The following is a 115,343-nucleotide window of genomic DNA, read 5'->3' on the forward strand; positions in this document are numbered from 1 at the left end:
CTTGGACCGCTTGAGGACCTTCATCTGCGAGATGGTGCAGTTGTCCAGCACGCTCAGGTGCGGGAACAGGTTGAAGTGCTGGAACACCATGCCGACGCTCTGACGCATGCGGTTGAGGTCGACGTCGGGGTCGGTGGCCTCGAACTTGCCTACGTTGATGGTGCCCGCATTTGGGTGTTCAAGCAGGTTCACGCAGCGCAGGAGGGTGGACTTTCCGGAACCCGAGGGCCCGATCAGGCACACGACCTGGCCCGGTTCAACGGTCAGCGAGATGCCTTTGAGAACCTCATTGTTGCCGTAGGACTTGCGGAGGTCCTTGATGTCCACGCCTGCGGCGCGAACGGCTGCGGTGCTCCCGGTGGAGTTATTCATGACTGTCCTGCCTATCGCTTCGTCCGCGCGGAGCGGCTTTCGAACTTCCGTGCCAGGAGGCTCAAGGGGATGGTGATGACCAGGTAGAAGGCACCCGCCACAAGCAACGGCGTGAGGCCGGCACCGAGGCTGGAGATGCCGTCGCGGCCGAACTTGGTCAGCTCATACTGGGACGCGGTGAGGCCCAGGACGTATATCAGCGAGGAGTCCTTGGTGAGCAGGATGATCTCGTTGGTCAACGGCGGCAGGACGATTTTAAACGCCTGCGGAATGACGATGGAGACCATCGCGCGCCAGTGCGGCATGCCAAGGGAGCGGGCGGCTTCCATCTGTCCCTTGGGCACGGCCTGGAGGCCGGCGCGCAGGGTTTCGGCGATGTAGGCGGAGGCCACCATGCCCAGGGAAACCATGACCACTATGTTGACGTCCCACTGGACACCGAAGGCCAGGGGCACACCGTAGCCAAAGGCGATGAAGACCAGCAAGGCGGGGACGCCGCGGAAGAATTCGATGTATCCGGTGGCGAGCCAGCGGTAGAGGGGGAAGGATGAGAGCTTCATCAGGGCGAGCAGCAGACCACCGGAGAGGCCCACAACGAAGGCAAGCGCCGTGTAGATGAGGGTGTTCTTGAGGCCGATCAGGAAGATGTCGGGGAACATCGGGCCGATTTTGGCGAAGTTGAAGACGCTGTTTCCAACGGTCTTCCAATCCACGGCGAGGATTACTGCGGCCAGGGCCACAACGAAGATCCCGGCCTGGACGTACAGACTGACTTTGGCTCGTTGACGTGCAGTCATTGCCATGGTGTTCTCACATTCGTATTGCGCAGGTGGGGCCCCGAACGGACTGCTTTAACAGATCGTTGCGGGGCCCGCCTGCGTGATTCTGGGGAGCCGGGGCTCGGACTACTTCTTGGTTGCTTCGCCGAACCAGGTTGTCTCGAACTTCTTCAGGGTGCCGTCATCGGTGAGGCGCTTCAGGGTCGCATTGACGGCGTCAGCCATGGCGGTGTTGCCCTTCTTGATGGAGATTCCCAGCTTCTCGCCCGTTGCGTAGTCTTCAACGCGCTTGAGCTTGGAATCGTCCATGATGGCGTAACCCAGAACCGACTGGTTGCCGACGGCGGCGTCGATGGTGCCTGCCTTGAGGGCCTGGACCAGGAGGCCGGAGTCCTCGAACTGCTGGGCGTCGATTCCCTTGTCCTTGGCGTACTGGGCGCCGGTGGTGGCCTGCTGGACGCCCACCTTCTTGCCCTTGGCACCGTCAAGGTTGCTGATGCCCGAGGACGAGGTAGCCACGAGGGTCAGGTCGTCGTCCATGTACGGGTTGGAGAAGTCCATGACGTTCTTGCGGACGTCGGTGATGGAGATTGAGGAGATGGAGACGTCGCAACCAGTCAGTGCCGTGCCGGTCTCGATTGCTTCGAAGGAGCTGTCCACCACGTTGAGTTCGGCCTTGAGGTCCTTGGCCACTTCGTTGGCGATGTCCATATCGAAGCCGACGATCTTGCCGTCCTTCTGGAACTCGAAGGGCTCGTAGGGGACATCCGAGCACACAGTGAGCTTGCCGGCGTTGATGAGCTTGGGGCCTGAGCCACTCGAGGCAGCCGGGGTGGAGGCGCCACCGCAGGCGGTCAGGGCCAGGGCGCCTGCTGCGAGCACGGCGGCCATCTTGGTGCCGGACAGAACCGAACGGGAGATCTGCATGTTTTTTACCTTTTGTTGCAGTGGATGCTGAGCTGAGTCGGTTTTAGTGTAGCGCCCAACGTGAGATGTGCATCACAGGAAACTTAGTTTCACTATCAGATAACTAGTTTAGCGAATATGCAAGTGCCACCTGGGAGTCCCAGTCTGAGATCCCAGATTCAGCGCTGGATCCCCAGGGCCTCCAGCATTGGCCGGAATTTGGCCCATGTCTCGGCAAGCTCAGCCTCAGGCTGGGAACCTTCCACGATCCCGCAACCCGCGTAAAGACGTACCGTGTTGGCGTCCTCGATGACCGCGCCGCGCAAAGCAATGCCCCATTCGCCATTGCCGGCAGCATCAAGCCAGCCCACCGGCCCGGCGTAGGGGCCGCGGTCAAGGTGCTCCAGTTTCCGGATCAGCGCACCGGCCACCAAAGTAGGTGTTCCGCACACTGCCGCGGTTGGATGCAGCGCATTGATCAGGGCCAAGCACGTGGGCACATGACCTTCAATATCAGCAAGCTCGGCTTTGACGTCCGAGGCCAGGTGCCACACGTTGGGCAGTTCCAGAATGAAGGGCTCGCTGTGGGAGTTCATCGCCTCGGAAAACGGCGCCAGCTGGCGGGTCAGCGAATCAATCGCAATCTCATGCTCGTGGCGCTGCTTTTCAGATCCGGCCAGAACCCGCTCGGCGTAGGCCATGGGGGATCCGTCCACACCTTCGGCGTCGCGGCGATCCAACGTGCCGGCCAGCACACGGGCCTGAGCCGTGCGACCCTCCACCTGAATCAGCATTTCCGGTGTCGCACCCACCAGGCCGTCAACGCCATACGTCCAGCATTCCCGGTACCGTGCCGCCAGCTGGCGAAGCACCTCCGCAGCGTTCACGCCGGCAGGAAGGTTGGCTACGACGTCGCGCGCCAGGACAAGTTTCTCCAGCTTGCCTGTGCGGATTTCCGCCACGCCGTTGGAGACGGCCTGCATCCAATCCGTTTCGCTCAACGACCCCCGGCTGAGGTAACCAGCCGCACCGTTGGGCGAAAAAGCGTCAGGTGAGAGCCCGACGTCGGACCCTCCTGCCGTGGTGGCCTCACCATCGGCTTCATAGGGGTCGGTGCTCGTCAGCCAGCGGTCCAGGGCGGCGAGGACGCCCGCCTCGGTGAGCTCGGCGTCGTCGAAAGTCAGTTGGGTGGCCCAAGCGCGGCCATCGCGGATGCCGACCACCATCTCCGGGACGATCAGCCGGGAAACGTGCGGGGACATCTTGGAAAAAGCGAACGAGCCGAACGCAACCGGGCCAGTGCCCGGGATCTCCACGTGATCGATGATTTCGGCCTCAAGAATGAGGTGCCGCCACCAGATATCAGCCTCAAGGAAGCGCTCAGGCCCCGAGGCGTTGAACCGTGTCAGCTCGCCGTACCCCACCAGACCCGCTTCGCGGCGTGACCAGCAGAGGACGTCGTCCCGGACCAGAAACGACGGCAGCCCCCCGGAGGATGATTCGACATCGAGGGGGACTGTCAAGGTACGGAGCGTGCTCGTCATGATGGAACAACAGTACTCCCGCGTGCCGCCAGAACCTGAGCCGAGTTCTACAGCGCAGCAAAGTCGGCTGAATGTCTGAGACAATTGCAGGGTGAACCGAGCATCCTTGGAAAAGCGTCCGGACGAAGTTGCGACGATGTTTGACGATGTCGCCCCCAAATACGACGTCGTGAATGACGTCCTCTCCATGGGACAGACGCGTCGGTGGCGCCGCATCGTGGTCGATGCCATGGATGTAAAGGTGGGCCAGAAGGTCCTGGACCTCGCCGCTGGAACGGGCACCTCAAGCGAACCGTACGCCGATGCCGGCGTGGATGTCGTGGCCTGCGACTTCTCTCTGGGCATGCTCAAAGTGGGCAAACGCCGCCGCCCGGACATCGACTTCATCGCCGGGGATGCCACCAACCTGCCGTTCGCGGACAACAGCTTTGACGCTGCCACCATTTCCTTCGGCCTGCGGAATGTTGTTGAACCGCGCAAAGCCCTCGAGGAAATGCTGCGCGTCACCAAGCCCGGCGGCCGGCTGGTCATCGCGGAATTTTCGCACCCCGTGGTGCCGCTGTGGCGCAACCTCTACACCGAATACCTGATGCGCGCCCTCCCGGCCATCGCCACCAAGGTCTCCTCCAACCCGGATGCCTACGTCTACCTGGCAGAGTCGATCCGCGCCTGGCCGGACCAGGACCACCTTGCCCAGTGGCTCAGCGACGCTGGCTGGACGGACATCACCTACCGCAACCTCAGCGGCGGCATCGTTGCCGTACATCGCGCGCAGAAGCCGGCCGAGCACCGCGAAAGCGTGCCCGTGGCCAAGCTTCGCCGCCAGATCAAACCGCGCCGGTCCGGCAGCCAGCCCACCTGACGTGCCACTTATTTAGGACGACGTGAAAGTACTGATTGTTGGCGCGGGACCCGCCGGGTCCACCGCCGCGTATTACCTCGCCCAGGCCGGCATTGATGTCACAGTCCTGGAGAAGACCTCCTTTCCCCGCGAAAAAGTCTGCGGCGACGGTCTCACCCCGCGCGCGGTCCGTGAAATCCAGAAGCTCGGATTGCCGCATGCCGAGTCCGAGGGCTGGCGCCGAAACAAGGGTCTTCGACTCATTGCAGGCGGCCGTACGATCGAGCTGCCTTGGCCCGAGGTTTCAGACTTTCCAACCTACGGACTGATTCGGACCCGGCTGGGCTTCGACGAAGAGTTGGCCCGTCACGCACAGGCCGCGGGCGCCGTCGTGCTTGAACGCCACAGCGTCACGTCCGCCCTGCAGTCCGACGACGGCCGCGTCATCGGCGCGCGGGCGTCCATCCTCGACGAGTCCGGACGCAAGACGGGCGAAACGCGCGACTTCCATGCCGACGTCGTACTCGCTGCGGACGGCAACTCCACGCGAACCGCTGTGTCGCTGGGTATGCACAAGCGTGATGACCGTCCGTTGGGCGTCGCCGTTCGCACGTACTTCACATCTCCCAGGCACGAAGACGACTGGATGGAAGGCTGGCTGGAGCTCCCCGGCAAGTCCGGCAAGCCGCTGCCCGGCTACGGCTGGGTGTTTGGGGTCGGCGACGGCACGTCCAATGTTGGCCTGGGAATTCTGAACTCGTCCAAGGAATTCGGAAAGCTGGATTACAAGCAGGTCCTTCGCGAATGGACCGCCGGGATGCCCGCCGACTGGGGCTTCACGCCTGAGAACCAAGTGGGGGAGATCCGCGGCGCCGCGCTGCCCATGGGCTTCAACCGCACCCCGCACTACTCACCCGGACTGCTCCTGCTGGGCGACGCCGGTGGCATGGTGTCCCCCTTCAACGGCGAGGGTATCTCCTACGCCATGGAGTCGGCCCGGTTCGCGGCTGAGTTCCTGATTGACTCTGCTTCACGTTCCGCTTCCGCCGGATGGACCGCCGACGACGCCGACGCCCACCTTTCGCGGTACGCGGACTATGTGCGGGACCAGTGGGGATCGCACTTCACTTTGGGTCGAATGTTTGCTTCCTTGATCGGGAAGCCTGCCGTCATGAAACTCGCACTGCGCACAGGCATGCCCATTCCGATGCTGATGCGCTTCGTGGTGCGTATGCTCGCAAACCTCACGGACCCGTCCGCGAAGGGCTTCGAAGACCGCGTAATCCGCGTCCTTGAGATGCTAGTCCCGGCCACGTCCAACACTTCCTCTGTCCGTCCTTTTAAGGCGGCAGACTCCGACACCGCGGTTTCCGCAACAACTAGTTAGGGTTAAGCCGTGACGAACTCTGCCGAACACAGCTGGACGCATGCCGGGCACGGTCTGCCGGACACTGTTGAGCCTGCCCCCAACACCACCGCCATCGCCACAGGGCTCCAGCTGCCCGCCGGTTTTGCCGCCATCGCCGGCGACGCCGAACTCGGCCCAGCCATCACCACCAACCTGGCCCGCGTGGAAAAGAAGCTGCGCGAAGCGATCTCCAACTCGGACCCCCTGGCTGACGCAACGTCGCGGCACCTGGTGGAAGCCGGCGGCAAGCGCATCCGTCCGCTGCTCACATTGCTGTGCGCACACCTGGGAGACGCATCCCGTCCCGAGGTGGTCCAGGCGGCAGTTGTGGTTGAACTGACGCACCTTGCAACCCTGTACCACGACGACGTCATGGACTCCGCACCCTTCCGCCGCGGCGCCCCGACGGCCCATGAAGTGTGGGGCAACTCGGTGGCAATCCTCACCGGCGACCTCATCTTTGCCCGCGCCTCCATCCTCGTCTCCGAGCTCGGCTCCCGCGCCCTCGGCATCCAGGCCCGCACCTTCGAACGCCTTTGCCTCGGCCAGCTCCACGAAACCGTGGGCCCGCGCGAGGACGAAGACGCTGTGGAGCACTACCTCTCCGTCATCGCCGACAAGACCGGCTCCCTGGTTGCTGCCTCCGGCCAACTTGGCGCGATCTTCGCCGGAGCCGATCCCACATACGAGGACGTGTTGGTTGAATACGGCGAGAAGGTGGGCGTGGCCTTCCAGCTTGCCGACGACGTCATCGATGTCACTGGTGTGAAGGTCAAGTCCGGCAAGTCCCCGGGCACCGACCTCCGCGAAGGCGTGCCCACCTTGCCCGTGCTCCTGCTGCGCCGTGATGCTGCAGCGGGGGATTCCTCCGCGGCTGCCCTGCTGGAGTTGGTGGACGGCGACTTGACGTCCGATGCCGCCCTTGCCGATGCTGTGGCTGGTTTGCGCGAACACCCTGTGACCACCGAATCCTGGAAGATCGCCCGCCAGTGGTCTTCGGAGGCCATTTCGGCTCTGGCGCCGCTGCCTGAGGGCGTTGTTAAGACCTCGCTGACCAACTTCGCGCACGCAGTGGTGGACCGGAGCAGCTAACTTCCTCGTTCCGATTAACGCAACGCGGGGTCACTTACGGCCCATCCCAGGGGGATTTATGGGCCGTAAGTGACCCCGCGTTGCTTAATGTGCGGTGTTTTGCAGCTATGTGGATAACTACACGAGTCCGTAAATAAGATCATGGTTGTTGGAAAATCATTGACGCAAAAAGTTGCGTATGTGACAGAGTTGTCATAAGCTATTCACGGATCCACTAAATGCCTCCGGTGGGTCTGATGCGAACGGAGATTGTGGTCCCGGTTCGGTGCAGCGTATGACTCGTAACGTTGCAGCGGACCGGGGCCATTCCGTTTAAACAGCAAGACCCCAAGGAGGGCCATCGCCAGCCCAGATAAAAACAGCCCCCGCGCCACCCATCAAGGGGAGCGCAGGGGCTGCCAGTCAGAACTTAGTCTTCGTCGTTGAACGCCCACTCGAACATGTCGAAGACGAATTCGGAGAACGTGCCTTCCTCGCTCTTCCACTGGCCGCGGGCGTTGTTGCGGCGCCAGACGATGGGGTCCGGGATGCTGACATCGGCGATGCGGAAGCCCCAGGTGAATTGTTCCTCTTCGTCTTCGAGGAACATGAGGAAGCCTTCGTCGTCCACCTCGAGTTCCTCGGGATCCCAGAAGTAGTGATACGCCTCCATGAGGTCCTCGCAACCACCGAGGGCAAGGTAAAACTCGCGCAGAGCCAGCGGGATGGTAAAGGAGTGATCGGCGAGGGCCTCGTCCAGTTCCTCTGGTGTGAGGCCGTCTTCTTCCTGCCATTCATCCTCGAGATACTTTGGGACCAGCGCGCGGAACTTCTCGAGGAACATGTCAGTCATGCTCTTATCCTAGCTAATCGCGGGCACCCGAAATTGCGCCCGTCCCGGTGCCTGCACGCTGCCATCCGCGCACGGCCAGTGGCACGTACCAACTGCGCCTCCAGGCTGTGACGCGGAAGGCAAAAACAATGCCGGCCACCAGGCATGCGGTGAGCCCGCTGAACAGGCCAAGGTGCCAGAGCAGGGTGGTCAATCCGGCCCCCACAAACGCGGGTAGCGCGTAGATGTCGCGGGCATCAAAAAGGGTTGGAACCTCGTTGGCGGTGATGTCGCGGAGCAGGCCGCCGCCCACTGCCGTGGTGACACCCAAAAGGATTGCAGCCACCGGATTCATGCCGGACGTGAGTGCCTTCAGCGTCCCGGTGATGCAGAAAAGGGCCAGCCCGCCGGCGTCGAACAGTGTTAACAGGGAGGTGAAGCGCTGCACAGAGGAGAAAAGGAAGTACACCAGCAGCGCAGCGAGCAGGGGCGGAATCAGGTAGATCGGGTTTGTGAAAGCAACAGGTGGTCCGGCGTTGATGACGACGTCGCGGATCGCACCGCCACCCAGCGAGACGATGGAGGCGAGGAGCACTGAACCCACGATGTCGAATTGTTTGCGGGCCGCCAGCAGCGAACCCGAGACCGCGAAGAAGAACACGCCGACCAGGTCGAGCCACAGAAGGACAATGTCGATGGAAATCAAGTGGACGGGTTCTTTCTGCCTGCGACTCTCAGTAGGTGCTGGCTCAACGTTACGCTAGCTCCCATGAACAGCCCCGTTTTGATCGCTTGTGCCCACGGAACCCGCAACGCCGAAGGCCAGGCCGCCATCCGTCGCGTCATGGCCGAAATCGAAGCCCTGCGCCCCGGCCTGCAGGTCCTTGAGGCGTACGTGGACGTGCAGGAACCCGAGTTGTCCGGGGTGGTGGAGGGTCTGCCCGAGGGGACTGCCGCCGTCGTCGTACCGCTTTTGTTGAGTACCGGCTTCCACATCAAGGTGGACGTGCCCAAGGCGATCAAGAGCCGGCCGGAAGTAGTGGCCGCGAGGCCGCTGGGTCCGGACCCGCGCTTGGCGGAGCTGCTTGCCACCCACTTGCGCGCCGCCGGACTGAAGGAGAACGACGGCGTGCTGCTGGCCGCCGCAGGATCATCCCTTCCGGACGGCTCGGTGGACTCGGAGGAGCAGGCGCGCCAACTCGCTGAGCTGCTGCCGAACAAGGTTCGCGTCGCCTACGGTGCCAGTGCGCAGCCAACAGTGCCCGACGGCGTCGCCTCCTTGCGCGCCGAACTCGCCGAAGACGGGGCAAACGGCAGGGTTTTCGTCGCCTCTTACCTGTTGGCAACGGGCTACTTCCACGACCAGCTGGCCAAGGCTGGGGCGGATATTGTTACGGCTCCCTTGCTGCCGTCGCCGGTTCTGGCGGAGATAGCACTGGAGCGTTACGACGCCGTGTTGGCAAGGGCGTCCTAACCTTTATTGGCGCGGAGGGAGCCCAAAAAGGACCTGCATATACGGGCCCTTGGGACAAGGCCGCTGACGTGTTCGTGACGAAATGTTTCCCTAGGTGACTTAGCGTTTCCGGACCTTTGCTGACGAAAACTGGCCAGACCTAAAGTCGACGTATGACAGATACAGCTGTAGCCGGTGCGCCCGCGGACTCCGCAGTCCCCTCGCGCCCAGCACGCACCCGCCCTGCCGCCAAACCCCACGGCCAGTGGAAGGTTGATGGCACTGCGCCGCTCAACGCCAACGAAACCTGGAAGCAGGAAGACAACGGGCTGAACGTCCGTGAGCGGATTGAGTCTGTCTATTCCAAAGAGGGCTTCGACTCGATCGACGGCACCGACCTTCACGGCCGTTTCCGCTGGTGGGGCCTCTACACCCAGCGCAAGCCCGGGATCGACGGCGGCAAGACCGCAACCCTTGAGCCGCACGAGCTCGAAGACAAGTACTTCATGCTGCGCGTGCGCATCGACGGCGGTGCGCTGACCACCGAGCAGCTGCGCGTTATCGGCCAGATCTCCGTGGACTTCGCCCGCGGCTCGGCCGACCTCACGGACCGCCAGAACATCCAGCTCCACTGGATCCGCGTGGAGGACGTGCCCGAAATCTGGCGCCGCCTCGAATCCATCGGCCTGTCCACCACCGAAGCCTGCGGCGACGTTCCCCGCGTCATCCTCGGCTCCCCGGTTGCCGGCATCGCCAAGGACGAGATCATCGACCCCACGCCGCTCATCCACGAGCTCGCCGAGCGTTTCATCGGCGACCCGGAGCTGGCCAACCTGCCTCGTAAGTACAAGACCGCCATCACGGGCCACCCGTCCCAGGACGTAGTGCACGAGATCAACGACTTCGCCCTGGTGGGTGTCGTCCACCCCGAGCTCGGCGCAGGTTACGACCTCTGGGTTGGCGGCGGTTTGTCCACCAACCCGCGCCTTGCCGAACGCCTCGGTGTGTTCGTCTCGGCCGACGTCGCCGCTGAAGTATGGCTGGGCGTCACCAGCATCTTCCGCGACTACGGCTACCGTCGCATGCGCACCAAGGCCCGCCTGAAGTTCCTGATGAACGACTGGGGTCCGGCCAAGTTCCGCCAGATCCTGGAAGACGAATACCTTGGCTTCAAGCTTCCGGACGGCCCCGCCGCTCCCAAGCCCACGGCTCCCGGCGACCACATCGGTGTCCACGAGCAGAAGGACGGCAAGTTCTTCATCGGCGTGACCCCCACGGTTGGCCGCACGTCCGGCGAGGCGCTGGTCAAGCTCGCCGACACTCTGGAGCAGCACGGCAGCTACCGCCTGCGCACTACTCCTCACCAGAAGCTCGTCATCCTCGACGTTGCCAAGGAGCAGGTGGAGCCGCTCATCGCTGAACTGGACACCCTGGGCCTTTCCGCCCGTCCGTCCGTGTTCCGCCGCGGCACCATCGCCTGCACCGGCATTGAGTTCTGCAAGCTGGCCATCGTGGAAACCAAGGTCACTGCGGCTACGGCCATCGCCGAACTGGAACGCCGCCTGGCTGACCTCGTGGAGACCAAGCAGCTGCCCCAGGCACTGTCCCTCCACATCAACGGCTGCCCCAACTCCTGCGCCCGCATCCAGACCGCGGACATCGGCCTCAAGGGCATGATGCTGCCAACGCCCGACGGCGACCCCACCCCGGGTTTCCAGGTCCACCTCGGTGGCGGGCTGGCCAACAACGAGCGTGAGGAAGCCGGTTTGGGACGTACCGTCCGCGGCCTCAAGGTCACGGTCGAAAACCTGCCTGACTACGTGGAGCGTGTGGTCCGCAAGTTCGTCGCCACTGGCGCCGAGGGCCAGACCTTCGCGGAGTGGGCACTCTCCGCAGATGAAGGAGACCTCCAGTGACAGTTGCAACGAAGCGTTCCAATGAAGAACTCAAGGCTCTGGCCGAGGCCGGAGCTGCAGAGCTCGGCTGGAATGCCCCCGCCCGCGATGTCATCGCCTGGGTGGCCCGGAACTTCGAGCTGCCCGCGGTAACCGTGGCTTGCTCCATGGCCGATGCCGTACTGCCGGCCTTGGTCGCGGACCAGCTTCCCGGCGTCGACGTCTTGTTCCTGGAGACCGGCTACCACTTCAAGGAAACGTACGAAACCCGCGACGAAGTCGCCGCCAACCTGCGCGTCAACGTGGTGGACGTCCTCCCGGAGAACACGGTGGAACAGCAGGACCGTTTGCTCGGCAAGGACCTGTTCGCCCGCGACCCCGCCCAGTGCTGCGCGCTGCGCAAGGTAGAGCCGCTCCGCCGCTCGCTTGGCGGCTACGAGGTGTGGTTCACCGGTGTGCGACGCGACGAAGGACCCACCCGCACCAACACGCCGGTGATCACGTGGGACGAGGGCTTTGGCCTGGTCAAGGTGAACCCGATGGTCGACTGGACCTTCGACCAGCTGGTCGAGTACTCCGAGGACAACATCCTTCCCGTCAACCCCCTCCTGAGCCAGGGCTACCCGTCCATCGGCTGCCAGCCCTGCACCCGCAAGGTGGCCCCGGGTGAAGATCCCCGCGCCGGCCGCTGGGCAGGATCCGACAAGACAGAATGCGGACTACACACATGAGCACTCAAACAACCAGCGAGGACCTCGAGTTGAACCAGTTGCAGAGCGAAGCTGAAGGGGCCGCCGCGGCGTGGCGGGCATCGCGAAGCGGGCACGGCGGCCCTTCAGGTGAGCGGTTGAGCTCACTGGACACCCTTGAGTCCGAGGCCATTCACATCATCCGTGAAGTCGTTGCTGAGTTCGAGAAGCCTGCGCTGCTGTTCTCCGGCGGCAAGGATTCCGTGGTCATGCTGCACCTGGCCACCAAGGCTTTCTGGCCGGGCAAGGTTCCTTTCCCGGTCCTGCACGTGGACACCGGCCACAACTTCCCGGAGGTCATCGACTTCCGCGACCGCACCGTTGAGCGTCTTGGTTTGAAGCTGGTTGTTGGTTCGGTTCAGGAGTTCATTGACCGCGGCGAACTGGCCGAGCGTGCCGACGGCACCCGCAACCCGTTGCAGACCGTTCCGCTGCTGGATGCCATCCAGCGCAACAAGTTCGACGCCGTGTTCGGCGGCGGCCGTCGCGATGAGGACAAGGCCCGCGCCAAGGAGCGCATCCTGAGCCTCCGCGACGAGTTCGGCCAGTGGGACCCGCGCAACCAGCGCCCCGAGCTGTGGAACCTGTACAACGGCCGCCACACCGTGGGCCAGCACGTCCGCGCGTTTCCCATCAGCAACTGGACCGAGCTGGACATCTGGCGCTACATCGAGCGCGAGAACATCGAGCTCCCCAGCCTGTACTACGCCCACGAGCGCGAGGTCTTCGCCCGCGACGGCATGTGGCGTGCGGTAGGCGAGGTTTCCGAGCCGTTGCCGCACGAGGAAGTCATCACCAAGCTGGTTCGCTACCGCACGGTGGGCGACATGTCCTGCACCGGTGCCGTGGAATCCGACGCACGCACCGTGGCCGACGTCGTAGTTGAAGTCGCTGCCTCCACCCTGACCGAACGTGGCGCCACCCGAGCAGATGACCGCATCTCCGAGGCAGCCATGGAAGACCGCAAGAAGGACGGCTACTTCTAAATGAGCACCGATACCGTATTCCTGGATGGCGGGCTTGAGTCCGCGCCGCTCCCGTCTACTCTCTTCCGCTTCGCAACGGCTGGATCGGTGGACGACGGCAAGTCCACTTTGGTGGGCCGCCTCCTTCACGATTCGAAGGCGATTCTTGCTGACACGCTCGACGCCGTTGCCCGCACCTCTGCGGACCGCGGCTTCGGTGGGGACAAGGGCGGGATCGACCTCGCCCTACTGACCGACGGCCTCCGTGCCGAGCGCGAGCAGGGCATCACGATCGACGTCGCATACCGTTACTTCGCCACCGACCGCCGCAGCTTCATCCTGGCGGACTGCCCCGGCCACGTTCAGTACACCAAGAACACGGTGACCGGCGCGTCCACTGCGGATGCCGTCGTCGTGCTGATCGACGCACGCAAGGGTGTCCTTGAGCAGACCCGCCGGCACCTGTCCGTGCTGCAGTTGCTCCGCGTTGCCCACGTCATTGTGGCAGTGAACAAGATCGACCTCGTTGACTTCAGCGAGCAGGTGTTCCGCGACATCGAAACTGACGTGCAGAAGGTTGCCCGCGAGCTGGGACTTGGTTCCGACGGCGTGGCTGACCTGCTGGTGGTGCCGGTTTCGGCGCTCGACGGCGACAACGTCGTGGACCGCTCGGACCGCACCCCTTGGTACACCGGTCCGGCACTGCTTGAGGTCTTGGAAACCCTGCCGGCCGCTGACGAGCTGGAAGCCGAACTGGAGAGCTTCCGCTTCCCGGTGCAGCTGGTCATCCGTCCGCAGGGTGCCCTGGCACCGGACGCCGTGGCGGCTGGGCTCGATGTGGAGGCATACCGCGATTACCGTGCCTACGCAGGCCAGATCACTGAGGGCTCCGTCAAGGTTGGCGACGAAGTCACCGTTCTGAGCCCGGGCCACGAGCCGCGTATCACCCGGATTACCGGCATCGACTTCGCCGGCAAGGAACTTCAGGAAGCGGCTGCTCCGCAGTCCGTTGCCGTTCGTTTGGCTGACGAGATCGACATCGCCCGTGGCGACACCATCGCTGCCGCAGGCACGGTTCGCGAAAGCACGGCTGACCTGTACGCCTCGCTGTGCTGGCTCTCGCCCAAGCCCCTGCGTGAAGGCCAGAAGGTCCTGGTGAAGCACGGTACGCGCACGGTCCAGGCCCTGGTTCGCAACGTCACCGGCAAGCTGGACCTGGCCACGTTCAACGTGGAGCCTGCCTCAAGCCTTGAGCTCAACGACATCGGACACGCCCAGCTTCGCCTGGCCGCTTCGTTGCCGCTGGAGAACTACCTGCACCACCGCCGTACGGGCGCGTTCCTGGTGATCGACCCCATCGACGGCAACACCCTTGCCGCCGGCCTGGTCAAGGACCACCCTGGCGATCACGAAGACGAGCGCTACGTCATCTAAGGTCGAAGAGTCAGATAGACCGCAGCTTGTTCGAAAATCCCGGCCTTGTACGGCGGGGGATTTCGAACAAGCTGCGGTTTTTTCATTGAGCGATTAAGCAGGAAGATCACTACATGCCACAGAACACAGCACTCAGCACCCTGTTGGACGCCGGCCAGGACCTCGTCCTGGATGGGGCCCTTGCCACCGAATTGGAGGCCCACGGCTGTGATCTTGAGGATGCCCTATGGTCGGCCAAGGTCCTGCTGGAACAGCCACACCTGATCAAGCAGGTCCACCGGGACTATTTCGACGCCGGTGCCTCCGTGGCGATCACAGCGAGCTACCAGGCAACTCCCCAGGGGTTTGCGCGTCGGGGGCTTTCCGTGGAGGAATCGCTGGAGTTGGTGGCCCGGAGCGTCCGGCTGGCCGACGAGGCACGCCGCGAGCACGCTGCGGCAAACCCTTCCAGCGGCCCTCTTCTGGTGGCCGGATCCGTAGGTCCCTACGGCGCCTACCTGGCTGACGGTTCGGAATACCGGGGCGACTACACGCTGAGCGGTGCGGAGTTCATGGATTTCCACCGCCCACGCATCGCCGCCCTTGTGGATGCCGGGGCAGACTTCCTGGCGTGCGAGACCCTGCCGTCGTTCGCCGAAGCGGAGGCGCTGTTGGCGCTCGTGGCGGAGTTCGACGTCGAATCCTGGTTTACGTTCACGCTGCGGGATGCGGAACACATCAGTGATGGAACGCCGCTGGCGGACGTGGCTGCGCTGCTCCGCACGGAACCGCGGGTAGCCGCCGTCGGGGTTAACTGTGTGCCGCTGGAACTGGTGACCTCGGCGCTGGGGACGCTGAACGAAGTATCGGACAAACCGTTGGTCGCATACCCGAACTCGGGGGAGACGTACGACGCCGTCACCAAGACGTGGGGCCCTTCCGCAGGTGGCCACGGCACGACTACCCTCGCCGGAAACGCCGCTGACTGGCGCGAGCGGGGAGCCCGGCTGATCGGTGGCTGCTGCCGCACGACACCGCAGGACATCTCAGAGCTGGCAGCAAACATGACGTCAAGTGACCTTGGGTGAACCCAAGTGCCGCACAACCCCACGCAACATTGAAGGCCTGGCGGCGAATATGACGTCACGTGACCCTGCGTGAACGTTGGTTTCCATGGGATTGAAGCGGAAATATGACAGTCCCTACTGTGAACTTATGACCTTTCCGGAATGGTCCTTCCTTGCCCCGAACGGGCGATGTCAAGGGGCCTGATCTTCGCCCCTTTTCGCATCCCACATCTCCTTAGGACCTCCCCATGGCAAACACCCCCGAGTCACAGAAGCCCGATTCCGGCACCACCCGCATCGTCGCTGGTGAGACCAACAAGCCCAAGCGCCGCCGCGGCCTTGAGATCGGCCTGGCCGTCGGCTTGGCCCTGCTGATCGGTGCAGGCGCCGCAGTGGCCTCCGTCGTCTCCCAGAACAACCAGGCCGCCCCGGCTCCTACGACGTCCCCGGCTGCCGAGCTCAAGCTCGGCTACTTCAGCAACGTCACCCACGGCCCGGCCCTGGTTGGCATCAGCAAAGGCATCATCGCCAAGGACCTCGGCGATACCAAGCTCAGCACCCAGATCTTCAACGCCGGTCCTGCCGCGATCGAAGCCTTGAACGCCGGCGCCATCGACGCCACCTACATCGGCCCCAACCCGGCCATCAACTCGTTCGTCAAGAGCAACGGCGAGTCCGTCAGCATCATCGCCGGCGCAGCAGCAGGCGGAGCCCAACTGGTGGTCAAGCCCGAAATCAACTCCGCGGCTGACCTCAAGGGCAAAGTCCTCGCCTCTCCGCAGCTTGGCGGGACGCAGGACGTAGCCCTCCGCGCTTGGTTGGGCCACCAGGGTTACAAGACCAACCCGGACGGCAGCGGCGACGTCAACATCAACCCGACCGAAAACGCCCAGACGCTGAAGCTCTTCCAGGACGGAAAGCTCGACGGCGCGTGGTTGCCTGAGCCGTGGGCCTCCCGTTTGGTCCTGGAAGCAGGCGCGAAAGTCCTCGTAGACGAGAAGGACCTGTGGGACAAGGGCGAATTCACCACCACCATCCTGATCGTGAACAAGAAATTCGCCGCGGAGCACCCGGAAACCGTGAAGGCACTGCTCAAGGGCCATGTTGAATCCGTCAACTGGCTGAACTCCGCAACGCCAGAAGAGAAGGCCAGCACCATCAACGCTGTCCTCAAGGACACGGCCGGCAAGCCGCTCCCGGCAAACGTGATCGACCGCGCACTGAAGAACATCACCTTCACCACTGACCCGCTCGCGGGAACGTACAAGAAGCTCCTCCAGGACGGTGTGGACGCCGGCACTACCAAAGCCGCCGACATCAACGGCATCTTCGACCTCCGGGCATTGAACGAAGTACAGGGCAAGAAAACGTCCGCTGCAGGGCTCGGCCAGGACTAAGCACCAACCGGCTGGTCCGCTTCCCCTCCGGAATACGGGTGGGGGAGCGGGCCGGCCTTCAGCCATATCAGCTCCACCAATCAACACGAAGGACGGGACCATGCCAGTCGTACTCGAGAACCTGGGCAAGCGCTTCGGCGACGGCGCCCCGGTGCTGGACGACGTCAACGCCACGATCGCGCAGGGCGAGTTCGTTGCCCTCCTCGGTGCGTCCGGCTGCGGCAAGTCCACGCTACTGAACATCATGGCGGGACTTGAGCATCCGACGTCGGGCGCCCTTGAAGTGCCCAGCGACGGCGCGGCGTTCATGTTCCAGGACTCGGCACTGTTCCCGTGGTTGACGGCGCGAGGCAACATCGAGCTGGCACTTCAGCTGGCTGACAAGTCCAGCACCAAGGCCAGCCGCCGGGAACGGGCAACCGAACTGCTGGAGCTTGTCCACCTTGGTGGCGCCGGCGACAAGCGTCCACATGAACTGTCCGGTGGCATGCGGCAACGCGTCGCCCTTGCACGTTCCTTGGCGCAGGACCGGCAACTGTTGTTGATGGACGAGCCCTTCGCGGCCCTTGATGCCATTACCCGCGACCTCCTTCACGACGAACTCGAGCGGATCTGGAAGGAAACCGGCCGCACTATCGTGTTCGTGACGCACAACGTTCGTGAGGCTGTCCGCTTGGGCCAGCGCGTGCTGCTTTTGTCCTCGCGTCCTGGCCGTGTTGTGGCCGAATGGGATGTGACGGAGGAACACCGAACCGATGCTGGTCGTGCTGGGGAGCTGACCGGAGTCATTACCCGCCGGCTACGCGAGGAGATCCGCCGCCATGCCAAGTAATCCCACCACTACCCAAGAGCGGACCCTGCCCGTGAGCGAATCCAGCGAGCACATTACGTCGCCGTCCTTGAAGGGCAACCCCTCCGAACTGCGCGACCTCGAAGCGGGCTTGGACAACCTCCAGTCCGATACCGGACGTAAGGCCGGCATCGAATGGAAGCGCGTACTGCTGCCGATCGCAGCCCTGGTAGTCCTCGTCCTCGCCTGGCAGTTCTACGTCTCCCTCGGCCTTAAGCGACGTGACCAGGTTCCCGGCCCCCTTGATGTGCTCAACCAGCTGGTGACGCTCTGGGGTGAAGGCAGGGTTCAGGAATCGGTGTGGACTTCGTTGCAGCGCGGCTTGATCGGCTTCCTGATTTCGGTGGTGGTTGCTACGCCTGTGGGCCTGTTGCTGGCTCAGGTCGCTCCGCTTCGCCGCGCGTTTGGGCCTCTGATTTCCGGGCTTCAGGTCCTGCCGTCAGTGGCCTGGGTGCCGGCCGCGATCATCTGGTTCGGCCTCACCGATGCCACCGTCTACTTCGTGGTCCTCATGGGTGCGATCCCGTCGATCATCAACGGCCTCATCTCCGGTGTGGACCAGATCCCGCCGCAGTACCGGAGCGTGGGTACTGTGCTCGGTGCGAACCGGCTGCAGATGGCCCTGCAGATCGTCCTTCCCGCAGCACTGCCCGGGTACATCGGCGGATTGAAGCAGGGCTGGGCTTTCTCCTGGCGCTCGTTGATGGCCGCGGAAATCATCGCTGTCGGTGGCACTATCGGCTTCGGTTTGGGCTCGCTGCTTGACCAAGGACGTGCACTGTCCGACATGGCCGTGGTCATGTCCGCCATCCTGTTGATCCTGGCTGTGGGCATCCTGATCGAGCTCCTCGTCTTCGGCCCGATCGAGAAGCGCCTCCTCCAGCGTCGTGGTTTGCTGGCGGGCAGCAGCCGCTAGGGTCCCGTTCTTAAAGCAACGCGGGGTCAGATACAGCCCATGTTGAAGCTAAACATGGGCCGTAACTGACCCCGCGTTGCTTTGGCTGGCTAGAATCGGCGAATGGGCCTTCTAACGTTCAGCATCAACGTCACTTTGGATGGTTGCGTCGACCACCGTGAGGGCATCGCCGACGACGAGACGCATGCCCATTACACCCGGATGCTGGAGGAGAGCGGAGCGATGCTCTGGGGCCGCACCACGTACGAAATGATGGAGGCCTACTGGCCGCTGGTGGCCCGTGGCGACGTCGATGCGCCGCCTGCCCTGCGCGATTGGGCCCTCACACTGGAGACCAAGCCCAAATACGTGGTCTCGGCGACCCGTAGCGACTTCCCGTGGACCAACAGCCACCACCTCGTCGGCGAGCTGCGAACGGCGGTGCAGGAACTCAAGGACCGGACTCCCCGCGGCGTGCTTGTGGGCAGCGGCAAACTTGCCACCGAGCTGGACCGGCTGGACCTGATCGATGAGTACAAATTCCTCATCCACCCCATGATCACCGGGCACGGCCCAACCCTGTACCAAGGCGGACTGCCCAGCACCCGACGCCTCGAACTGATCTCTGCCGAGCCGCTGAGCAACGGCGCGGTCGCCATGCACTACCGACGAGCCGGATAAGTTCCTTCGCCAGGAATTCCTGGGCCGCCTCACGAGTTGTCCCGGACATGCACAACAAACGCATCGGCTTCCTTTCCTTCGGCCATTGGGCACGCGTCCCCGGTTCACTGGTGCCATCGGCCGGCGAAGCAATCAAGCAGGGCATCGAACTGGCGGTGGCCGCAGAGGAACTGGGAATCGACGGAGCGTTCTTCCGTGTGCACCACTTTGCCCGGCAGCAAGCGTCCCCATTCCCGCTGCTCGCCGCGATCGCAGCACGGACCAGCACCATCGAGATGGGCACCGGCGTGATCGACATGCGCTATGAAAACCCGCTGTACATGGCGGAGGAGGCTGCGGCCACGGACCTGATCAGCGATGGCCGGCTTCAGCTCGGAGTAAGCCGGGGTTCACCCGAGCCTGCCCTGAACGGAGCCGCCAACTTTGGCTATGTTCCGAACGAGGGCGAGGACGCGGGCGACATGGCGCGGCGCCACACCGCGCTGTTCCGCAAGGCCGTAGCCGGGCACGGGGTAGCCCAGGCTGATCCCCACTACGCAGGCGGAGCCACTGGACTTCTGCCCATCCAGCCACTCTCTCCAGGACTTCCACAGCGGATCTGGTGGGGTGCCGGAACCCGCAAGACGGCAGTCTGGGCCGCCGAGCAAGGCATGAACCTCATGAGTTCCACGCTCCTGACCGAAGATACCGGCGTCCCGTTCAACCAATTGCAAGCCGAGCAGATCCACCTGTTCCGCGAAGCCTGGGCAGCTGCCGGGCACGACTTCGAGCCCCGCGTTTCCGTCAGCCGCAGTATCCTCCCGATCGTCGATGAGGTGGACAACCGCTACTTCGGCCTTCGCGCCCAAGCGGACCGGCAGGACCAGGTTGGAATTCTCGACGGCGCGTTGTCCCGTTTCGGGAAGAGCTACATCGGCGAGCCCGACGAGTTGGCAGAAGAACTCGCAGCCGATGCAGCCGTCCAGGCTGCCGATACCGTCCTGCTGACGGTGCCCAACCAACTTGGGGTGGAGTACAACGCGAAGCTCCTGGGGAACGTCGCGAAGTACATCGCACCTGCTTTTGGCTGGGCCCGATAAACGCCTGAGTCCCGACAAAACGCCTGAGTCCCGACAAAACGCCTGAGTCCCGGCAAAACGCCTGAGTTCCGCCTACGAAGCGGCGGGCAGCCGCCCGATGCCCGCCGCTTCCACAGCAGTGTCCGAAACACCAGCATCCGAAACCCCGGACCCCGAAACTGCAGGCCCGTCCACGAAAACCCGGTAACCGCGTTCGTGATCGAAGCCGTGGATCTCCCGGGTGTCCAAAGCAGCCATGAACTCCAACGTCTGCCGGGTAATGACTTGGCCCGGGACAAGGATGGGGAAGCCGGGCGGGTACGGCGTGACGAAGCCGGCGGAAATGACTTCCTGCCCGGCACGCACTGCCAGGGCAAGCTCATCGGCGGACAAGTATGTCGTGGATTCGGGCTTGTAGCTTTCGAAGTAGGCTGCGCGGATATCCCCGTCTTCGCAGGCATCGTCCACACGGAACCGTGCGGCAAACGTGCTGAAGTCCGGGAGCGGCGGCGTCTGTCCAACCACCCCGGACCCTCCGGCCTGCGGAGACACAGGCACAGGCACTGTTCGGGGTCGCGCTGAGGGATGCGGGCTTTCGAAACCCTCGGCGAGTTTGACCAGCACCTCGATCAAGTACGCCACGGAACTCCGCGAAGTGCCGATGTTGGTCATGAACAGCACAGTGTTCCGGGACGTCTTGTTCACCTGAATTCCGTGATCGTCCATGAGGTAGCTGTGGCGGAACGTGTCGCCGTCGATGCCTGTCCTGCTGATGTCCAGCGTCAGGCGGCTGGGATCAATGACGAACTCATCGCGCTGCCAGGCGTCCTCAAGTTCCGCCAATCCCTCCCGCAGCGGCATGGCGGCGCTGGTTTCCCGGTATTGAGGCTCGATAAGGTCCCGCGAGGTCAACACCCGGAAGTATTTCTTCAGCAGGGGATGCCGTGCAACGGCTTGCGCGACGGAAACGGCGAGGTCGGATTGCTTCTGGACCAAACCAAAACCTTCCAGCTCCACCTGCCGACGGCCAATGTCCAGGGACGCCAGGATTTGGTAGTTGGGCGAGGTGGAGGTGTGGGTCATGTACGCCTCGCGGAAGGACTCCTGGTTGGAGGCCATGAAGTCCTGGTCGTACACGTGGATCATCGAACCCTGGCGCAAGGACGTCAGGGTCTTATGCGTGGACTGGGTGGCGTAGACCCTGATGCGTGCCTTCGCAGGGTTGGGAATCAGCCGCGTGTTCAGCCAGGCCTCATCATCAACGGGTTCACCAGTGACAGGGTCATGCAGGGCCGCTGCCTGGCCGGCGTACCGGGCCGCGTAGGCAGGGTTGCTGAAGGAGGCTTCCAGCGCGGCTGCTGAAGCCATTGCCGTTCGACGCCGGTAGATGGGGTGGGAGCGCGCGAAAGCAAACCATGCCTCGTCCCAGAGGAAAACCAGGTCGGGTTTGATGGCCAGGCATTCCTCCATGACACGCTCGACGTCGTAAACGATTCCGTCAAACGTGCAGTTGGTGAGCGTGACCATTTTGACTTCGTGCAACCGTCCGGCCCGCCGGTACTCAAGCAGCCTCCGCTTCAAACTGGCCAAGGGCACAGCACCATAGAAGGCGTACTTGTCCAAGGGGTAGGCATCCAGATATGAAACCCGGGCACCGGCGAGCACGAAGGCGTAGTGGTGGGACTTGTGGCAGTTTCGGTCAACCAGCACAACGTCACCAGGAGCCAGCAGGGACTGATGAACGATCTTGTTGGCCGTGGACGTGCCGTTGGTAACGAAGTAGGTTCTCTGCGCTCCGAAGGCCCGGGCTGCGAGGTCCTGCGCCTGCTTGATGGATCCATGCGGGTCCAGGAGCGAATCGAGGCCGCCGGACGTTGCCGAAGTCTCTGCCAAAAGGAGGTTTGTCCCGTAGAAATCGGCCATGTCCCGGATCCAAGGGGAGTTCCCTACGGATCCTCCACGCGAAATGGGCAGCGCGTGGAAGACGCTTGCAGGGCGTCGGCTGTAATCCTGGAGAGCTGTGAAGAAGGGAGCCTCGTATCGTTCCGCAACCCCCGACAACAGGGACAAGTGCAGGTCCAAGTGATCCTGCCTGCGGAAAATCCTTCGGAACTTCCTGGTCAGCGATCCGGCCAGGGACTCGATGGAAACGCCTGCAACGAGGTAGACGTCCAGCTCAGGCCTGAGACCGGATATTTCCTCGGCCAGGCCAAGGATCCGCTTGACGGGTCGCAAGGCCTGCAGGCCTTCGGGAGTGTGTCCGGCCAGGAACCGGCGGAGGTCGCTGCCAAGCTGCCGGGAGCTGCGAACGGAGAAGCCCGGCCGCAGGATCACTGCCTGGATGTCGGGGTTAAGCAGGACGGCGACCAACGCGTCTTCGTAGCTGGGAACCACATTGATTTCGTACGTGAAGGCATCGGAAGGGCGTCGCTGGGCTGCCATGCTGCCCTTCAGTGCCTCCGCTTCCTGGGGCGTGATGTTGTCCACCAGCAGGACCTCAAAGCGGGGTCGTTCAGCCTGTTCGGCTGGCGCAATCTCGTCCTCCAGCGACTCCTGGACAAGCCCGGACGATGAACCTTGCTCCGCTCCGGAAGCCAGCGGAAGGTGCGCCAAACCGCCCAGAAGCTCGAGCGCGGCGTGGGGGTCGCCGTCGTTCACCAGTTGGCGTAACTGGGCCACAGCGGCAACGCCCGGTTCTGCCCAGTAGGGCTCCACGGCATCCAGGAGAGCGAAAGTCCGGCTGATCTGGGAGTGCAAACCTGAGTCGGAGGATCCTGCGTAAGGGTCCAAGGCAAGCTGCTTGATGGCATATCCCAGGAACTCCCAAGCATCGGCGCGCGACCGCCAGGCGCGGCTGGGCGTGCCAATTTTTGGAAGGGGGGAGAGGGTGCTCATGTGAAGTGTGTTCTCTTTCAAACTGAGGGCGGGTTCAAAGCGGACTGTTCATTACGGATTCGGCCCCTGTGGGCGTACCAGCCACCCACCAGCAGCGGCGCCAGCACCAGCAGGGAACCGAGCACCCACCGGCCTGTTTCCGAGAAGCCCATGGTGATCAGGACAAAGGCCAGGAATCCGAGGGTGAGATAGGAGGTAAAGGGGGCGCCGAACAGCCGGAACGCAGGCCTGGTCACTTTGCCGCTCCGCACCCAGGCCTGCAGCTTGATGTGGCAGAGCATGATGGTGGCCCAACCGCCGATGATGCCCAGCGCAGAGACCTCGAGCACGATTTCAAAGACCTGCGACGGAACGATCGCATTCAGGCCCACGCCCATCAAGGTGATGACAGCAGTCAGCAGGATGCCGCCGTAAGGGACGCCGGAAGCGCTGATGCGGGCGGTGAAGCGCGGCGCTGAGCCCCTGATTGCCATGGAACGCAGGATCCGGCCGGTGGAGTACAGGCCAGCGTTGAGGCTAGAGAGAGCGGCGGTCAGAACCACGAAGTTCATCACGGAGGCCGAGACCGCGCCGGCCTGGGGATCGCCAAGGTGCGAGAAGAAGGTCACGAACGGCGACTCACCGGACTTGTAGGAGGTGAAAGGCAGCAGAAGGGAGAGCAACAGGACGGAGCCGACGTAGAAAATGCCGATACGGAGAACCACTGTGTTGACGGCTTTGGGCATGACCTTGTGCGGGTTGGCGGTTTCGCCGGCGGCCGTTCCCACCAACTCAACAGCTGCGTACGCGAAGACGACGCCGCTGATTGCCAGGAGTGGCGCCACCGCGCCCATGGGAAAGAGGCCCCCGTTGTCCGCAATGACGTTCAGGCCGGGAACGCCCACGTCCGTCCTGCCACCAAGGACAATGAAGCAGACTCCGACGACGAGGAAGGCTACCAGCGCACCGACCTTGATGAGGGCGAACCAGAACTCCATCTCACCGAAGATCTTTACCGACACGAGGTTCAAGGCCAGCACTACAACCAGTGCGATCAGGGCGATGAGCCACTGCGGGACGTCATTGATCGGCTGCCAGAACTGGCCCCAAAACTTCACGTACAGGGCCACCGCGGTCACATCCACAATGGAGGTCATGGCCCAGTTCAGGAAGTACAACCAACCAGCCGTGTAGGCCATTTTCTCGCCATAAAACTCACGGGCATAGGACACGAACGAGCCTGAGGCCGGGCGGTAGAGAACAAGCTCACCCAAGGCGCGCAGGATGAGGAAAGCAAAAAATCCACACACTGCATACACCAGGATCAAGGCCGGGCCTGAACCATTGAGGCGGCCTCCGGCTCCCATGAAAAGCCCCGTGCCGATCGCGCCGCCTATGGCAATCATTTGGATCTGGCGGGGTTTGAGGGTCTTCCGGTAGCCCGATTCTTCCGTTGAGAAGTCCTGGCCTGGCTCCTGGGCAACAAGCAGGGTGCCGGCCTCGTCGGACCGGTCGGGCGCAGCAGAATGCGCTGAAACTGACGTGGGTATCACTGGGGGTCTCCTTTGACTCCGGCGCCGCCGTCGGCAGCTCAACAGTTCCGAACGGCACAAACCTGCTGAGTGCACAGGCAGAACACACAGTGTTTGTGGCGTTGGGGACAGTAAATAACTCTAGATCTCAGGGGAATCGCGCAAATTGGCTGGCGAACCAAATTCGGGCCCCGGCTCTTGTGCCAGCTGGACAACACTGGTGTCCTGAAGGCCCGGTAATGTTTCTGGCTGTGCGCGATTGCGCAGGAGCATGGGCAGGACTTCTTCAATGGCGAAGGATGTCCGGTTGACCCGAATTGAATACGAGAGGAAGCGATAGCTTCGTTGAAGGCCCTGGACATTGACGACGACGGAGTCGTCACCTTGCTGAGCGATGTACTTGAAGACCTGGGCGTGGACAACGCACGGTTATTGCTTGCCCCGGACGCGGACAACCTGACAGTTCGTGAAACGGTCATTGTGGATGCAGAAGACGAGGATGCCACCCGTCCCGGGTCCTTGGTGATGCTCATCGGTGCCCGTGGACGTGTGGCGCTGCCGGCAATCCGTAGGATCATCAGCGGCAGGCCCACGGCCGTCGCCGTTAAGGGAAACGAACGTGAACTCGAAGCCGTGGCGGAACTGCTGCAATCCACCGGCATTGGATTGGTAGCCGTAGCTCCCGGCCTCCGCTGGGACAAGTTTGAAAGCGTCGCTGTGGACCGTATCCGGGAACGCGGTGTGTCCGGGGATAACCCCACCACCGTGCACAGGGACTTGTTCGCCATCGCCCAAACGACCGCAACCCTGACCAACGGCCATGTAGTCATCGAGGATCCGGGAAACAGGGTCCTTGCCTACTCGCCGGCATCCAACGATGTTGACGAACTCCGGCGCCTGTCCATCCTTGCGCGGCGCGGACCGGAGCGGTACCAGAAACTCCTCAAGGAATCAGGCGTCTACAAGCATCTTCAGGCCACAGAAGAACCCGTCCATGTGGAGGCCAACCCTGATGCCGGCCTTCGGGAACGCGTGGCCATTGGCATCCATGCGGGAAGCCGGGTGATGGGCTACATCTGGCTGCAGGAAGGTGCCGAGCCGTTGGCGCCGAACACTGACAGGCTGATGATCGGTGCTGCCCGGCATGCCGCGATTGAACTGGTGCGCCACCGGAACCAGCAATCCCAGTCGATGCGCGAAGACAGGGTGTCCAGCCTGCTCAGCGGAACGGCGCAGGTTCACTCGCAGGCCCAGTCCGCAGGAATAGACCCCTCCAAACCGGCCGCCTTGGTGCTGATTTCGGCGGGCGGGCTGGACCAGAGCGCCCCGGGGCAACAGCTCAGAAGGGGTGAACTCTCCAACCTCGCATCCATCCATGCGGCGGCGTACCGTCCGGGAGCAGTGGTGGGGGCCTTGGGCACGGAAACGGCGATCATCCTGCCGGATCTGGACCCGGTAAAGTCACTGCCCGCCATCAACCGGCTGGTCAACACGATTGTGCGCGACGCCACCACCCACCTTCATTTCCAGGTCCAGGCCGCCGTGGGCCCGATTGTTCCGCGGCTGGACGCCCTGTACGCCACGCTTGACCACGTCCGCAGTGTCCTCAAGGTGTTGCAGAGCACCCCGTCCATCCGTGTTGCTTCCTACCGGGATGTGGAAACCACGGTCCTCACCAACGAATTGCTGGATCTGCTGGAAACCCGGAAAGGGCTGCGGCACCAAGGCATAGCGAAGCTCTGCGACCGATACCCGGAGTTCGCTTTGACACTGCTCACATACCTCGAATTCTTTGGCGATGTGAACCGCTGCGCGGAGGAACTGGCCATCCACCGCAACACCGTCCACTACCGGCTCCGACGCGCTTGCGAAGAGGCCGGCCTGGACCTGCAGTCCGCGGACGAACGATTGCTTGCCCATCTCCAGATACGACTTTGGACCTACGCAGAGGCCAGGAGCTAGAACCTTGGACATCCAGAATCTCCTCGACGACATCGTCGGGGCAGTACAGCCGCACGTCGGGCAAGGCAACGTTGCCGACTACATTCCGCAGCTGGGAGCAGTAGACCCCCACCAGTTCGGCATCTCCATCGCAACCCGGGACGGTGACGTCTACTCTTCAGGGGACGCGCATGTGCCCTTCTCCATCCAAAGCATTTCCAAGGTGTTCGCCCTCGCCTTGGTGTTAGCCTTCGACGGCGATGGCATCTGGAAGCGCGTCTTCCGTGAACCTTCGGGCAACCCGTTCAACTCGTTGATCCAGTTGGAGAGCGAGGAAGGGATTCCCCGGAACCCCTTCATCAACGCCGGCGCGATCGTCGTCAGTGACCGGCTCCTCAGCGTCACGGGAAGCGCTGCCCTGGCTGTCCGCGACCTGATGCGCCGCGAAACCGGCAACTCCACCGTGGACGCGGACCACTACGTAGCGGCCTCGGAACTCCGCAACAGCCACCGCAACGCCTCACTGGCCCACTTCCTTGCCAGCTGCGGCAACCTGGAGAACCCCGTGGAAGCCGTCCTCGAGTCCTACGTGGAGCAGTGTGCCCTGGCCATGACCTGCGAAGACCTGGCGCTCGCAACCCGGTTCCTGGCCGCCAATGGTGTTGGAGCAGACGGCACACGATTGCTGTCCCCAGCGCAGACCAAGCGGATCAATGCAGTCATGCTCACCTGCGGGACCTACGACGCCGCCGGCGAATTCGCTTACCGCGTTGGCCTTCCGGGGAAGAGCGGCGTTGGGGGCGGAATCGTGGCAGTGGTGCCCAACAAGTGCGCCGTCAGCGTGTGGAGCCCGGGCTTGGGGCGGTCCGGCAACTCGGTGGCAGGGGTTGCAGCCTTGGACGAATTCACGACGCGCACGGGCTGGTCTGTTTTTTAGCGGCACGGTTTCCGGACGTTTGCCAAGGAAACAAGGGATGAAGCGTATGTGACGCTGGATTACCCAGCGTTACCGGTTGTTTCCGAGCCTTTGAAGCATATTACGGGCCCGCCCTACAGTTTTTTTATGGCAATACAGGACATTTACCCCACGGCACTGCGGCTGCTCGGCCGCCCGGTGCTGGTTGTGGGCGGCGGGCCCGTCGCGGAGCGCCGTGCCAAGGGACTGCTCGACGCCGGTGCGAAAGTTACCGTTGTCGCTCCCGTTGCCTCCGAAAACCTCCGCGGCCTCGCCAACGCCGGACTCCTCATCTGGGAGCCGCGCGAGTACCGCACGTCGGACCTCGACGGCGTTTGGTTCGTTCAGACCGCCACGGGCACTGCTGCTGTGGACACCCAGGTAGCAGCCGACGCCGAAGCGCAGCGCATCTGGTGCGTCAACGCCTCGGACCACGAATCATCAGCTGCCTGGACGCCCGCCGTGGCCGTGGTGGATGACGTCAAGATCGCCATCAATGCCGGGGGAGACCCGCGCCGCGCCATGGCGCTCCGCGATGCTGTTGCCACTGCCTTGGAAACCGGAGACCTGCCGCTGCGTCGTCACCGCAAGCCGGACGCCGCTGGCAAAGCGCCTGCTGGTCCTGTAGCACTCGTTGGCGGCGGTCCTGGCGACTCGGGACTCATCACAGTCCGCGGTCGACGCTTGCTCGGCCAGGCCGACGTCGTGGTTACAGACCGTCTTGGCCCGCGTGAGCTGCTCAAGGAACTGGCTCCGGACGTCCGCGTGATCGAGGTCGGCAAGACGCCGGGCCATCACCCGGTGCCGCAGCTTGAGATCAACCGCATCCTGGTTGACGAAGCCCTCAAGGGCAACCGCGTGGTCCGCCTCAAAGGTGGCGACCCCTATGTCCTGGGTCGCGGTGGCGAGGAAGCAGAGTTCTGCCGGCAGAACGGCGTCGAGGTTGAAGTGGTGTCCGGCGTGACGTCGGCGATTTCGGTTCCCGCCGCCGCTGGTATTCCCGTCACGCATCGCGGCCTGGCCAAGGGTTTCAGCGTCGTGACCGGCCACGAAGAACTTTCCGAAGTCCCTGCACGGCCGGACCACACTGTGGTTTTGCTCATGGGAGTGGCCCAATTGCGCGAGTCCGCGGCTGCCCTGGCTGGTTCGGGTCTGCCTTCGGACACTCCAGTAGGTATCGTTGAGAACGGGTATTTGCCGGATCAGCGCGTCACCATCGGCACGTTGGGATCCATCGCGGACCAGGCTGAGGCCGTCGGCGTGGCCAATCCCGCGGTGATCGTGATCGGCGATGTTGTCCGTGTCAGCCCCTTCGCCCCACAGCATTTCAAGACCGCTGATTACAGCACGATTACTCCCAACCGACCCCGCGTCCGCACCAACTGAGAAGAAGAAGGAACACAGCCGTGTCAATTAGCACCCCCGTAGGTTCTGCGGACCGTCCGCTTCGCGTCGCCGTGATCGGCTCCGGCCCTGCCGGCGTGTACGCAGCAGACATCCTGACCAAGAGCGAGGCCGTCAAGAGTGGCGAACTCAACGTCAGCATCGACCTCTTTGACCGCTACCCGGCACCGTATGGCCTGATCCGCTACGGCGTCGCTCCGGACCACCCCCGCATCAAGGGCATCGTCAACGCCCTGCACAAGGTCCTGGACCGCGGCGACATCCGCTTCTTCGGCAACGTTGACTACGGCACGGACATCTCCATCGAGGACCTGCGCAAGCACTACGACGCCGTCATCTTCGCCACGGGCGCCATCAAGGACGCGGACCTGAACATACCGGGCATCGAGCTTGAGGGTTCCTTCGGCGGCGCCGACTTCGTCTCGTGGTACGACGGACACCCGGACGTTCCCCGCGAATGGCCGCTGGATGCCAAGGAAATCGCCGTCCTCGGCAACGGCAACGTAGCCCTTGACGTGGCCCGCGTCCTCTCCAAGCACGCCGATGACCTGCTGGTCACCGAAATCCCGGACAACGTCTATGCCGGCCTGAAGAATTCCCCGGTCACAGACGTCCACGTCTTCGGCCGCCGTGGCCCGGCGCAGGTGAAGTTCACCCCGCTGGAACTCCGCGAACTCTCGCACTCCAAGGACGTAGACATCATCCTCTACGCCGAGGACTTCGAATTCGACGAAGAGTCCGACCGCCAGGTCCAGACGAACAACCAGACCAAGACCATGGTTGGCACGCTCACCAACTGGATCGCCGAGCAGCCGGAGGACCTCTCCGAGCTCAAGGCCTCCCGCCGCCTGCACCTGCACTTCCTGCACAGCCCGGTCGAGATCGTTGACTCCCCGGAAACCCCGGGCAAGGTTGCCGGCATCAAGTTCGAGCGCACCGAGCTGGACGGCACGGGCAACGCCCGCGGCACCGGCGAGTTCGTCGACTACCCGGTCCAGGCCGTGTACCGCGCCATCGGCTACTTCGGTTCGGCCCTGCCGGACGTCGAGTTCGACCACAAGAAGGGCGTCGTGACCAACGACGGCGGCCGCGTCCTTGACGCCGACGGTCAGCACGTGCCGGGCCTCTATGCGACCGGTTGGATCAAGCGTGGTCCGGTGGGCCTCATCGGCCACACCAAGGGTGATGCCCTTGAAACGGTGACGTACCTCTTGGAGGACCGCGAAAACCTGCCGTTCGCCGAGGTTCCTGCGGCAGACGCCGTCGTGGATTTGCTCGACGCCCGCGGCGTGCAGTTCACCAGCTGGGAAGGCTGGCTGGCTCTGGACGCCCACGAGCTCGCGCTCGGCGCAGCAGCCACCGAGGCCGGCGGCTCCCACGGTGTTGAGGTCACCCGTGAGCGCATCAAGGTTGTGCCGCGCGAGGACATGGTCAACATCTCCCGCGACGGAGTATCCGCACAGGTCTAAACCAACGCGGGGTCACTTACAGCCCATTCCGGGTCTTCGGATGGGCTGTAAGTGACCCCGCGTTGCTTTAACCTGAGGTATGGACGTCGTAGTCATCGAAACCACGGCATTGGGGGACCGGAGTTACCTGGTGCATGACGGCAAAGTTGCTCTGGTCATTGATCCGCAGCGGGACACCGACCGCGTTGAGGCAGCCGCGCGTGCCGCTGGCGTCCGGATCACGCATGTGGCCGAAACCCATCTGCACAACGACTACGTCACCGGCGGCCTGGTTTTGGCTGAAAAACATGGCGCCCAGTACCTCGTCAACGCCGCCGACCACGTTGCGTTTGATCGCGTCCCGGTCACCGACGGTCAAGTCATCAGTGTGGGACACCTACTCGTGAAGGTGCTCGCAACGCCTGGACACACGCACACGCACCTCTCGTACGTGGTGCGGGATGACACGCACGACGGCGGCACTGACGCTGTGTTTTCCGGCGGCAGCTTGCTCTACGGTTCAGTCGGGAGAACGGACCTGGTCTCGCCCGATGACACAGCTAAGTTGGCCCACGATCAGTACTCCTCGGTCCGGCGCCTTGTTTCCTCGGCATCGCAGGGTGCCGCGTTGTATCCAACACACGGCTTCGGATCCTTCTGCTCCGTGGGGCCCTCGAGCAAGGTCAAGGCCTCAACCATTGGCGAACAAGCCGCCGCCAACCACGCCCTGACTGATCCGGACGAGGACCATTTTGTGGCCGAGTTGTTGGAGAACATCACAGCCTATCCGGCCTACTACGCGCACATGAGCCCCCTCAACGCCGCAGGCCCCGGTGCAGCGAACCTGCAGGTGCCTGATTCCGTGGACGCCGCAGAGCTGGGCCGGCGCCTGGAGTCAGGGGAGTGGGTGGTGGATCTGCGTCACAGAGTGGCCTTCGCGGACAGCCATCTCCAAGGGAGCGTGAGCTTCGAATACGGGCGCGGCGACAACTTCACCAGCTACCTCGGGTGGGTGATCCCGTGGAATCAACCTCTTACCTTGCTGGGCCCGTTGGATGAGGTGGAGAAGGCGATCCGCGATTTGGCGAGGATTGGCATCGATGGTCCGGATGCCGCCGTCGGGCCTGGCGCCATGCCCCTGGACGTTGCTGCGCTGGCGCCTGGGCATCCACGGGCGTCGTATCCGCACTCGGACTGGGCCGGTCTCGCCAAGGACAGGGCACCGGAGGACGTGGTCCTGGATGTTCGCCGCCCGGATGAATTCGCGGCGTCGCATGTCAAGGGAGCGCTGAACATTCCGGTTTACGAGTTGATCAGCAGGACCCCTGAGGTGCCGGACGTCAGGATCTGGGTGCACTGTGCCACGGGATACCGGGCGAGTGTCGCAGCGAGTCTCCTGGATCGGGCGGGGCGTGAGGTGGTGCTGATCGACGCGCGGTTCAGGGACGTTCCCGGAGTGGGAATCGAGACTGTGCCATAGACGTTGCGAGCCCGCTATTTCGTCGTTGGGCAACAACGGACAAGCGGGCCGGCAACGGGCTAATGAGGGGTTTTGTCTGCGCAGAAATCCAGGTTCCGGTAGACGCTCTGGACAGCGGCATCGGGATCGTGTGCTTCCAACGCGTCCACCAGTTCGTCGTGGCCTTCGCGGGGGATGCCGTTGAAGCCTTCCTTGCGTTGCTGCCGGAGGAGGTCGTTGTGGAAGACCCCGCCAAAGGAGACATAGAGCTGATGCAACAGCGGATTACCGGATGCCAGGGCAACACGTTCATGGAATTCCCAATCTGCGCGGGCCCACGTGGGGTAGTCCTCTGACTGCCAGGCGTCATGACGCAGGGCGAGCAGGCGGCGCATCTCGGCGATGTCGTCCACCGTTGCATGCTTGGTGGCAAGGCGGGCCGCCTGGGTGTCCAGGCCGAGCCGGACCTCCACGATGTGTTCCTGCGTGTGCTCCAGGTACATGCGCTGGGCCGCGCCGGACATTTCACTGTTGGCACGCACGTACGTGCCGTCACCGCGGCGGACTTCGAGCATGCCCGAGTGCGCCAATGCCTTGATGGCCTCGCGGAGGGTTCCCCGCGAAACGCCCAGGCTTGCCATGAGTTCAGGCTCAGCCGGGATGCGTTTCTGGAGCGGCCATTCGCCTGATTTGATCATGTCCCGCAGCTTGGCGGTGATCTCCTCGGCAAGGGCCGGGCGATGCGAAGGGGTAAGGGTCATGCTGTCCTCGGTCCGGTCTTGGTGGCAGTGCGCTTGCTCGTGAGCATGTGGCAGGTAACCATGAGCGCCACCGCCACGATGGACAGCAAGCTCAAGGGCAGCGCCCAGCCGCCCGTAGCGCTGTGGAGCAGCCCCATGCCAAAGGGGCCAATTGCCGCAATCAAGTATCCCAGCGATTGGGCGATCGTGGAGAGCGCGGTGGTTTCCGCCGTCGACCGTCCGCTGCGGCTGATGATTAACAGGACCAGCGGGAAGATGCCCAACCCGAAGCCGAAGAGCACTGCGGAGACCACCGCGAGGGAAGTGGGCAACCAGATCATGGCGGCAATGGCAACCAGCGTGGAGCTGCTTGCGAGGTAGAGGGCAGGCCGCAGCATTCCGGGCCTGGAACCGAAAGCAAGCAGGATCATGCCGGCGGCCACGGAGACCAGCTGCATGACGCCGAACTGCAGACCGCTTTCAGAGGCACTGAGGCCCTGGGACGTGAGGATGTAGGCGAACCAGCTCATCACGGCGTACGCGAGGAAGGCCTGGAAGGTGAAGATGGCCGTGATCAGGATGCCCAGACGGGTGCGGAGCAGGGGCCACATGGATACGCGCGGACGGTCCGTCTTGGTGGAATTCCGGTGCGAGTGCAGGACCACCGGCAGGAATCCGAGCAGCGCCGCGACCCCCAGGATTCCCCAGGCGGCAAGCCCCATCGACGGCGAACCCAGCTGCTGCGCCAAGGGAACACTCACGGCGGCTGCGAAGGTGGCGCCGCCGGACATCGTGAAGGTGTAAAGGCCGGTCATCATGGACGTGCGGTCGGCGTAGTGCTCGCGGATGAACGACGGCATGGCCACGTTGCAGACGGCAAGGCCGGACATCGCCAGAACCGTACCGCCGAGCAGGGCGCCGGTGGCCGGCACGCCGCGAACCAGCAAGCCCCCTGCCAGCAAGGCCAGGGCGATGGCGATAGCCTTCTCAACACCCACGCGGCGGGTCAGCCACGAGGTTCCAAGCCCTGCAACCGCGAAGCACAGCAGCGGAATCGAGGGCAGGATTGAGGCCACCAAAGCGCCGTAGCCCAACACTTGCTGCAGCTCATGGAAGAGCGCCGCTGCGCTGGTGATTCCGGCGCGCAGGTTCAGCCCGATGAGCACCACGGCAATGATGCCGACGACGGCGACGACGCGCGCCTTGGGGACTGCCTTGACCGTGTGGGCTGTTGCCACGTTGGTGGGGGCAATCGTAGGGATGTTTCCTGTCGTGGGGGTAAGAGGGGTCGTCGCAGCCATACCTAAAGGTTAGACGTTTGACGTTTAATGTCTACACTTTTGTGGCGAATCTCTCCGGCGGTCCGGGTATAGGCGCTTACCGGGGGTTCCGTGAGCCCAGCCGCTGGACGGCCAGCGCAAGCCAAAGCTGCACGCGATCCTGCGTCTGTGACGGGTCATAGCCGGTCAGTTCAGTGATCTGGGCCAGCCGGTACCGGACGGTATTGCGGTGCAGCGTCAGGGCTTCGGCGACCGCGGCGACGGACCCGTTGTGGTTCAGGTAGCTTTCCAGCGTGGCTACGAGTTCGGCGCCGTGGGCGGCGTCGAACTTCCTCAGCGGAGTGAGCGACTCGCTGGCCATGTCGGCCAACGGAACATCCTCGCTTGCCAGCAGGAGGGAGGTCAGGCTCAGCCGTTCGGGCTCGTTGACGGGCAAGCCGTGCGCCACGGCGTCGCGCGCTTCAAAGTAGCTCCAGCGCAGGCCGTTCGGCTTCGTATAGGCGCCGCCGATTCCGATCACAGCATGGATCCCGGCCTCCTGCAGGTGGTCGCTCAGGCTCTTGGCCAAGGCTGTCGCGGAGCTGCCGTCGTCGGTGACGACAGTGACAAGATCCTTCCCGACGACGGCGCTAACGCCCGCTTCCAGCGCCTGGGGCAGCGAGATGCTCACCAGTTGCTTGTGGTGTGCCGTGGACTCCGCCACTAGCACCACGTTCTTCCGGGTGCTGTTGATTCCAACGCCTGCCAAACGGCGGGCGGCCTCAATGGTTTCCAAGGTGCCGTGGATGACGTCGTCCAGGACCTGCCCTGCCATGGCGCGCTGGGCCTGGCGCTGCTTGACCATGTTGTTCAGCTCGACACTGATGAGGTTCTGCGCGTAGCTCACAATCCCCGAGTCCACGAACGGCTGGCGCAACCACAACGTGCAGGCATCCCTGCGGCCGGTGGGAATCGGGTACGAAGCCCAGCCATCCGCCGTCGGGGCCGGTTTTCCGGGAACGCTGTTGTAGAGCTGCGCGCTGAACTGGGTGAGCACAACATCAGTGCGCAGCATGCTGCCCAACTGCTTCAGGAGCTCGCCCAGGCCGCCGCCGGTGAGGAGCGACCGGGCCAGGATCTGGTGTCCGGCCAGGAGCCGTTCCAGGTTTGAGTAGTGGTCAGCTGAATGCGACTCGGCCACGAGCTTTCCGATCGCGATGAAGGGAATCTCGTAAGGCACTTCAACCAAGGGCAAACCCCAGCGGTTCGCTTCGGCGATGAGCGCCTCCGGAACGGCTTCGTGGGTGAGGCCGATGCCGAAGCCGATGCCCACTGCACCTGCGCGCTGGACCTGCCGGACGAATCGGCGTTGGTCGGCGGCGCTCTTCAGGCGCAGGCCCGTCGTGAGAACCAATTCCCCGCCGCTGAGGAAGCGTTGTGGATCCTCCAGCTCCGTCACGGCAACCCAACTGATGTCCTGGTTCCAGGTTGTTTCGGCGCTGCCTGTTTTACGGAGCTTCAAGGATGGGACAGCGACGAGCGAAGAGAGGGACATTGCCATGGTTACAAGCGTAACCCGGCGCTGGTCAAGCGCACTAAGGAGGGTATGCCGGTGTGTGCAGCTGACTATTCCTTGGACCCCTTCGCTGGCATAGGCTCTGATCAGCTAAAACCCATGCCCCAGACACCGAAAGAGGGTTGCACACCGTGGTTCAAACCTTGCAGAACTTCATCAACGGCGAATTCGTTACGCCGGCAGGTACGGGTCTCCTGGACATCGTGAACCCTACCAACGGGGAGATCGTTGCCAAGTCGCCGATTTCGGTGCAGGCCGATGTTGACGCCGCCATGACCGCGGCCAGCGAAGCCTTCAAGACGTGGAAGCACGTTACGCCGGGCCAGCGCCAGCTCATGCTGCTCAAGCTCGCCGACGCCGTGGAGGCCAACAGCGAGGAACTCGTTGACGCCCAGCACCGCAACACCGGCCAGGTCCGGTCCCTGATCGCTTCCGAGGAAGTTGCCGCCGGCGCAGACCAGCTCCGCTTCTTCGCCGGTGCAGCACGCATCATGGAAGGCAAGTCCGCAGGGGAGTACTTTGAGGGCCACACCTCCTACGTTCGCCGCGAACCGATCGGCGTCGTAGCCCAGGTTGCCCCGTGGAACTACCCGTTCCTGATGGCTATCTGGAAGATCGGTCCCGCCCTTGCAGCCGGCAACACCGTTGTCCTCAAGCCCTCGGACACCACCCCGGAATCCACCTTGGTCCTGGCTCGCCTCGCCGGAGAGATCTTCCCCGCCGGCGTGCTCAACGTTGTGCTCGGCACCGGCGAAACCGGCGCCATGATGGTTGACCACAAGGTCCCCGGCCTCGTGTCCATCACCGGTTCCGTCCGCGCCGGAATCGCGGTCGCCAGCGGCGCAGCCAAGGGCCTCAAGCGTGCCCACCTGGAGCTTGGCGGCAAGGCTCCGGCCATTGTCTTCAAGGACGCCGACATCAAGAAGAGCGCGGCGGCCATCGCCGAGTTCGCCTTCTTCAACGCGGGCCAGGACTGCACCGCCATCACCCGCGTGCTGGTGGAAGACTCCGTCCACGATGACGTTGTGGCAGCAATGGTGGAGCACACCAAGACCCTGCACACCGGTTCGCAGAACGACGAAGAGAACTACTTCGGCCCGCTGAACAACGTGAACCACTTCAACGCCGTCACCTCGGTGGTGGAGCACCTCCCGGCAAACTGCAAGATCGAGATCGGTGGCCACCGCGCAGGCGAGAAGGGCTTCTTCTTCGAGCCCACCATCATCTCCGGTGCCAAGCAGACCGATGACATCGTGCAGAAGGAGACCTTCGGTCCGGTCATCACCGTCCAGAAGTTCAGCACGGAAGCCGAAGCGCTCGAGTTGGCCAACGACGTCGAATACGCCCTGGCGTCCAGCGTCTGGACCACCGACCACGGAACGGCCATGCGCATGAGCCGCGACCTGGACTTCGGTGCTGTCTGGATCAACACCCACATCCTCCTGACTGCAGAGATGCCCCACGGCGGCTTCAAGCAGTCCGGCTACGGCAAGGACCTCTCCATGTACGGGGTCGAGGACTACACCCGCATCAAGCACGTAATGAGTGCACTGGATGCATAACCCGGTTGCATAACGCAGTCGCGTAAACCTCCACCCCTGGCTTCCCAGAAAGGCAATCACCCCATGACCACTACCGCGAACGAACTCTCGTACCGCATCGAGCAGAAGCGCAACATCAACGGCGCCTTCCCCGGCCCCAAGTCGCAGGCACTGGCCGAGCGTCGCTCCGCCGTCGTTGCTGCCGGCGTCGCTTCCGGCGTCCCCGTTTACGTTGAAGACGCCGACGGCGGCATCATCCGCGACGTCGACGGCAACTCCTTCATCGACCTCGGCTCCGGCATTGCCGTGACCAGCGTCGGCGCGTCCGATCCCGCCGTCGTCGCCGCTGTCCAGGAAGCTGCTGCGCACTTCACGCACACCTGCTTCATGGTGACCCCGTACGAGGGTTACGTAGCCGTGGCCGAGCAGCTCAACCGACTCACCCCGGGCGACCACGCCAAGCGCACCGTGCTGTTCAACTCCGGCGCTGAAGCCGTGGAGAACGCCGTCAAGGTTGCACGCCTGGCTACCGGCCGCGACGCAGTGGTTGCCTTCGACCACGCCTACCACGGCCGCACCAACCTGACCATGGCACTGACCGCCAAGGCCATGCCGTACAAGACCAACTTCGGCCCGTTCGCGCCCGAGGTCTACCGCATGCCCATGAGCTACCCGTTCCGTGAAGAGAACCCGGAAATCACGGGTGCCGAGGCCGCCAAGCGCGCCATCACCATGATCGAGAAGCAGATCGGTGGCGACCAGGTTGCCGCGATCATCATCGAGCCCATCCAGGGCGAGGGTGGCTTCATCGTTCCGGCCGAAGGCTTCCTCCCGGCACTGTCCGCATGGGCCAAGGAAAAGGGCATCGTCTTCATCGCCGACGAGGTCCAGTCCGGCTTCTGCCGCACCGGCGAATGGTTCGCCGTTGACCACGAAGGTGTTGTCCCGGACATCATCACGATGGCCAAGGGCATCGCCGGCGGCCTCCCGCTGTCCGCGATCACCGGCCGCGCCGACCTGCTCGACGCCGTACACCCGGGCGGCCTCGGCGGCACCTACGGTGGCAACCCGGTTGCTTGCGCAGCAGCACTTGCAGCCATCGACACCATGGAACAGCACGACCTCAACGGCCGCGCCCGCCATATCGAAGAGCTCGCCCTGGGCAAGCTCCGCGAACTGGCCGAAGAAGTTTCCGTGGTTGGCGACATCCGCGGCCGTGGCGCCATGCTGGCGATCGAACTCGTCCAGCCCGGCTCCAAGGAACCGAACGCCGAGCTCACCAAGGCTGTAGCCGCTGCTTGCCTCCAGGAAGGCGTCATCATCCTGACCTGTGGCACCTACGGCAACGTGATCCGCCTCCTTCCGCCGCTGGTCATCAGCGACGAACTGCTCCTCGACGGCCTCGAGGTCCTCGCTGCAGCCATCAAGGCCAACGCGTAAGATTTTCTCGCTGTAACGCAGGAGGGCCGGGGTTTTCCCGGCCCTCCTCGTGCGTTTAACGCCGGGTTCGCGGGAAAGCGCTGAGTTCGCCGGAGGTTTCCGGGCGGTCTGGCACCTTTCCCGCGTCCTCGGCGTCCTCGTTGCAGGAAGCGCACGACGGCGGAGCCCGCCTAAGTGCCCAGCGTCAGGTTTTTCTGGTGGCCGTGTCCGTCGAGTTGGACGTCGATGACCAGGGGATCAGCGCTGACCAACGCCACCCCGGCATCGGAATCCACAAGGGTGCCCCACGCAGAGCCGGCGAGCGTGATCCGCACGGAGGACTGCGTCCGCGATGGATCTGCCACGGACACGGCCAGCCTGTCGCCGGTTTCGCGCAGAGCAAGCGTGCAAGGCCCTGAGACCGAGTAATCCCCAACGCCGCCAGCTGCGAAGAAGTTGGCCAGCACCAGGTTGTCCTTGGCGACCTTCACCATGTGGACGTCCGCCGAGTTGGCCAGCACTTTCACGCCGGGGTTTGCTGACTCTGAGAACGTGACTTCACGGCTTGCGGCAGGCAACACCATATATGCGTAGCCAGCTCCCACAGGATCCACCCCGTGGTGATGCGTGATGGTCAAGTAGTCCCTGGTGACAGGATCAGGGGATCCTCCCGTGTCTGCTCCGGAGTTGACGTCAAACCAGCTTCCTGTCCGGTGGATCACCGCCACCTCCGTAGAACCGGAGACGCCCGGCGCTTCCAGGAAGACGTAGCCGCCATGACCGTCGATGTGGACCGACCTCTGAACCGTCACGGCGGCGTCCCCGGGATCCAGGGAACGGTTCCGGGAATCCGTCCGCACGGAAGGCACTGAACCCGGAGCAAAGGACCTGTTCTCGATGGTGGTCCGTACCGCAGCCCCACCAGTGCCCGAGATGCCGGCGCCCAGGCAGACCACCGCGTCATCCAGGAAGAACCACGATTTCCTTCCGGAAAGTGTCTTGTTGTGGTTCAGGTGGTCCATGCCGATGACGCCCCAGCGGGCATCCACGGTGAGTCCGCCGGCGAACGCCTGAAAAGCGCGTGGGATGCCGGTTCCTGCAGTGCCTGCTCCGCTAGCCCGCACTTGATCGTTGACGGTGGTTCCGGGAAGTCCATACGGGTCCACCGTGGGCCAGAAGTCCGCGCTGAATTGGGAGGGGTCCTGGCGCGTGTAAAGGAAAGTCATGCCGTCGCCTTGGTACCAGCCAAGGTTGTTCTCGCTGTTGCCCCACTCATAGCGGCCGATCCTCTTTGATGAGAGGTTTACAGTGCAGCCCCACTGCGGGCGGTGGTGGACCAGCCTGTCCTGGTCAGCGAACATCCGGCTATACACCGGTGCCGGTGCTGAAACCACTGCGGAATCGGACAGGACGCCAAGCGACAACAAGGACTTCGCCAGGCTCTGTGTTGGATGCCCCACGAGTTTCTGGTCGGCACAGCGTTCCAGCCAGCCTTTGGCCAAGGCGAGGAACCTTGAACGGTAGGGCTCATCGCAGCCGGGTGCCAGCAGCAAGACGGCGGAGATGAGGGCAAAGCCACTGACGTAGTCGGGCTCGCGCTGACGGGACACGGCACGGCCGCGGATGGTGTCCATGATGCGGCCGTCCCACACGAAGGGTGCATAGGTGTCCTCCACTGCATCCAGGAGCACTGTGCGCTTGGGGTCGTTGACTGCCCACGTGCTTCCACCGAGCATCGCTATGATCTCGGCGATGCCAGCCAGAGCCACCACACCGTAGGTGCCGGCATAGGGCAGATAACCGTGCTGCACGAACGAACCGTCTGTGTAGAAGCCATCGCCGCTGGTTACGTACGTGAAAACGCTGTTGGTCCCGCCGCGGACGGTGTCACTCAAGGCGTCCCTGCCAAGAGCAATATCGTCCACATTGTTGTCCAGGATGCCCCGCATGCAGCAGGCCAGGGACTTGTCCACGCGGTTTGCCCCGGTCTCTGCAAGGGATGTGGCGCGTCCACGCCAATTAGGGTTCGGCGCGAACCAGCGGACGGCTGCCAGCAATGACGTCCGCAGGTCTTCGGGGACCTCTGCGTACATCAATGTGAGGATGTCCACCGTTTTGCGTGGCACACCTATCTCCCAGAACCACCAGTTGCCCGCTGCCCGCATTCCGGATTTGTAGGCGGTGTCATTCAGGAGTTTCAGGCCAGCCACTATGTCCGCGGCCAATTGAGGGTTGCCGGCGTAAGGATTTCCTGGAACCGCATAACCCAAGGCCATGTCATAGAGGCGGTTGAAGTGCAGGCCCATGTTGCCTGTGGCCGCCGTCGACTGTCCAATGCCTGTCAGGGGAACGTCATTCCACAAGGACGTCCGGGTGGCTGTCTTATCCAGGGAAGTCCACCAATTTTCCGCGGTTTTCCCCATTCCCTGCAGCTGGGCAGCAAGCTCCGGGATGCCCGCAGCGCTTTGTCCGCCAGTGAGGACCATGCGGCGGCGTCCTATGAGTTCCTGTAGCCCAGGTGCCGGTTCCGCAAAGGCCGGGGCAGAGCTGGAAAGCAGGGCTCCGGCCAGTGCGGCGGCACCAGCAGCGCGGAAGAGGGTCCTACGGCTCAGTGTGGGTCCATTGAGGGTCAAAACGGCTCCGTTCAAAACTGTTGCCAGCAAAGCCGGGCATATCCATGTGACTGTCATCTGTGGTTGTTCCCGATCTGGGAAGACCCGTGAATGCCAGGTACTTGGGTGTGCCTCTGGATATTGGCAAGTTGGGGGTGGACGTGGCGGCGAAAGTTTCCGCAACCTTATGTCCGCTTGGTGGACCCCTCAACAGAAATGAACAAAAGTGCTCACACGCCGAGAACGCGGGAACGCGTCCAGACCGCCCGAGGTTTCCGGGCTCTCACGCACGGTTCCGGCGACCTCGCTGCAGGAAGCGCTCGACGCAGGGGGCTAGGCGCCCCCAGCGGCCGCGATCCGGGCCTTTTTCTTCATCGACGAGTTCTTCCTGGCGGCGCGCAGCATGTCCACCGTGAGCACCAGCAGGGCGAGCCACACCACGCAGAATCCGATCCAGCGGGCCGTGGTCATGGTCTCGTTGAAGACGGCCAGCGCCACGATGAACTGAAGAATCGGTGCGAAATATTGGAGCAGACCGATGGTGGTCATGGGCAGGCGACGGGCTGAGGCGCCGAAGAAGAGCAGCGGCACAGCCGTGATGACGCCCGATGCGAGAAGCAACCAGAAATGCCCGGGCCCATGGGCGGTGAGTGTTGCCACGCCGCTTACGCCCAGGACAACCATGGTGGCGGCTGCCACGGGAGCCAGGACTACTGTTTCAACGGAGAGGCTGGTGAGCGCATCAACCCTGGGACCGACCCGCTTCTTAACGAACCCATAGAGACCGAAGCTGAAGGCCAGGATCAACGCAATCCAGGGAAGCTGCCCGTAGGAAAAGGTCAGGACGCCCACGGCAACAAAGCCGATGCCCACTGCTGCCCATTGGAGTGGCCGCAACTTCTCCTTGAGCACGAATACACCGAGCAGGACCGACACCAACGGGTTGATGAAGTATCCAAGGGATGTTTCCACTGCGTGCCCTGTGGTGACACCGAAGGTATAGGTCAACCAGTTGATGGCTATCAATCCAGCTGCCAAGGCCAATGGTCCAAAGACGGAGCGGTCCTTGACGGCGGCGCCGAAGACCCTCCACGCCCGCAGGACCGTGATCAGCAACGCGCAGAAGAGCAGCGACCAAACCACGCGGTTGGCAACGATTTCGATTGCCCCCGCCGGTTGAAGCGCGAGGAAGTACAGCGGAAGCAGTCCCCACAGACTGTAAGCACCAATGCCAAAGAGGATTCCCGCCGTCGACTCGCTCCAGACAGGCTTTCCTCCGCGGGTCCTGCCGCCAGAGGTGTCGCCGCTAAGTTCACTGGACGCACTCACAGTCGCGGGCTGGCTGGAAATGGACGAGTTTGCGGTGATCTGCTCGGGTGTCGACACAATGTCGCCAACACCAAATGGGAGCGCAATATTCCGCAATGTTGGCATCAATCGCCTGTTTTCTTGTGACTCCTGCCATATAGGAGGCCGGGTGCGGGGCGGACATCTAGAATTGGAATCTGCGCGCCCCAACGACGGCGTGGCTTACTGCTTCGGAAGGGCTTACGGTGTCCAACTCAGCCGCAACCACCCCCAAACGTCCGCTTCGCGTCGCCATCGTGGGCGCCGGTCCCGCCGGCGTGTATGCCGCCGACATCCTGACCAAGTCCAACGAGGTCAAGGACGGGGACGTGGAGGTCAGCATCGATCTCTTTGAGGCGTACCCTGCGCCTTATGGGCTGATCCGCTACGGCGTGGCGCCGGACCACCCCCGTATCAAGGGCATCGTCAACGCCCTGCACAAGGTGCTGGACAGGGGCGACATTCGTTTCCTGGGCAACGTCACCTACGGCAGGGATCTGACGCTTCACGATTTCCGTGCTTTCTATGACGCCGTGATCTTCTCCACGGGGGCCATCAAGGACGCGGACCTAAACATCCCGGGCATCGGGTTGGAAGGGTCCTTCGGCGGAGCCGATTTTGTTTCCTGGTATGACGGGCACCCGGACGTTCCCCGGGATTGGCCGCTGGACGCCAAGGAGATTGCCGTCATCGGCAACGGCAACGTTGCCCTTGATGTGGCTCGCATGCTGGTCAAGCACCCCGATGAGCTGCTGGTCACCGAGATCCCCGAAAACGTCTACGAGGGCTTGAAGAAGTCGCCTGTTACCGACGTCCACGTGTTTGGGCGCCGCGGTCCTGCGCAGGTTAAATTCACCCCGCTGGAATTGCGGGAGCTGTCCCACTGCAACGACGTCGACATTGTCCTGTACCCGGAGGACTTCGAGTTTGATGAAGCCTCCGATGAGGCAATCCGTACCAACAACCAGATCAAGACCATGGTCAACACCATGACCAACTGGCTGGTGGAAGAACACGCGGAATCCGAGCAGCCATCCTCGCGCCGTCTGCACTTGCACTTCCTGCACAGCCCCGTGGAAATCCTGGACTCGCCGGAAACTCCCGGCAAGGTTTCCGGCATCAAGTTCGAGCGGATGCAACTGGATGGAACCGGCAACGTCAAGGGCACCGGTGAATTCCTGGAGTACCCGGTGCAGTCCGTCTACCGCGCGATCGGCTACCACGGCTCGCCGCTTCAGGAGCTTCCGTACGATGCCCGCCGCGGTGTCATACCGAACGACGGCGGTCGCGTCCTGGACGCCGACGGCAAGCCCGTGCCGGGAATCTACGCCACTGGCTGGATCAAGCGTGGACCTGTAGGCCTGATCGGTCATACCAAGGGCGATGCACTGGAGACGATCGGCTGTCTCCTCGAGGACCGGCTCACGTTGCCGCCAGCAGAGAACCCGGACCCCCAGGCCATCATCGATCTCCTTGAAGAACGCGGCATCGAATACACCACCTGGGAGGGGTGGAACCGCCTGGATGCCCACGAGGCCGCCCTCGGTGCCGCCTGGTCCAAGTCGGAGTCCGAATCCGGCAACGGCAACGGTGTGATCCGGGAACGCATCAAGGTAGTCCCGCGTGAGGAAATGATCCAGATCTCGCGTGGCTAGCCCTTGGGTTTGTGTACACCGAACGTCCTCGCAAAAGGCGTCAGCTGTACACAAACTCCATTCCTGGAACTAGACTTTCGGGTACTGTGCCGCCAAGCACATGCACGCAGCGCACTGTCGCTGCGAATTACCGGGGAGTTCGATGAGGAATCCAATCCATCCGCCTGTTCCAGGCACCGAAGCCGGAAGGCTGCTGCAGAAGCGCGCCCTGGCTAGCCATGAACAATTGGATATGCTGCGGGCCGGGACTCCCGAGGAAATCTTGGGCCTCCGGCGTTTGGTGCGTGAGTCCTGGCAGCGTTCGGCCACTCTGCTGGCCAATCCTGATATCCCTGAAGCGCCGCTTGCGATGGACCGCGACGAACTGGAGGACTACCGCCGCCAACACCCGCTGGCAGCGATCATGCCGGTGATCAGGAAGTTGCTGGTCCAGCCCAGCCATGACAGTGGGTTGCTCGTGGCGGTGGGGGACGACGTCGGGCGGCTCCTGTGGGTGGATGGCGATCCAGTCATGCAGCGCAGGGCCGAGGGGATGATGTTCGTTGCGGGCGCCGATTGGTCTGAAGCCTCAGTGGGTACAAGTGCTCCCGGGACGGCGCTCGCCCTGGATCGGAGCATCCAGATCTCCGGGGCCGAGCATTTCAAGAGATCAGTTCACCCATGGAGTTGTACTGCTGTTCCCTTCCATGACCCGGATTCCGGTGCCGTGCTGGGCGTCGTGGACATCACTGGAACCGAGACTGCAGTGGCCCCGCACACGGTATCCCTGGTGGAAGCGACCGTTGCGGCTGCACAGGCGCAGTTGCGCATCGAGCGTCTCCAGTTGGCTGCTGCCGTACGGGAAAAACCGCGACGCCGGAGCTCAGGCTCTGCTTCCAGCCACACTCTTTACCGGAACAGCCTGCAGTTGCTAGGCCGGGATCAGGCCCTTCTCAGCATTGATGGCCGGACGGTTTCCTTGTCCGCCCGCCACAGCGAAATCCTGGCTATCCTCTGCAGCGAACCGGCCGGCCTCAGCGCGGACGACCTCTGCGCGCAGCTTTACCCCGGAGATGGCTCGGGAGTGACTTTACGGGCGGAAATGGTGCGGCTGCGCAAAGTTCTCCATGAGCTCAGCCCCGGCGCGGTGCCCGAATCGCGACCCTACCGCTTGCCCGTTGAGTTGCTTCCCGATTCAGGCCAGGTGCTCAGTTGCCTGCAGCGCGGAGCCCACCGTATTGCCTTGGAGATCTACAAAGGCGCAGTCCTGCCGCGCTCGGAGGCGCCCGGCGTCGTGCAGTTGCGTGAGCGGGTTTCGCATCTGCTGCGGGAAGCGCTCCTCAGCGACGGCAGCGTTGATTCGCTCCTGAAGTACGCTGAGCTGCCCGAGGCGAAGTACGACGTCGAACTCCGCCTTGCCGTCCTGAAGCTGCTGCCGCCGCGCTCACCCAAGCGTGCCGCCGTCGTGGCCGACCTTGAACGGATCGACACGGAACTCAAAGCGTGAGCTGACTCACATGATTGCAACGTAGCTGCAACCTGCCCGCTCCTAGGCTCGAATCAATGGCGACAGCCCACCGTGATTCGCAGCAAAGGAGCTAGCAATGACCGTTTATGCACAGCCGGGTGCCGAGGGTTCGAAGGTCACCTTCAAGGACCGGTACGAGAACTGGATCGGCGGGGAATGGGTTGCTCCCGTCAAGGGCGCCTACTTCGAAAACATCACGCCCGTCACAGGCAAGGCTTTCTGCGAAGTTGCCCGTGGCACATCCGAGGACATCGAACTGGCACTCGACGCCGCGCACAAGGTCGCGCCATCCTGGGGCAAGACGTCAGCGACAGAACGCGCCGCGATTCTGAACAAGATCGCAGACCGCATAGACGAGAACGTTGAGCTGCTCGCCGTTGCTGAGACATGGGACAACGGCAAGCCCGTCCGCGAGACGCTCAACGCGGACATTCCCCTGGCTGCCGATCACTTCCGCTACTTCGCTTCGGCTGTCCGTGCCCAGGAGGGCCACCTTTCGCAACTGGATGACGACACCACCGCCTACCACTTCAAAGAACCACTGGGCGTGGTGGGCCAGATCATCCCCTGGAACTTCCCCATCCTCATGGCCGTGTGGAAGCTGGCCCCCGCGCTCGCCGCCGGGAACGCCGTCGTGCTTAAGCCAGCGGAGCAGACGCCAACGTCGATCCTGGTACTGATGGAATTGATCGCTGACTTGCTGCCCGCAGGCGTAGTGAACGTCGTCAATGGTTTCGGCGTCGAGGCCGGAAAGCCACTGGCTTCCAGCCCCCGTATCCGCAAGATCGCCTTCACGGGCGAGACCACCACCGGCCGGCTTATCAGCCAGTACGCGTCCAACAACCTCATCCCCGTCACCCTGGAACTTGGCGGCAAGAGCCCCAACATCTTCTTCGACGACGTCGCAGCCCAGAATGACGCGTTCTACGACAAAGCACAGGAGGGCTTTACGCTCTTCGCCTTCAACCAGGGCGAGGTTTGCACCTGCCCGTCACGTGCCTTGGTCCAGGAGGGGATATACGACTCGTTCATGGCTGACGCCGTAGCCCGCACCAACAAGATCATCCAGGGCAACCCGCTGGACACGGATACCCAGATCGGTGCCCAGGCTTCCAACGACCAGCTGGAGAAGATCCTCTCCTACATCGACATTGGAAAGCAGGAAGGTGCCAAAGTCCTCACGGGCGGCGCGCGGGCCGAGCTGTCCGGCGACCTTGCCGGCGGCTACTACGTCCAGCCCACGATTTTCGAAGGCCACAACCGGATGCGGATCTTCCAGGAGGAGATCTTCGGCCCTGTGGTCTCCGTGACCAGGTTCAGCGACTACAACGACGCAATCGGCATCGCCAATGACACCTTGTATGGCCTTGGTGCCGGGGTGTGGTCGCGCAACGGAAATGTCGCCTACCGCGCGGGCCGGGAAATCCAGGCCGGCCGCGTGTGGGTCAACAACTACCACGCCTACCCGGCCGGTGCCGCCTTCGGTGGCTACAAGTCCTCAGGCATCGGCCGTGAAAACCACGCCATGATGCTGGACCACTACCAGCAGACCAAGAACCTCCTGGTCAGCTACAACGAGAACAAACTCGGCTTCTTCTAAACCCGTCCTGTTCATCGATCAAAGGAGATCGTCAATGTCCGCAACCATGCAAGCTGCAGTAGTCACTGAATTCGGAACCGACCTTACGGTCAAGGAAGTGGAAAGGCCGACGCCGGGTCCCGGCCAGGCGCTGGTCCGCCTCATTACCTCGGGAGTTTGCCACACCGACCTCCACGCCGCCGAAGGCGACTGGCCGGTCAAGCCGACCCCACCGTTCATTCCCGGGCATGAAGGTGTGGGTGAAGTCGTCGCTCTGGGTGAGGGTGTCACGGACGTTGCCGTTGGCGACCTCGTGGGGAACGCCTGGCTGTGGTCCGCCTGTGGGGACTGCCAGTACTGCCGCACCGGCTGGGAAACCTTGTGTGAGTCCCAGCAGAACGGTGGTTATAGCGTGGACGGCTCGTTCGGCGAGTACATGCTGGTGGACACGCGCTTTGCTGCCCGCATCCCGGAAGGCTCGGACCCGGTGGAAGTCGCGCCCGTTCTTTGCGCCGGGGTTACGGTCTATAAGGGCTTGAAGATGACGGAGGCCAGGCCCGGTCAGTGGGTCACCATATCCGGCATCGGGGGCCTGGGCCACATCGCGGTCCAGTATGCGGTGGCCATGGGGCTCCGGGTCGCGGCAGTGGACATTGCCGACGACAAGTTGGCGCTTGCTCGTGAACACGGCGCCGAGGTAACGGTCAATGCACTCCACGAGGATCCGGCGGAGGTCATCCAGCGCGAGACCGGTGGCTGCCACGGTGTCCTGGTGACGGCGGTCCACCCTTCTGCTTTCGGGCAAGCGATCGGCATGGCACGTCGTGGCGGAACCATCGTGTTCAATGGTTTGCCGCCGGGCGACTTCCCGGCGCCGATCTTCGAGATCGTCCTCAAGGGACTCACCGTCCGGGGATCGATTGTGGGTACCCGCCAGGATCTTGAGGAAGCGCTGGAGTTCTATGCCCAGGGCAAGATCAAGCCAACGGTCTCCACCCGGGAACTCTCCGAAGTCAACGCGGTCTTTGACGAGATGAAGCACGCCAAGATCGATGGCCGAGTGGTTCTGAAGTTCTGATGGACCACCCCGTGTTGGAAGCCACGGTGACGCTGCCCGGGGAGGATTTCTCCCGGGTGGCGCTCACCGCGGCCTCTGTCGAACTGTTGCGGAAGCTCTGGGAGCAGCATGGACCGCTCATGTTCCATCAATCCGGTGGCTGCTGCGACGGCTCCGCTCCCATGTGCTACCCGGCGGGGGAGTTCCTCACTGGTGATTCGGATGTGCTCCTGGGCCGGTTCGATATCAGTGCCGGCTTCGGAACCGGAGCGGACCAGGATCCCAAGCCCCTCGAGTTCTGGATGTCCAGGGAACAGTTCGCGTACTGGTCCCACACCCATCTGACTGTTGACGCGGTCCCGGGACGGGGAGGCGGCTTCTCTGTAGAGTCCCCGGAGGGGAAGCGGTTCCTGATCCGCTCCACCATCATGGACTGGGACGTACAGGGTGTTTAGTGGTGTGACGGGGGCTACTCGCCTCCGTCACACCAGTCACATCAGTAACGCGGGCTCAGCGACCGTCTCACTATCTGGGATAAATATGGTCGTCCACTGACCGGACACTATTCTTGATGAGTCCTATACAACCCCCATCCAGAATGTGGCATTTTTATGAACATTTTCAGGACCAAGTCGATCGAGCAGTCGATCGCCGACGCCGACGAGCCCGGGCGCAAGCTGAAGCGAAGCCTCAGTACCTGGGACCTGATGATCATGGGTGTCGCCGTCGCTGTCGGTGCCGGTATCTTCTCCGTTGGCGCCAAGGCTGCTGCAAACTTTGCCGGCCCGGCCGTCACCATCTCCTTTGCCATCGCAGCCGTCACGTGCGCCTTGGCCATCATGTGCTATGCCGAATTCGCCACGGCAATCCCCGTGGCAGGTTCGGCCTACGTGTTCACTTACGCCACCATGGGCGAGGTGCTCGCGTGGATCATTGGATGGAACCTCATCCTCGAACTCTTCACGGCGGCCGCGGTGATCGCCAAGTACTGGGGCATCTACCTCAGCAAAGTCTTCGCCCTGATGGGCCTGGATATCCCGCCAGCGCTCAGCTTGGGCGGCGTGGACCTCTATTGGGGCGCCTTCCTCATTGTCGCGATCTTCACGGTGCTGCTGGTGCTGGGGACGAAGTTGTCCGCCCGTGTTGGCAACATCTTCACTTTGATCAAGATTGCCGTAGTGCTGTTCGTGATCGTCGTGGGCTTCAGCTACGTGAAGTTCTCCAACTACACCCCCTTCATTCCCGCTTCCGAGCCAACTTCCGGAACGGGTGCCGCCGATGTCATGAAGCAGTCCTTCTTCGGCTTCCTGACCGGTGCTGCTCCTGCCCAGTACGGTACTTTGGGCATTTTCGCAGGTGCTGCCCTGGTGTTCTTCGCCTTCATTGGCTTTGACGTTGTTGCAACCTCCGCGGAAGAGGTCAAGAACCCGCAGAAGACTCTGCCCCGCGGTATTTTCGGGGGCCTGGCAGTGGTCACGCTGCTCTACATCCTCGTCTCCCTCGCTTTGACCGGCATGGTCTCCTACACCCAGCTGGCTGAGGAAAAGAACCCCACATTGACCACGGCTTTCGAGGCCGTAGGCAACAACGATGCCGCCAAGGTCATTGCGTTCGGATCCTTGGTGGGCCTGACCACGGTGATCATGGTGCTGCTCATGGGCCTTTCCAGGGTGGTTTTGGCCATGAGCCGCGACGGGCTGCTGCCGCGGTCCCTGTCAAAGACCAGCGCGAAGCGCTCCACGCCTGCACGCCTGCAGATCATTTGTGGTGCAGCAGTGGCACTGGTGGCCGGGTTGACCAACGTGGATCTCCTTGAGGAAATGATCAACATTGGAACGCTGTCCGCGTTCGTGATGGTCAGCCTGGGAATCCTGGTGCTGCGCAAGAAGCGTCCGGACCTCAAGCCCGCGTTCCGGGTCCCGTTCGGCAAGGTCCTGCCATGGGTGTCTGCCATCCTGTGCATCTACCTCATGACCAACCTGGCAGTCGAAACCTGGATCTTCTTTGCGATCTGGCTGGTCATCGGCATGCTCATCTACTTCTCCTACGGGCAGCGCCACTCGCGGCTCAACGAGAAGTTCGCCTCAGCCAGGTCAGCCGCTAATGGCGGTTCTGCAACCCCCGCGGTCAAGGGCGACGAGGACGAAGACTCCTTTACCAAGGTCTAAACCAATCCCGGCCGCTTGTCAGACAGCTGGCTGGAATCACCGTCGAAAGCGCTCGGGAACTGCAATTCCCGGGCGCTTTTGGTGTTAACGGGCGGCCTTGGTGTTTCCGGGCGCCTTGGCGCTCACGGGCGCTGTCTGACGGCGGATCTCGCGCTCTTCCTGGGAGGACCAAATCCTACGGCGCAGCGTGCTTCCCAACCCACTCCACCAGCGGCCTCAGCACTTCCCACCGGTCAGCGATCTCCTGTTTTGCGGACGGCGTGGAGAGCCATTCCGGCTCACCAACCTCAACGCCGGCAGACAAGGACTTGTGCTTAAGGAGCTCGGCGCGTGGATGGTCTTTGTCAAAGCCCCGCGGAACGGTCTTGAGCTTCTCGCCCTGGATGGCGAAACCCGCTGCGGCAACTGAGTCCACAATCTGCTGCAGTTCCCCTCCGCTATCGGGAGCGTCCACAGCCGCCCGGAAGCGTGCCAATTGCGCGGGAGTGTATGAATGGCAGCCGCCGCCGATCAACAGACCGTCGGCACTTACCTGGAGGTAGAACCCGAGGCCTTCCTGCGACGCTGCGAAGGCGCCCTGGGCCGTCTTGTAGGGCGACTTGTCCTGGGAGAACCTGATGTCCCTGTTGGGCCGGAAGATCTTCGCCGGCCCGAACTCAGGCTCCAGCTCCGAAAGGAGGGCCGCCAGCGGCTCCTTGACGGCGGCGTCGTAGGTGTCTTTGTGTTCCAACCACCACTCGCGGTTGTTGTTCTCTTCCAGTTCTTCATAGAAGCGGAAGGCTGCGGACGGAATTCCCTCGAATGTGCTCATGGAAGGATCCTATGGACCGCGGCACCAGAGCAGCCAGAGCCCAGCCCGCCTATGTGGAAAAACAAAGAAGAACACCCCGCTGTGGCGATCCGCAACGGGGTGTTCGACCTGGTACTTACCGGCTCTGATGCTTAGAGCTTGTTGGCTGCTTCGGCGTCGGAAGCGGTCTGGCCTGCACCGAGGTTGGCGCGCAGCTTGGCGCCGAGTTCGGCGTCAACGTTGGTCCAGTACTGGATGGCGCGTTCCTTGATGTCGGCGCTCTTCACGCCACCCACGGCACCGGTGATGGTGTCCAGCAGGCGGGCCTTGGCGGCGTCGTCGTAGACCTCGCGGTACAGGGTACCGGCCTGGCCGAAGTCGCTGTCCTCGGAGTGGAGGGTGTGCGCGGAGAGGGTGAGCTCGCCGTCGTTCTCCCAGCCACCTGCCGGTGAAGCGGGCTCAACAGCAGCCGGGCCACCAACGGAGTTCGGTGCGTAGACCGGGGTGGAGGGGGCGTTGAACAGGTAACGTCCTGCGCCGTCCTGGCTGTAGTTGTTGACCTGGTTCTTGGGCTGGTTCACCGGGATCTGTGCGTGGTTGGTGCCCACGCGGTAGCGGTGTGCATCGGCGTAGGAGAAGATGCGGGCCTGCAGCATCTTGTCCGGCGAGGCAGCGATGCCCGGTACGAAGTTCGACGGCGCGAAGGTGGCCTGCTCGATCTGCGCGAAGTAGTTTTCCGGGTTCTTGTTCAGCTCCATGGTGCCCACGTGGATCAGCGGGTAGTCCGCGTGCGGCCAGACCTTGGTGAGGTCGAACGGGTTGAAGCGGTACGTCTTGGCGTCCTCGTAGGGCATGACCTGGACGTGCAGTTCCCACGAGGGGAAGTTGCCGGCTTCGATGTTCTCGGAGAGGTCGCGGATGTAGAAGTCTGCATCCGAGCCTGCCAGCTGCTCAGCCTGGTCGCCAGTGATGGTCTTGACGCCCTGGTTGGACTTGAAGTGGTACTTGACCCAGAAGCGCTCACCGGCGGCGTTGATCCACTGGTAGGTGTGCGAGCCGTAGCCCTGCATTTCACGCCAGGAAGCCGGGAGGCCACGGTCGCCCATGAGCCAGGTGACCTGGTGTGCGGATTCGGGGGAGAGGGTCCAGAAGTCCCACTGCATGTCAGCGTCACGCAGGTGGGTACCCGGGAGGCGCTTCTGGGAGTGGATGAAGTCCGGGAACTTGATGCCGTCGCGGATGAAGAACACCGGGGTGTTGTTGCCCACGAGGTCGTAGTTGCCCTCGGAGGTGTAGAACTTCACGGCGAAACCGCGGGGGTCGCGCCAGGTGTCAGGAGAGCCATTCTCGCCGGCAACGGAGGAGAAACGGATCAGCATGTCCGTCTCGACGCCCGGCTGCAGGAACGCTGCCTTGGTGTAGGCCGATACGTCAGAGGTGGTCTTGAACGTACCGAAAGCGCCGCCACCCTTGGCGTGCACTACACGCTCCGGGACCCGCTCGCGGTTGAACTGTGCAAGCTTCTCCACCAGGTAGTGGTCGGTCAGGATGATGGCACCGTCGGCGCCGACGGACTTGGAGTGCGCGTCGGAAGTAACGGGGGCACCTGACTGGGTTGTTGAAATAGCAGTCATTGTTCTCCTTGTTCTTATTTTTGAGTTACGGACGTTTGTTTGGGGAGCTGTTGTTTAGCCTGGCAATCCTGGCAGATGCCCTGATACAGGACGTCTGCGATCTGGATGGTCATGGGCTTGGAATTTTCATCCCAGTGCGGTGTGAGGCACGGTGCGTGTCCCACGGCGCAGTCCACGTCTTCCACGCGGCCGCAACTGATGCAGACGGCGTGGTGGTGGTTGTCGCCAACCCGGGTTTCGTAGAGCGCCGGGGAGTGCGGGGGTTCAAAGCGGCGCAGCATCTGCAGATCCGTGAGGTCGCTGAGCACAACGTAAACGGACTGCGCCGTCAGTTCAGGGAGCTCTTTGCGGGCAGCGGCAAGGATGCCTTCTGCCGGGGAGTGCGGATGGTGCTGGACCGCGGCCAGCACTGCCAGCCGCTGTTTGGTCACACGCCTGCCGTGGGCATGCAGGGCACTGGCCCATGCTTCCTGGTCGGCTGTGTGATCGGTCATGCACCCATTGAAGCACTTATTTTGATCAGTTCACAATAAGGCAAAGCTAACTTCCGGCAAATTAAACAAATCCACCATCGGATTGGCTTCCTCCGCAGCAGATCGACCCACCGCATGGATCCGCAGGGTTGAACCCGGATTCCCGCCTTCGCCCGGACTCCCGCCTTCGCCCGGATCCCCGCCTTCGCCCGGATCCCCGCCTTCGATAGCTACGCAGCTGAAGCCGGTGAGTCCGCTGGTCAACGGCAGGGCACCCAGGGCGCTCCCCATGGCAACGAGCTCCGCTGGAAGGACAGCGGAAATCGCGGCCGCACCGCTGGCGGGCTCAATCACACTGTGATGGCGGGCTGCATCAACAGTCGCCACCCGCGGGAACGGCGCCGGCGGGAACGCCACGGGCGGTAACGGCACTTGGACGGGTACGACGCCGGACGTGGCCGAAGGCGCGGACCCCACCTGACCGGTGGGTGCTTTCGCAACGTTGGCGGCACTGAGCTGGAGAGAATCCCGGATCCGCGCATCTACGATGTCCAGGATGTCCTCAGGCACGGGAACGCGATGGTGGGCCGGCTGCGCGAGTTGGCGTCCCGGCGTCGTGCTTTCCGATTCCCAACGAGCGAAGAGGTGGAACGTGGGCGTGGACGACTCAGCCACCGGCTCGCCGACGGCCGCACCCAAGGGGTGCCACCGGTGGGCGAACATCACGGTGAAACGCTTCGCTCCCAGGACCTCGTCCAAGGCTGCCCTGAGGAGGTTGTGGCAGAACAACCAGTCGGCCGCCGAGGTTTCAGTAAATTCCGTGGAAGGGTCCGAGAGGCGGATCAGCACGTGCCCGGTCGTCAAAGGGTGGCGCGGCCTGGCAATTTCCCAGATGCCCGAGCGGAACAGCAATCGTCGCGACAAGACCATGTGGACTCCTTCCCCCGGGTGAGCCTACCAACCAGTGCGTTACGGTGGGAGACGCACCATGGAAGCCAAACGGACAAGGACGTCACTGGGGTCGCTAGGGTGGCTAGGTGGCGAAACTACTGGCAGACATCACCCCGATCAAGGAGAGCCCGGCATTCCGGCGGCTTTGGCTCGGAGCCTCGGTGGCTGCCATCGGTACCCAGCTCACGTTGGTGGCCGTCAGCTTGGAGGTTTACCGACTGACCCAGGAGAGTTTCTATGTAGGCCTCCTGGGAATCTTCGCGTTGGTTCCGCTGATCATCGCAGGGCTTTACGGCGGCTCCATCTCCGATGCCTACGATCGACGCAAAGTTGCCCTGATCGCATCATTGGTCCTTTGGGTCACCACCGCTGGCCTCGCACTGCAGGCCTGGCTGGAGATCGGCAACATCTGGTTGCTTTACGCATTGGTTGCCATCCAAAGCGGCGCACAAGGCATCAACGGTCCAGCCCGCAGCGCCATCATTCCGCTGCTTGTCCGCAAGGATCTGCTCCCGGCGGCGAATGCGTTGAGCATGCTGACGTTCGGCCTGTCCATGACTGCCGGGCCACTCCTGGCGGGCGTGCTGGTGGCCACGATCGGTTTCGGATGGACCTACACGATCGATGTCATCAGCTTCACTTTTGCCCTGTGGGGCCTTGCCAAACTCCCGCCGCTGCCACCGTCCAAAGATGCCGTCCGGCCGGGGCTTCGCTCCGTGGTGGAGGGCTTCCGGTTCCTTGGCACGCGGCCCAATGTCCGGATGACCTTCATCATTGACCTCATCGCCATGATCTGCGCCCAACCCCGTGCCCTGATGCCTGCAATTGGTGCGGTCATGATTGGCGGTGGTGAAGCAACTGTGGGCCTGCTGTTGGCATCCACGGCCGTGGGAGCCTTCCTGGCGGGCTTGTTTTCCGGTCCCCTTGGCAGGGTGAGGCGCCAGGGCAGCGCCGTGGTGTGGTCGGTGGTCGGATGGGGCGCCTCGATCGCAGGCTTTGGCCTTGTGGTGTTGCTGGCTGGAGATTCGGGCCGCGAGGGCGTAACACCCTGGCTCCTCCCGGCTGCCCTGTGTTGTGCGCTGGCGGGGATTTCCGATTCTGTGAGCGCGGTCTTCCGCACCACCATCCTCCAGGCCGCCACGCCAGACCACCTGCGCGGACGCCTGCAGGGAGTGTTCATCGTGGTGGTCGCAGGAGGCCCTCGAGTGGGGGATATGCTGGCCGGCGGTGTCACACAATTCCTCAGCGAAGGCGGCGTGCTGCTGATCGGCGGAATCGTCTGCATTCTCTTGGCCTGGCTGGCATCGCGCCTGCAGCCGGGCTTCGTCGCGTACGATGCGAAGCATCCGGTGCCCTAGCCGGCAGGGCGGGGCAGGCAGGGTAGGGCGGGGCAGCCCAGGCCTGCCTGCTGCGGAACACGGCGACCGCCGTCGGCGTTAATCAGTAAAGAACTGTTCGCGAGCCAACGAGAGTGGAAGAAGAACCGTGCACAAACACAACAATGGACTCAAGACCGCGGCGCTTTTCGGTGTGCTGTGGGCGGTGTTGTTGGGTTTGGGCGCCATTATCGGAGCCGGTACGCGGAGCACCACCCCCATCTGGATCTTTGCCCTGATCGGGGTAGCCACTACCGCGTACGGATACTGGAACAGCGACAAGATCGCCATCCGCTCCATGGCGGCCTATCCGGTCAGCGAAGCGCAAGCCCCGCAGCTGTACCAGATTGTCCGGGAGCTTTCCGTGCGGGCCAACAAGCCCATGCCGCGGATTTACCTCTCGCCCACCATGACGCCGAACGCTTTCGCTACCGGGCGCAGTCCCAAGAACGCCGCTGTCTGCTGCACCGAGGGAATCCTGCATGTCCTTGATGCCCGCGAACTTCGGGGTGTCCTGGGGCACGAGCTCATGCACGTGTACAACCGGGACATCCTGACGTCGTCCGTGGCGGCTGCCGTGGCGGGCGTGATCACGTCCGTGGGGCAGATGCTGTTGTTCTTCGGTGGCGGGGACCGGCGCAATGCCAACCCGCTCGCGATGATCGCCATGGCGCTGCTGGCGCCGTTCGCGGCCTCACTCATTCAGATGGCGATCTCCCGCACCCGGGAGTACGACGCCGACGAGGACGGTGCCGAGCTGACCGGCGACCCACTGGCGCTCGCCTCGGCGCTGCGCAAGATCGAATCGGGCGTCTCCCAGCTTCCGCTCCCACAGGATCAGCGGCTCGTGAATGCCTCGCACCTCATGATCGCCAATCCGTTCCGTGGCGGTGGCATGCGGCGTTTGTTCTCCACGCACCCGCCCATGAAGGAGCGCATCACCAGGCTTGAGCGGATGGCTGGGCGGCCGCTTTCCTAAGGACGCGGCTTTCCCAGGGCTAAAACGTCGTGAACCCGCTATTCCGTGGTCGGCCAACAACGGAATAGCGGGTTCACGACGTAATAGAGAAATCAGCCTAAGCGAAAAGTCCTTCACCGATGAAGCCGCCCTGCTGGATCCCCGGAGGCACGGCAAAAAGGCCGGAGCCCGTGTGCTTCAGGTATTCCACGGACAACGTATCGCCCTTGGCCAGAGCCAGCTGCATCGGAACGTAGTGGGTCCGCGGATCCTTGACGAACGCGATGAAGAACAGCCCCGCGTCCAGATGCCCGAGTCCGTCTGAGCCGTCGGTGAAGTTGTAGCCGCGGCGAAGCATCCGCACACCCCCGTTCTGGTCGGGGTGGGCCAGGCGGACGTGCGAGTCCAAGGGAATGAGCGGGTCACCGTTGCGGCCCGCGAGCTTGAAATCGGGCGCCGTGAACTCTTCGCCACCGGACAACGGCGCCCCCACGCCCTTCGTCCGCCCTATCAGGCCTTCCTGTTCACGCAGGGACGTCCGGTCCCAGATCTCGATGTGCATCTGGATCCTGCGCGCCACAAGGTAGCTGCCGCCCCTCATCCACTCTTCACTCGGCGAAGCCGGGGAACCTACCCAGACATGTTCATCGAGGAGGGCTTTGTCCTCAACCTTGAGGTTGTTGGTACCGTCCTTGAACCCAAAGAGGTTGCGGGGCGTCACCTGCGCACGGGACGTGGACGACGTACGGCCAAAGCCCAATTGGGACCAGCGGACACGCACCTTTCCGAAACCGATGCGCGCAAGGTTGCGGATGGCGTGAACGGCTACCTGGGGGTCGTCGGCGCAAGCCTGGACCACGATGTCGCCTCCGGTGCGGCCAGGTTGAAGGTCATCACCGGGGAAATGCGGGAGGTCGATCAAGGCTTCGGGCCGGCGACCATCCAAACCGAAGCGCACCCAGCCGTTCTTCTCGAACAGCCCTGCGCCGAAACCGAAGGTCAACGTCAATTTCGCGGCGGCCAGGTCCAGCGCCTCACCGGTGTCTTCCGGCGGGGCTTCGTAAGGGCCGTCGACGGCGCCGGTCGCACCCGTCGTGCGGCCCGCTGTCATAGCCTCAGCCGCAGCAGTCCAATCCTTCAGGAGCTTGATCAGCTCTTTCCGGTCCTCCGTGGTGACATCGAACGCAGCCATGTGAAGGCGGTCCTGGGCCGGGGTGGTGATGCCGGCCTGATGCTCGCCGAAGAAGGGAACAACAGCATCCCCTGCGTCGGATTCCGCAGCCGATGCAGCACCGGCCGTGACCAGGTCGTGGCCCAGGAAACCTGCGGCGAGGCCAGCGACTGCGCCAGCGCCGCCCACTCCGGCAAGGGAAAGAAGGCCACGGCGGGACAGCCGGGAGGTGCCGGCGGTTGCCGGCGCACCGCCGTCGGACGTCCCCGTGGAGCGTTCGACGCCGGTCGCCTCGCCGGCGCGGGCTGAAGCGTCAGCCTCACTACGATTCACATTCAATGGCTGTCCGGCACCTGGAGCCTCCGGGGCTTCGCCGGTGTGCCCGTAGGGGCAGCCGGTCACAGCACGACAGCCGAGGTGAGCTTGGACAGTGGCTCGCCCAAGGAATCGACCAAGGCGGCGAGCTGCTGGATCTGATCCTGGCTCAGCTCGTTGTAGTAGGAGAAGCCATCGCCCTTGGCGTGCTTCTTGAGCTCGGCCTGGAGGGCTGCGAACTTCTCGTCCAAGGACTTGGCGAGCTCGGCGTCTTTTTGCTCCAGGGCCGGCTTCAGGCTCTCGAAAGCGATGCGGGCGCCGTCCACGTTGGCCTGGAAATCCCAGAGGTCGGTGTGCGACCAGATCTCTTCCTCGCCCGTCACCTTACCCGTGGCAACCTCATCGAGGAGCTCCTTGGCGCCGTTGCCCAGCTTGTCTGCCGTCAACTCCACTGTGCGGGTACGCGTTGCGAGGTCTGCAGTATCTGCAACCAGCTGGGTCGATATCGCGCTACGTTCGGCCGGGGTCATGGCGGTGTAGTCCGCAGGCGGGAACAAGTCCTTCTCTGCGCGGTGCCATCCGGTCCATTCCTGGCCGGGCTCGAGATCGGCCTCGCGTGCATCAAGCTTGGGATCGAGATCGCCAAACGATTCTGCAACGGGCTCGATCCGCTCCCAGTGCATGCGGGTTGCGGCATACAGTTCACGGGCCTTTGCGGCATCGCCGGCTGCGAAGGCATCTGCAAAGGCCTTGGTGCCCGTGACGAGTTGCTCCGTTTGGTCCTTGACGTAGGCGGCATACTGCTGGGAGCCGGTCTCAAGAAGTTTTTGGAAATCGGCGTCCGCGCTCGGCTTGTTTCCGGACTCTGTGACCTCAAACGAAGCCCGGATTCCATCGCCCTGCATACCCGGCTTGCAGGCGGTGTTGTACTTGCCTGCAGGAGCGGTGACCACCAGGTTCCGGGTAATTCCAGGCCCGATGTTTTCCACTTCGCCGATGATCCGCAAACCGTCCTCGGCCAGCAGGTAGAACTCGGTGACCTCGGTGCCTTCGTTCTTCACGGCAAACGTCAGGTTGCCGCTGGGGGCAGTACCTGTGGAGACCTTGCATTCATTCGCGGTGCTGCTGACCTGGATCGGCCCATCTGTGGCCGCCGTGGTTTTTGTATTGTCAGTGCAGCCCACCAGAACCATGGGGACGGCCGCAGCCACACCGATGACGGTGAGGGTCCTGCGAAGCTTCGGGGAAGTGGAGGGGGCCAGGAACGTGCCAAGCATGGGGGTCCTTTGGGTTGTGGGAACGCGCGGGGTGCGAGGCCTGCGCGCGGGTTGGGGGTGCGGGATGTTACGGCTGAACAGTGTTTACGGCTGAACAGTGATTACTGCTGAACAGTGTTTACTGCTGAACCGTAGTTACTGCTGAACGGTACTTATTGCTGGACGGCGACTGCGGGCTTCGCGGCCGTCGTCTTCGCTGCCGCCGCCGGAGGATGGGAACGGTTGGCCCGGATGTACAGGAACAGGACCGGGATGACGTAAAGCAGCCATGCTGCTGCTTCCAGCCACGTGGTGGCCGGGGAGAAGTTCAGTGTGCCCTTCAGCAATGTTCCGTACCACGACGACGGCGGAACCGCAGCTGAGAGGTCGAAGGCCAGGCTATGCAGGCCGGGAAGGATGCCGGCTTCCTGGAGATCGTGGATGCCATAAGCAAGGACGCCGCCGGCAATGACGATGAGTCCCACTCCAGTCCAGGTGAAGAAGCGGCCCAGGTTGACTTTGAGGACGCCGCGGTGAAGCAGGTATCCGAGGCCGGCAGCCGTCAGGAGTCCAAGCAGGGCGCCGAGGAGGGGGAACGTGGTTTCGCCGGTGGCTTGCGCCGCCGCCCAAATGAAGAGCGCCGTTTCAAGTCCTTCCCGGCCCACGGCCAGTGCCGCAACAAGCACGAGGCCCCATGCGGCGCCGTCGGCTGCTTTATCCACGTGGGACCTGAGGTCGCTGCCGAGGCTGCGGGCGGTGCGCGCCATCCAGAAGACCATCCAGGTTACGAGGCCGACGGCAACAATGGACAGCCCTCCGCCGATCGCTTCCTGGGCCTCGAAGGTGAGGCCCCGTGGGCCGAACGTGAGAAGAGCGCCGAAACCGAGGGAGATGGCAATGGCCAGCCCGACGCCGGCCCAGAGCCGGGGGAGCAGCGACTGCCTGCCGCTCTTGATGAGGTAGGCCATCAGGAGGACCACGATGAGCGAGGCCTCGAGGCCTTCACGCAGGCCTATCAGGAAGTTGGCGGTCATGTGCGTTTCTTTCACTCAGGGGAGCCATACTTAGGCTTGCCTAATGATGAAGAATACTGCCGCAGTACGATTACGCAAAAAGTTTGTGCCCTAATGTCCCCTGTCATTACGACAATCGATGTAGTCATGCCACAAAAAACCGGGATCCAGCGCCCTGAGCGGCGCCGGACCCCGGCTTTTATGACGCTGGCGGTGCAGCGTCCGCAGCCTAGCTGCGGAAGTTCACGAACTGCAGGTCTGCCTCTTCGAACTTCTTGAGGATGTTCATGGTTTCCTGCAGGTCATCGCGGGACTTGGAGGTGACACGAAGCTCGTCGCCCTGGATCTGGGACTTGACGGACTTGGGCGCTTCGTCGCGGATGATCTTGTTGATCTTCTTGGCGATGTCCTGTGCGATGCCCTCCTTGATGGTGCACTCCAGCCGGAATTCCTTGCCGGAGGGGTAGGGCTCGCCCTGGTCCAGGGACTTCAGGGAGATGCCACGCTTGATGAGCTTGGACTGGAAGACGTCCAGGACGGCGAGGACGCGATCCTCCGAGTTGGCTTTCATTAGGATCTTTTCGCCGCTGAAGTCAATTTCCGCGCCGACTCCCTTGAAGTCGTAGCGCTGCGCGATTTCCTTCTGGGATTGGTTGAGCGCGTTGGCGACCTCTTGCTTGTCTACCTTGCTGACGACGTCGAATGTTGATTCGCCTGCCATGACTCTCCTTAGGTTGGGGGCCCGGTAAGGGCGGTTTGTCTGCCATCCAGCCTAGTACGGAAGGCGCGGGATGGGGCCGTGGATAACTTTCACAGTTCGCTCACAGCACATGCTTGGTTGGAACCGAGGTGGATCTTTGAGAGTTGTACCAGTTGGAAGAGCCCATCCCCGGAGGTAAGCATGAGCCACAAAGCCGTCCACTACGTCACGAAGTCCGCATCGGCGGCAGCCGGTTCGATCGGTACGGCAGCGGCAGCCGCGGCGAGTGCGGTGGCAGCGGTGACCGTGGCGGCGTCGATCGTCCTGAGCCCGGTGCCGGATGCGGCCTCGCGGATGGACGGCGTTCATGCGGATTTGCAGCGCGCGGTGGAACTCAACCAAATCACGGCTGAGCAAGCAGAAAAGTTTGAAGCGAAACTGGCTGGCCGGATCCTCGGAGAAGCCTGAAATACAGGCCATTCCGGCGTGTCCGCTCTCGATTAGATTCTTGGCCGGAAGTTCTGTAAGGTTGTCTCTGCCTTCGGTTACCGGATCGAAAAGAAACGGTCTCCGGAAGTGATCTTCTTTTGAAGTTCGGCAGATTACCCGAGCGGCCAAAGGGGGCTGACTGTAAATCAGCTGGCAACGCCTACGGGGGTTCGAATCCCTCATCTGCCACCCAAGGGAAATCCCCGGAACCATCAGGTTCCGGGGATTTTTTTGCGCTATGGCTCTGTGCTCTTCCGAAGTTCTGCGCTCTTCCGAAGCTCCGCGATCTCACGCCTTAGCGCTGCAATTTCAGTGACAAGGTCTGCCAATTCAGCGCGGACCGGTTCTTCGGCGGCTGCCGCTTTGGTTTCCGCGGCCGCCGCGACATCCTCCGCGTTTTCCTCGATTCGTTGCACCAGCCACGAGGCAATGGAGGCCGTCACGATACCCAGGACGGCAATCCCGCTCATCATGAGCGCTGCCGCCACGACCCTGCCGATGGGGGTGACGGGGTAGAGGTCTCCGTAGCCAACTGTGGTGATGGTGGTGATGGCCCACCATGCAGCGTCGCCGAACGTCAGGATCTTGGCGTCCGGCGCATTCTGCTCCACATCAAGCACTGCCAGGGCGCCGATGAGCACCAACATGGCGGCCGAGCCGGCAACGTATGTGGCCACGCGTCCGCGCAGGGTTTCCCCTACTGTGCGTTGCAGTACGGATAGGAGCGTGACCAGTCGAAGGAGCCGGAGCGGCCGAAAGAAGGGGAGCACCACGATGAGGAGTTCATGCAGGTTCCAGATGAACCATCGCCTTCGATCCTCGGCCAGCCAAAGGTTGGCGAAGTAGTCCAGCGCGAAGATCCCCCAGGTAATCCAGAGGATTATTTCGAAGGGAAGGCCGGCCGCGCCGTCCACGCGTCCTATGACCTGCCAGGCATATGCGGCGAGGAAAATCAGTGCCGTCGCCATGAGGGGCCATTCGACGAGGTCCCGGTATCGCGCTTGAGTCATACGGGAATCCTAGCCACAGCACCAATGCGCGCCACTGGGAAACGGGTCAGACGGTGGGAGTCTCCAGCCAGTATCCGTCCATGTGGTGAACCAGTTGCCGGCCCAAACCGCCCTTGAGCTGCACCCAGAGTGTGCTGCGGTCATCGGTCATGCCGTCGATGGTTCCTTCGATGCGGTTGCCCCGGGCGTCCCGGAGTACCACGTCCTGGTGCCGTGCGAGGTCGGGCCAGACGTCCGCGTGCGGCTTGGTAGTCAGAGTGCTCAAAGGGATCTCCCTGGTGGGTTGGTGTTTCCGGGTTTCAGATATTGTGCACGGGATGGATGAACTGGCGGTAAACGTTTGTGCAATCGTTGGACATAAAGCGTTGGATGTACTAACGCAGCATTGGGACTGTGTCCACCATGCGGCCGGCCTTCCCCCAGAAGTTACTCGCGGGTAACATTGCTTGCATGCATTTGCTTCTTCGCACCCTCATGCTGCTGTTCACTTCATCCAGGCGTTCGCCCTTGGGTGCTTGGGAAACGTCCTCATTGCCTCTGCGTGTTTTGCCGACGGACATCGACATCGCGATGCACGTGAACAACGGTATGTATTTCTCCTTGATGGACCTTGGCCGTTTCGACCTCATGGTTCGGAGCGGTATTTGGAGAAAGATGCGCAGGCGCGGCTGGAGTCCCGTTGCAGCGGGAGAGACCATCGCTTTCCGCAAGTCATTGCAACTGTGGCAGCGCTACTCCATCGAAACGCGCATCATTGGACTGGACACCAAAGCCATCTACTTTGAGCAGCGCATGGTGGTGGACGGAGAGATCTACGCCCGCGCCCACATCGCAACCCGCCTGGTGAATAAAGGGAAGCCGGTGACGCAGGAAGAGATTATTGCTGAGTTCGGTGCGCCACCGGCTGATCTGGAATTGCCGGAGTGGATCCATGAGTGGCGGGAAAACAATGCGCTCCCAGGGGCGCGCCGGCCAGCTCCGCATGTGTGGGCATAGGGGAACTCAAACACCGACGTCCCGCCGCTGGAGTGCAACCGCGCCCAGGACGATAAGCGCCGCAGAGATGCCAAGCAAGCCCGCTGCGGCTCCCCAATCAGCGCCGTTCGTCACGGGTGAATTGCCGTACGCCCAGTGGTAAGGCGAAAGGTTCAGCAGCCAGTCGACGTCGGGGCTTTGCCTCCCAACCGCGTTGAAGACATAACCGAGGACGGCGACGGCGGCACCCGCGGCAATCGCATAAACCTTCCGTCCCGTCAGCGCACCTACGCACAGCGCCGCTGTTCCGCTCAGCAATGCCAAAGCGGCAAACAGCACTACCGCGCCGAAGAGATGCCCGACGTCGATATCCAGTTTCGAGGGCCCGTTCAGCACGAGCACCAACAGGAAGACCACGGCCGAAAGGATCGCGACGCGCACCACGAGGGCCAGGGCGCGTTCAAGGACCACCTGGATCCGGGTCACGCTATGGGCCAAGGTCAATTCCAGGAGCCCAGACTCCTCGTCCGCGCCCACCGCAGCCGCGCCCCAGCCAACGGATGCCATGGACATCAGCAGGAAACCGATCAGACCGAACAGGGTGGCCTGTGTGTAGCCAGGTCCAGTGGCTATCTGGTCATAGTTCAGGGCCTTGGTCATCTCCTGGGGGAGTGCGTCGATCATTTGCTGCATTTGCGCGCTGCCCCCGATGGACGGATAGAGGGGCAGGTACAGCATGATCGCAGCCGTCAGCCCCAGGGCCCACGCGAGAGTGGACCGCCACGAATCAGTGAGGGCCTTGGTGAAGAGAGGGAGGAACTTAGGCATGGTGTGCTCCTTCCGTGTGGCTCACGGATTTGTGTCCGTTTCCGTTGCCGACGTAATGCCCCGTCCCCGCATAGTTCCCCGTGTAGAGAGTCAGAACGGCTTCCTCCAAATCCGGCTCCTCCAAGACGAGGTCTTTGAGGTTCAGCCGGGCCAGTTCCTGCACCAGTGGCTGGACCTGACCCGAAAGTGTCGCCGTTGCTTCGATCGCGGCTTCCGCTGCGCCGTCACCAGGAAGCTCCCGCAGCACAACATTGGCGACGCCCGGCACCCGCGCAAGCAGCGCGCCGAGGTCGTTCTTTTCTGCGCCGGCCGCGTTGAACCGCAACTGCCGTACGGCCGCGTTCCTCAAGGCCTCAACAGTGGAGATCGTTACGATGCCGCCGTCGCGGAGTATGGCTACGGCGTCGGCGGCCTGCTGGACCTCGCTCAGTACGTGAGAGCTGAGGAAGACCGTTGCGCCGTCGTCAACCACTTCGCGGATGAGTGCATGGAACTCCTGTTGGACCAGGGGATCCAGGCCGCTGGTTGGTTCATCGAGCACCAGGAGTTCGGGGCGGTGCATGAACGCCTGCAGGAGGCCGAGCTTCTGTTTGTTCCCTTTGGAGAGCTTTCGGGTTTGCCGGTCCAAATCCAGATCCAGCCGCTCTGCCAACTCGTTGACATATTTTGGCTCTACCGGGCCGCTGATGGCCGCGAAGTGTTCAAGCATGCGCCGGCCCGTGGTTCGGTTCTCCAAGTGGAGTTCCCCAGGGAGGTAACCGATCCTGCGGCGCAGCCCGGTTCCGGCGCGACGTGGATCCTGCCCCAACACTGAAATCGTTCCCGCGCTTGGCCGGATGATGTCCAGAAGGCAGCGCATGGTGGTGGTCTTGCCCGCTCCATTCGGTCCAATAACGCCGAAGACCGTTCCCGGTTCAACGGCGAAATCGAGTCCGTGGAGGACCTCGCGCTGGCCGAATTTCTTGCGCAACCCTTCGACGACGATTGCCTGGGTCACAGGGCATGCTCCCTTCCTTGGTTGTTGGCGTCTTGTTGCAGGGCGTCGCGGGCCGCTTCCAGGAACCGCGAATCCGCATAGAAGCCGTTGGTGTAGATGTCCAGCGCCGGGATGGTCAGTTGCCGCAGCAGTTCCGGTCCTATGCCGTGCGGTTCCGTTACGTCCGCTCCCAGCGCCCGTGAGAGGTGCCTGCCGAGCATGAGCATCGCGAGGCTGTTGGATGCAATAACGACGGCGGTGGACCGGACGTCGTTGAATTCGCGGATGGTGCCGGCCGCGATGCCGGCCTCGATAATGTCCTGCGTCTGGCGCACCACGGCGTCGAAGAATGCGTCGCCGGCCTCGGACTCGTCGCCCAGGGAGCGGCGAATGTAGGCGATCTCATCCGCGTACTGGTCCGGGTGGTTGAGGTAGTCCTGGATCAATTGACGGGCCGCGGCAGGGTCGGTTTTCTCCTTGCCCTGGCTGGCGGTCTGCGCGAGGACGTGCTGGTCGCAAGCTTCGCGCAGACCGGCCTTACTGCCGAAGTGGTGGATCACCAAGCCCGGGCTCACACCCGCCGCAGAGGCCACCGCCCGGACGGTGGCAGGACCGAAACCATCACGGCCGAACAGTCCAATAGCGGCATCGCGAATGCGAGCCCGGGTGGTCAGATCTTCTGCGGTTAAACGCATGTTTAATACACTAAACACCTGTTCAATCCGTATCAAGAGGCTGGGATTGAAAGGATCGCGGCTGCCTGGAACATAACGATGTGACACCAAACGCTGCGTCGCCGCTGCCTCAACTGCCGCCGTCGAACATACTGGCTTGACTGTCTTCGTGGGGGAGCAGTGACGGCGCCTGGGCGCCCGAAGATGCAGGGGTAGAGAAGTGGGTTGTACAGGGTCGGCTTCATCGTCGAAGAGAAGCAAAATTGCCGGGTCATTTGCGGCGCTGCTGGTGACCCTGGGCCTGCTCGGAACCGCTCTACCCGTGCAAGCCGCGCCATCGGGGAGCATCCAGGTTCAGGCCACCACGCCTCCCGTCACAGGCGCCATCGGCCAGCTTTACAGCACCAGCACCTGGGCCCGCAGCGTGCTGATCCGCCCCACGGCAGCGGAGGAATGCTCAAGCACAGGCTGCGTGCAACGCTTTGTCGGCGGCGATATCGCGTGGTCGCCCCGCACGGGGGCGCGCGTAGTGGTCGATGGACCAGTGCGCACCGCATGGTGGGAGGCCAACGGTCCTGCCGGCTATCACGGCTATCCCACAACAGACACTGCAAGCGGCTTGCGCAATGGAGGTTCCAAGCAAATCTTCGAACGCGGAGCGATCAGTTTCTCCCCGGCAACGGGTGCCCAACGCACAACGGGATCCATCCACTTGGCATGGGGGAGAGCGGGTTTTGAGGCAGGTTTCCTTGGGTACCCGGCCGGAAACGAACGCACCGGACTACCCGACGGCGGTGCCTACCAGGTCTTCGAACACGGCTTTGTTGTATGGTCGCCGGCGACGGGGGCACATCCCTCCATGGGCGCCATCCGTGAACGCTGGCGCCAATCCGGGCTGGAAAGCGGCGGGTTTGGCTACCCCATCACGGATGAAGCGACGGGACTGCGCAATGGTGGCTCGTCACAGCAGTACCAGCACGGAACCATCATCTGGTCGCCCTCGACCGGCGCGAGGGCCCTGACGGGAGCCATCAGGAGCTACTGGTCCGCGACTGGCGGCCAGAACGGTGCCCTGGGATATCCGGTCGGCGAGGAAAACCGGCAAAACGACTTCGTCTACCAACTCTTCCAGGGCGGCACGGTCTATTGGTCGGCGGCAACGGGTGCGCATTCCACCACGCACGGCGATGTCCACAACCGCTATGTGGCCCTGGGCGGAGCTGCCGGTCAATTGGGTTTGCCGCTCACGGACAAACTTCCGCGGGCCGGGGGCCTGGTGCAGCAGTTCGTCAACGGCTGGCTCGTCTGGGGGCCGGCCACTGGAGCGCGGATTGTGGGGCACTCCACATACAAAGTGTGGTCCATCAACCCGGGTGAGTTCGGTTGGCCGTTGCGTGACACCTGGACAGATGCAAGGGGCTCGCACGTCGCCTTCCAAAAGCTGGAAACCATCTGGAACGATTCCACGCAGGAGCTGTATTCAGCCGAAACAGTAGACGCCTCCACTGTGGTGTTCCTTGGCGACTCCCAGTTGGACCTGGATTCATGGGGCGAACAGGGTGCCCGGGCCGCTGGCTATACCCGCCAGGTGGTCCGGAGCATCGGTGGGATGGGATACGTTTCGGGGAGCCCCGCGGTTGGTGGCAACTCAGCGACGGATGCCGTGGTGCTGGACAGGATCCTTTTGCCCCAAGGGAACCCAGGTCTGGTGGTGGTGACTCTTGGCGGAAACGACGCCCGGATTTTTGCCACCGATGCCGCAATCCTGTCCCAGGCCAACCGGTTGTGGGATGAACTGCGCCGCAAATATCCCCGCAGTACGATCCTTGTCACTGGTGTTCTCTCCCGCTATGACGCCAGCCATTTCCAACGTCGATGGGTGGACGGGCTCTTGACCCGCGAAGCCGCTCTCCGGGGCTGGCCCCGCATCTCGATGGCGGGCACAGCAACTATCGCCGGGGCTACCTGGAACTACCTGGATGATGTGCACATGAACCAGACCGGGCACAACAAGGTGGCCCCGTTCTACGCGTCCGCGCTCAAATACGTCTTGGGCAAGTAGCCGTTTATTCCCGTTGACGCGGGAAGCGAACAACGCCCCTCTCCACGGGACTTAGCGGGCGGGGTCGCGTACCGTGGAAACATGGCTACAGTTGACATCACTGGAGAACAGTTCGCATCGACCATCGAAGGCAATGACATTGTCCTGGTGGATTTCTGGGCTGCCTGGTGCGGCCCGTGCCGCCAGTTTGCGCCCACTTACGGGGCAGCCTCGGAGAAACACCCCGATGTGTTCTTCGCGAAGGTGGACACCGAGGCTGAGCAGCAGCTCGCCGCCGAAGCCGGAATTACGTCGATCCCGACGCTCATGGCCTTCCGCGAGAAAGTGCTTGTCTTCTCCCAGCCGGGTGCCCTCAACGGCCAGCAGCTGGAGCAGGTCATCGAGGCCGTGAAGGGCCTGGACATGGAAGAAGTCCACGCGCACGTGGCCAAGGCACGTGCCGAGGCCCAGGAAAGCTAGACCAAACGCGGCGAAATCGCCGGAAACGCATCGAGGTCGCCGGGTAAATTCCGGCGACCTCGATGCGTTTCGGGCGTTTTCGCGTTCTTCCAGCAGTTTCGCGACGTGTAGAGCCTAGAGCCGTTCGAGCTGGACCGGCTCGGCAAGCAGCGCACTGAGGGATTCGTTCAAGTCCTGGACGGCAATGCCCTTGGAGTGCTTCTCCAAGGCCTCTTCAGACTCCCAGCGCTCTGTGAGCACCAGCTTCTCCTCGGTGGCTTCGGTCAGTTCATAACGGATGCAGCCGGGCTCGTTGACGACCTCGTCGATCGCGATTTCCAAGGCGAGCTTCACGCGGAAGAACTCGCCGTCGTTGGGGATGAACGTGGCCTGCAGGTCGATGGGTGCACTCATGGATCCAACCCTACCGGGAGGACACGGAAGCGATTGTCCACTTTACGGTTCTGTTGCGCGGACTGTCTTGGTAGCGTTCGGTCATGTTGTCCTACACCGCCGGAGACACTGACGTCCCGCTGCTTGAAGAGACCATCGGTGCCAATTTTGAACGCATCGCAGCACAGTTCCCGCTCAGGGACGCCCTGATCGAAGCAGCTGCCACACCCGGCGGCAACGCCCGTCGCTGGAGCTACGAAAAGCTTAACGACGACGTCGATCACCTCGCCCGCTCGCTCCTCGCCCTGGGCCTTGAGAAGGGTGAGCGCATTGGCATCTGGAGTCCGAACTGTGCCGAGTGGACCATCCTGCAGTACGCCACGGCAAAGATCGGGGCCGTGCTCGTCAACGTCAACCCGGCTTACCGCAGGCACGAGCTGGAGTTCGTAGTCAAGCAGAACGGCATGCGGATGCTTGTGGCCGCGCCCTCCGACAAGAACAGCGATTATGTGGGCATGGCCAGGGAGACCGCGGGTACGTGCCCCGAACTCAGGGAGATCGTTTTCCTCCCCGGAGACCCGGTTGTTGGCCTCTCAGCCGGTGTTCCCGAGGCCGGCCACGAACTGACGTACGCTCAACTCCTGACCCGGGCGGACGGCGTCGGGCCTTCTGCTCTACGGGACCGCATGGCCGAACTGGATCCGCACGATCCCATCAACCTTCAATACACATCGGGCACCACGGGCTTCCCGAAAGGTGCCACCCTTACGCACCACAACATCCTCAACAACGGCCACTCGATCGGCCGCCTCCTGGGATATACGGAACATGACCGCGTTGTGATTCCGGTCCCGTTCTACCACTGCTTCGGAATGGTGATCGGGAACCTGAATGCCCTGAGCTTCGGGGCAGCAACCATCATCCCAAGCAGGGGGTTCAACCCATCCGCGGCGTTGGAAGCCGTGCAGGACTTTGGCGGCACGTCGCTTTATGGCGTTCCCACCATGTTCATTGCCGAACTCGCGCTGCCCGACTTCGCCACGTTCGATCTCTCCACGCTCAGGACGGGCGTCATGGCGGGGTCGCTGTGTCCCATCGAGGTGATGCGCCGGGTCATCGATGAGATGCACATGGTGGACGTGGCCATTTGCTACGGCATGACTGAGACTTCGCCGGTATCCACCATGACCCGGGCGGGGGACACTTTGGAGCATCGGACCAGCACAGTGGGCACGACCATGCCGCACCTTGAGAGCCGGATCGTGGATCCGGGTACGGGTGAAGTGGTGGAGCGCGGCATCATCGGAGAACTGTGCACTCGCGGCTACGCGGTCATGCAGGGCTACTGGGGCCAGCCGGACAAGACGGCCGAAGCCATTGACGCTGAGGGCTGGATGCACACGGGCGACCTCGCTCGAATGGACGAGGACGGGTATCTGGTGATTGAAGGCCGGATCAAGGACATGGTGATCCGTGGTGGCGAGAACATCTATCCCCGGGAGATTGAGGAGTTCCTGTATCTGCATCCGTCCATCCAGGATGTGCAGGTAATCGGTGTTCCGGACGCCAAATACGGGGAGGAGCTGATGGCTTGCATCATCCTCAAACCCGGAGTCTCGACGCTCACGGAAGAGGACATCGCCGAGTACTGCCGTGGCAAACTGGCGCATTACAAAATCCCCCGGTATGTGGATGTTCGCGAGAGCTTCCCGATGACCGTCTCGGGCAAGGTCCGGAAGATAGATATGCGCCAGGAAGCCGTGTCCCGCCTGCACCTCTAGATGCAACGCGGGGTCACTTACGGCCCATGTTGACGACCTTCATGGGCCTTAAGTGACCCCGCGTTGCTGTCTTCGGTATCCGGGCTGTGGATAACTCCGTGCGGGCAGGGCCAAACCGACACACTGGAATGCATGGTCCGTATCAACCCTCTGCCCGACGAACTCCAGTACCGTGCTTTCACGACGTACGAGTCCCGCGAGCTCGGTATCCCAGCTAAAAGGCTCAGGGCAAAGGACATTTCCGACGGCGGACGGCTCATTCATCTGCCAACGGGACGTGAGATTGAACTGCTGGAACGGGCGCGGGTTCTGGCCGCCGCAACACCCGGGGCCTGGGTTTCCCACGAAACTGCCGCACTTCTCACGGGTTTGGGGCTTCCCCCTTGGATGGGCGGGGGAGATGCCATCCACCTGAGCAAACCGCACATCCTCCCGAGGGTCCGCCGTGGCGGGGTGACGGGCCACAGAGTGCGCGTCCACCCCGGTGAAGTCATGGATTTCGAGGGAATACCGGTTTCAGTTCGTCCTCGCACCTGGCTGGACTTGGCCAAGGACCTACCGCTGAACTATGTGATCGCGATGGGCGATCAGCTGATCCGTCGCCCTCGACCAGCCTTCGAATCACGGTCCGAACCCTATGCTTACCCCTCTGGTCTTCGGCTGTTAATTCGACAACACCCCAACCTCCAAGGTGTGGAGAAAGCCCGCCTTGCGCTGGACGAAATGAGGGTGGGTGCGGACTCGTATCCAGAAACATTCCTTCGTTTGGCCATGCGGGATGCCGGCCTTCCGGAACCTGAACTACAGCTGCAATTGGACCTGCTGGATCCGATGTCACCGAGGGCCGACCTCGGGTACCGGCGGTTTCGAATCGCTGTGCAGTACGACGGCGCCCATCACCTGACACGTGAACAGCAGTCCCGGGACAACCGGCGCGACGAGGCATTTCTCAGAGCGGGGTGGTCTTACTTCAAAGTCAATGCAGACGACCTTGCCGAAGGCTTCGCCGGGGTGATCTCCAGGATCAAGAGGGTATGACCCAACGCGGGGTCATTTACGGCCCTTTGGACGAGCAAACATGGGCCCTAAGTGACCCCGCGTTGCTTTAAAAGGTCAGTGGCCGCGGTGGTCCTGGACGGTCATCCGTGGGCCGAAGGTAGGCTTCCGGAAGCCGCTCAAGTACAGCATGCGGACCAGCCGCTGCCTTTGTCCGCGCCAAGGCTCCAGCAGCTCCAGCATGCCGGCGTCGTCGATCTTCCGTCCCAGCAACGCATAGCCCACGAACGACGCAAGATGGTAGTCGCCCACGGAGATTGAATCCGGGCAGCCGTGGGTTCTCTGGACCACTTCCGCGGCAGTCCAAACGCCGATTCCGGGAATGGTCTGCAGTTTGGCTCCGGCACGGGCTGGGTCCAGGCCGGCCAAACGTTCAAGCGCGACGGCGGACTGCAGCGCCCGCATCACCGTCGCCGAGCGTTGTGGCCCAACTCCCGCCTTATGCCATTCCCAGGACGGAACGGCCAACCATTGCCGGGCAGTGGGAGGTACGAGGAGCCCGGGAGGAGCCGCACTGCCGGGGGCTTTGGTTCCGAAACGGTACATCAAGTACCGGTAGCCACGCCTTGCCTCCAAGGTGGTGACCTTTTGCTCCAGAATGGTGGGCACAATGGAGTCAACCACCCGGCCCGTGGAGGGTAGCCGCAGAGCCAGGTTCCGGCGTCGTGCTTCAGTGACCAGGCGCGGGAGAGTTGCATGGAAGACGGGTTCGTCAAAAGCGGACCAATCATCGTCCGCGCCGAGCAGCCGTGGTACGCCGGCAATGGCGTGCTCTGCGCCGGGCCCCCAGGCCTGCGCATCGACAAATGATTCAGGTCCCGGGCCGCCTGCGGAAAGCCGCAGGGTGACTGCTCCTGAAGGAGTAGTGAAGGCCATCCAGAACCCGTTGGGATGGGCCGCGAAAGAGGGGTCGGCATTGCCCCGCATCAGGGGAAACATGGTTTGGTCGAGCCTGTAGGAGGCGCCGGGGTGCCATCGTATGGAAGCGTCTGCCGCGGCCGCAACAAGGGGCGGGGCGTCTGCAATGGTCATGTTTTCATCGTCCCACGGCTGGCTGACAATTCACTCCTGCAAGCCTCTTACGGCGGCCGCTTCCCGGGTCTAGACTCCCTGATGTGGCGCGGGTGGGCCGCGTCCGACCCCCAAAATCCAGGAGCGCAAACCATGGCCGGAATAGTGCATTTCGAGATTCCCACGGATGACAACGACAGGGCGAACACTTTTTACCAAAGTGCTTTCGGCTGGAATCTCAGCCCTATGCAGGAAATGGATTACACGATCGCCATCACTACTCCGTCCGATGAACAGACCGGCAGGCCCAAGGAACCCGGAGCCATCAATGGTGCCCTGTTCCCCCGAACGGACAACCTGAAAAATCCCATCCTCACCATAGACGTGGATGATGTGGATGCTGCCCTCGGCCAGGTGGAATCCGCGGGTGGCTCCATCGTTCAAGGTAAGGACGCCGTCCCCGGCATGGGCTGGTACGCGTACTTCAAAGACACCGAGGGCAACATCCTGGGCCTCTGGCAAACGGACTCCTCTGCCGGGAAGTGATGCTCCGCACGTGGGGCACGGCGGGGCGGACTACGGGCAGGCGGTAACTTTGTACCTATGAAGTACGCCCAGTCTGTGTTGGACCTCATCGGCAATACGCCGCTCATCAAGCTCAACCACGTAACGGACGGGATCAAAGCCACCGTCCTGGTCAAGCTCGAGTACGTCAATCCCGGCGGATCCATCAAGGACCGCATCGCCGTGAAGATGATCGAAGAAGCGGAAAAGGACGGGCGGCTGCAGCCGGGCGGAACCATCGTTGAGCCGACGTCGGGGAACACCGGAGTCGGCTTGGCGCTCGTAGCGCAGCAAAAGGGCTACAAATGCGTCTTCGTGGTGCCTGACAAGGTGGGCGAGGACAAACGGGCGGTCCTGGCCGCGTACGGCGCGGAAGTCGTGGTGACGCCCACAGCTGTTGCCCCCGACAGCCCGCAAAGCTACTACGGTGTCTCAGACCGCCTGGTCAAGGAAATTCCCGGTGCCTTCAAGCCTGACCAGTTCTCCAATCCAGCAGCCCCGGACAGCCACTTCGAGTCAACAGGACCGGAGATCTGGCGCGATACCGACGGCAGGGTGACGCACGTCGTCATAGGCGCTGGAACGGGCGGCACCATCACCGGCACGGGCCGCTTCCTCAAGGAAGTTTCGGCAGACCGTCCCGCGTCCGACGGCGGCCGGGTCAAGGTCATCGGCGCGGACCCCGAGGGCTCTGTGTACTCGGGCGGCACTGGGCGCCCGTACTTCGTTGAAGGCGTTGGCGAGGACATGTGGCCAGCGAATTACGACAAAACCGTCCCGGACCAGGTCATTGCCGTTTCGGATGCCGATTCGTTCGCCATGACCCGCCGCCTGGCACGTGAGGAGGGCCTCCTGGTGGGTGGCTCCTCCGGCATGGCCGTGGTCGCTGCACTGGAGGCCGCCAAGGACCTGGACGAGTCCGCGGTGGTTGTGGTGATTCTCCCCGATTCGGGCCGCGGCTATCTTGCCAAGATCTTCAACGATCAATGGATGCGCTCCTACGGTTTCCTTTCCGGCGGCGAAGAGTCATCCGTGGGCGAGGTGCTGAAGTCCAAGACAGGAGAGATGCCGGACCTGGTCCACATCCACCCGAACGAGACTGTTCGGGACGTCATCAACATCATGAACGAGTTCGGCGTCTCACACATCCCGGTCCTCTCGCAGGAACCGCCCGTAGTGATGGGCGAGGTCCTGGGCGCCGTTGATGAGCGCAGCCTCACTACCAAACTGTTCCGTGGCGAAGCCAAACTCACGGACAAGATCTCGGAACACATGGGGGAGCGCCTGCCCGTTATCGGATCCCTTGAGACCATTTCCGCGGCACGCGAGCTCTTGTCCGACGTCGATACTGTGATGGTCACGTTCGTTGGGGCGCCAGTGGGCATCCTGACTCGCCACGACCTTCTGGCTTACCTGAGCAACTGAGCGCCACGCGCCCACTTCCAACTGTTGAACACTGAAAGAGGAGCTTCCATGTCCGTCAACAACAACGCCGGGTTCAACACGAGGGCCGTCCACGCGGGCCAGGCCTTCGAACCCCGGACAGGCGCTGTGGTGCCGCCTCTGCACTTCAGTTCAACCTACGCCCAGGACGGGATCGGCGGCCTGCGGTCCGGCTACGAATATGGCCGCGGCGGCAACCCCACCCGCGACTCCCTGCAAGAACAGCTGGCTGCCCTCGAGGGTGGTTCCGCCGCGTTCTCGTTCAGCTCCGGCCTTGCTGCCGAAGACTCGCTGATCCGGGCTGCGGCCCGCCCCGGGGACCACATCGTCCTGGGCAACGACGCCTATGGTGGCACGTACCGCCTGATCGACCGTGTGCTCGGCGACTGGGGCATTGGCAACACTCCCGTTGACATGTCCGATCTCGATGCTGTGGCACGTGCTGTCGCAGCGAACAAGACGCGCATGGTGTGGGTGGAAACCCCGTCCAACCCCTTGATGAAGATCACCGATATTGCCGCGCTCGCCGCCGTCGCGCACGACGCCGGTGCCCTCCTGGTGGTCGACAACACCTTCGCGTCCCCCTACTTGCAGACCCCGCTGGACCTGGGTGCCGACGTCGTTATCCATTCCACTACCAAGTACATCGGTGGCCACTCGGACGTGGTGGGCGGCGCGATCGTCGTCAACGATGCCGAGCTCGCCGAGAAGATCGGTTTCATCCAGTTCGCTGTTGGTGCCGTTTCGGGACCGATGGATGCTTTCCTCACCACGCGTGGCCTGAAGACCTTGGGCGTGCGCATGGACCGGCACAGCGAGAATGGACAAGCTGTAGCCGAATGGCTGCTGCAGCGTCCCGAAGTTGAAGCCGTGCTCTACCCGGGCCTCCCGGACCACCCTGGCCACGAACTCGCTGCCAAGCAGATGAAGAAGTTCGGCGGCATGGTCTCTGTCCAGTTCAAGGGCGGTGAGGCGGCAGCGCGTACGGTTGCCGAATCCACGTCGATTTTCACCCTGGCCGAATCGCTGGGCGGAATCGAATCCCTCATGAACTACCCCTCGGAGATGACGCACGCATCCGTCAAGGGAACCGAACTGGCCGTCCCCGTGAACCTCTTGCGCCTCTCCTGCGGCATCGAGGAGTCTGAGGATCTCATCGCGGACCTTGAGCAGGCCTTCGCCAAGATCAGCAACGGCTGACACTGTGGCTTCTTCTTCACCCACGGTTGTTTCGGCTGCCCAGCGAGGCTGGATCCTGACCGTCGCAGGCGTGCTGACCCTCGCCGTCGCCGTTTGGTTCCTCTACACGGACTACCAGCCGTTCCTGAACGACTTCGAGGTCTATTTCTACGGCGGCGGCAAGGTTCTCGAAGGCGGGGATCTCTACGCTGTGCGCGATGGCCTTCCGTTTACTTACCCGCCGTTTGCGGCCCTGCTCTTTGCCGGCCTCGCAGCAATGGGTTTCTTCGCCAGCAGCATGGTCTTCATCATCGCGGCCCTGGCTGGCGCCGCAGTGGTGGCAGCCTGGTTGGCACGGCACTACTTCGGCGTGAAGACGTGGCGTTCAGCATTCGCCGACTATCGCTTCAGGACCACGGCTTTGGTGGGAACGGGAGCCATCCTGCTTCTGGGCCCGTGGCGGGACACGTTCGTTTTCGGCCAGATCAACATCATCCTCATGGGCGTGATCCTGGCGGACTTCGCGCTCTACGGTAAGGCGCGGGCGGGCCTGATCCGGTGGCCTGCAGGACTGTTGATCGGCCTGGCCGCAGGCGTGAAGCTCACGCCGCTGGCATTCGGACTGTATTTCCTGGTCCGCCGGGACTTCAAGGCCCTTGGATGGATGGCCGCTGGATTCTTCGGGTCCATCACCATCGCGTGGGCCATCCTCCCGCAAGCATCCCTGGCATTCTGGACCCGGATCCTCCCCGATACCGGGCGCATCGGCGGTCCGGCCTACGTGGACAACCTGTCCGTCAAGGGGCTGCTCCTGCACTTCGGCATGCCGGATTCCACTCTCACCAGCGTGGTGTGGATGATTCTTTCCCTGGTTCTGGCGGCCCTTGCAGCAAAGGTCATTAAGTGGGCCGTGGATGTTGACGAGAACTTCATCGCGGTCTCGGCCACGGCCATCCTGATGCTCCTGATCAGTCCCGTCTCCTGGTCCCACCACTGGGTCTGGGTGGCAGTAGCCCTGCCGAGCATGGCCTTCGCGATGCATCGGGTGCCGTCCCGCAGCGGGCGCATGCGGACGGCAGGGTGGATCATCGTGGCCTGTTCCACGGTTGCTTTCTATATGACGCCGAAGAACCTTGCCGTCTGGGCCGGTGCTGCCGAGTGGGGCAAGGACCCGCAGACGCAATGGCAGTTGATGGTGTCAAGCCTCGGTGTGGTGTGCGGAATCGCGCTGCTGGTGTACTGGGCCCTGGCTTACCGGCCTTCGCGCACGGGCCTCGTTCCAACCGGGATGCCCGCTGGGCGCGTGGCTTCCTGACTCTTTTTGCCGCGGGGATCTGCGCCGAGCATAGCTTTCTTTAGAAAAGTCATGTAGTTTGTCCACATGCCCTTACGATCCGACTGGTCCGCCCGCACGTGCAGCCTGGCCCGCGGCCTGGATGTCCTCGGTGATCCATGGGGGAGCTTGGTCCTGAGGGAGATCTTCTTCGGAAACGGCCGCTTCGACGCGATTAAGCAGCGCCTGGAAGTCGCAGACAACGTTCTCAGCAAACGTCTTGGATGGCTGCTCGAGGCGGGGCTGCTGGCGCAACGCCCCTACCAGGATGGTGCCCGAACCCGTCAGGAATATGTGCTGACACCCAAGGGCGAGGACGCTCTTCCCGTCCTCAACGCCATCATCATCTGGGCAGAGAAACACCTGGACGCCCCCAATGAGGTGTCCCATATGCGGGTGGTCCACACTGACTGCGGACAAGTCACAGCCTCGGCCGACACCTGCACCCACTGTGGCGTCCATCTGACAGCTGCCAACACGAGCTGGCATAGCTTCACACGCAGCGACCATCCACTGCCCCTGGCCGTAGCACCCGTATCAACAACTTCCCCCGAAACGGAGATCTCCGCATGACCGCTCCCGACGTCACCGGAACTCCGGCAACCTCTGCAAGTGTCCCCACCGGCAAGCGACCCACGGGCACCAAACCTGGCCGTCGACCCAGCCGCAGGCTGCACCCTGCCTGGATCGTGGCCGCCGTAGCATTCCTCGCCCTGGTTGGTGCGGCCGGCTTCAGGGCCGCGCCCGGAGTGCTGATGGTCCCGCTGCAGCAGGAATTCGGCTGGTCCACCACAGTGTTGTCCCTTGCGGTAAGCATCAACCTCGTCCTGTTCGGTCTGACGGCCCCCTTCGCCGCGGCCTTGATGGAACGCTTCGGCATACGCAAAGTCACCGCGCTAGCGCTTTGCCTGATTGGCCTGGGCTCAGCGCTAACTGTGTTGGTGAACCAGTCCTGGCAGATCCTGCTCACGTGGGGCGTGCTGATTGGCCTCGGAACGGGATCCATGGCCCTCGTCTTCGCAGCCACCATCGCCAACACCTGGTTCGCCAAGAGCCGTGGCTTGGTGATCGGCATCCTGACCGCCGGCAGCGCCGCTGGCCAGCTTGTCTTCCTGCCCTTCATCGCCGCCCTGGCGCAGAACCCGGGCTGGCGGGGCGCGTCGCTGCTCATCGCCGCAGGGGCGCTCGCAGTTGTGCCACTGGTCCTGAGGTGGCTGCGGAACTCACCCGCCGACGTCGGGGTGTTGCCTTACGGTGCGGAAGCACCTGGCGCCAGTCCCGCCGGTTCAAAGACCACGACGCCGGGTGTTGCAGTTGCGTCGACGGCTTCCGCAGCAGCCAAGCCGGATTCGGCGAACGCGGCTGTCCGGGCATTGCAGGTCCTTAAGCGTGCCAGCAAAGTCCGCACGTTCTGGGCGTTGGCGGCGGGCTTCGCTATTTGTGGAGCGACAACCAACGGGCTCATCGGCACACACTTCATTCCCTCAGCTCACGATCACGGGATGCCCGAAACCACAGCGGCGGGTCTGCTGGCCGTCGTCGGGATCTTCGACATCGTGGGGACCATCGCATCCGGTTGGCTGACGGACCGTTTCAACCCCAAGGTGCTGCTGGCCGTGTACTACCAGTTCCGGGGGATCGGGCTTCTGGTGCTTCCTCTGCTGCTGGGCTCATCCGTGGAACCGAGCATGATCATCTTCGTTGTGGTCTACGGCTTGGACTGGGTGGCGACGGTGCCTCCGACCGCGGCCATCTGCCGCTCGGTGTTCGGCGCCGATGGCTCAGTGGTTTTCGGCTGGGTGTTCGCGGCGCATCAACTCGGAGCGGCTGCCGCCGCACTGGCTGCTGGTTTCATCCGCGATGCCACCGGCCACTACAACTACGCGTGGCTGGGCGCGGCCGCAATGTGCACGGTGGCTGCAGTGATCAGCGCAACCATCCGCAAGGATGCGGCACGGAAGCAACCCGTGGCCGTCGCCGACGCGCCTGCCGCCCCAACCAACTAGGTCGCAGCTGATGCCGTTTTGGGGCGCCAAAACGGCATCAGCTGCTACCTACTTGGGTGCTCAGCCGCGGAAGGCGGCGATTCCCGTGATGTGCTGCCCAAGGATGAGGGTGTGAACCTCGTCAGTGCCCTCATAGGTGCGCACTGATTCGAGGTTGTTGGCATGCCGCAGCGGCGAATAATCCAGGGTGACTCCGTTGCCGCCCAGGATAGTCCGGGCCTCCCGGGCGATCTTGATGGCCTCCCGGACGTTGTTGAGCTTGCCCACGGAGATCTGATGGGGCTGAAGGTGTCCGGCGTCTTTCAGGCGGCCAAGGTGCAGGGCGAGCATGGTTCCCTTTTGGATCTCCAGGAGCATGTTCACGAGCTTCTCCTGCGTCAATTGGTATCCAGCGAGTGGTCGCCCGAACTGGAGCCGGCTGCCGGCATACTCCAAGGCGGCCTCATAGGAGTCGCGTGCTGCGCCCATCGCTCCCCACGCGATGCCGTACCGGGCCTCGTTCAGGCAGGAGAACGGTCCACGAAGCCCGACGGCACCCGGGAGGATTGCCTCCGGACCCAGCCTTACGCCGTCGAACTCTATGTCGCATTGGATTGATGCGCGCATGGAGAGTTTCGGTTCGATCGGCGTGGCCGTTACGCCCGGCGTGCCCGCGGGTACCAGGAAGCCGCGGATGCCGTCGTCTGTTTGGGCCCACACCACCATGACATCGGCAATTGAGGCGAGTCCGATCCAGCGCTTGGCGCCGTTGAGGACCCAGCCGTCGGAGGTCTCCCGAGCGAAAGTGGCCATCGAAGAAGGATCCGAACCGGCCGTCGGCTCCGTCAACGCAAAGCAGCCGATCAGTTCACCGGCAGCCATCCGTGGCAGCCACTGTTCTTTCTGCTCCTCCGAGCCCCACTTGTGAATGGCCGTCATCGCGAGCGAGCCCTGCACTGAGACAAAGGTCCGGATCCCGGAATCGCCGGCCTCCAGTTCCATGGCTGCCAGACCATATTCGACGGCGGTGCGTCCGGGGCAGCCGTAACCCTCCAGATGCATTCCCAGGACGCCAAGCTCGCCCAACTCCGGCACGATCTCCTGCGGAAAGACTGCGTCCTCATACCAGCGCGCGATGTTCGGCCGGATCCGCTGCGTGGTGTAATCCCGCACTTTCTCGCGGAGGGCCAGCTCTTCGCTGGTCAACAGGGAATCAAGGGCCAGCACATCCGAGGTGTTCGTCGTTGAATCGCTCATTCCAGCATCCTAAGTGGCTGGATGCACGCAGTGGACGGACGCACCGCGCCGCCCAGCCGGGTCCGGCCGCCGTCGGGCGTTTAAGTAGTATGTATTCCGGGAGCCACTGGGATCCCCACTGCACAAAGAAAATATTGGGGGACAAAGACATGGCACTGCCCGGCGTCGATTTACAGGCTAAGGCGGAAGCCGGGAAGTCTGCATCCACCGCATCACAAACACTCCGTTGGCTCCCGTGGGCGCTCTTGATCTGGCCCGTGTGGCTGATGCTTGCTGGCTGGAGTAAGGAGGGCCTGGACTTCAGTGTCTACTGGTTCGGCGGAAGCATCCTCAACGAGGCCGGTGCCTCGCCCTCGGACTTGTACGGCCCAAGTGTTGCCGCCGCCGGAGGACCGGATCTTCCCTTTACCTATCCGCCGTTCGCAGCGCTCATCTTTGGCTTGTTGGCACTCTGGCCGCAACCCGCCGCGCTGATGCTGTTCAACGTGGCCGGCGTAGCGATTGCCGGCTGGGTTGCCGCCACCATAGTGAAGTACTGGGCCTCCAAGCACGACTGGCGAACTGCATTGTCATCCGCCCGTGCCCGCTGGATTGCCGGGGCGCTGTTTCTGGCTGTCCTGTTCCTTGGTCCGTGGCGCGAGACGCTGGCGTTCGGCCAGATCAACATCCTGCTCATGGGCTTGATGGCTGTCGACTTGCTGGGCGCCTCCGGGCGTCGGGGGTTCCGTGGCAGCGGCTTCCTGGTCGGCATAGCGGCGGGTATCAAGCTCACGCCCCTTGTCTTTGGCCTGTACTTCCTGATGCGTAAGGACTGGCGTGGACTGGCCAACATGTCCATCGGTTTCGCCGGTACCGTCCTCGTGGCGTGGGTGGTTCGGCCGGCTGAGTCGCTGCAGTTCTGGCTGGAGATACTCCCTGACACGTCCCGGATCGGCGGCGCCGGCTACGTGGACAACCTCTCGATAAAGGGCGCGTTGCTGCATTTCGGCGTGCCGCAGGATTCAGTGACCGTTCCCTGGCTAGCGCTCAGCCTTGGCACGGTGGTGCTCGCGGCCTTCCTGATCCGGGCGGCCAGCTTGCAAGGAGCCCGCGTCATTGCAATATCGACGACGGCACTGACCATGCTGCTCATCAGCCCCGTCTCGTGGTCCCACCACTGGGTCTGGATGGCAATCGTTCTGCCGGCCTTCGCCTGGACCATCAAGGAAACTCCGGGCCGGTACAGGGCGCAGAGAATTCTGATGACTGCTGTGCTGGCCGTTTCCACGCTGGTCTTCTTTTATTCTCCAAAGACCATCGGCACGGCTCTGGGTGCCGCGGACCTCAACGTCCAGACGCCGGGGCTCTGGATCATGGCATCGAGCGCAGGGGTGTTCTGTGCCGTGGTGATCCTGGTCTGTTGGCTCCTGGCGCTGCGGCGGGATGCCGTCCTGCCGGATGGCGTGCCTGCCCGGCTCCACCAGTGGGCCATGGCACGGCGCTGAACGCAGGCTACTCGCCGCGCACCAGCCCGACCTCGGTGTGTTCACCGGTGAAGAAGCCACGCGTGGCAGGTGCGAAACGGCACACGATGGCCAGCACCACACCCAGGAGCAGAAGCAGGACGCCGCTGACAAAGGCTCCGCCGATCCCAAAGATCTGCGTATCACCGTATTCCGGATCCCACATTTGCACCGCTGAAATGAAGAACGCCACGGTCAGCGACACCGCGCCCAGGAAGGGCAGGATGCCGCGGAACCACAGGTTACGGGCAGAATCCCGAAGCGTTGAGCGGAAGAACCACACGCACGCGAAACCGGTCAGGGCGTAGTAGAACGCGATGAACAGGCTGATGGCACTGATGGAGTCCGCCAGCAGGTCCTCGCTGAGGAAGCTCATGGCCACGTAGTACGCCACGGCAGCCACACCCATCACCTGGGTTGAGAAACCCGGTGTCTGGAACCGTGGGTGGACCTTGCCAAACCGCGCCGGCAGGGCACCGTGCACGCCCATGGACAGCGTTCCCCGGGCTGTGGGGAGGATGGTGGTCTGCGTTGAGGACAGGACCGATGCCAGCACAGCCACCACGATCAGCCAACCCCAGGGACCCAGCACTACGTCCTTCATGGCCAGGAAGACGTCATCCTGGTTGGCTTCATTGCCCAAGCCAATGCCTTCGGTCCCGACACTCGCGTACATCATGACCAGCAGCGCCACGGAGACGTAGATTGCCACCAGGACGAACGCCGAGATAACGGCACCCCGGCCTGGAGTCTTCGCAGGGTTTTCCGTCTCTTCGTTCAGGGCCAGGCAGGTGTCCCAGCCCCAGTAGATGAACAGGGCCAGCAGGACCCCATGAACTACGGCGCTGGGATCGGCGAACGCACCCGCGGGGTTGAACCACTCAAGGCCGAAAGGCTGGACGGTGGGGCTGCTGTCGGCTGTTCCAGGCGCGCCACCGGCGATCCCAACAATAATGGCCACCGCAAAGATGCCCAGGGAGATGTACTGGATGTAAGTCAGGGTCCGCTGGACGTGCTCGCCAAGCCGTATCCCGCGGTGGTTCACGTAGGTCATGAAGGCGATGAACAAGACCCCGGTGGCGGTGACCAACCACGTGTTCCCTGCCAGGGAGCCGTCGCCGACCAGCAACCACAGGTACTTCCCGGCAATTTGGGCCAGGTTGGCGAGGACCACGATCCCGGCCAAAGCCACGCCCCAGCCGCCCAGCCAGGCCGCCCACGGCCCAAAGGCTTTGCGGGCCCAGAAGAACGTGGTGCCACAGTCAGGGAGCGCACTGTTCAACTCGCGGAACGCGTAGGCGATGAACAGCACCGGGATGAAGCCAAGGACCAGGATCAGGGGCGTGTAGTTCCCATTGACGGCAACAATGAGCCCCAGCGTAGCGGCCAGCGAATACACCGGTGCCGTGGATGCCAAACCGAGCATGACGGAGTCGCCAAGGTCCAGGATCCCTGCATGGAGGCCTTTGGAAGGTACGACGACGGTACGGTCGCCGCCCGCTGAACCGCCGTCCGGCGTCGAAATTTCAGTGCTCAAAGTGCAGCTCCATAAGAAGTAGTGGTGGGCGCGGCAGGCGCCGGGGCATCAATGGTGTTGGGAACGAAGCGGCAGAAATAGTCTGTGATGGGGCCATCGGATTCACGGATGCCGCAGCCCACGGACTCGCCGTCCACGACCCACAGACCAAGCACCGGATGGTTTCCGTCGAAGTCGGGGAGAGCGTGGTACTGCTGGAAGCACCAGCCTTCGCGGCCATAGCCGCCGGGCTGCTGCAACTCGATGCCGGGGGCATGGATACGGATGTTGTCGCCCTCGCGGCCATGAAGGGGCTTGGCCACCCATTCCTTGAGCGGGCCAGGATCGCCAAGGTAGGCCGGCAGCAGGTTCCCGTGGCCGGGGTAGAGGTGCCACAGGGCAGCCAGCAGGGCTTTGTTGGAGAGCAGCATCTTCCACGCCGGCTCTACCCACCGGGGGTTATGCGCCCGCGTCAGCAGACGGTGTCCGAAAGGTTCCTTCATCATCAGTTCCCACGGGTACAGCTTGAACATGGTGCTGATCATGAAATTGTCCAGGTCCACAAAGCGGTTCAGGTTCGGGTCCCAACCGATATCCGACATATTGATGCCGATGGTCGTCCACCCACCCTGGCTCGCCACATCCCGCATGTAGGCGGCAGTCATCCAGTCCTCGCCGGACTCTTCGGCCTCCGAATGAGCCACATGCAGTGTGCTCATCCCGGTGCGGAACTGCAGCTTTTTCCATTGCCGGATCAGCGCCTCATGGATACCGTTCCACTGGTCCTTTTCCGGAAACACATCCTGCAGCCAGAACCACTGGGCAACGGAGGCTTCAATAAGGCCTGTGGGCGTGTCGGCGTTGTACTCCAGCATCTTCGCCGGCCCGCCCTTGCCGTCATAGATGAAGTCGAAGCGCCCATAGATATCCATGTCCCCGGCCTGCAACGACTCACCGGCAAGCTCCAGCGCCTGTTGGCCGATGCCAATATCTCCCATGGCCCCGGTGGCGAGGAACTTTGCCGCTTCCAGGCACATGAGGTGCATGTCCTCGGCAGTCTTCTCGAGCGTCTCCACCTCGTCCATGGTGAATTCGTAGTACGCCGACTCGTTCCAGTACTCGATTTTGCGGCCATCGGGCATGGTGGTGGTCGAAAAGACCAGGCCCTGTTCTTCGATCTTCTTTTTCCAGTCCGGCCTGGGCTCGGAGGGCAAACGCCGCACGCCTAACCTCCCGAGCTTCCGCCGCTTTTGGAGCTGCTGCCAAAACCGCCACGGCTGACTGTGCCGCCCTTGGTGCTGTAGCCCGTCGACGTCTTGGCGCCTTGTGGAACTGTCTTCGTGTAGCTCGGGTAGGAGTTGCGGTTCTGTCCCACAGCGGGCACGCTGGCTCCCCGCGAGTAGAAGTACCAGGCGTAGATGGCGGAACCGCGGCCATCCGAGCTGCTGTTGTTGCACTGGGAATCGTCCACGCGCTCGCCGGTTTCATCGTTGAAACAGACCTGCGCGTAGTCAGCCTCTTGTTCGCTGCTGGCGACCACGGCCGTGATGGTTCCGGCCAGAAGGGCCGTCACGCCCAGACCCACGACGACGGTGCGGCGCCGGGAGCGCTTCTTCCGGGCCTCGGCTTGGGCTGCTTCGCGTTCACGTTCCTTGGCGAACGGGTCAATGATGGGGAGCGGATGGCCTGGCGCTGGCTTGGAAGGGCCGGGCTGGGATGCGCCGGGCTTGGAAGAGCCTGGCTGGGATGTGCCGGGTTGGGATGCGCCAGGAGCTTTGTCCGTGTCGTCATTGGCTGGAGGGATCAGCTCGGGATGGAGCTCGGGTTTGGGCACCTGCCACGGCGGTGGCTTGGGCGGATTCTTGCCCGCGTCCGGGCCTTGGCCACCACCTGCAGCACCGCTGCCTGACGCGCCGTTTCCTGACGCGCCGTTTCCTGAAGCGCCGCTGCCTGCGGCGCCTTCGTTCGGGTCCATGTATATCCCCCTGGATAGACCGTTGGATTGTCCGGCGCCATGCCGGACCAGATGCTGAAAGCAAGCCTAGTCCTTGAGCGGGGCGCGGGCACTGCTGTCATCCGAAGGTGGGCAGAACTGCCCATCTTGCCAACCGTGGAAGGATGTAGCCATGCCAGCTCCTGAAGCACAAAGCAGCGACTCCGACGCCGTTCTGCTGCGCCTTCCCGCTGTTCGGGGCATCGGCCGTGGACGCGTTGTAACGGGCCTTGTCCTTGCCTTGCTGTTGCCGCCGGGCGTCGAAGTCATGGTCACCGTTTTGGGCTTCCGAAACTTCGCCATGATCATGCTCCTTCAGCTGGCAGCGGCCGTGGCCGTTGCCGCAATCGGAGGCCTGTGGCCCGCCGTGGTCGCGGCGGTCCTGGGTAGTTTCCTGCTGAACTATTTTTCCGCCGAACCCGTGGGCTCCCTGTCCATCGCTGATCCAACCACCCTGTTTACCCTGGTGGTTTTCCTGGCCGTGGCTTGCGGCGTTGCGCTCGCGGTGGGACTGGCAAGCCGCAGGGCCCAGGAGGCTGCGAGGTCCGAGGCCGAGGCCACTGCCTTGAGCGAGTTGGCACTGCGCATCCTCAGCTCTGACGGCAGCCTTGAATCCTTCCTGGAGAAAGTCCGCGGAAATCTCGGCATGGAGGCTGTGACGCTCTTGGGATCGCCGGGACCGGACAGCGTCACAGTGCCGGGAGCACCGCCGCAGTGGCGGATTCTTGCGAGCGCCGGCCCCAATCCGCCGGTGACCCATGCTGCCGCGGACCATGCCGCCGTCGTCGATCCCCACTACACGCTGTTGTTGCGCGGTGGTGCGCTGTCCTCCCAACACCAGCGTCTGCTGGCGGCCTTCGGAGCGTTTGTGGTGGCTGTGCGTGAGCGGCAGCAGCTGGTCAAGAGCCGGCGGGACAACCTTCGCCTGGCCGAGGGAAACAAGATGCGGACGTCTATCCTTCGCGCCGTTTCCCATGATTTGAGGACGCCGTTGGCCGGAATCAAACTGGCTGTGAGCAGCTTGCGGCAGGAAGAGGTCCAGTTCCCTCCGGACGTGGAGAAGGAGTTGTTGGAGACGATCGAGAATTATGCCGACCGCCTTGACCATTTGGTGGACAACCTGCTGGATATGTCGCGCATTACCGCCGATGCCGTGAACCCTTTGCTCGCGGGCACCACCTGGACCGAAATATTGCCCGAGGCACTTCGCGGGATCCCGAAGGATCGGATACGCAGCGAGTTGCAACCCAACCTGCCGCCCGTAACAGCCGACGCCGGCATGTTGGAGAGCGTCGTTGCGAACATCGTTGAAAACGCGGTGAAGTACGCACCTGGTTCGGACGTTGTCCTGACTGCGCGTGCGGGTGCCGGGATAACGGTGGGGGACAAGCCTGCCAGCGAACTGAGGATCGTGGACCATGGCAGCGGGGTGGGACACAACGAGGTGCTTGAGATGTTCCAGCCCTTCCAGCGGCTTGGCGATTCGCCGGCCCCGGCAGGCGGCGCGGGCGGTGGAATCGGGTTGGGACTTGCGGTGGCCAAAGGCTTCACGGAAGCCATGGGCGGCACGCTCATGGCGGAGCCGACGCCAGGTGGCGGCTTGACCATGGTGGTTACGTTGCCGCTGTGGACCGGTCATGGGGGAGGCAGGGCATGACCCGTGTGCTGATAGTTGAGGACGAAGCCCAGATCGCACGGGCCATGCAGGTCACCCTGCAGGCCCACGGGTACCAGGCAATGACCGTTGGAAACGGCGCCGATGCCTTGAACGCCGTGGCGAGACAAAGCGTGAACATTGTTGTGCTGGATCTTGGATTGCCGGACATGGACGGGGTGGAGATCATCCGCCGCATCCGTGGGTGGAGCAGCATGCCCATCATCGTGCTGTCCGCCCGGCATGCCTCGGAGGACAAAGTTGAAGCGCTCGACGCCGGTGCGGACGACTACGTGACCAAGCCCTTCGGACTGGATGAGCTGCTTGCGCGGCTTCGGGTTGCCTCGCGCCGGGTCCTTACCGATCGGGAGGAACCTACCTTGGCGACGTCGGACTTCATGGTGGACCTGGCGGGCAAGAAGATCGTGAAGGACGGGTCAGAGGTGAGGCTGACGCCCACCGAGTGGAACATCCTGGAGTTGTTGGTCCGGAACAAGGGGAAGCTGGTGAGCCAGCAGCAGATCCTGACCCAGGTCTGGGGTCAGGCCTATGCCAAGGAGACGCAATATCTGCGGGTGTATATTGCCCAGTTGCGGCGAAAGCTGGAGCGGGACCCGGCCGCGCCGCGGCACCTGCACACTGAAGCGGGAATGGGTTACCGGTTTGATCCTTAATCCGGTTCCCCGTCCGTAAACTGTTGTCCATGAACACCGCATCCCTCCTCGCTGTCTGCCGTGTCCACCAGTTGTTGCCGGACCCGGAAGGAAGCGTTGGCGTCACGGCGATAGATAAGCGTCCTGTGGAAGGCCCCGTGAAGATCCACAAGCTCGGCGTACACGGCGACGTCCAGGCCAACAGGTTCGATCACGGCGGTGAAGACCAGGCCTTGTATGCCTATTCCCAGGCGGATGCCGATTACTGGTCGGCCGCACTGGATCGTGAGCTTCCAGCCGGCGTCTTCGGGGAGAACCTGCGCGTGGAGGGAATCGAGACCACGGGAGCCGTCATTGGTGAACGTTGGAAGATCGGGCTGGAGGTGGAGGTGGAGGTAACGTCACCGCGCGTCCCGTGCGCCACCTTCCAGCGCTTGCTGGACGAGCCGCAATGGGTGAAGCGATTCACGCAGGCCGGGCGGGTTGGAACCTACCTGCGTGTGATCAAGACGGGGACGGTCTCCGCGGGAGACCACATTCACCAGCTGTTCGTACCGAAGCACGGCATTACTGTTGGCCAGTGGTTCAGCGAGCCCACGCCGGACATGGTGCAAACCCTGCTCGATGCCGAGGCGGACGGGGAGATCCGGCTTCAGGACGAATACCACGGGAAGTTCGAGAAAGTCCTTCGGCGAAACGGGTTCTAAGCCTTCTTGAACGGGCTGCCGGGCCTGTTGGGGTGCTGCCTGGAGACTTCATGGAGACTGCATGGAGTAGCCGAGGAGTCCGGGTGTGCTCAAGCTCACTTGGTCTCCATCAGCACTCAACTCGCGGTGATGGCACTCTGTGCCCTACACTTGAAATATCCCCCACTCCGGAAATCCCTTTATCCTGCCCAATTCTTGAGGCAGGACTGGTAAGTGTTGGGGCCCGCAAATGTGTGCGGGCATTTTCATAGGGAGAGCCGGCTAAAGAAAACGCTGTACAGACTGCTGGGATAGCAGCCAAGAGATGCAGCGGGAAGTCCTGCCATGGGATTGCGATAGCGCCGGACTTCTTGCGAAAGCAGGGCACCTTTGCCTGGCTCTTCGCGACGAGTAATGCGGCCAAGCCCAACCGGGCCGCGCCGACTGCCCTATGGATGAGGAATTTCCCCCTATGACCGAAAATCTCAACGAAAACTTCGACGCCCCCAACGCTGAGTCTGCTGACGTAGCAGAGACCGCCGCTGAAGGCACCGCAGTAGAAGCACCGGCCGCCGCCGCTGCCCCCGTCGAGAACGCTGCACCCGAGTCTGCAGCCCCCACCTTCACCGAAGCTTCTGCCCCCAAGGTGGAAGACGAGGAAGAAGAAGGCGTCCGCTTCGTCGATCTTGGCATCGATGGCCGCGTTCTGGCCGCACTGCAGGATGTCGGGTATGAAAAGCCGTCCCCCATCCAGGCAGCCACCATCCCGCTGCTCCTCGAAGGCCGCGACGTCGTCGGCCTGGCCCAGACCGGTACCGGCAAGACTGCAGCCTTCGCTGTCCCTGCTCTGTCCCGCCTGGCGGAGCTGCACGACCTCAACGGCCCGTCCCGCAAGACCCAGGCATTGGTCCTGGCGCCGACGCGTGAACTCGCCCTCCAGGTTGCTGAAGCGTTCACTTCCTACGCCAAGCACATTGACGACTTCACCGTGCTTCCCGTTTACGGTGGTTCCGCTTACGGTCCCCAGCTGGCCGGCCTTCGCCGCGGTGCACAGGTTGTTGTCGGTACCCCCGGCCGTGTGATCGACCACATTGCCAAGGGCTCCCTGGACCTCTCCGAACTCCAGTACCTGGTGCTGGATGAAGCTGACGAGATGCTGCGCATGGGCTTCGCCGACGACGTGGAGCAGATCTTCCAGCAGACTCCGGAAACCCGCCAGGTTGCACTGTTCTCTGCCACCATGCCGGGCCAGATCCGCCGCATGTCCAAGCAGTACCTGAACAACCCTGCTGAAATCTCGGTGAAGTCCAAGACCACCACCGGTGCCAACACCAAGCAGCGTTACCTCCAGGTCATGGGCCCGCACAAGCTGGACGCCCTGACCCGCATCCTCGAGGTTGAAGACTTCGACGGCGTCATCGCCTTCGTGCGCACCAAAATGGCAACCGAGGACCTCGCCGACAAGCTGAAGGCCCGTGGCTTCCAGGCTGCCGCCATCAACGGCGACATCCCGCAGCAGCAGCGCGAACGCACTGTTGACGCGCTGAAGGAAGGCCGCATCGACATCCTGGTTGCTACCGACGTCGCAGCCCGTGGCCTTGACGTTGAGCGCATCAGCCACGTCATCAACTACGACATCCCCCACGACACCGAGTCCTACGTCCACCGCATCGGCCGTACCGGCCGTGCAGGCCGTTCCGGTGACGCGATCCTGTTCATGACGCCGCGGGAGAAGTACCTGCTGCGTTCCATTGAGAAGGCTACGCGCCAACCGGTGGAGCAGATGCACCTGCCCACGGCCGAGACCGTGAACACGCTGCGCCTGGGCAAGTTCGCTGAACGCATCACCGAGACCCTCGAGTCCGAGGATGTTGCAGCATTCCGCGACCTCATCTCCTCCTACGAGGAAGAGCACAACGTACCGGCCTCGGAGATCGCCGCTGCACTGGCCGTCATGGCACAGGGCGGACAGCCGCTGCTGGTCAAGGAACTGCCTGCAGCTCCTGAGTACCAGAAGCGCGAGCGCTCCAAGGATGGCTTCGGCTCCCGTGGCCCGACCCGTGCACTCACCGAGGGCAACGCCACCTACCGGATCGCCGTCGGACGCCGTCAGCGCGTCATGCCGGGCTCCATCGTGGGCGCCATTGCCAACGAAGGTGGCATCTCCTCCGCACAAATCGGTGGCATCGACATCCGCTCGGACCACTCCCTGGTGGAGCTCCCGGCAGACCTCAGCCCCGAGCAGTTGCGCGCACTGTCCCGCACCCGCATTGGTGGCGAACTGATCCACCTTGAGCTGGACAACGGACGCAGGCCCAACAGCGACCGTGGCAGCTACGCCGGTGGTGGCGCCGGTGGCCGTGGTGGCTACGGCGACCGCGAAAACCGTGGTGGCGGCAACTTCAAGGGCAGCGGTGGCTTCAAGAAGGACTTCCGCAAGTCCGAAGGTGGCGAGCGTTCCTCTGCCGACCGCGGCGGCCGCACGTACAGCGACCGCTCCGAGCGCACTGCAGGCAGCTTCGGCGATCGTGACCGCGGCCAGGCCAGCGGCTCCCGCTTCGGCGGACACGGCGACGGCGCCCGCAAGCCCCGCAGCGGTGGCGAAGGCGGACACCGCGACTTCAACCGCAAGGGCAAATGGTAAACACTGGTCAAGTGGTAAACACTAAGTAGTTCCCGTCAGGGGGTCGGCTTTCGGGCCGGCCCCCTGTGGCGTTTAACCCGTCAATTCCGGGCCTTGTTCGATATACGGGGCCTTGAACGACGGGTATTTCGAACAAGACCGGGATTTCTGCGGAGGTCCTGGAAGCCTTGGAACGGCCGGAGTGCCGCCGTACGATCGAGGTGCTACGAGTGGCGTAGCTGCGAAGAGCCTGAGGGTCGCAAGCTGAATGTAGGAGGGTTCCGATGGGATTGCTCGACAACTTGAAGAAGAACCTGGGCCGTGGTGAGAAACATCACCCAAGCCCGGATGCCAGTGTCCCGGATGCCAGCGTGGTGGATGCCGGTGAAAAGGATCACAGGAACCAGGGTGCGGCCGCCGCGCCGGACACCTCCGTTGATCCTGCCGACCAACCCGCTGCCGACCGCTCCGCTGCCCACCCCTCCGCTGTGGACCGCTCCGCTGTGGACCAGGCGGCAGAGGATGCTGCCGCCGTCGATGCTTCTGCTTCGAGCAAGGCGGCCGCGGAAGCTGCCGCAGCCCAGGCCGCCGAACAGCAGGCGGCGGCCAACGCTGCAGGCGCTGGGATCGCCGAGCAGGCGGGCTTGGAGCCGGAAGCCCCTGAGGTTCAGCCAGTGGCCCGCCAGGCGGCCTCTGAGGCCGCTGCCGAGGCAGGACAACGTGGTCCAGTCGCCCCGCGCGTCACGGAGGTGGTGGTGGAGCCCGGCGATACGATGAGCGGCATCGCTGCGCAGTTCGGGGTGGACCTCGGAGCCCTGATCGCAACGAATGCTGACACAGTGCCCAACCCGGATCTCATCTACCCCGGACAGGTGCTCCGGCTGCCCTGATTTGGACGGTATCTGGATCAGGAAAACGGCGTCTGCGCAAATTGTGTCGGCGCCGTTTTTCCCCGGATTTTCGCCGATTTGTAGCTTCTGAAAACGTCCGGTAGAGTATTTACTCGTTGCCCCCCTAGCTCAGTGGTAGAGCGCGTTCTTGGTAAGAACGAGGTCACCGGATCGATTCCGGTGGGGGGCTCTGAATGAGGGCCTGTGTCAAGGCGGTTTTGACCGGCTTGACACAGGTTTTTCTCATTCGTGGCGGTGTAGCTCAGTTGGTTAGAGCGCACGACTCATAATCGTGAGGTCGGGAGATCGAGCCTCCCCACCGCTACAGAGCAAGACCCCGCAGGTATCATCTGCGGGGTCTTTTCATTTGCCCGACCGCGCCACCTTTCCATCTGGGACAGAATGGGTGCATGAGCCGAATCGCAATCATTGGCGGCCACGGCAAAGTGGCCCTTCATCTATCCCGGATTCTTAGTGGCGAAGGTCACGATGTCACGTCGTTCATTCGGAATCCCGATCATGTGGCAGATGTCACGGAGACGGGAGCCACTGCGCAAGTGCTGGACGTGGAAAACTCGACGACGGCGGAACTCGCCCAGGCGCTCGAGGGCCACAATGCCGTGGTCTGGTCGGCGGGGGCCGGTGGGGGTAACCCGGCCAGGACCTATGCCGTGGACCGGGACGCCGCCATCCGATCCATGGACGCAGCCAAGGAAGCCGGCGTTAAGCGTTACGTGATGGTGTCCTACATCGGCAGTGCCAAGGATCATGGCATTCCCAAGGACCACCCTTTCTTCCCTTATGCAGAGTCCAAAGCAGTGGCCGATGACTACCTGCGCAGTAGCGGCCTGGACTGGACGGTGCTGGGACCGGGAACCTTGACCGAGGAGCCGGCGTCCGGGCTGATCGAAGTCAACCCGGCCAACCCTGGCAACGGCACCGGGACGTCCCGTGCCAACGTTGCTTTGGTGGCCGCTGCCGTCCTGGAACTTCCCGGCACTATCCACCGGACCATCACTTTCAAGGATGGAACCGTTGACGTGGTGGACGCCCTGACCACGGATTGACGTGGTCCACGGATTGACGTGGCAAGGGATCTACGGACCCCGGGATAGGTTGGTAGGTAGCTTCCGTGGGCCAGGCCTGCGGGAAGCTCGTACAACTTCTGGGGAAGCGGGAACATGGATCAGCTGGCACTCATTATCGGATTGCTGCTTGCCACGGTGCTGGCCGTCGGCCTGGGGGACAGGCTTCGGCTTCCTTATCCGGTCCTGATGCTGCTCCTGGCTGTTGCGCTGACGTTCATTCCCGGCTTTCCTGAGTTTGAGATTTCGCCGGAGCTGATCCTGCCGATCTTCCTCCCGCCGTTGCTCTTTGCCACTGCGCAGAAGAGTTCCTGGGCCGTTTTCCGCGTCCGGTGGCGGACGCTGCTACTCATGGCTGTCGCCTTGGTGGTGGTTTCCACCGCGGTGGTGGCTGGTGCTGCGTGGCTCATGATTCCTGGTATCGGGATCCCGGCAGCGATTGCTTTGGGAGCCATGGTGGCGCCGCCGGATCCCGTTGCCGTGGAGTCAGTGGCTGGCCGCGTTCACATGCCCAGGCGGCTCATTACTGTTCTGCAGAGCGAGGGCCTTTTCAATGACGCCGCCGCAATCGTGATCTTCCAGGCAGCAGTCGCTGCCACGGTGTCCGGTAGCGAAGTGGGCCCCAATGTCATCCTGCAGTTTGTGGTGGGTGCTGCCTTGGCAGTGGTCATTGGCATCGCCATGGGCTGGCTGACCAAGTTCATCACCAAGCTTGTGACGTCCATGGTGGCACGCAGCGCGGTCACGCTTGTGGTTCCGTTCGCTGCGTACATCCTGGCGGAAGAGCTGCACGCATCAGGTGTGGTGGCCGTCGTCGTGACTGCCCTGGAGCTGCAACGCCACGCGCGGCCGCAGGACGCTGCTGAGCGCATTACGCGGACAGCCTTCTGGGACGTGGTTGAGCTGCTGGCCACCGGACTGGCCTTCGGCCTGGTGGGCTTGGAGATCCGTCACGTCATCCGTGACGAGGGGACGGCGATTTTCGGGATGATCGGCGTTGCCGTGGTGATTTGCATCCTGGTGTTCGTTGTCCGCTACCTATGGCTCGGGCTGCTTGCGCTCACGGCCCATCGGCGGCGGAATCTGCTGCAGCCGACCTCGCCCAAGGAAGTACTCATCCTGACATGGTGTGGAATGCGTGGGCTGGCCACCCTGGCCCTCGCTTTGGCGCTCCCCGTGACCCTGCCTGATGGAAGTGACTTTCCCGCACGGCACGAAATCCTCGTCATCGCCTGCGCCGTGCTTCTGGCCACGTTGGTACTGCCGGGCCTGACACTTCCCTGGCTGATGCGGGTCCTGAAAGCCACGGAGGACGGTTCCCATGAAAAGGACGCGGCACGCGTTCTGGCCAAACGTGCGCAGTCGGCAGCAGTCTCGGCGCTGAAGGACCATGAGCTCATGAAGGAACTCCCGGCGGACAAAGTGGCACTGGTCAAGGAAAAGATGCGCCGGCTCCACGCAGAGCTGCTGGATGGGACGTTGCGCAACGAGTCAGCGGCGGAGAAACGCAAGCGGGGCCGTGAACTTGCCATTGCCGTGCAGACGATCGCGCTGGATGCCGCCCGTCAGGAAGTGGTGGAGGCACGTAATGAACCCGGGACTGATCCTGAAGTGGCAGATCGTGTCCTGAGGCAGCTGGATTTGCGCACCATGTCAATGCCGGAATAGCACCGCGCAGGCCCGGGTTGCAGTCGGGCGCTGGACACGATCAGGAGGCGTCCGCGCGCTTCGGCAATGACGAGGGGGAGAGGTCCAGCGCGTGCTCCTCGACGTAGTCCAGGGCGTGGCGGATCGCGCCGAGGGACACAATGCGGTCACCGAGGGTGGAGGTTGCCAGCCGCGGGGGAGTGAAGGTGAAGTCCGGCAACTGCTTTTCAATGGCTGGGATCAGTGCATGGGCAGAGGCTGCGACGGCTCCCGCAATAACCACCAGCTCAGGGTTGACCAAGGTACTGATCGAGCCGATGACACGGGCCATGCGGTGCGCCACACGGTCCAGGGCCTGACGGGCGGCGTGGTCGCCTTCCGCGGCTGCCTTGAAAACCATCTCCGCTGTTAACGCTGCAGGATCATCCCCGCAAAGTTCCCGCAGCTTCGTGGTCGGGGTATCGTCAAGCGCTTCCCGCCCCCACAGCACGGCGTAGTGGGCGATGCCGTACGTGTCGCCCACGCCGTCAACGGTGTCCAGGTATCCCAGTTCCCCAAAGCCGCCAAGCTGCCCGTGGAGCAAACGGCCGGATTCGAGGATTCCGGAACCCAGGCGGTCGCCTGCCAGCATAACCACGAGGTTGTCGACTCCCTGCGCGGTGCCCTGCCACCGTTCCGCGAGGGCTGCGAGGTTGGCGTCGTTTTCCACGAGTACCTGCCAGCCATGCCGCTCTGCAACAATCCCGCGGACATCGAAGGATTTCCAGAATTCCTGGACGGTGAGGACCTCGCCGTCGCGGCTTACCGGGGCAGCAACTCCCACAGACACTGCAAGGATCGAGTCTGCAGGTACGCCGGCCTTTTTCAGGACGTCTGCTGCGATCCGGTCCAGCACATCTGCGCGCTCATTGGCAGAGACGTTGTACGTGCGGAAGGGCATCGTGACCTGGGATAAAGGTGTTCCGGCCATGTCGGCAACTATGGCGGTGATCTTATTGGCGCCGATGTCGATTCCGAGCACGCTGGCCGCGTTGTCGTCGAAAACAAAGCGGCGTGCCGGCCTGCCCTTGATGTAGTCTCCGGCCCCCCGCTGGTTTTCCAGTTCCTGGAGCCAGCCGAGCCGGACAAGTTCGTCGCAGATGGAAATGACCGTGGCGCGGGAGAGTCCGGTGGAAGCCATGAGTTCTGTGCCTGTTACCACACCGGCACCACGCATGGCCTTGAGCATCGCGCTGGCATTGACCCTGCGAACCAGCTGTGTTGACGGCGCAATCCCGATCAGCATTCGGCGCTCCCACCTTTTCAGCCGCCTACCGGAGTGATAGAGCGGTCTCTCTAAATTTAGTGCATAAATTTAGATGACGACGTATTTCCCCCAAAGCTTGACCATGTGGCGCTCCTCACTAAATACTAGCGATAGGTCATAAATTTACCTCCTATCAAAACTCCGGTGGAGGTCGAATACGACCACCTCCCCCCACGGCATAGCGGCCACTGGGGGTCCGCAAGACGAAAGGACTATGGAGTCTGTGAAAGCTACGCGCAAGAAACGCATGGCAGCGATGGGCCTGGGTCTGGCTCTTCTGGCCGGCCTTCTCTCGGGCTGCACCGGGGAACCGGGCAAAGAGACCATCCGCTTCACCTTCAGCAAGCGGGAGGCAATCGGATTCATGACCAAGCTGGTTGCCGACTACAACGCTTCCCAGAACGAAACCGAGGTAGTCCTGGACACCTCGGGCGTCGACGTCGTGTCCGCGAGTTTCGTCCGCGGCAATCCACCGGACATCGCGCTTGCGAACTACAACATGGAGACGTCCCGCTTCGTCCAGCGCGGAGCGTTGAGCGACTTGTCCGGCACGCAGGCCGCCTCCCGCGTCCGCGAAGACCTCCAGCCGCTGATGGACCAGTACGGTTCCTATCCGGAGCGCACCAGTGCCCTGCCCTACTCAGTCATGGCGTCCTCAGTGATTTACAACAAGGAGATCTTCGCTGCGCACAACATCGCCGTGCCGAAGACCTGGAGCGAGATGATCGCGGCGTGTGAAGCGCTGAAAGCCGCTGGCGTGACGCCGTTCTATGCCACATGGAAGGACGACTGGACGATCGCCCAGGGGTGGTTTGACTACTCCGTAGGCGGGCAGGTGGACACCATTGACTTCTTCAGGAAGCTTGCTGCCGAGGGCACGAAGGTTGGTCCGGAATCCCCGGTGTCATTCCAGAAGGACTTCAACCAGCCGGTGGAGAAGATGCTGACGCTAGCGAAGAACTACGTCAACAAGGATGCTGCAAGCCGCGCCTACGGTGACGGTAATCTTGCTTTCTCGCAGGGCAAGGCGGCTATGTATCTGCAGGGGCCCTGGGCGTTCAGCGAGATCGCCAAGACCGCCCCGGACCTCAAGCTCGGAACCTTTCCCCTCCCGATGACCGAGGACCCCAAGGATCTGCGCGTCCGGGTCAACGTGGACCTCGCGGCCTGGATTCCCGAGGCGTCCAAGCACAAGGACGCTGCGCGCACCTTCCTCGAGTACCTGTACCGTCCAGAGGTAATCGATGCCTACAACAAGTCGCAGTTGGGCTTCACACCCACCAAGGACTCTGCAAATGTTCCGGATCCCCGGATCGAGGGAATGGTGGAGTACTACGAGAAATCGCAGGTTTACCAGGGCCCCTCGGTACTCGTTCCGCGCACCATACCGATCATGAACTACACGCAGGCAATCGTGTTCGGCGCGTCCCCTGCATCCACCCTCCGCACACTCGACGCAGATTGGGCGCGCCTGGCCTTCCGCCAGTAGTGCAGAACATAGGAAGTCAGAATCATGTCCAGTATCAGCACCTCAACCACATCCGGGCAGAGCCGCCAAGGGCAGCGCAGCAGGCGGCGTGTGGAACCGATCTTCTACTTTTTCCTGGTACCCAGCCTCATCCTGTTCACGCTAGCCATCACGATTCCGGGCATCATCGGTATCTTCTTCAGCTTCACGGACTCCATCGGAATTGGTGATTGGGAGTTCATCGGCCTGACAAACTACATAGCGATCTTCAGCGACCCCGCTATCCTGCAGAGTTACCTGTTCACCTTCGGTTTCTCCATCGTTACAGTGATCGCCGTCAACGTGATCGCCTTCCTCCTTGCCGTCGGCCTTACCGCGCGCATCCGGATGAAGTCGGCACTGCGGACCATTTTCGTCATCCCGATGGTGGTTTCCGGCATCATCATCGCCTACGTGTTCAATTTCCTGTTCTCGAACTCCTTGCCTGCCGCGGGAGCTGCGGCGGGGATCCCCTGGTTGGAGACCAGCCTCCTGGCAAACCCGGACCTCGCGTGGATTGCGATTGTGGTTGTCACAGCATGGCAGGCGGTACCCGGCGCACTGCTCATCTACATTGCGGGACTTGTTGCAGTGCCCGGAGACGTCTATGAGGCCGCGGAAATCGACGGCGCGGGCAAATTCCAGCAGCTGCTGAAGATCACCCTTCCGTTGGTGGCCGGTTACGTGGTCATCAACATCATTCTCGGGTTCAAGGGCTTCCTGAATGCTTACGACATCATCGTCGGGCTGACGAACGGCGGCCCCGGGACCTCCACCCGGAGCATTGCGATGACTGTCATTGCCGGCTTCAATGGCGGCGACTACGCCTACCAGATGGCCAATGCGACGATCTTCTTCGTGGTCGCCATCCTTATCTCACTCCTGCAGCTTTCGCTGACTCGCGGACGGAATGCACTCTGATGACCAAACAAACCACCCTCGCAATCGAGGACTCCTCCCACGTTGAAACCATCACCGCTCCAACCAGCCGACGGCGGTCGGCTCCGGCGATCGAACGGGTCAACTGGCCGGCAACCACGGTGCTCGTCCTGTGCGCAGTGACCGTGCTGCTTCCCCTCTATGTCACGGTGTCCATGGCCTTCAAGACCCAGGGGCAGGCTGTGGATGGCAACGCCTTCTCATTTCCCGCCCCCTTCAGCCTCGACGGTTTCATCCAGGCCTGGACCCTGACGAACTTTCCCGTCGGTGCCGCGATGTCATTGCTGGTGACTGCAGGGACTGTCCTCGCCACCATCGTCCTTGCTGCATTCGCCTCCTATGCGATTGTGCGCAACTGGGAACGCCGGTTGTTCAGGTACTCGTTCTTCTATCTTCTCGGAGCGATGTTCATTCCGTTCCCGGTGGTTGCATTGCCGCAGATCCAGCTCACCGGTCGTCTTGGGCTGGACAACCCGTTCGGCGTTATCCTCCTGGCCACCATGTTCCAACTGAGCTTCAGCGTGCTGCTCTTCACCGCATTCCTGCGTTCCATACCCATGGAACTGGAAGAGAGTGCCCGGATCGATGGCGCTACGACATGGCAGACATTCTGGAAGCTGATCTTCCCGCTGTTGGCGCCGATGAGCGCCACGGTGGGTATCTTCGCCTTCCTCTATGCCTGGAATGACTTCATGATGCCGTCGTTGATCATTTCCGATCCGGCGCTGCAGACCCTGCCGGTACGGCAAAACCTGTTTCAAACGCAGTTCAGCAACAACTACCACGTGTCTTTCGCCTCCTACCTGATGGCGATGGCGCCCGCGATCGTCGCGTACCTCTTCACGCAGAGGTGGGTCATGGCTGGCGTGACACAAGGTGCCGTTAAGGGCTAGTGGATGTTGACCTTCCGTGCCCAGCGTTTCATACTGGTCCGGGATATAAATTTAGATTCTAAATCAAAGGAGTTTCGTGAGCACTTCCGCCACTCAGGCACACCGTACCGACGCAGAGCGAATGGCTGATCCCAACTGGTGGCGCCAGGCGGCTGTTTACCAGATCTACCCGCGCAGCTTCTCCGATTCCAACGGCGACGGCATCGGTGACCTCAAGGGCATCACCGCCAAGGTCCCGTACCTGAAGGAACTGGGGATCGACGCCGTTTGGCTGAGCCCGTTCTACCCGTCGGCGCTTGCGGATGGTGGCTACGACGTCGATGACTACCGCAACGTGGACCCCAAGCTGGGGACGCTTGAAGATTTCGATGAGATGGCCGCAGCACTGCATGCCGCCGGCATCAAGCTGGTGGCCGATATCGTGCCCAACCACTCTTCGGACCGCCATGAATGGTTCAAGGAGGCCCTGGCATCGCCCAAGGGTTCTGCAGCGCGGGAACGCTACATCTTCCGTGACGGCAAGGGGAAAAACGGCGAGCTTCCGCCCTCGGATTGGGACTCCGTGTTTGGCGGACCGGTCTGGGAACGCATCACCGAGCCCGATGGCACTCCCGGACAGTGGTACATGCACATCTTCGCCAAGGAGCAGCCCGACTTCAATTGGGACAACTCCGAGGTTCGCGAGGACTTCCTGAAGACCCTGCGGTTCTGGTCCGACCGCGGCGTGGACGGCTTCCGCATCGACGTCGCACACGGCATGGCCAAGGATCTCTCCGAGCCGTTGCCGATGAAGGCAGACCTCGAGGCCCGGGCCCACGGCACGGACGGCTTCGTAGACGGGTCACACCCGTTCTGGGACCGCGACGAAGTCCACGAGGTCTACGCGGAGTGGCGAAAGCTCTTCAACGAGTACAACCCGCCGCGCACTGCAGTAGCAGAGGCCTGGGTCCACGAATCGCGTCGCGCCCGCTATGCCAGCCCTGAGGGACTGGGCCAAGCCTTCAACTTCGACCTCCTGCAGGCCGACTTCGATGCGCCTTCCTTCCGGACCATCATCACGGAAAACCTGATCGCGGCCAAGGAAACCGGGGCGTCCTCCACCTGGGTGTTCTCCAACCACGACGTCGTTCGGCACGCCACCCGCTATGGACTGCCCAAGGGCGGTTCAGTTGCCAAGGGAACCAACGCCGCCCAGGATGTCTCGGCCAGCAAGCCAAAGGGCCAGGACGGCAAAGGCTGGCTGCTGGCCGGCGCGCCGGCGGAAGAGCTCGACGTCGAACTGGGCTTGCGTCGTGCCCGCGCCGCCACGCTGCTGCTCCTCGCGCTACCCGGCTCCGCCTACCTTTACCAAGGCGAAGAGCTTGGCCTGCAGGAAGTAACCGAAATTCCGGACTCCGAGCGGCAGGACCCGTCCTTCTACCGCAACCCAGGCGTGGAGATCGGCCGCGATGGTTGCCGCGTTCCGCTGCCGTGGACCGCAGAAGGACCCTCCTTTGGCTTCGGAGAAGGCAAGGCACACCTGCCGCAGCCGGAATGGTTCGCCAAGTACGCGGTGTCCGAGCAGGAAGGACGTGAAGGCTCAACGCTGGAGCTCTACCGCAAAGCACTGCGCCTGCGCAGGGAACTGCAGAACGACGAGGAACTCGAATGGGTTGAGACCGGAAACCAGGACGTTCTGCACTTTAGCCGTCCGGGCGGTTGGGAAACGGTAACCAACTTCGGAAGCGAGCCCTTCGCGCTTCCGGCGGGCACCGTCGTCGTGAGCAGCGGACCGCTGGAAGGCGGCCTGCTCCCGGCCGACACCACTGCCTGGGTGGTCCGCGACGCGTAAGCGCCGGGCAGCCAACTGATTGAATACATGGATGAATAATGCGAACGGGCGCGGGCGCCTGATCTACGGCTGCATGGGTCTTGGCGGTCCCTGGGACGGAACGTCCTATGGTGCCGCGGAGATTGAACAGGCTGCCGCAGTCATCGAGGCAGCACAAGGTATCGGCATTGAATTGTTCGATCATGCTGACATCTACCGCAGCGGCAAGTCCGAAGCCGTCTTCGGGGAAGTCCTCGCCCGTTCGCAGGGCCTGCGCGGGAAGATCCTGCTGCAAACCAAATGCGGGATCAGGCTGGGGGAGCGCGGGCTGGACACGCACTACGACCTCAGCCGGGAAGCCATCCTTGAACGGGTCAATGAAAGCCTGAAGCGCCTTCAAACGGATTACGTAGACGTCCTTCTCCTGCACCGCCCGGATCCCTTGATGGATCCCCGCGAGGTGGCGGACGCCGTCGGGCAGCTTGTTACGGAAGGCAAGGTGCGGCAGCTGGGTGTGTCCAACATGTCCGGCGCGCAGATCGAGTTCCTGCAGGACTCCCTTGAGATGCCCATCATCGCCAACCAACTGGAGATGAGCCTGCTGCGGCGGGACTGGCTGGAAAGCACCGTACTGGTCAACCATGCGGACGGGCTGGGCTTCAACTTTCCGCATGGGACCCTGGAGCTATGCATGGCCAAGGGGATTGAGCTCCAGGCCTACGGCTCCCTGGCTCAAGGGCGCTACACAGGGGCGCCGTCCGGGGAAATGTCGCCGGCCGAGTCCGCTACGGCTGAAATGCTTCAGCGGCTCGCGCGGGAGAAAGGCACTACGCCTGAATCGGTACTGCTGGGGTGGCTGATGCGGCATCCGGCGCGGATCTCTCCCGTGCTGGGAACCACCAACCCCGGGCGGATCGCTGCCTGCTCTGATGCCGCCTCCGTGGCTGCCGCCATGTCCAGGGAGGAGTGGTACGGCCTGTGGGTGGCGGCCCGGGGAAGCAACATCCCCTAACGCGCGTTTTACCCAACTGAGTCGCAGGTGTGCGCGTTATGACGTCTCAAAACGCGCTTAACTGCGACTCAGATGGGCTACAACAGCAACACATACGGGCCCCTACGAAACGCGAGCGACCGGGGCCACCACCGAGTAGGTGCTTGAATCACCCTGGATGGCCTGGCTTGCCTTGCCGTCGATGCTCACGGGAATGTCGCCGGCAATGGTGACGCGATTGAGCTTGCGCGGCTGCCCATCGTAGTTGTCCGGGGCGTAGTGCTGGGTGATCCGGTTGTCGAACAAGACAACCTGGTTGGGCTCCCAATTCACCCGCACCACGTTCTCCGGGCGCGTCACATAAGCCTGCAGCAGCCTGATGATGTCCCGGGATTCTGTGTTGGACAAGCCAACGATCCGAAGCCGCTGCGCGAAGCCCCCAATGAACAATCCGCGCTCGCCGGTCAACGGGTGGACCCGCACCACGGGGTGGGCGGTTTCGAACTTCAGGCGGGTGAACTCCTTACGGCGCTCCTCGGCATTCTGGTGCTCAAGGTTCTTGGGCACGGAGTAGTCGTAATCGTTGGTGTGGATGGCCCAGAGGGTGTCCGCGAAGTTGCGCAGTTCCTCCGGCAGGTCCTGGTAGGCGCCAGCGGAGGAAGCGATGAGCGTCTCCCCGCCATAGGCAGGCAGGTCGATGCTCCGCAGTGTGGAGGCCTGCGGCGGATTGACCACGAAAGTAACGTCCGTGTGCCAGTTATTCGCGGAGCCGTTCTCACTGTCCACCGGCAAGACGTTTTCTTCACCTTCCACGGACGCAACCGTGGGATGGGCCTTGGTAAGCGGTCCGAAATGGCTGGCGAACTTCACCTGGGCTTCGTCTGTGAGGATGTTGGCCTCCCGGAATACCAGGGCCTTGTGCTCGTTCAGCGCGCCCCGGATCTGGGCGATCGTGTCCTCGCTGAGGTCTCCACTGATATCGAGTCCCCGGATTTCCGCGCCGATGCGGGAGCCCAGCTTGGCAAATTCAAGCTTGGTTTCGGTAATGAGGGTCATTGTTCTTTCCTTACTTTGTGATGGGTTGTGGCGGGTGCCACAGGGGTGGTTTTCAGGGGGCGTCCGCGCCTACTGCCGTCCGCCAGCGGGAGAAGTGGCGTTCCAAGGCGACCAGCAGGAAGTTCACGCCAAGGCCCAGCAGCGAGACTGTCAGGATGCCCGCGTACATATCAGGGATCAGGAAGCTGCTCTGCGCGTTCACGATCAAGTAGCCAAGTCCGGCCTTGGCGCCGACCATTTCGGCGGCAATCAGCACCAGGATTGACGCAGTGCCGGCCATGCGGATACCAGTGAAGATCGTGGGTACGGCGGATGGCAGGATGACTTTCTGGAAGAGTCGGAAACTGTTCAGTCCCAGCGAGCGCGCAGCCCGTATGAGCAACGGATCCACGGTTTTCACTCCGGCGATCGTGTTCAGCAGCACCGGGAAGAAGGCCGCGTAAGCCACGATGCTGATCTTGGATTCCTCGCCGATTCCCAGCAGCAGAGTGAACACAGGCAGCAGGGCCAGGGCGGCCGTATTGCGGAAGAGCTCCAGCAAGGGGTTGAGGACTGCGTTGAGCCGTCCGTACCAGGCGATCAGTAGTCCCAGCAACACACCTGCAACGAGGGCCGCGCCGAAACCGGTGACTGACCTGGTGAGGCTGGCCGCGATGTGGCCTTGGATGGTGCCGGCTTCAAAGAGCTTGCCCCATGCCAACAGCACGTCGTGCAACGGTGGCAGGAATACCCTGGTGGACGGGCTGGCCAGATACGTCGGGCCGAATTCCCACAGCGCCAGGAAGGCCAGGATGCCGGCGGACTTCCACACGCCTGAACCGGCTGCTGCCGTAACCCTGCGCACGGTGGCGAGGACCGGCGTCGAACGTTGCGCGTTACCGTCCCGGGCGGGTGCGGCAGCAGTACCGGAAGGTCCGACGGCGTTACCCGGCTCGGTGGTGATGCTTGCCTTGCGCGCTGCCGCCGCGGTTTCTGTCTGCGTCAATGTGGTGCTCATCAGGCCGCAGTCCTTTCATTGGTGGCGGTTCCCTCTTTGGTCAGGGTTGACGGTTCATCCGGTGCGCTGCCGTCCGGGAGGATCTTCCGGTGCCCGGCGTCCTGCGCGCGACGGACCTCATCGTGCAGGAGCGTCCATACCTCGTGCCGGTGCTCGACGAACGCCGGGTGGGAGCGGATGTCGTCCTCCCCGTCGCGATCGGGGATGTTGATGTCCACAATTTCCTTCAGGCGGCCGGGACGGGCGCTCAGAACTGCCACGCGCCCGCCGAGGTAGACGGCCTCGTCAATGCCGTGGGTGATGAACACGATGGTCTTGCCGGTGGCCTTCCAGATGCGCAGCAGTTCGTCTTGCAACTGCTCGCGGGTTTGGGCGTCCAATGCCGCGAAAGGCTCGTCCATCAGCAGGACGTCGGGCTCGTAAGCCAGGCTGCGGGCAATCGCGACCCGTTGCTTCATGCCCCCGGAGAGCTCATGGGGATAGCGGTCCTCGAACCCGGCCAGCCCGACGAGTGACAAGTACTCCCTGGCCTTGGCTGCCCGTTCGCGCCGGTTCAATTTCCTGCCGTCCGGCCCTGGTCCTTCCAGGCCGATGGACACGTTGGCCGAAGCTGTCCGCCAAGGGAACAGTGCGTACTGCTGGAACACCACGGCGCGGTCCTTGCCGGGACCCGTCACGGGCTTGCCGTCAACGAGAACCTCCCCGGACGTGGGCGTTGAGAGACCCGCGAGCAAGTCAAGCAGGGTGGTCTTGCCGGAACCGCTTGGCCCTACCAAGGTGAGGAACTCGCCGTCGCGCACGTCCAGGCTCAGCGAATCGATGGCCGTGAGCGTCGTTGCGGCAGTGGACTTCGTAGCCCGGACCGTGAATTGCTTGGTCACATTGCGGAGGCTGATTTTGGCTGTCATGGCTATCCCTTCCTGGCTGCGTCAGTCTTGGCTGGGTCAGTAGCTGTGCCGTTCGTGGCACCGGCGAGATCGTTGAATTCGTTGGTGTAGTACTTGGACGGCGTGAGCTTGTCCTTCACGATCCCGGCAGAGTTCAGCCACGCCTCCCAGCGGGTAAAGTCCTCGTCCTTGATCACACCGCTGTCCGGAACCCCAGGGCTCTTCCAGAACTTCAGGTTGGCCGTGCTCTCATTGCGTCCGCGGTTTTCGATGATCTTGGTGAAGCGGGCAATGACTTCGTCGCGCGGTGTTTCCGCTGCCCATTTGATGGCTTTGGCAACGCCGGTAGTGAACGTGCGGGTGGTGTTTGGGTTCTTTTCGATGAAGTCGTTCCGGAGCACGATCTGGCCGCCTGCAAAGTTGCCGAACAACTGCACATCGCTGAACAGTGAACGTAGTCCGCCGGCCCCAACGGCCCTGTCCTGCAGCACTCCGCCAAGGGTGCCCGCGTCCACCTGGCCTCGGCGGATGGCTTCCTCCGTATCGTTCGGTGCCAAGGGGACGAGCTGGACCTGCTTGATCTCGTCCGGGCTGAGACCGTTCTGCGTCAGGTACGTATTGATGACCGCCTCGTGGTGTGCGCCCAGTGTGTTGACTGCGATCTTCTTGCCAATCAGGTCACGGGGTCCCTTGATGGAGCTGTCCGCCTTCACGTAATAGCCGTTGAAGGTCTTCTCGTCCGAGCCGTAGTAATTGACCACGGCCTTCACAGGGGCGCCCGCTTCGATGAGCTTCACCACGGCTCCGGAGAATGCGCCGCCGAAGTCCGTCTGGTTGGTAGCCGCGGACTGGATGTCCTGCGGGCCGCTGGTGGTGTTGCCCACCCAGTTCAGCTTCAGATCGCCCAGGTATCCGAGGTCCGCAGCAAGCTCAGGGAAGGTCACGTTGTTGGCCGAGCCTTGGTAGCGGAGTTCCTTGACCTCGTTGCCGGGTTGGTTGGCTTGTCCGGCTTCGGCTGCACCGCCGCAGCCGGACACCGTCAGCGCTAGTACGACGGCGGCCGCGACGCTCAGCAGGGGCAAGTGCAGTTTCATGGGAGCTACTTTCGAGTGATTGTGTTTCGGTTGGGGAGCCGTATGTTCACCGGCTTGGGAACGATGTAAGCCCATCCGGGTGGCCCGTGGAAAGCGCCGTGGTCACGGTGGGAAACCGCGGGAAACCGCGGGAAACAGCGGGAAACGCTCTGAAACAGCGGGCAACCGGGCGCAACGCGAAGCCATGAAATGCAATCGACGGACACAAAGTCGCAGCGTTGAGCCGGATGAAGTGCATGTTGAGCCGAATGACGACACTGTTGAGCCGAATGACGACACTGCTGACCCCAATGACGACGCTCTTGAGTTCAATGACCCACCGCGCGGGGTGCGCTGGAAACGAAAGCCGCGTGCCGCCGTCGGACAGTCATACTGGGGGAGGGCACAGTCATAAGGGCTTTAGTTCGTATTGATCCTCACAACCGGGCAGATTTCTTCGCCCTCCGGGCCGCTTGCCGGATACGGTAGATACATGACGTCTAGCATCGCCGCCGAATCCATTCGGCCTACCCGCAATATTCCCGCCGATATCGCCCGCTCCTGGCTCCTCGTGAACGCCATGAAGACGGAACTTTTTGACGAATCCGCGGGTTCACGGGCAGACGCCATCATCCTGGACATCGAAGACGCTGTTGACCCATCCCAGAAGGACACGGCCCGCGAGAATGTCGTGAATTGGCTGAGGTCCGGCGGTCAGGCCTGGGTTCGCATCAATGACGCCACCAGCCCCTTTTGGGCAGACGACCTCGCCGGCCTCCGCGGCACCCCGGGCCTGCTCGGAGTGATGCTCGCCAAGACCGAGTCCGCGGACCAGGTTACGGAGTCCTACCACCGCATGGACGGCAAGACCCCCGTGATTGCACTGGTTGAGTCTGCCCTCGGCATCGAGGAAGCCAACCACATTGCCCGCGCCCAAGGCGCGTTCCGCCTGGCGTTCGGTTCAGGTGACTTCCGCCGCGACACCGGCATGGCAGCCACCCCCGAGGCCATGGCCTACCCGCGCGCCAAGCTCGTCGTTGCCAGCCGTGTCGGCAACCTGCCCGGCCCCATCGATGGCCCCACGGTCGGCACCAACCACCCCATCCTGCGCGAGCAGACCGGCATCACTGTGACCATGGGCATGACCGGCAAGCTGTGCCTGGCAATCGACCAGACCACCGTAATCAACGAGGTCATCAGCCCCACCCCGTCGGACGTTGCCTGGGCTACCGACTTCATGAGCGACTTCGAAGCCAACGGCAGGGTGATCCGGGACGGTTCGGACCTTCCACGCCTTGGCCGGGCCGAGAAGATCATGAAGCTCGCAGTTGCCTTCGGGGTTCAGCCCTCCCTGTAGCCATGCTGGTCCACGGCATAGCTTGGGACTCTTCCTCACCGGCTTTGAGGTTATTGCAGCCCGACGGGGAGTTCACCGACGTTGCGCTGGCCCCGGGTTCAACCCTGGGCCTGCGCGTCATGCCCGGGGTGTGGTGCCTTGGCCATACCAAGGTCCACGGGCCGGGCAACCGCACCCATGTTCCTTGCCGCAGCGGTTCCCCAGCCGAGCGTGGGAAGCAGTGCGGGGCCTGCTTTGCCCGGGACGATTCCCGGCTCATGCATGATTTCCACCGAGGCAGCTCTGTGCCCGCCGGTCTTCGCGCTTATCTCATGCAGCCACACTGGCTGTACGTTGCAACGTTCGCCAATGGGGCAACCAAGATCGGGACTGCCTCGGCTCCGCGCAAGTGGAACCGGTTGGCCGAGCAGGGTGCCGTGCAGGCTGCCTATGTTGCTCTTGCCGAGGACGGCCGGGTTGTTCGAGTGCTTGAGGATCTCGTGACCCGCGAGCTTGGACTCGTCCAGCAGGTCCGTTCCGCTGCCAAGGCGGCGTCGCTTGTTGAGCCGCGTCCCGACGTCGAGCTTGTTGCCATCAATCGCCGGCATGCCGCGCAGGTGCGCGCCTTGCTGGGCGGACTTGCCATGACCGGCTTCGCCGTTGTGGAGGAAGAGTGGGAGCGGCCGGCATTGGCTGACCGGCTCTGCACCGTTCGTGCCGCCGGTTCGTCGCGCCACCCCTACCCGGCAGCGTTCGACGGCGGCGGGCATGGTTTTCGGATCCACTCACTTTCCGGTGCCATAGCCTTGGCCGGTCTGCCTGATGCTTCCGGGAACCTGGTTCAGGGAAGTTTCGTGGCAGACCTGGGCGCCTTGAAGGGACGCAAGATCGAGTTCGGGCCCCACATCACGGAAATCCCCGCGCTGCAGGATTCTTTGTTCTAACCCCTTGTGGGGCCTGGTCTGCGTGTTATTTGTGGGTTTTGGGGCGCAGAGCTGGCCTCGCAACGGGCACCGGTAGACTTGGACGGTGCTGAACGAATTCTGGGCCACCTCGTCCACCGCCTACAAAACGCTGGTTTTCAGCGCCATGGGGCTCATCGCCGTCGGACTCATCCTTTCCATTGCCGGGAACACGACCGGCAACCAGGGACTGGCCATTGCATCACTGCCCGTGATCGGTGTCGGGCTGCTGCTCCACGTCACAGGGCTCGTAGTCCGCGGCCAGAAGATCCGCAAGACCTACAAGAAGTAGTCGCAACACCACCCTGGGGTCCTCAGCCCGATAGGGTTGGACCATGAGTATCAATCCGGACCTGCAGGGCCGAAGCTACCCTGCCGCAGAAGTTTATGACGTCGGCCGCGAGAAGATCCGCGAATTTGCGAAGGCCGTGAAGGCCAGCAATCCTGCGCACTTTGACGTTGAGACTGCACGGGCCATGGGGCACAGCGATCTTGTAGCCCCGCCAACGTTTGCCATCATTGTTGCCCAGCGCGCCGACGCCCAGCTTGTGGAGGACCCCGAGTCCGGCATCGACTTCTCCCGCGTGGTCCACGCGGACCAGCGCTTTACGCATCACCGCGCCATTGTGGCCGGGGACCGCCTCGTGGCTGAACTGCATGTTGATGGAGTGCGTGCCATGGGCGGCGGGGCGATGATCACAACGCGTTCTGAGATTTTCGCCCTCGACGGCAACGATGACCGTGAAAAAGTAGCCACCACCACCTCGTCCATCCTGGTACGCGGAGAGGGACAGTAACCATGAGCCCGAAATTCGAAGAACTGACGGTCGGCCAGGAAATTGGCACACGCAGCATTGAGGTCACCCGCCAGGACCTGGTCAAGTACGCCGGCGCTTCGGGGGACTTCAACCCGATCCACTGGAACGAAGCATTTGCCACCTCCGTTGAGCTGCCCGGCGTGATAGCCCACGGCATGTTCACCATGGGCTCGGCTGTGCAGCTTGTCAGCGACTGGGCCGGGGACCCCGCCGCCGTCGTTGATTACCAGACGCGCTTCACCAAGCCGGTCCTGGTGGCTGACACCACCGGAACGGACGAGGCCGGTGCAGTTATCGATGTCACCGGGGTAGTGGGAGCCCTCGACGCCGAGGCAGGCACCGTGCGCATCGACCTCACGGTTGTAGCCGCCGGACAGAAGGTCCTCATGAAGTCCCAAGCAGTGGTGAAGGTCTCTTGAATCATGTGAGCACTTCAATCCCCGTTAGGCTTGATGGGTGACCCAGACGCTGCTTTCCGACCTGACCACGGCTGCCGTCGGCGGCCCGGCAGGAAACTATGTAGAGGCCCGCACTGAGGCTGAAATCATCGACGCCGTGCGGTCGGCTGACGCTGCGGGGGAGAAACTCCTCATCATTGGCGGGGGTTCCAACCTGCTGATCTCGGACGAAGGCTACCCCGGCACGGTCCTGAAGATAGCGTCCGAGGGCTTCACCGTGGACTCGGAAGACAGCTGCGGCGGTGTGTCCGTGGTGGTTCAGGCCGGCCATAATTGGGACGCGTTGGTGGAGTACTCGGTCCTGCATGCTTGGTCCGGCCTTGAGGCCCTGTCCGGCATCCCGGGGGCCACAGGTGCCACGCCGGTACAGAACGTTGGCGCGTATGGGGCGGATGTCTCACAAACCATCGCCGCCGTGCGGACCTGGGACCGGCAACGCAACGCAGTTCAGACGTTCACCAACTCAGAACTCAAGTTTGGTTACCGCGATTCCATCCTGAAGCAGACCACTGTGGAAGGTTCGCCGCGCTACGTGGTGCTGACTGTTGAATTCCAATTGCCGCTGGGGCGAATGAGCGCCCCCATCCGGTACGGTGAACTCGCCCGCGTGCTGGGCGTGGAAGCCGGCAAACGTGCCTACTCCAACGATGTCCGCCGGGAAGTCCTCCGGCTCCGCGCGTCCAAAGGCATGGTCTTGGACGCCGCAGACCGGGACACTTACTCCACGGGCTCGTTCTTCACCAACCCGATCATCCCGGCCGAACGCGCCGCAGGGTTGCCGGAAAACGCGCCGAAGTACCCGGCAGGTGAAGACGGACTGGTAAAACTTTCCGCTGCCTGGCTCATCGATCACGCGGGATTCGGCAAGGGTTTCGGACTCGATGAAACCAGTGTGTCCGGAGGCAGGGCATCCCTGTCCACCAAGCACACCTTGGCGATCACCAACCGCGGATCGGCCTCGGCGTCGGACATGGTGGCTATCGCGCGCGAAGTGCGTGCCGGCGTCGTGAATCGCTTCGGAATTGAGCTGCACCCGGAACCGTTGCTGATTGGCGTTTCCCTCTAGCCCGACACAGCAGGCTGCGGCGGGCTCAGCGTGTACGTCGTGCGGCGATGGGCAGGACTTTGTTGAGGAGCAGGAAGGTCAGCCCGCAACTCACCGATCCCAGCAAGAAGATCTGGCTGAAGGCAATGCTTTGGGGTGAGGGGCCGCTAGGCATGAAGAGTCCTGCCATGGCGAAGCCCACCAGGCCCAGGAGCATCACGATGGCACCCAGCAGGAAGCTGCGTACTTGTGCTGCGGCCGCGGGGTAGAACCAGGGCTCCGGGGTGTCGTCCCCGGGGTCGGCAACAGGTTGGATGGCGGCTGCGGTGCCGATGAGCAGCGCGGCAGTGGCAGTCGCCACCAGCCCCGCCATCTGGATGACCTGCATGGCAGGCGTGAGGCTGACTCCTGTACCAACGGCCACAACGAGGCCCGTTCCAAGCCCGACGACGGTGCAGCACCAGCCAGCCGCCGCCAACCACCGGCTGAGCGGCCGCACAAGCGGAGCAAGATCACCAAAGAGCATGCAGCCATCCTAGGAAACTGTGCTGGAAGGCTGCTGGGAGGTCTTGCAAGGTTCCCTGTACCGGTTGGGCGCTTTTAGGATGGAGCATGCCTGCACCCCAAGCGCGCCCTGCCACTATCACTTCGCGAATCATGGGCCGCCTGCGGCTGGCTGGCCAGGGACTCCTGAATGGTGGTTTTGCCTCAGTACCGGAAGCGGTTCGGTGGATGACAGCCATGCAGGCGCAGGATCTCGGGTCCGCGCTCTGGGCGGTGGGGCAGCGTGTCCCGGGATCTGCCGCTTCCGACGTCCGCGCAGCCCTTGACTCCGGAACCATAGTCCGGTCGTGGCCAATGCGGGGAACGCTGCATCTGCTGGCACCGGAGGATCTCCGCTGGATCCTGCGAATCACCAGCCCACGACTCATGAACATGGTGGCAGGGCGGCACCGGGAGCTTGGCATCACCGCCGAGGACATCAGCCATTGCCGGGACATCGCACTGAAGACGTTGGAGTCCCTCAGGACGGCCGACGGCGGACGCGGGGCCACGCGCGAGCAACTCTTTGACGCCTTCGAGGAAGCAGGCCAGATCACCAAGGCCCAGCGTGGCATCCATCTGCTTGGAAGCCTGTGCCAGCGTGCATGGCTCGTTCAAGGCCCCATGGCTGGTTCACGCGGCAAAGTGGGCGTCCAACAATTGTTTGTGCCCTTCGACGAGTGGATCAAGGACTCCAGGGACCTTGATCGCGAGGAAGGCATAGCCGAGCTTCTCTTCCGTTACATCCGCAGCCACGGGCCTGCGACGGTGAAGGACTTCGCCTGGTGGAGCCAAGTGCCCCTCACGGAAGCGCGCAAGGCCCTTGCCTCGGTTCAGGATCGATTGGTGGAGCTGCCGTTTGGCGGTACCAGCTATTGGCTTTCGCCTGAAACAGCAGCACTGCTCGACGACGGCGTCCCCGGCTCGCGGGCGTTGCTGGCTCTTCCTGGCTTCGATGAATTCCTGCTCGGTTACCAGGACCGAAGCCTGGTCCTTGCACCAGAGCATGCTGAATTGGTGGTGCCGGGCAGGAACGGAGTGTTCAAACGAATCATCGTGGCCGGGGGAGAAGTGGTGGGCACATGGGCCAGGACCGGCAACGGCAACGCGCCCGGCGTTGTTCCTGAGCCCTTCGAAGGACAGCTGGGCCCGGCCGCGGAGCGTTCGTTCCAGGCGCAGGGGCGGGCTTACCTGAAGTTCATGGCGGGCTGAGGCCGGGCTTGCCCTGCCCCGACACTGTCCTAGCCCGTGGCTTGGCCGCTTCCCCGTGGTTTGCCCGCTCCCGCGTCGTTGGCCAACAACGGGTTAGCGGGTCCGCGACTGGGCATGGAGATCCAGCGACGTGGGGCATTGGAGTATCCATTGCCGACGGGCCGTAGTTGTCCACATACGGCCCTGAAAGGCTGTCCGCGAGGCCAACGGCAGACGCACGATGGACCCCATGAAGCCACAGAAACTTGACGCCCTGATCGCCGGCAACTGGCCGAATAACATGATCGCTGTGACAGCGGACCTCGCCGAGAATGGTCTCGGCGACCGGGTGCTTACGGCGGGTGTGCGATCGGGAAAGCTGATCAGGCTGAGACGTGGCGTGTACGCCCGTGCCGCTGACTGGCGCCGGCGAAGTCCTTGGGAGCAGGACATGCTGAGGATCCAAGCGCATCAGAGCGGATCACGTGTCGCCAACATCTACAGCCATTTGAGTGCCGCGCGACTTCATGGATGCTCACCGTGGGATGGTGGCCCACTGGTGCATGTCACCACGCCGTTCTGGCCAGCACAGGCGAGCTCCGGGGAAGATGTATCGGCGCACGGTGGTCCACTGGAGTCCGCGGAGATCGTTGAGCTGCAGGCGGCGTGGCGACGACCCGTCAAAGTCACGAGCCTTGAGCGCACGGTGGTGGACTGTGCACGGACCCTGGCTTTTGAACGGGCATTGGTGATCGCAGACCAAGCTGTACGCAGGGGCGCTGATCCGCTTTTGATGCAGGGCTATGTGGATACTGGCAAAATCACAAGAGGTGCACGACGCTTGCGTCGGGTTCTCGACGCAATGGATGCCCGTTCGGAATCCGTGGGGGAGACCCGCACACGAGTGCTTCTGGACAAGTTGGGGATCCACGGAGCGGTGCTTCAGCTCGAAGTCGATACACCCATAGGCCGGTACCGGGGAGACTTCGGCTGGCCGGAAAACAAGGTGATTCTGGAGTTTGACGGCCGTGCCAAATACTTCGATTACGCACCCACGGAGGAAGTGGTCTTTCAGGAGCGACGCCGGGAGAAGGCACTCCAAGCCCAAGGGTGGAAAGTGGTCCGCATCGAATGGGACGATCTCAGCAGGCCATGGGACGTCGACCGCAAGCTCAGGGAGGCGTTGGGCGGATCGCGGGTAGAACGCGGAAAACCCGCTGTTCCGTTGCTGGGCAGCAACGGAACAGCGGGTTGACGACGAAAAAGCGCGGACGGGGCCTAGAGCTTGCCTGTCACGATGTTCAGCATGCGGCGCAGCGGCTCAGCTGCACCCCACAGGAGCTGGTCGCCCACGGTAAAGGCGCTGATGTACTCCGGGCCCATTTCGAGCTTGCGGATACGGCCAACGGGAATGTCCAGGGTGCCGGAAGCAGCCACAGGAGTCAGGTCCGCCATGGAGGCTTCCTTGGTGTTCGGAACAACCTTGGCCCACTCGTTGTCCTTGGCCAGGAGGTTCTCGATCTCCGTGACGGACAGGTCTTCGCGTAGCTTGAGCGTGAGGGCCTGGGAGTGGGAGCGCATGGCGCCGATGCGGATGCAAAGGCCGTCCATGGCGATGTGGTCCTTGCCCGCGGTGCCCTTGCCCGTTCCGAGGATCTTGTTGGTCTCGACCCCGGCCTTCCACTCTTCCTTGGACTGGCCGTTGCCGAGGTCGGCATCGATCCAGGGAATGAGCGAACCGGCCAGCGGAACGCCGAACTGGGTGGCGTCAACGCCAGTGCGCTGAGCGGCGAGAACCTTGTGGTCGATCTCCAGGATTGCCGAGGCCGGATCCTGAAGTTCGCTGCTTACCTCGTTGTTGAGGGTGCCGAACTGGTTCAGGAGCTCGCGCATGTGGCGGGCGCCGCCACCGGAGGCAGCCTGGTACGTCATGGAGGTGCCCCATTCGACCAGGTTGTTCTTGAACAGCCCGCCAAGGCCCATGAGCATGCAGGAAACGGTACAGTTTCCGCCGATGTAGTCCTTGACGCCGCCGGACAGGCCGGCGTCGATGACGTCGCGGTTGATGGGGTCCAGCACGATGATCGAGTCGTCGTTCATGCGCAGGGTGGAGGCAGCATCGATCCAGAGGCCATCCCAGCCACGGCTGCGAAGTTCGCCGTGAACCTGCTTGGTGTAGTCGCCACCCTGGGCGGTAACAATAATCGGCAGCTTGGCAAGCGTCTCGATATCGAACGCGTCCTCGAGCTTGCCAGCCCCGTCAGCAAAGGAAGGGGCGGCACCTCCTGCGTTCGAGGTGGAGAAAAATACCGGGTTGATGTTGGCGAAGTCGTTCTCATCCTGCATGCGCTGCATCAGGACGGAGCCGACCATGCCACGCCAACCGACCAGTCCAACGGACGGATTAGCTGCTGTAGTCATTTACCCAGTCTAAACTTTTGCGGCGAAGAGCCGCTGTTGGTTACGTCACGCACGCAACGCACGACGCCGGAACTCGCCCCAGCGGCAGGCAGGCCGACCGCCGCGGCTAGTTCCCGGCGTCGGGCCCTTGCAGCAGCACGGCCTTGCGCTTGCGCAAGGCAAAGAACGCACCGAACGTGAAGACCTGTGTGACCACGATCAACACGATGATGCCGACGATGCGGTTGCCGCCAAGAATCATGGTCAGTCCAACAATGGCTGAAATCAGCGCGAAAAGCGGCAGCAGCATGTATCCCAGTACGAACAATGTTTCGGGTTTCTTCAGCATTCGGAGCATGTCCTGGTTTCTAGGTTTCCGTCCGGCGCCACGTGGTGAACCGGTATTGTGTGCCGTTCTTGGCCGTCAGCCAGCCTTCGTCCGGCGCGGCAGTATCAAAAGTCCAGTCGTCGCCGAGTTCAGGCGCGAAGGTATCGCCGTCGAGGTCTGCATCGATGATGGTGATGACGGCAACATTGGCAAT

General features: G+C 62.9%; 103 protein-coding genes and 3 tRNA genes (2 of these 106 only partly in view). 65 read left to right on the forward strand and 41 right to left on the reverse strand.

What is annotated here, in order from left to right; all coding sequences use genetic code 11:
* The 4 genes from J2Y41_RS01535 to J2Y41_RS01550 all read right to left on the reverse strand — a co-directional run.
* Positions 1-372, reverse strand: partial view of an amino acid ABC transporter ATP-binding protein gene (locus J2Y41_RS01535; RefSeq protein WP_224165090.1) — the beginning only. Its footprint begins 423 nt before the window's first position; the window shows 372 of its 795 coding nt (coding positions 1-372); the start codon lies at positions 370-372; its stop codon lies beyond the left edge, outside the window.
* 11 nt (positions 373-383) lie between these two features.
* Positions 384-1,175, reverse strand: coding sequence for an amino acid ABC transporter permease (locus J2Y41_RS01540; protein WP_224088482.1), 792 nt, complete (start codon positions 1,173-1,175; stop codon positions 384-386).
* A 102-nt stretch (positions 1,176-1,277) separates the two neighbouring features.
* A complete protein-coding gene (locus J2Y41_RS01545) occupies positions 1,278-2,078 on the reverse strand; it encodes an ABC transporter substrate-binding protein (protein ID WP_224088480.1) in 801 nt (266 codons plus the stop codon).
* A 158-nt stretch (positions 2,079-2,236) separates the two neighbouring features.
* Positions 2,237-3,601 (reverse strand): isochorismate synthase, encoded by a 1,365-nt coding sequence (locus J2Y41_RS01550; RefSeq protein ID WP_309925577.1) that lies wholly within the window; start codon positions 3,599-3,601, stop codon positions 2,237-2,239.
* A gap of 91 nt (positions 3,602-3,692) precedes the next feature.
* Here J2Y41_RS01550 and J2Y41_RS01555 point away from each other — a divergent pair, with 91 nt between their 5' ends.
* From J2Y41_RS01555 to J2Y41_RS01565, 3 genes are read left to right on the forward strand one after another with little or no spacing between them, the layout of a single operon-like run.
* Entirely contained in the window at positions 3,693-4,463 is a 771-nt protein-coding gene (locus J2Y41_RS01555) for a demethylmenaquinone methyltransferase (protein WP_224165087.1), read from the forward strand.
* Positions 4,464-4,485: 22 nt separating this feature from the next.
* Entirely contained in the window at positions 4,486-5,829 is a 1,344-nt protein-coding gene (locus J2Y41_RS01560) for a geranylgeranyl reductase family protein (RefSeq protein WP_309925581.1), read from the forward strand.
* Between the two features lie 9 nt (positions 5,830-5,838).
* Positions 5,839-6,942: a polyprenyl synthetase family protein gene (locus tag J2Y41_RS01565; protein WP_224165085.1), complete on the forward strand. Its 1,104-nt coding sequence runs from the start codon at positions 5,839-5,841 to the stop codon at positions 6,940-6,942.
* Positions 6,943-7,351: 409 nt separating this feature from the next.
* Here J2Y41_RS01565 and J2Y41_RS01570 read toward each other — a convergent pair whose 3' ends face one another.
* Together J2Y41_RS01570 and J2Y41_RS01575 are read right to left on the reverse strand one after the other, a co-directional pair.
* Positions 7,352-7,774: an SMI1/KNR4 family protein gene (locus J2Y41_RS01570; RefSeq protein ID WP_224088473.1), complete on the reverse strand. Its 423-nt coding sequence runs from the start codon at positions 7,772-7,774 to the stop codon at positions 7,352-7,354.
* Between the two features lie 13 nt (positions 7,775-7,787).
* Positions 7,788-8,459 carry a trimeric intracellular cation channel family protein gene (locus J2Y41_RS01575; protein WP_309925583.1) on the reverse strand — a complete coding sequence of 224 codons (672 nt, stop codon included), beginning with the start codon at positions 8,457-8,459 and terminating at the stop codon, positions 7,788-7,790.
* On the opposite strand from J2Y41_RS01575, the gene J2Y41_RS01580 reads away from it, so the two are divergent.
* The 11 genes from J2Y41_RS01580 (at position 8,460) to J2Y41_RS01630 (ending at position 20,197) form a co-directional block, all read left to right on the forward strand.
* A complete protein-coding gene (locus J2Y41_RS01580) occupies positions 8,460-9,227 on the forward strand; it encodes a sirohydrochlorin chelatase (protein WP_224088469.1) in 768 nt (255 codons plus the stop codon).
* A 152-nt stretch (positions 9,228-9,379) separates the two neighbouring features.
* Positions 9,380-11,122, forward strand: a complete 1,743-nt coding sequence (locus tag J2Y41_RS01585) for a nitrite/sulfite reductase (protein ID WP_224088467.1) — start codon at positions 9,380-9,382, stop codon at positions 11,120-11,122.
* Complete coding sequence (locus tag J2Y41_RS01590) at positions 11,119-11,832, forward strand: phosphoadenylyl-sulfate reductase (RefSeq protein WP_224088465.1); 714 nt, start codon at positions 11,119-11,121, stop codon at positions 11,830-11,832. Before J2Y41_RS01585 ends, J2Y41_RS01590 begins: the two co-directional genes overlap by 4 nt.
* Positions 11,829-12,836 (forward strand): sulfate adenylyltransferase subunit CysD, encoded by a 1,008-nt coding sequence (gene cysD, locus J2Y41_RS01595; RefSeq protein ID WP_309925589.1) that lies wholly within the window; start codon positions 11,829-11,831, stop codon positions 12,834-12,836. The genes J2Y41_RS01590 and cysD overlap by 4 nt, the downstream gene beginning before the upstream one ends.
* Positions 12,837-14,249, forward strand: coding sequence for a GTP-binding protein (locus J2Y41_RS01600; RefSeq protein ID WP_309925591.1), 1,413 nt, complete (start codon positions 12,837-12,839; stop codon positions 14,247-14,249).
* Between the two features lie 113 nt (positions 14,250-14,362).
* The gene (gene mmuM, locus J2Y41_RS01605; RefSeq protein WP_309925593.1) at positions 14,363-15,316 is read left to right on the forward strand and encodes a homocysteine S-methyltransferase; all 954 of its coding nucleotides are present in this window, start codon (positions 14,363-14,365) and stop codon (positions 15,314-15,316) included.
* Positions 15,317-15,543: 227 nt separating this feature from the next.
* Positions 15,544-16,692 (forward strand): ABC transporter substrate-binding protein, encoded by a 1,149-nt coding sequence (locus J2Y41_RS01610; RefSeq protein ID WP_309925596.1) that lies wholly within the window; start codon positions 15,544-15,546, stop codon positions 16,690-16,692.
* Positions 16,693-16,792: 100 nt separating this feature from the next.
* Positions 16,793-17,524 carry an ABC transporter ATP-binding protein gene (locus J2Y41_RS01615; RefSeq protein WP_224165081.1) on the forward strand — a complete coding sequence of 244 codons (732 nt, stop codon included), beginning with the start codon at positions 16,793-16,795 and terminating at the stop codon, positions 17,522-17,524.
* On the forward strand, positions 17,514-18,458 hold the full coding sequence (locus J2Y41_RS01620) for an ABC transporter permease (protein ID WP_224088454.1): 945 nt from the start codon (positions 17,514-17,516) through the stop codon (positions 18,456-18,458). Before J2Y41_RS01615 ends, J2Y41_RS01620 begins: the two co-directional genes overlap by 11 nt.
* Positions 18,459-18,560: 102 nt before the next feature.
* On the forward strand, positions 18,561-19,118 hold the full coding sequence (locus J2Y41_RS01625) for a dihydrofolate reductase family protein (protein ID WP_309925598.1): 558 nt from the start codon (positions 18,561-18,563) through the stop codon (positions 19,116-19,118).
* Positions 19,119-19,165: 47 nt separating this feature from the next.
* The gene (locus J2Y41_RS01630; protein WP_309925600.1) at positions 19,166-20,197 is read left to right on the forward strand and encodes an LLM class flavin-dependent oxidoreductase; all 1,032 of its coding nucleotides are present in this window, start codon (positions 19,166-19,168) and stop codon (positions 20,195-20,197) included.
* 72 nt (positions 20,198-20,269) lie between these two features.
* On the opposite strand, the gene J2Y41_RS01635 is transcribed toward J2Y41_RS01630, so the two are convergent.
* Positions 20,270-23,071 (reverse strand): aminotransferase class I/II-fold pyridoxal phosphate-dependent enzyme, encoded by a 2,802-nt coding sequence (locus tag J2Y41_RS01635; RefSeq protein WP_309925602.1) that lies wholly within the window; start codon positions 23,069-23,071, stop codon positions 20,270-20,272.
* Between the two features lie 17 nt (positions 23,072-23,088).
* Positions 23,089-24,540 (reverse strand): amino acid permease, encoded by a 1,452-nt coding sequence (locus tag J2Y41_RS01640; RefSeq protein ID WP_309925984.1) that lies wholly within the window; start codon positions 24,538-24,540, stop codon positions 23,089-23,091.
* 387 nt (positions 24,541-24,927) lie between these two features.
* Between J2Y41_RS01640 and J2Y41_RS01645 the strand changes: the two genes are divergently transcribed.
* From J2Y41_RS01645 to J2Y41_RS01665, 5 genes are all read left to right on the forward strand, one after another.
* Positions 24,928-26,544: a CdaR family transcriptional regulator gene (locus tag J2Y41_RS01645; protein ID WP_224088451.1), complete on the forward strand. Its 1,617-nt coding sequence runs from the start codon at positions 24,928-24,930 to the stop codon at positions 26,542-26,544.
* Positions 26,545-26,548: 4 nt separating this feature from the next.
* Positions 26,549-27,460 (forward strand): glutaminase, encoded by a 912-nt coding sequence (locus J2Y41_RS01650; RefSeq protein WP_309925605.1) that lies wholly within the window; start codon positions 26,549-26,551, stop codon positions 27,458-27,460.
* A 126-nt stretch (positions 27,461-27,586) separates the two neighbouring features.
* Positions 27,587-28,864, forward strand: a complete 1,278-nt coding sequence (cobA, locus tag J2Y41_RS01655) for a uroporphyrinogen-III C-methyltransferase (RefSeq protein WP_309925607.1) — start codon at positions 27,587-27,589, stop codon at positions 28,862-28,864.
* Between the two features lie 20 nt (positions 28,865-28,884).
* Positions 28,885-30,351 (forward strand): FAD-dependent oxidoreductase, encoded by a 1,467-nt coding sequence (locus J2Y41_RS01660; protein ID WP_224165074.1) that lies wholly within the window; start codon positions 28,885-28,887, stop codon positions 30,349-30,351.
* Between the two features lie 79 nt (positions 30,352-30,430).
* Complete coding sequence (locus J2Y41_RS01665; protein ID WP_309925610.1) at positions 30,431-31,810, forward strand: MBL fold metallo-hydrolase; 1,380 nt, start codon at positions 30,431-30,433, stop codon at positions 31,808-31,810.
* Between the two features lie 59 nt (positions 31,811-31,869).
* Here J2Y41_RS01665 and J2Y41_RS01670 read toward each other — a convergent pair whose 3' ends face one another.
* From J2Y41_RS01670 to J2Y41_RS01680, 3 genes are all read right to left on the reverse strand, one after another.
* Positions 31,870-32,550, reverse strand: coding sequence for a FadR/GntR family transcriptional regulator (locus J2Y41_RS01670; protein WP_309925612.1), 681 nt, complete (start codon positions 32,548-32,550; stop codon positions 31,870-31,872).
* Positions 32,547-33,830, reverse strand: a complete 1,284-nt coding sequence (locus J2Y41_RS01675; RefSeq protein WP_309925614.1) for an MFS transporter — start codon at positions 33,828-33,830, stop codon at positions 32,547-32,549. Before J2Y41_RS01675 ends, J2Y41_RS01670 begins: the two co-directional genes overlap by 4 nt.
* Before the next feature lie 76 nt (positions 33,831-33,906).
* Positions 33,907-35,349 carry a PucR family transcriptional regulator gene (locus J2Y41_RS01680; protein WP_224088444.1) on the reverse strand — a complete coding sequence of 481 codons (1,443 nt, stop codon included), beginning with the start codon at positions 35,347-35,349 and terminating at the stop codon, positions 33,907-33,909.
* A gap of 146 nt (positions 35,350-35,495) precedes the next feature.
* Here J2Y41_RS01680 and J2Y41_RS01685 point away from each other — a divergent pair, with 146 nt between their 5' ends.
* Together J2Y41_RS01685 and gabT are read left to right on the forward strand one after the other, a co-directional pair.
* Positions 35,496-36,926, forward strand: coding sequence for a gamma-aminobutyraldehyde dehydrogenase (locus J2Y41_RS01685; RefSeq protein ID WP_224088443.1), 1,431 nt, complete (start codon positions 35,496-35,498; stop codon positions 36,924-36,926).
* A 63-nt stretch (positions 36,927-36,989) separates the two neighbouring features.
* Positions 36,990-38,345, forward strand: coding sequence for a 4-aminobutyrate--2-oxoglutarate transaminase (gabT, locus tag J2Y41_RS01690; RefSeq protein WP_309925620.1), 1,356 nt, complete (start codon positions 36,990-36,992; stop codon positions 38,343-38,345).
* A gap of 170 nt (positions 38,346-38,515) precedes the next feature.
* Here gabT and J2Y41_RS01695 read toward each other — a convergent pair whose 3' ends face one another.
* Positions 38,516-40,957, reverse strand: a complete 2,442-nt coding sequence (locus J2Y41_RS01695) for a polysaccharide lyase 8 family protein (protein WP_309925623.1) — start codon at positions 40,955-40,957, stop codon at positions 38,516-38,518.
* A gap of 312 nt (positions 40,958-41,269) precedes the next feature.
* Positions 41,270-42,361: an EamA family transporter RarD gene (rarD, locus tag J2Y41_RS01700; protein WP_309925986.1), complete on the reverse strand. Its 1,092-nt coding sequence runs from the start codon at positions 42,359-42,361 to the stop codon at positions 41,270-41,272.
* Positions 42,362-42,489: 128 nt separating this feature from the next.
* Between rarD and J2Y41_RS01705 the strand changes: the two genes are divergently transcribed.
* The 6 genes from J2Y41_RS01705 to J2Y41_RS01730 all read left to right on the forward strand — a co-directional run bounded on the left by J2Y41_RS01705 (position 42,490) and on the right by J2Y41_RS01730 (position 50,249).
* Positions 42,490-43,938, forward strand: coding sequence for an FAD-dependent oxidoreductase (locus tag J2Y41_RS01705; protein WP_224088438.1), 1,449 nt, complete (start codon positions 42,490-42,492; stop codon positions 43,936-43,938).
* 142 nt (positions 43,939-44,080) lie between these two features.
* Entirely contained in the window at positions 44,081-45,424 is a 1,344-nt protein-coding gene (locus J2Y41_RS01710; RefSeq protein WP_309925627.1) for a GAF domain-containing protein, read from the forward strand.
* A gap of 97 nt (positions 45,425-45,521) precedes the next feature.
* The gene (locus J2Y41_RS01715; protein ID WP_309925629.1) at positions 45,522-47,045 is read left to right on the forward strand and encodes an aldehyde dehydrogenase family protein; all 1,524 of its coding nucleotides are present in this window, start codon (positions 45,522-45,524) and stop codon (positions 47,043-47,045) included.
* 34 nt (positions 47,046-47,079) lie between these two features.
* A complete protein-coding gene (adhP, locus tag J2Y41_RS01720; RefSeq protein ID WP_309925631.1) occupies positions 47,080-48,102 on the forward strand; it encodes an alcohol dehydrogenase AdhP in 1,023 nt (340 codons plus the stop codon).
* Entirely contained in the window at positions 48,102-48,536 is a 435-nt protein-coding gene (locus J2Y41_RS01725; RefSeq protein ID WP_309925633.1) for a DUF779 domain-containing protein, read from the forward strand. The genes adhP and J2Y41_RS01725 overlap by 1 nt, the downstream gene beginning before the upstream one ends.
* A 156-nt stretch (positions 48,537-48,692) precedes the next feature.
* Positions 48,693-50,249, forward strand: a complete 1,557-nt coding sequence (locus J2Y41_RS01730; RefSeq protein ID WP_309925635.1) for an amino acid permease — start codon at positions 48,693-48,695, stop codon at positions 50,247-50,249.
* Between the two features lie 175 nt (positions 50,250-50,424).
* Here the strand turns inward: J2Y41_RS01730 and J2Y41_RS01735 are convergent, their stop codons facing one another.
* The 4 genes from J2Y41_RS01735 to J2Y41_RS01750 all read right to left on the reverse strand — a co-directional run bounded on the left by J2Y41_RS01735 (position 50,425) and on the right by J2Y41_RS01750 (position 54,076).
* A complete protein-coding gene (locus J2Y41_RS01735; protein WP_309925638.1) occupies positions 50,425-51,060 on the reverse strand; it encodes a DUF2461 domain-containing protein in 636 nt (211 codons plus the stop codon).
* A gap of 131 nt (positions 51,061-51,191) precedes the next feature.
* A complete protein-coding gene (locus J2Y41_RS01740) occupies positions 51,192-52,673 on the reverse strand; it encodes a catalase (RefSeq protein ID WP_224088432.1) in 1,482 nt (493 codons plus the stop codon).
* A 14-nt stretch (positions 52,674-52,687) separates the two neighbouring features.
* Entirely contained in the window at positions 52,688-53,167 is a 480-nt protein-coding gene (locus J2Y41_RS01745) for a Fur family transcriptional regulator (RefSeq protein ID WP_224088431.1), read from the reverse strand.
* Positions 53,168-53,197: 30 nt separating this feature from the next.
* Positions 53,198-54,076, reverse strand: a complete 879-nt coding sequence (locus J2Y41_RS01750; RefSeq protein WP_309925643.1) for a hypothetical protein — start codon at positions 54,074-54,076, stop codon at positions 53,198-53,200.
* Positions 54,077-54,183: 107 nt separating this feature from the next.
* Here J2Y41_RS01750 and J2Y41_RS01755 point away from each other — a divergent pair, with 107 nt between their 5' ends.
* Positions 54,184-55,455 carry an MFS transporter gene (locus J2Y41_RS01755; protein WP_309925645.1) on the forward strand — a complete coding sequence of 424 codons (1,272 nt, stop codon included), beginning with the start codon at positions 54,184-54,186 and terminating at the stop codon, positions 55,453-55,455.
* Between the two features lie 127 nt (positions 55,456-55,582).
* Positions 55,583-56,452: a zinc metalloprotease HtpX gene (gene htpX / locus J2Y41_RS01760; protein ID WP_309925647.1), complete on the forward strand. Its 870-nt coding sequence runs from the start codon at positions 55,583-55,585 to the stop codon at positions 56,450-56,452.
* A 97-nt stretch (positions 56,453-56,549) separates the two neighbouring features.
* On the opposite strand, the gene efeB is transcribed toward htpX, so the two are convergent.
* The 4 genes from efeB to J2Y41_RS01780 form a co-directional block, all read right to left on the reverse strand.
* Positions 56,550-58,004 carry an iron uptake transporter deferrochelatase/peroxidase subunit gene (efeB, locus tag J2Y41_RS01765; protein WP_396133424.1) on the reverse strand — a complete coding sequence of 485 codons (1,455 nt, stop codon included), beginning with the start codon at positions 58,002-58,004 and terminating at the stop codon, positions 56,550-56,552.
* Positions 58,001-59,194, reverse strand: a complete 1,194-nt coding sequence (gene efeO, locus J2Y41_RS01770) for an iron uptake system protein EfeO (RefSeq protein ID WP_309925651.1) — start codon at positions 59,192-59,194, stop codon at positions 58,001-58,003. The genes efeB and efeO overlap by 4 nt, the downstream gene beginning before the upstream one ends.
* Before the next feature lie 152 nt (positions 59,195-59,346).
* Positions 59,347-60,207: an iron uptake transporter permease EfeU gene (gene efeU, locus J2Y41_RS01775; protein ID WP_309925653.1), complete on the reverse strand. Its 861-nt coding sequence runs from the start codon at positions 60,205-60,207 to the stop codon at positions 59,347-59,349.
* Positions 60,208-60,415: 208 nt separating this feature from the next.
* Positions 60,416-60,907, reverse strand: coding sequence for a YajQ family cyclic di-GMP-binding protein (locus J2Y41_RS01780; RefSeq protein ID WP_018776783.1), 492 nt, complete (start codon positions 60,905-60,907; stop codon positions 60,416-60,418).
* Positions 60,908-61,087: 180 nt separating this feature from the next.
* Between J2Y41_RS01780 and J2Y41_RS01785 the strand changes: the two genes are divergently transcribed.
* On the forward strand, positions 61,088-61,354 hold the full coding sequence (locus J2Y41_RS01785; RefSeq protein WP_216925007.1) for a hypothetical protein: 267 nt from the start codon (positions 61,088-61,090) through the stop codon (positions 61,352-61,354).
* 128 nt (positions 61,355-61,482) lie between these two features.
* A tRNA-Tyr gene (locus tag J2Y41_RS01790) sits at positions 61,483-61,564 on the forward strand.
* Between the two features lie 47 nt (positions 61,565-61,611).
* Here the strand turns inward: J2Y41_RS01790 and J2Y41_RS01795 are convergent.
* Both J2Y41_RS01795 and J2Y41_RS01800 read right to left on the reverse strand, forming a co-directional pair.
* Positions 61,612-62,385, reverse strand: coding sequence for an ion channel (locus tag J2Y41_RS01795; protein WP_309925660.1), 774 nt, complete (start codon positions 62,383-62,385; stop codon positions 61,612-61,614).
* A gap of 46 nt (positions 62,386-62,431) precedes the next feature.
* Positions 62,432-62,650 carry a hypothetical protein gene (locus tag J2Y41_RS01800; RefSeq protein WP_224088422.1) on the reverse strand — a complete coding sequence of 73 codons (219 nt, stop codon included), beginning with the start codon at positions 62,648-62,650 and terminating at the stop codon, positions 62,432-62,434.
* Positions 62,651-62,835: 185 nt separating this feature from the next.
* Between J2Y41_RS01800 and J2Y41_RS01805 the strand changes: the two genes are divergently transcribed.
* The gene (locus J2Y41_RS01805) at positions 62,836-63,381 is read left to right on the forward strand and encodes a thioesterase family protein (RefSeq protein WP_224088421.1); all 546 of its coding nucleotides are present in this window, start codon (positions 62,836-62,838) and stop codon (positions 63,379-63,381) included.
* Positions 63,382-63,387: 6 nt separating this feature from the next.
* Here J2Y41_RS01805 and J2Y41_RS01810 read toward each other — a convergent pair whose 3' ends face one another.
* The 3 genes from J2Y41_RS01810 to J2Y41_RS01820 are packed head-to-tail and all read right to left on the reverse strand — an operon-like array spanning position 63,388 to position 65,859.
* The gene (locus tag J2Y41_RS01810) at positions 63,388-64,188 is read right to left on the reverse strand and encodes an ABC transporter permease subunit (RefSeq protein WP_224088420.1); all 801 of its coding nucleotides are present in this window, start codon (positions 64,186-64,188) and stop codon (positions 63,388-63,390) included.
* Positions 64,181-65,185 (reverse strand): ABC transporter ATP-binding protein, encoded by a 1,005-nt coding sequence (locus J2Y41_RS01815; RefSeq protein WP_309925663.1) that lies wholly within the window; start codon positions 65,183-65,185, stop codon positions 64,181-64,183. Before J2Y41_RS01815 ends, J2Y41_RS01810 begins: the two co-directional genes overlap by 8 nt.
* Entirely contained in the window at positions 65,182-65,859 is a 678-nt protein-coding gene (locus J2Y41_RS01820; RefSeq protein WP_309925665.1) for a TetR family transcriptional regulator, read from the reverse strand. The genes J2Y41_RS01815 and J2Y41_RS01820 overlap by 4 nt, the downstream gene beginning before the upstream one ends.
* 268 nt (positions 65,860-66,127) lie before the next feature.
* Between J2Y41_RS01820 and J2Y41_RS01825 the strand changes: the two genes are divergently transcribed.
* Complete coding sequence (locus tag J2Y41_RS01825; RefSeq protein ID WP_309925667.1) at positions 66,128-67,900, forward strand: GDSL-type esterase/lipase family protein; 1,773 nt, start codon at positions 66,128-66,130, stop codon at positions 67,898-67,900.
* 81 nt (positions 67,901-67,981) lie between these two features.
* Complete coding sequence (locus tag J2Y41_RS01830; protein ID WP_224088415.1) at positions 67,982-68,359, forward strand: co-chaperone YbbN; 378 nt, start codon at positions 67,982-67,984, stop codon at positions 68,357-68,359.
* Between the two features lie 114 nt (positions 68,360-68,473).
* Here the strand turns inward: J2Y41_RS01830 and J2Y41_RS01835 are convergent, their stop codons facing one another.
* Positions 68,474-68,752: a putative quinol monooxygenase gene (locus tag J2Y41_RS01835; protein ID WP_224088414.1), complete on the reverse strand. Its 279-nt coding sequence runs from the start codon at positions 68,750-68,752 to the stop codon at positions 68,474-68,476.
* Between the two features lie 83 nt (positions 68,753-68,835).
* Here J2Y41_RS01835 and J2Y41_RS01840 point away from each other — a divergent pair, with 83 nt between their 5' ends.
* Both J2Y41_RS01840 and J2Y41_RS01845 read left to right on the forward strand, forming a co-directional pair.
* Positions 68,836-70,512 (forward strand): AMP-binding protein, encoded by a 1,677-nt coding sequence (locus tag J2Y41_RS01840; protein WP_309925673.1) that lies wholly within the window; start codon positions 68,836-68,838, stop codon positions 70,510-70,512.
* 132 nt (positions 70,513-70,644) lie between these two features.
* A complete protein-coding gene (locus J2Y41_RS01845) occupies positions 70,645-71,550 on the forward strand; it encodes a hypothetical protein (protein ID WP_309925676.1) in 906 nt (301 codons plus the stop codon).
* Between the two features lie 75 nt (positions 71,551-71,625).
* Here the strand turns inward: J2Y41_RS01845 and J2Y41_RS01850 are convergent, their stop codons facing one another.
* Positions 71,626-72,600: a 3-methyladenine DNA glycosylase gene (locus J2Y41_RS01850; RefSeq protein WP_309925678.1), complete on the reverse strand. Its 975-nt coding sequence runs from the start codon at positions 72,598-72,600 to the stop codon at positions 71,626-71,628.
* A 132-nt stretch (positions 72,601-72,732) separates the two neighbouring features.
* Between J2Y41_RS01850 and J2Y41_RS01855 the strand changes: the two genes are divergently transcribed.
* The 6 genes from J2Y41_RS01855 (at position 72,733) to J2Y41_RS01880 (ending at position 79,104) form a co-directional block, all read left to right on the forward strand.
* Positions 72,733-73,125, forward strand: coding sequence for a VOC family protein (locus J2Y41_RS01855; RefSeq protein ID WP_224088406.1), 393 nt, complete (start codon positions 72,733-72,735; stop codon positions 73,123-73,125).
* Between the two features lie 57 nt (positions 73,126-73,182).
* Entirely contained in the window at positions 73,183-74,568 is a 1,386-nt protein-coding gene (locus J2Y41_RS01860; protein WP_309925682.1) for a cystathionine beta-synthase, read from the forward strand.
* Positions 74,569-74,616: 48 nt separating this feature from the next.
* Complete coding sequence (locus J2Y41_RS01865) at positions 74,617-75,786, forward strand: cystathionine gamma-synthase (protein WP_309925684.1); 1,170 nt, start codon at positions 74,617-74,619, stop codon at positions 75,784-75,786.
* Between the two features lie 4 nt (positions 75,787-75,790).
* A complete protein-coding gene (locus tag J2Y41_RS01870) occupies positions 75,791-77,080 on the forward strand; it encodes a glycosyltransferase 87 family protein (protein ID WP_309925685.1) in 1,290 nt (429 codons plus the stop codon).
* A gap of 66 nt (positions 77,081-77,146) precedes the next feature.
* Complete coding sequence (locus J2Y41_RS01875) at positions 77,147-77,671, forward strand: helix-turn-helix domain-containing protein (RefSeq protein ID WP_309925686.1); 525 nt, start codon at positions 77,147-77,149, stop codon at positions 77,669-77,671.
* Entirely contained in the window at positions 77,668-79,104 is a 1,437-nt protein-coding gene (locus tag J2Y41_RS01880; RefSeq protein ID WP_309925688.1) for an MFS transporter, read from the forward strand. The genes J2Y41_RS01875 and J2Y41_RS01880 overlap by 4 nt, the downstream gene beginning before the upstream one ends.
* Positions 79,105-79,164: 60 nt before the next feature.
* On the opposite strand, the gene J2Y41_RS01885 is transcribed toward J2Y41_RS01880, so the two are convergent.
* Positions 79,165-80,340 (reverse strand): acyl-CoA dehydrogenase family protein, encoded by a 1,176-nt coding sequence (locus J2Y41_RS01885; RefSeq protein WP_309925693.1) that lies wholly within the window; start codon positions 80,338-80,340, stop codon positions 79,165-79,167.
* Positions 80,341-80,489: 149 nt separating this feature from the next.
* Here J2Y41_RS01885 and J2Y41_RS01890 point away from each other — a divergent pair, with 149 nt between their 5' ends.
* The gene (locus tag J2Y41_RS01890; protein WP_309925696.1) at positions 80,490-81,824 is read left to right on the forward strand and encodes a glycosyltransferase 87 family protein; all 1,335 of its coding nucleotides are present in this window, start codon (positions 80,490-80,492) and stop codon (positions 81,822-81,824) included.
* A 7-nt stretch (positions 81,825-81,831) separates the two neighbouring features.
* Here the strand turns inward: J2Y41_RS01890 and J2Y41_RS01895 are convergent, their stop codons facing one another.
* From J2Y41_RS01895 to J2Y41_RS01905, 3 genes are read right to left on the reverse strand one after another with little or no spacing between them, the layout of a single operon-like run.
* Entirely contained in the window at positions 81,832-83,379 is a 1,548-nt protein-coding gene (locus tag J2Y41_RS01895; protein ID WP_309925698.1) for an APC family permease, read from the reverse strand.
* Entirely contained in the window at positions 83,376-84,581 is a 1,206-nt protein-coding gene (locus tag J2Y41_RS01900; RefSeq protein ID WP_309925700.1) for a glutathionylspermidine synthase family protein, read from the reverse strand. Before J2Y41_RS01900 ends, J2Y41_RS01895 begins: the two co-directional genes overlap by 4 nt.
* A gap of 2 nt (positions 84,582-84,583) precedes the next feature.
* Positions 84,584-85,333: a Tat pathway signal protein gene (locus J2Y41_RS01905; protein ID WP_309925702.1), complete on the reverse strand. Its 750-nt coding sequence runs from the start codon at positions 85,331-85,333 to the stop codon at positions 84,584-84,586.
* Positions 85,334-85,484: 151 nt separating this feature from the next.
* On the opposite strand from J2Y41_RS01905, the gene J2Y41_RS01910 reads away from it, so the two are divergent.
* The 9 genes from J2Y41_RS01910 (at position 85,485) to J2Y41_RS01950 (ending at position 94,610) form a co-directional block, all read left to right on the forward strand.
* Positions 85,485-87,008: a DUF4118 domain-containing protein gene (locus J2Y41_RS01910; protein WP_224088393.1), complete on the forward strand. Its 1,524-nt coding sequence runs from the start codon at positions 85,485-85,487 to the stop codon at positions 87,006-87,008.
* Positions 87,005-87,679 carry a response regulator gene (locus tag J2Y41_RS01915; protein ID WP_224165039.1) on the forward strand — a complete coding sequence of 225 codons (675 nt, stop codon included), beginning with the start codon at positions 87,005-87,007 and terminating at the stop codon, positions 87,677-87,679. Before J2Y41_RS01910 ends, J2Y41_RS01915 begins: the two co-directional genes overlap by 4 nt.
* 29 nt (positions 87,680-87,708) lie before the next feature.
* Positions 87,709-88,365: an MOSC domain-containing protein gene (locus J2Y41_RS01920; protein ID WP_309925705.1), complete on the forward strand. Its 657-nt coding sequence runs from the start codon at positions 87,709-87,711 to the stop codon at positions 88,363-88,365.
* A 451-nt stretch (positions 88,366-88,816) separates the two neighbouring features.
* Positions 88,817-90,988, forward strand: a complete 2,172-nt coding sequence (locus J2Y41_RS01925) for a DEAD/DEAH box helicase (protein WP_224165037.1) — start codon at positions 88,817-88,819, stop codon at positions 90,986-90,988.
* 263 nt (positions 90,989-91,251) lie between these two features.
* The gene (locus J2Y41_RS01930; RefSeq protein ID WP_309925709.1) at positions 91,252-91,857 is read left to right on the forward strand and encodes a LysM domain-containing protein; all 606 of its coding nucleotides are present in this window, start codon (positions 91,252-91,254) and stop codon (positions 91,855-91,857) included.
* Positions 91,858-91,975: 118 nt separating this feature from the next.
* A tRNA-Thr gene (locus J2Y41_RS01935) sits at positions 91,976-92,047 on the forward strand.
* 61 nt (positions 92,048-92,108) lie between these two features.
* Positions 92,109-92,182: transfer RNA gene (locus tag J2Y41_RS01940), tRNA-Met, on the forward strand.
* 85 nt (positions 92,183-92,267) lie between these two features.
* Positions 92,268-92,924: an SDR family oxidoreductase gene (locus J2Y41_RS01945; protein ID WP_309925713.1), complete on the forward strand. Its 657-nt coding sequence runs from the start codon at positions 92,268-92,270 to the stop codon at positions 92,922-92,924.
* A gap of 114 nt (positions 92,925-93,038) precedes the next feature.
* Positions 93,039-94,610 carry a Na+/H+ antiporter gene (locus J2Y41_RS01950; RefSeq protein ID WP_224165034.1) on the forward strand — a complete coding sequence of 524 codons (1,572 nt, stop codon included), beginning with the start codon at positions 93,039-93,041 and terminating at the stop codon, positions 94,608-94,610.
* Positions 94,611-94,650: 40 nt separating this feature from the next.
* Here J2Y41_RS01950 and J2Y41_RS01955 read toward each other — a convergent pair whose 3' ends face one another.
* Positions 94,651-95,874 (reverse strand): ROK family protein, encoded by a 1,224-nt coding sequence (locus tag J2Y41_RS01955; protein WP_309925717.1) that lies wholly within the window; start codon positions 95,872-95,874, stop codon positions 94,651-94,653.
* A gap of 235 nt (positions 95,875-96,109) precedes the next feature.
* On the opposite strand from J2Y41_RS01955, the gene J2Y41_RS01960 reads away from it, so the two are divergent.
* The 5 genes from J2Y41_RS01960 to J2Y41_RS01980 all read left to right on the forward strand — a co-directional run bounded on the left by J2Y41_RS01960 (position 96,110) and on the right by J2Y41_RS01980 (position 102,056).
* On the forward strand, positions 96,110-97,384 hold the full coding sequence (locus tag J2Y41_RS01960) for an extracellular solute-binding protein (RefSeq protein ID WP_224165032.1): 1,275 nt from the start codon (positions 96,110-96,112) through the stop codon (positions 97,382-97,384).
* 24 nt (positions 97,385-97,408) lie between these two features.
* On the forward strand, positions 97,409-98,323 hold the full coding sequence (locus J2Y41_RS01965; RefSeq protein ID WP_309925720.1) for a sugar ABC transporter permease: 915 nt from the start codon (positions 97,409-97,411) through the stop codon (positions 98,321-98,323).
* Positions 98,323-99,234, forward strand: coding sequence for a carbohydrate ABC transporter permease (locus J2Y41_RS01970; RefSeq protein WP_309925722.1), 912 nt, complete (start codon positions 98,323-98,325; stop codon positions 99,232-99,234). The genes J2Y41_RS01965 and J2Y41_RS01970 overlap by 1 nt, the downstream gene beginning before the upstream one ends.
* 76 nt (positions 99,235-99,310) lie before the next feature.
* Positions 99,311-101,065, forward strand: a complete 1,755-nt coding sequence (locus J2Y41_RS01975) for an alpha-amylase family glycosyl hydrolase (RefSeq protein ID WP_309925724.1) — start codon at positions 99,311-99,313, stop codon at positions 101,063-101,065.
* 31 nt (positions 101,066-101,096) lie between these two features.
* Complete coding sequence (locus J2Y41_RS01980; protein ID WP_309925726.1) at positions 101,097-102,056, forward strand: aldo/keto reductase; 960 nt, start codon at positions 101,097-101,099, stop codon at positions 102,054-102,056.
* Positions 102,057-102,158: 102 nt separating this feature from the next.
* On the opposite strand, the gene J2Y41_RS01985 is transcribed toward J2Y41_RS01980, so the two are convergent.
* From J2Y41_RS01985 to J2Y41_RS02000, 4 genes are read right to left on the reverse strand one after another with little or no spacing between them, the layout of a single operon-like run.
* Complete coding sequence (locus J2Y41_RS01985) at positions 102,159-103,091, reverse strand: TauD/TfdA family dioxygenase (protein WP_224088380.1); 933 nt, start codon at positions 103,089-103,091, stop codon at positions 102,159-102,161.
* Between the two features lie 52 nt (positions 103,092-103,143).
* Positions 103,144-104,088 carry an ABC transporter permease gene (locus J2Y41_RS01990; protein WP_309925729.1) on the reverse strand — a complete coding sequence of 315 codons (945 nt, stop codon included), beginning with the start codon at positions 104,086-104,088 and terminating at the stop codon, positions 103,144-103,146.
* Entirely contained in the window at positions 104,088-104,996 is a 909-nt protein-coding gene (locus J2Y41_RS01995; RefSeq protein WP_224165026.1) for an ABC transporter ATP-binding protein, read from the reverse strand. The genes J2Y41_RS01990 and J2Y41_RS01995 overlap by 1 nt, the downstream gene beginning before the upstream one ends.
* A 2-nt stretch (positions 104,997-104,998) precedes the next feature.
* On the reverse strand, positions 104,999-106,069 hold the full coding sequence (locus J2Y41_RS02000) for an ABC transporter substrate-binding protein (RefSeq protein WP_309925730.1): 1,071 nt from the start codon (positions 106,067-106,069) through the stop codon (positions 104,999-105,001).
* Between the two features lie 472 nt (positions 106,070-106,541).
* Between J2Y41_RS02000 and J2Y41_RS02005 the strand changes: the two genes are divergently transcribed.
* The 6 genes from J2Y41_RS02005 (at position 106,542) to J2Y41_RS02035 (ending at position 110,688) form a co-directional block, all read left to right on the forward strand.
* Positions 106,542-107,405, forward strand: coding sequence for a CoA ester lyase (locus J2Y41_RS02005; protein WP_224088372.1), 864 nt, complete (start codon positions 106,542-106,544; stop codon positions 107,403-107,405).
* 2 nt (positions 107,406-107,407) lie between these two features.
* On the forward strand, positions 107,408-108,328 hold the full coding sequence (locus J2Y41_RS02015) for a DUF2797 domain-containing protein (RefSeq protein WP_396133425.1): 921 nt from the start codon (positions 107,408-107,410) through the stop codon (positions 108,326-108,328).
* An 85-nt stretch (positions 108,329-108,413) separates the two neighbouring features.
* Positions 108,414-108,638, forward strand: a complete 225-nt coding sequence (locus J2Y41_RS02020) for a DUF3188 domain-containing protein (protein ID WP_224088365.1) — start codon at positions 108,414-108,416, stop codon at positions 108,636-108,638.
* A 43-nt stretch (positions 108,639-108,681) separates the two neighbouring features.
* Complete coding sequence (locus J2Y41_RS02025; protein ID WP_224088363.1) at positions 108,682-109,143, forward strand: MaoC family dehydratase N-terminal domain-containing protein; 462 nt, start codon at positions 108,682-108,684, stop codon at positions 109,141-109,143.
* A 2-nt stretch (positions 109,144-109,145) separates the two neighbouring features.
* On the forward strand, positions 109,146-109,583 hold the full coding sequence (locus tag J2Y41_RS02030) for a MaoC family dehydratase (RefSeq protein WP_216925049.1): 438 nt from the start codon (positions 109,146-109,148) through the stop codon (positions 109,581-109,583).
* Between the two features lie 37 nt (positions 109,584-109,620).
* Entirely contained in the window at positions 109,621-110,688 is a 1,068-nt protein-coding gene (locus tag J2Y41_RS02035; RefSeq protein WP_309925739.1) for a UDP-N-acetylmuramate dehydrogenase, read from the forward strand.
* Positions 110,689-110,713: 25 nt separating this feature from the next.
* Here J2Y41_RS02035 and J2Y41_RS02040 read toward each other — a convergent pair whose 3' ends face one another.
* Complete coding sequence (locus J2Y41_RS02040; protein WP_224088359.1) at positions 110,714-111,193, reverse strand: hypothetical protein; 480 nt, start codon at positions 111,191-111,193, stop codon at positions 110,714-110,716.
* 86 nt (positions 111,194-111,279) lie between these two features.
* Between J2Y41_RS02040 and J2Y41_RS02045 the strand changes: the two genes are divergently transcribed.
* On the forward strand, positions 111,280-112,422 hold the full coding sequence (locus J2Y41_RS02045) for a winged helix DNA-binding domain-containing protein (RefSeq protein ID WP_309925741.1): 1,143 nt from the start codon (positions 111,280-111,282) through the stop codon (positions 112,420-112,422).
* A gap of 229 nt (positions 112,423-112,651) precedes the next feature.
* A complete protein-coding gene (locus J2Y41_RS02050; protein WP_309925743.1) occupies positions 112,652-113,656 on the forward strand; it encodes a DUF559 domain-containing protein in 1,005 nt (334 codons plus the stop codon).
* A 23-nt stretch (positions 113,657-113,679) separates the two neighbouring features.
* Here J2Y41_RS02050 and asd read toward each other — a convergent pair whose 3' ends face one another.
* The 3 genes from asd to J2Y41_RS02065 form a co-directional block, all read right to left on the reverse strand.
* A complete protein-coding gene (gene asd, locus J2Y41_RS02055) occupies positions 113,680-114,822 on the reverse strand; it encodes an aspartate-semialdehyde dehydrogenase (RefSeq protein WP_224165018.1) in 1,143 nt (380 codons plus the stop codon).
* Positions 114,823-114,928: 106 nt separating this feature from the next.
* Positions 114,929-115,150, reverse strand: a complete 222-nt coding sequence (locus J2Y41_RS02060; RefSeq protein ID WP_224165017.1) for an NF038396 family protein — start codon at positions 115,148-115,150, stop codon at positions 114,929-114,931.
* Between the two features lie 19 nt (positions 115,151-115,169).
* Positions 115,170-115,343, reverse strand: the 3' portion of a protein-coding gene (locus J2Y41_RS02065; RefSeq protein WP_309925746.1) for a dihydrofolate reductase. The gene runs 426 nt beyond the window's last position; the window shows 174 of its 600 coding nt (coding positions 427-600); its start codon lies beyond the right edge, outside the window — the gene reads right to left on this strand; the stop codon is at positions 115,170-115,172.

This window comes from Arthrobacter sp. 1088, assembly GCF_031455315.1.
Classification (GTDB): domain Bacteria; phylum Actinomycetota; class Actinomycetes; order Actinomycetales; family Micrococcaceae; genus Arthrobacter.

Coding starts and splice junctions, on each gene's coding strand:
- J2Y41_RS01540 (WP_224088482.1), bottom strand. CDS start 1,175: ATGGCAATGACTGCACGTCAACGAGCCAAAGTCAGTCTGTACGTCCAG.
- J2Y41_RS01545 (WP_224088480.1), bottom strand. CDS start 2,078: ATGCAGATCTCCCGTTCGGTTCTGTCCGGCACCAAGATGGCCGCCGTG.
- J2Y41_RS01550 (WP_309925577.1), bottom strand. CDS start 3,601: ATGACGAGCACGCTCCGTACCTTGACAGTCCCCCTCGATGTCGAATCA.
- J2Y41_RS01570 (WP_224088473.1), bottom strand. CDS start 7,774: ATGACTGACATGTTCCTCGAGAAGTTCCGCGCGCTGGTCCCAAAGTAT.
- J2Y41_RS01585 (WP_224088467.1), top strand. CDS start 9,380: ATGACAGATACAGCTGTAGCCGGTGCGCCCGCGGACTCCGCAGTCCCC.
- cysD (WP_309925589.1), top strand. CDS start 11,829: ATGAGCACTCAAACAACCAGCGAGGACCTCGAGTTGAACCAGTTGCAG.
- J2Y41_RS01600 (WP_309925591.1), top strand. CDS start 12,837: ATGAGCACCGATACCGTATTCCTGGATGGCGGGCTTGAGTCCGCGCCG.
- mmuM (WP_309925593.1), top strand. CDS start 14,363: ATGCCACAGAACACAGCACTCAGCACCCTGTTGGACGCCGGCCAGGAC.
- J2Y41_RS01610 (WP_309925596.1), top strand. CDS start 15,544: ATGGCAAACACCCCCGAGTCACAGAAGCCCGATTCCGGCACCACCCGC.
- J2Y41_RS01615 (WP_224165081.1), top strand. CDS start 16,793: ATGCCAGTCGTACTCGAGAACCTGGGCAAGCGCTTCGGCGACGGCGCC.
- J2Y41_RS01620 (WP_224088454.1), top strand. CDS start 17,514: ATGCCAAGTAATCCCACCACTACCCAAGAGCGGACCCTGCCCGTGAGC.
- J2Y41_RS01625 (WP_309925598.1), top strand. CDS start 18,561: ATGGGCCTTCTAACGTTCAGCATCAACGTCACTTTGGATGGTTGCGTC.
- J2Y41_RS01630 (WP_309925600.1), top strand. CDS start 19,166: ATGCACAACAAACGCATCGGCTTCCTTTCCTTCGGCCATTGGGCACGC.
- J2Y41_RS01635 (WP_309925602.1), bottom strand. CDS start 23,071: ATGAGCACCCTCTCCCCCCTTCCAAAAATTGGCACGCCCAGCCGCGCC.
- cobA (WP_309925607.1), top strand. CDS start 27,587: ATGGCAATACAGGACATTTACCCCACGGCACTGCGGCTGCTCGGCCGC.
- J2Y41_RS01665 (WP_309925610.1), top strand. CDS start 30,431: ATGGACGTCGTAGTCATCGAAACCACGGCATTGGGGGACCGGAGTTAC.
- J2Y41_RS01670 (WP_309925612.1), bottom strand. CDS start 32,550: ATGACCCTTACCCCTTCGCATCGCCCGGCCCTTGCCGAGGAGATCACC.
- J2Y41_RS01675 (WP_309925614.1), bottom strand. CDS start 33,830: ATGGCTGCGACGACCCCTCTTACCCCCACGACAGGAAACATCCCTACG.
- J2Y41_RS01680 (WP_224088444.1), bottom strand. CDS start 35,349: ATGGCAATGTCCCTCTCTTCGCTCGTCGCTGTCCCATCCTTGAAGCTC.
- gabT (WP_309925620.1), top strand. CDS start 36,990: ATGACCACTACCGCGAACGAACTCTCGTACCGCATCGAGCAGAAGCGC.
- J2Y41_RS01710 (WP_309925627.1), top strand. CDS start 44,081: ATGAGGAATCCAATCCATCCGCCTGTTCCAGGCACCGAAGCCGGAAGG.
- J2Y41_RS01715 (WP_309925629.1), top strand. CDS start 45,522: ATGACCGTTTATGCACAGCCGGGTGCCGAGGGTTCGAAGGTCACCTTC.
- adhP (WP_309925631.1), top strand. CDS start 47,080: ATGTCCGCAACCATGCAAGCTGCAGTAGTCACTGAATTCGGAACCGAC.
- J2Y41_RS01725 (WP_309925633.1), top strand. CDS start 48,102: ATGGACCACCCCGTGTTGGAAGCCACGGTGACGCTGCCCGGGGAGGAT.
- J2Y41_RS01730 (WP_309925635.1), top strand. CDS start 48,693: ATGAACATTTTCAGGACCAAGTCGATCGAGCAGTCGATCGCCGACGCC.
- J2Y41_RS01735 (WP_309925638.1), bottom strand. CDS start 51,060: ATGAGCACATTCGAGGGAATTCCGTCCGCAGCCTTCCGCTTCTATGAA.
- J2Y41_RS01740 (WP_224088432.1), bottom strand. CDS start 52,673: ATGACTGCTATTTCAACAACCCAGTCAGGTGCCCCCGTTACTTCCGAC.
- J2Y41_RS01745 (WP_224088431.1), bottom strand. CDS start 53,167: ATGACCGATCACACAGCCGACCAGGAAGCATGGGCCAGTGCCCTGCAT.
- J2Y41_RS01750 (WP_309925643.1), bottom strand. CDS start 54,076: ATGGTCTTGTCGCGACGATTGCTGTTCCGCTCGGGCATCTGGGAAATT.
- efeO (WP_309925651.1), bottom strand. CDS start 59,194: ATGCTTGGCACGTTCCTGGCCCCCTCCACTTCCCCGAAGCTTCGCAGG.
- efeU (WP_309925653.1), bottom strand. CDS start 60,207: ATGACCGCCAACTTCCTGATAGGCCTGCGTGAAGGCCTCGAGGCCTCG.
- J2Y41_RS01780 (WP_018776783.1), bottom strand. CDS start 60,907: ATGGCAGGCGAATCAACATTCGACGTCGTCAGCAAGGTAGACAAGCAA.
- J2Y41_RS01785 (WP_216925007.1), top strand. CDS start 61,088: ATGAGCCACAAAGCCGTCCACTACGTCACGAAGTCCGCATCGGCGGCA.
- J2Y41_RS01795 (WP_309925660.1), bottom strand. CDS start 62,385: ATGACTCAAGCGCGATACCGGGACCTCGTCGAATGGCCCCTCATGGCG.
- J2Y41_RS01805 (WP_224088421.1), top strand. CDS start 62,836: ATGCATTTGCTTCTTCGCACCCTCATGCTGCTGTTCACTTCATCCAGG.
- J2Y41_RS01810 (WP_224088420.1), bottom strand. CDS start 64,188: ATGCCTAAGTTCCTCCCTCTCTTCACCAAGGCCCTCACTGATTCGTGG.
- J2Y41_RS01820 (WP_309925665.1), bottom strand. CDS start 65,859: ATGCGTTTAACCGCAGAAGATCTGACCACCCGGGCTCGCATTCGCGAT.
- J2Y41_RS01830 (WP_224088415.1), top strand. CDS start 67,982: ATGGCTACAGTTGACATCACTGGAGAACAGTTCGCATCGACCATCGAA.
- J2Y41_RS01835 (WP_224088414.1), bottom strand. CDS start 68,752: ATGAGTGCACCCATCGACCTGCAGGCCACGTTCATCCCCAACGACGGC.
- J2Y41_RS01840 (WP_309925673.1), top strand. CDS start 68,836: ATGTTGTCCTACACCGCCGGAGACACTGACGTCCCGCTGCTTGAAGAG.
- J2Y41_RS01845 (WP_309925676.1), top strand. CDS start 70,645: ATGGTCCGTATCAACCCTCTGCCCGACGAACTCCAGTACCGTGCTTTC.
- J2Y41_RS01850 (WP_309925678.1), bottom strand. CDS start 72,600: ATGACCATTGCAGACGCCCCGCCCCTTGTTGCGGCCGCGGCAGACGCT.
- J2Y41_RS01855 (WP_224088406.1), top strand. CDS start 72,733: ATGGCCGGAATAGTGCATTTCGAGATTCCCACGGATGACAACGACAGG.
- J2Y41_RS01860 (WP_309925682.1), top strand. CDS start 73,183: ATGAAGTACGCCCAGTCTGTGTTGGACCTCATCGGCAATACGCCGCTC.
- J2Y41_RS01865 (WP_309925684.1), top strand. CDS start 74,617: ATGTCCGTCAACAACAACGCCGGGTTCAACACGAGGGCCGTCCACGCG.
- J2Y41_RS01875 (WP_309925686.1), top strand. CDS start 77,147: ATGCCCTTACGATCCGACTGGTCCGCCCGCACGTGCAGCCTGGCCCGC.
- J2Y41_RS01880 (WP_309925688.1), top strand. CDS start 77,668: ATGACCGCTCCCGACGTCACCGGAACTCCGGCAACCTCTGCAAGTGTC.
- J2Y41_RS01885 (WP_309925693.1), bottom strand. CDS start 80,340: ATGAGCGATTCAACGACGAACACCTCGGATGTGCTGGCCCTTGATTCC.
- J2Y41_RS01890 (WP_309925696.1), top strand. CDS start 80,490: ATGGCACTGCCCGGCGTCGATTTACAGGCTAAGGCGGAAGCCGGGAAG.
- J2Y41_RS01905 (WP_309925702.1), bottom strand. CDS start 85,333: ATGGACCCGAACGAAGGCGCCGCAGGCAGCGGCGCTTCAGGAAACGGC.
- J2Y41_RS01910 (WP_224088393.1), top strand. CDS start 85,485: ATGCCAGCTCCTGAAGCACAAAGCAGCGACTCCGACGCCGTTCTGCTG.
- J2Y41_RS01915 (WP_224165039.1), top strand. CDS start 87,005: ATGACCCGTGTGCTGATAGTTGAGGACGAAGCCCAGATCGCACGGGCC.
- J2Y41_RS01920 (WP_309925705.1), top strand. CDS start 87,709: ATGAACACCGCATCCCTCCTCGCTGTCTGCCGTGTCCACCAGTTGTTG.
- J2Y41_RS01925 (WP_224165037.1), top strand. CDS start 88,817: ATGACCGAAAATCTCAACGAAAACTTCGACGCCCCCAACGCTGAGTCT.
- J2Y41_RS01930 (WP_309925709.1), top strand. CDS start 91,252: ATGGGATTGCTCGACAACTTGAAGAAGAACCTGGGCCGTGGTGAGAAA.
- J2Y41_RS01945 (WP_309925713.1), top strand. CDS start 92,268: ATGAGCCGAATCGCAATCATTGGCGGCCACGGCAAAGTGGCCCTTCAT.
- J2Y41_RS01950 (WP_224165034.1), top strand. CDS start 93,039: ATGGATCAGCTGGCACTCATTATCGGATTGCTGCTTGCCACGGTGCTG.
- J2Y41_RS01955 (WP_309925717.1), bottom strand. CDS start 95,874: ATGCTGATCGGGATTGCGCCGTCAACACAGCTGGTTCGCAGGGTCAAT.
- J2Y41_RS01960 (WP_224165032.1), top strand. CDS start 96,110: ATGGAGTCTGTGAAAGCTACGCGCAAGAAACGCATGGCAGCGATGGGC.
- J2Y41_RS01965 (WP_309925720.1), top strand. CDS start 97,409: ATGTCCAGTATCAGCACCTCAACCACATCCGGGCAGAGCCGCCAAGGG.
- J2Y41_RS01970 (WP_309925722.1), top strand. CDS start 98,323: ATGACCAAACAAACCACCCTCGCAATCGAGGACTCCTCCCACGTTGAA.
- J2Y41_RS01980 (WP_309925726.1), top strand. CDS start 101,097: ATGAATAATGCGAACGGGCGCGGGCGCCTGATCTACGGCTGCATGGGT.
- J2Y41_RS01985 (WP_224088380.1), bottom strand. CDS start 103,091: ATGACCCTCATTACCGAAACCAAGCTTGAATTTGCCAAGCTGGGCTCC.
- J2Y41_RS01990 (WP_309925729.1), bottom strand. CDS start 104,088: ATGAGCACCACATTGACGCAGACAGAAACCGCGGCGGCAGCGCGCAAG.
- J2Y41_RS01995 (WP_224165026.1), bottom strand. CDS start 104,996: ATGACAGCCAAAATCAGCCTCCGCAATGTGACCAAGCAATTCACGGTC.
- J2Y41_RS02000 (WP_309925730.1), bottom strand. CDS start 106,069: ATGAAACTGCACTTGCCCCTGCTGAGCGTCGCGGCCGCCGTCGTACTA.
- J2Y41_RS02005 (WP_224088372.1), top strand. CDS start 106,542: ATGACGTCTAGCATCGCCGCCGAATCCATTCGGCCTACCCGCAATATT.
- J2Y41_RS02015 (WP_396133425.1), top strand. CDS start 107,408: ATGCTGGTCCACGGCATAGCTTGGGACTCTTCCTCACCGGCTTTGAGG.
- J2Y41_RS02025 (WP_224088363.1), top strand. CDS start 108,682: ATGAGTATCAATCCGGACCTGCAGGGCCGAAGCTACCCTGCCGCAGAA.
- J2Y41_RS02030 (WP_216925049.1), top strand. CDS start 109,146: ATGAGCCCGAAATTCGAAGAACTGACGGTCGGCCAGGAAATTGGCACA.
- J2Y41_RS02040 (WP_224088359.1), bottom strand. CDS start 111,193: ATGCTCTTTGGTGATCTTGCTCCGCTTGTGCGGCCGCTCAGCCGGTGG.
- J2Y41_RS02045 (WP_309925741.1), top strand. CDS start 111,280: ATGCCTGCACCCCAAGCGCGCCCTGCCACTATCACTTCGCGAATCATG.
- J2Y41_RS02050 (WP_309925743.1), top strand. CDS start 112,652: ATGAAGCCACAGAAACTTGACGCCCTGATCGCCGGCAACTGGCCGAAT.
- asd (WP_224165018.1), bottom strand. CDS start 114,822: ATGACTACAGCAGCTAATCCGTCCGTTGGACTGGTCGGTTGGCGTGGC.
- J2Y41_RS02060 (WP_224165017.1), bottom strand. CDS start 115,150: ATGCTGAAGAAACCCGAAACATTGTTCGTACTGGGATACATGCTGCTG.